Here is a 110,441-nt window from a genome sequence, read left to right on the forward strand (position 1 = left end):
ACGTGGCTGGGTAGGGTGGGCCCATCGCTGCGCGGGGCGGCTTTCCCTTCCGGCGCAACTGGAGATGACATGAACGCAGAAACATCACAGGACGCCCTTTCCGCGAGTCGCATAGAGAAACTGACACCTGCGCAGGCGAACATGCTGCGGAACGCGCGTGATGGTCGGCCGCTGTGCGCCGGGCTGCATGGCCGCAGTGCGCATGGCGGCGCGACATGGACGATACAGTCGCTGCGTAAGCGGGGGCTGCTAATCCCAGGCGGGGGCATTAGCGACGCTGGTCGCGCGGCCCTCGATGCGTTTAACGCAAAGCACAACACTGGGGAACAGCCGTGAACGAACCGGCGCGTGGGGCCCCAGCTGCATCCGCTTGTTCTTCGCGTGCCCTCAAGCCGAAGAAGGATCGTGATGCGTGGTTGCTGGTGAGGGTGCATGCGGACAGGTACGTCGATGTACTCAATAGACAGTTTGTCGAGGACTACATCGAGTTCTCTGGAGCCACATGCAGGCTGATGTGGTGGGGCGCTCCGAAGTGCGCTCTGCTGTCCGCAGACTTGGCCCGGCTGGCCCGAGAGAAGGTGCTCACGAGGCAACCGTACGGATTGCCAACGCCTAACTGGCAACCTGGATTTCCGAAGTGGGTTTACAGCTATTCCGTGTCCCATGTTGGTGAGATGAGGCTGCGGGAGATGATGCAGAACACCCCGGTTCTGGCCGCGCACGCGGAGTGCTCGTCGGCTGCGCCGGTGTGCCGGGCGGTTGCGGACCGATGAAGCCGCTATTTGTCCCGCTGTGCGGCGTTTACTACGACCAGTTCGCCGCAGGAACGAAGGGCGAGGAATTGCGCCGATACGGGCCGCGCTGGAACGAACGAACGTGCCAGCTCGGGCGGCTTGTCACGCTGAGCCGCGGCTACGGAAAACAGAACCGAATGACCGGGCGCATCTGGCGATTCAAGCGACAGCATGGCGCGACCTTTGGAAGCACTTACCGGGCGTCGATTCTTGAGCGGTACGGCACGCTGGATGTCTGGATTGCCTGCATCAGCATTACCGACCTAACGCCCAACGACGGGTTAAGCGGCCCGAGCGAGCGCAGCTCGTGAGGGTCGCGCTTGAACCCATAGTTAAACCGGAGACAAGGAAATGGCAAAACTCAAGACGATGACGGTTGCGAGGCTGCACAAGCAGCTCTGCGAGCTTATGGAGAAGGGCTGCGGCAGGATGAAGGTGTGCGTGAGTCGAGATGGTCACCATCACTGAATCCGCGAAAAAACGAAACTCCAATGTCTAAGGAGCATCCACTGCTCTTATCCCGCTCTTACTGCGGCTTTTTTGCGTTTAATGCAACTTTCTTGTCTTGGATCACACTTGCTAACCAAAAGCGTGATATTCCGCTATCGCTTTGAGATTTCTCACGATTGTTCGATTCCGGGAATGTTCAATATTCGTGCATCAGATGCAACAACACGTCTTTTGGCGCATTGATCCGTCCACCAAGTGGCACATTCACGTTAACAAAATCAATCTGTTAAATGCCTTTGTGCTCAGTGCAACACGGAAGGGCAATATTGAAAGGAATTGAATTTAGACATGAGTTGCATGGCTTTTCAGCCAAAGCCGCCTCGCGGATTGATACGGCCGCCCGGTCTATATCGCTGAGTTGGTTGAATGAAAGTAGCGGGGCATTGTTCGCCGTGCATGGTGATGGTGTACCTACACATCGAGCCCACGATGGCCCAGGCTGAACCTTCCGTTCTTGAAACGGTTAACTTTTGGAGCAGCGACCTCTTCGCTCGCACACGCGCGTTCTGCGCCGGAGTGTCCCCCATATCTTCTGATGAAGAGCTCTGCGCACGCCTTCTCGCAGTGATGTGGAACAGGATAGCGCTTGGCGAGAGGTTGGAAGATCCAACTAAAGAGCGCGTCGCCGTCTTGCTGCCTGACGTCGAGAGGTCCGTCCTTGAGCCCGCTCTGAGAGACCTTATGCGGAAAGGGTTAGTAAAGCGACTGAATCGGCACTACGAGAACAGTGCGTATATCTGGTACGAAGTGCTAGACCCCGGACGGGTTGACGCATACATCCCGAAGTCATCGAGGCGACTTCAGTGATATTCGTCCGGGTTAGCAGTGCCACGCTCTGCTCCGGGGATAACACCCTCTTCTCCGCCAGTTCCGGATGCTTCGTTACAAGTACCGGCGAACGGCCCTTGTGCGCGCGTTCGTTGCGGATGCGTCGGCCGCGCAGCACGTGGCACGCCCTCACTTAACCACTCCCCAGGAAGGAGACTGTCAATGAGAAATGTCGATACGTTGCCGTCACTGCTGGAAGAGCTCGCCCACCGTCGGGCCCGCTCCGACAAGGATTTACTCACGGCATGCGAGACAACCCTGATTGCGCTCCAGCGGCAGGTGCGCGAGCGTGGCCGCCTGCTTGCCGACATCTTCAATAGCGAGGGGGTGGAGCTTGCGCCGGACCTGTTCGCTCGGGTGGACCGGACGCTGATGTTGGGTTCCGACACGGCCCCTTTGGTGCTACGCGCCGGGGACACTTCGTCCCCCCAGGCGCCCTCCGGTACCACACAGCCCCAGGGACCGCGTATGCACAAATGGATCCCCACGACGAACCTGATGCAGCTGCGTCGCTTCGGCAAGCTGATTGAGGAGCTGGGAGAACTTGACGCAGCCATGAAGCTCCCGAGCCTGAGTGACAAGGTTTGGACGGAAGTCGCCGACGTGCTCGCCCAACTTGACGAGACCGTCGTCGGACTTCGACTTGCCTCCGGATCGGTCACGCCTACCGCTTCCGCATCACCTGCGGAACTTATCCCGCAGCTTTCATCGATTGCAGCGCGCTGCATCATCCAAGGCATTGACGAAGTGGACCCCGGTACGGGTCTCACTAATCGCGTGCGCCTCGAAAACGGGATTGCGTCGCTCTACCGCTCGCTGAACGCCTACATTGACGCTCGCATGCCAGAGCGCAGCGACGACATCGCAGCGCGGCGCCTGACCAAGCGCGCGCAGATGCAGGCCTGGGAGGCGCTGTTCGCGCAGGATGGCTCGGAGGCTGTCGTCTGAGGGAGGAGCGGGGCGCTACCCCGGAAGTAGGGTGGTGTCATCGCCACGCTAACCGAGGAACTGTCCATGACGCCGCAAGCCACCCCGACCGATTCCGTCTTCGCGCCTGACGAAACCGAGCTCTACCCGTGCGCGCTCCTCGGGGGATACTTCGGCATCACCAGTGACGGAGATATTCTCGGATGCCCGATGCTGGATGACGGCCGTGCGGACCTCAATGACATCAGCCCGCTGGATGAACAGCAGGGCGCCGACCCGGCCGACATCAAAGCGGTCAAGGCGTTCGTCGCTGGCCTGCAGGCGCGCACCCCTCCTCCGCAACCTACCGCACTCATCGACGCCGCCAAGGCCGTGCTGCAGGACATTCTCGACGCCGCTGCTTTCAACAAGGAGCAGGGCTTCCATGACATCGCCGCGGAGCGCAAGGGCCGACACGCGCAGTTGCTCGCCGCGATTGATGAACTCGAATCGGAGGAGCTCAGCGCTGCCGCGTTGCTGGTGCATGCCTACTCAGCCGGGCGTGCGAACGGGGAAAGCGTGGACTGGGAGGACGTGGACCGTGCTTGGCAAGTCGCACGCAGGGAACTGGGCGCAGCGCGCTGCGCCGACATTGCAACGCTGTACCCGTCGGACGATGGCGATGGTGCGTGAGCGTCCGGCACGGGGTGCCTTTGGGATGAACGCACTGTCGCCCCCAGGGCGCGCTCGGTCCATGCTTGATCAGGAAGCGTTGCGATGGAAACGCCCTTGATTTCCGGGCGGGTGGCGACGGTCACGCTCCTTGCAGCAGCCCTCACGGTCGGTGGACTCGTCGCCATCTATCAACCGGAGGCCCAGAAGCCACCGGTCGCATCCGCCGCGGCATCGGTCTCTCGCGGCCGACCTGCAGGCACGGATGTCGGCCCCAAGCGCAGCCATTTCGCTCCGACCTCCGAGCCTGACCCGCTCTTCCTTGATGTCCTGGTCGCGCCGTCGCCGGCCGATGGGGGCGTTGGTCCACAAAGTATCGATGACCTCCTATCTACGCTCTTGCACGTGGCTCCTTCCCAACAGCGTGCGTACTCGAACTACCTTGAGAGCTTCAGCGCGAAATGTGGGTACTCGTTGGGGCTCTCGGATCTCTTAGTCCGCTCGCATTCGCAGTCCAGGGACGCAGCGCTCAGCGCTTTTGTGGTCGGTGAGCTCACTGACGATGGATCGCTCATCGACAAAGGCTATGCCCTGATTCGATGCGACGGTAGCTACCAACTGGAGACCGTGACGGTGGGCCCGGCCCCCTGACGGCACCTGGCCCGCGTTGCCTACGCCGACCAGAAGCCAACAGGTCGCGAGTGCGGTCTTGTCCTTCGCCTCAACGGGGCGCATCCCCGCCGGATACGATGGGTCTACAGTCAATGGATGGAGCGGACATGGACTCTTCGCATACCGAATCGTGCAGGCTCGCCCGATACTGGAAGTACCGCACGCCCGTGGGCTCGGCCGTGCAAATAGAGCATCAGTTTGAACTTCGCGAGACTCCATTCCACGGATATCAACTCCTTCAGATCACCGACCGCCTCAACCCGGACGGGTCGCCCGATCGATTGGATGCGTCAGTCATCAGGAGCGGGAGTCGATCCGAATGTCATGAGCACGCCCAGGCCCTTCGCCGCGACCTTCTGTGCTCCGGGTTCGCTGACATCACCGCGCGGTATCCACGTGCGTCCAGCGCTGACGCTTGCCAATTCGTGCCCGCGGGAGATCTCCGGCGTGTTCGGAGCCCGCAGATTGCCGCGATCCAAGCATGGTCGCAGCGCGCGCTCTTCGGATAGGCCTTGCCTGCCGACGGATGCTCCGGCGTCCACCGACGCATGCCGGTTACGGCGGCACGTCGGCGCCCATGCGTAACACGGTGCGAAGGCCCGCGCGAGAGGCAGGCCGCTCTATGAGTTCGGGCCCTCGCGATTTCCTGATCGCGCTGTGAAGGTGTGCGTCGGGACTCACTCGGCGGTGTGATCCCGACCCGCGCGTAGGGCTGGCACTGCAGTGGTCTTCTGCCTGATCTCTCGGCTTGGAGTCCAACGGGGCGCCCTGCGTTCACTACGGTGAACTCACACCCACCGAACACGGACACGCGCACCGATGACGGCCTCGAACCATATTGTTGCAACCGCTGATATCCCTGGCGTCTTCAAACTGATGAAGGACGCTTTCACCGACTCGGCCAAGGTGCTTCTGGAGCTGATGCAGAACGCACGCCGGGCCGGCAGTCCAACGGTGGAGATTGAGTACGACGAAGCGGCACGGGTCATGACCGTCTACGATGACGGTGTCGGCATCGACGACTTTGGCACGCTGTTGAATCTGGCGAAGTCGGGTTGGGACGCGAAAACCGCCAGCGCTGAGCGCGCGTTCGGCGCGGGGTTCTGGTCGGCGGTGTTCGGGTGCGAACGACTCCACGTCGAATCGAAGGGACGCGGATTCGTGGCGGACACCGCTGACATCCTGGCGTTCCGCCCTGTGGAGCTCTACACGTGCGATCAGCGCCGCACGATGATCCGAATGATGGGGATGCACAAGCCGATCCCGTTGGAGCTGGGGTATCACGGCCAGAATGGCTTCGAGTCCGCCGCTATGGGATTTCCCATCCCGGTCACGCTCAACGGAGTGGCCCTGCCCCGGCCGATGGCTGAGTCCCAGGAGTTCGAGCAAACCGCGATCGGCTGCGTGCGCCTTGGCGCATCTGTTCAGGTCGAGACATTTGTCTACCTGCAGGGCTTCCGCGTTGCGACGCTCGCAGGCACTTCGAGGCGCGGTGAAACCGCCGGCGTTGTCCATCTCGACAGCACGCAGTTTCGCGCGCGCGCCCCGGACCGCGACTGCCTGATCGACGAGGCCGACGCGAAGCGCACCATCTCCGCTGCAGTAAAGGCTCAGTGGCAGGCGCACTACAAAGCACTCAAGGACAATGGGGACCATGCCACTCTGATCCGTGATGCAAGCGACGTGATCTCGCTTGGCTGCGCCCACCTGCTCAACGACATCCCCGTTCTGCCTGGCTGCGTGCTGGAGCTGCCGGACATTGCGCGCTACCACGCCGATGCTGAAGGCGGCGCATATCCCGTTCCTGACCTGAGCATGGAGGACGCGGCGCGCTCTCCACTTATCCTGTCTCGCGCGCTTCCCGCGGTGTCGAGTTACGGGGATCTGGAATGCCTGCGAGGGGGCGGGGAGGACTTTGAGGAAGAACTGATCGGGGAGTTCAACCAGACGATGTACCTCTACCTCAAGCAGGCCACAATTGTTCGCGACGACCAACTCGATCCGGGCCACTGGATCTTTCGCTCTGCGCACTGCCGCTCTGAGCTGTTGGATTACCCGCGTCTTTCCCTTGCCGACGCCACCGATCCCGTGACGGTGGATGGGCATTGCATCGACCACGTCATCGTGCCGTGCAAATCGATCACGTTCGACGGTGCGCTTGGAACCGTGTCATCGGATCGGGCGCTTGGCTTGGTCCCCTCCGATGCGTCGGGCGCCATGGTCGCAGTGGGGGAACGCGCCAATACGGTCTCCCTGTGCAAGATGCTTTCGTCGTTCACCGACGAGTTCGATCACTACATGGATGATTGGTATGACGACGATCAGGCCGCGCTGGACAATGCGCTGACGATAGCGCGAACGGGCAACGTTGCGGTCCTGCTGCAAACCGCGCTGTGGTCGCTCACAAAAGGGTCGACCGGCCCCCTGCTTGCCGGCCGCAGCTTCGAGGTGGTGTTTGGCGGCGACGGCGACGGCCGACCCACACTGCGGGTCGCCGAGCGCAAGGCGAAGAAACCGCGTCGGAACCCGGCGCCACGCGACGCCAAGGCGGCCTGACGCATACAGGGGCGGGACCAGTCCCGCCCCTCCGCGACCACTCGTAACCCGGCGCAATGTGTGCGCCCCACAGGGACGACACCATGACATCGAAAGCACTCCCACTGTTCAAGACCACCATCATCATCTGGTCCGACTCCGACCCGTGCCAGCGCGGGATAGCCGACCTCGCACGCGCTGCGGAGAGCGGCGACGCGTACTGCTCGCAAAAGGCCACGGTCGCCGTGGCTGACCCGCAGTCCGATCCTGACTGGGACGGGACTGACTTTTTCGGGCCGCGCGCGGTCCCTGACCATGTCGCGGTGGCGGGTGCGCAGTCTCCTGACACCGGCGTCGCACCGATCGCGATTCAGGACGCCCACGGCGGTTGGTGGGGGCAGCATCCCGACTACCCACTTGCGGATTGGATGCACGAGGTCACTGAGGGCGACACCCGGCGCGGCTACTGGGATTGGGTGTCTGAAAAGGTGGAGGCTGACAGAGGGTAGCGTCGGGTTCCGACGTTCTTGGGTTGGCGCGTCGCTTTCCCACCGCAATTCTTGCTTGGAGGTTGTTATGCGTATCTCTGTCACTGTCAGTCGTACCGCAGTCGCCACGAAGACATTCGAGGTGGATGCCCCCTCGGATTCGGATGCCGACGTGCAAGCGGCGCTGCAGACCGCGCTCGCGCAGGCGGGGGACATGGAGTTTTCGTCCCATGAGAGCACCTACGCCATCGAACACTGGGAGTCGGTGGAGCCCTGTGGGTCCGTCGTGTTGAACGCTGACTCGATGAAGGTCGGTGATGAGGTTGAGTTTCTAAGTTCAAGCCAGACCCGGCGTGGTCCGTGCTCGGGGCGCGTGGTCGAACGCGGAGGTTCTTTGGTGGCGATCAACACCGGGGGATACGGCGGCGAGGTTTTCGCAACGCGCAAACTGACCGTGGCCGCCAGGCGCGACCTCGGCGGTGGGCGAGCGCACTGGACACTTGCGTGAGTTGCGGGGTGGGCTGCGCTGGGTAGGGTGGAGCTCTCAAAGACGAACCACCAAGGAGCGCCAATGGCCACTGTATATCGGGCCCCCTCTGAATTTCCGCCACCGAAGCTGGACTTTTCGTCAGGGTTTAATTCCGGGTTCGCTGCATATCAAAAAGCCGAGGACGAATATATTGCCCGGCTTGCCACGGCCGCTCGTGCCCAGCGGCCCACCGTGGATCTCGTCGGCGAGGTAGTTCGGTTCCAGATCGCGGACGGCTACGCGCAGTACATGGTTTGGAGTACGCGACCGCTCCAGCTGGTGTGGCTTGAACTAGGCGATGCCTACGCAATTCCCGAGGCGCATGCGAGGGGCCTGCGGCTCTCGGATATCAAACAGCTGGTTTCCATGGAACGGGCGTTCGCCGCCCCCTCATGATCACGCGCCCCGGCGAAAAGCGGGAGGGGTCGCGGGGCTGCGGGCAGCACGTACGGCGAGACTAAGGGCACGGGAGATCACCACCGCAGGACTGCTGCGCAACGGCGCTCTCCGCCGCGCCTGCTGGCGTGGTCATGTCGTGTGTCTATATCCGCACACTTCGGGAGGGATCATGGCTACGGACTCGCATGCACACCGCAAGGCGTCACGCGTGCCGCCTGATCCCTTGGACGAGGCTGTCGCCACGTGCGCCCGCTGAGGTCGCATCGCGACGTGTAACACCCCCACTTTCAAACCCGCCACTTCTATCTCTGAATTTCGTATGCCCAATACCTACACACTCCCGTCCGCTGATGTCGTAGAGGAATGGAAGGGGAGTCAGCACCCCGGTTTCGTCGCCAACACACGGCAGCTTGCGGTCCTCGATGCTGCTCATGCCGCAATGGCGGCGGGCGTCAGGGGCCCGGCGCTGATCCCTCACCTCGTTGATCAACTCGCAGTGACCGACGCGCAGCTCGCGGTCACGGTCGCGGGCACATCCATTCCGATCTTCGAGGTGGATGTTTTCTGCGCCGTTCGCGCGATCCTGTCGCGACGGTGGCGCAACCAGGTTGCTGCCGCAACGCAGACGCTTTCGCCTACTCCGGGGCAGGACTTACCGCGCCTAAAGTTCCAGCAAGCGCCATTGCTTGCCGAGTCCGCCACGGTTCGGCATGTCGTCGGTCACATGGTGACGGTTGATGTGCGCGGCACCATCACCGTCGATTCTCGAACGCTGCTCGCCGCCAAACACCTTGGCGCAGGCGAAAGCCTCACGGATTCACTGGCGGAGTCCTTAACGGGTCTTCTGCAATGGCCCGCTGCCTCCGTGGTCAAGATGCGACCCGCGTCGCCGCCGCGAGGGGCCAATGCGCTGATGCCAGGCTGAGCCGGCCAATGCCGGCGCAAGCTTGCGTTCCCACCTCGCGCCTGTCGTGACTGAGACAATTCGACCTCATTCACAGGGGGTAAGCCATGTTCGAATCCATCATTGCAGGTCCTGACAACAGGGCGCGTCACGGCACCCAGTTCCCGGCGCAGGCGAAGGTGGTGTGCGTGCGCGGGGTGTTCACACTGCCCGGCGTGGAATCTGAAGCGTTGGAAGCTGACGAATACGTGGATGTCCCGCTGCTTGGGAAGTCTGTCGCCATCGACGCCGCGATTTCCAAAGACCGGCGCACCGTTGTCATCAAGTTCGAAGGGACGAGCGGCCGCATCTGCAAGCGGTGGACGCGCGGAGCAGATGGCGCCTATGGGCCGGTGCATGGCGAGATTGTTCCCGCCGAGGACTTCCCGGAGGTGGCGGACTGAGCGTTGCGGGGCAGGCACTGGTGCGTAGGGTGGACCCATTGCCTCATGAACTGGAGACTGGGATGGCACAGGACGCACCTATGATTAGCCTTACTGCCCTGCACAGCGCGCACATCGCGATCAACGCGGCGCTCGCTGGCGCAGATGATGCGCGCGCGAAGCTGGAGGCAGCGAAACGCTCCATCGAATCGATTCACGCGGACCGCGCGACCCGTACGCTGCACATCGAGCAGGCCCGAAAGGACTACTGCACCGACGACATCGAGATCGACGACGAGCCGATCGTGAGCGTTGGGGATGGCGGAGTGTGGGTCAATGCCTGGGTCTGGGTGCGAGATGAGGAGGTGGAAGGAGAGTGATGGGCCCCCTGCGGATCTATAGCGGGGCGCCCTGGCGCCGGTAGGGTGGATCCATGCCCGGCGACCAGCCGGCATCCATCTTCCGTATTGGAGTGTATCCATGCTGGCGACTTGCCTATCCGACCTGCGTCGTTCCGCCCATCTGCTGCCCCCCGAGATCGCCGAGTTCATTGCGGGTGAGGCGGCCATGGCGGCTGCCGAGCGCGTTGACGCCGACGACCACCTGAAGGCGCGCTTGACGATTCGCATGCTGGAAGGCGCGGCGCTGTGCGCCAAAGACGGGAGCGGTGTGACGGACTTCATTCGAGTCACCGGCGATACGGTTTTGTTCGTGCCGGCCTTCGCGGGCTTCTCCAACTTCGTCGGCGCGTTTTCGCTCCCGGCCGATGATCCGCTTGTCAGCGAAGTCACGGCAGCGCTTGCGCGCAATCTGGCCAGTCCGATGGCGAAGGCGGCACGGGCGTGGCCCCGAGTTTCCGGCACGGTGTGTCGCCTGATGCACGCGCGTCACCATGATTGCTCGAAACTCTTCGGTGCAGTCCAACAGCAAACCCTGGCGGCGTATCCGAAGCCGTGGACTGACGACCATTTTCGCAGCGCCGCAGCAGCGGCGCGCGTTGCGGCGGCCGCGTTCAGCGACCGGCACTGGGCGCGACTGACGCGCCGCGTGCAGTGGATTTGCGACGCGCGCACACCGGGTTTCGCCGGTCCGTACACCGCTGCGGTCGCAGCGTTTCTGTGCCGCGAGCTTCCTGCACTCGAAGCGATTTACTCGACTCCGCTCTGCACGGGTGCGTCGTGCTGAGGTCGCGTCCGCACAAGGCCCCGCGCCCCGTCTTGCTGGCCTGCGACCTCGACGCGCGCAGCGGTCTTTCGCGTATGAGCTTCGACGCCCACGCAGGGCGGATGTATGTGCAGTTCAGTGACGGTCGCATCCAGACAGGGGAAGTCGGGTATCCCCGATTCGTCCGTTTGGTCGGGCAGTGGGCCGCGCCCCCTGGGGAGGACAGCGAGGACGGCTATGCGGCAGTCGAGGCACAGTTGTTCGTTGGGCTGTTTACGCCGACCCCCGAGCAGTTTCAGATGCTGGGCTGCGCGCTGTATGTGCCGATTGAAGCCGGTCCCCTCCAAAAGGACGTGCGCGCGCTGAAGCGATGGCTCAAGCAGGTGAGCGCCTTCAGATCGAGTCCGGCCCTTGAGGCGTGGAGTGCCCGGGCGTTGTTTGGGTAGTCGGTTGTGGGGCGTGGACGTGTTGGTAGGGTGACCACACGCCCCATTGCCGGAGAGATACATGAGTGACGCAACGCTACCCATTTCGCCTGCTGTGCTGATCTATACAGCAGGAGGTATCAGTTACGTCGCAAATCAGGGGCCCTCATTTCTCTACGAGATTCGCGACCTTGATTCTGACGACGCTGACTACACCGATGAGGACATTGATCGCGCGGATGCGGCCGCACGTATCGCCGTAGCCGCAGGTTCGCTGCTGGCACTGCTCCGCACCAGTGAGCGGCTTCTTGCGCAAGTCGTCGCTGGACGTGCAGGGGATTTCACCACGGGTTTGGCTGACTCGGCACTTTCCCGGCACCTGGCGGACATTCGCGCGCAGCTGTCGGCCCTCAACGCCCCGCCCGTCGCCCCTGAGTCTGGACGCGGCGATAGCGGAGCATCGGTGGCCCAGTAGGGTGGACTCATCGCACTACAGGGGCGCCCCAATGCAATCCGAACTCGCCTTGTTCCCCGATTCTGATCGAGCTGAGTCCGATGTCGCAGAGGTCTCGGGCGGCCTCCCGCCGCTGGTCTGCCACTTGATCGACAACTGGCCGACCCTCGTCCGCGCGATCGAAAGCGCTGAGGCCACGGTATCCGGCCTGAATTTGGAAATCCGCGAGCTTGGCGCGCATCGCTCTGCGTATGGCTGGGACCCGCTGGGGCGCCAGAGTCTGCATGGCCTCGCTCGCAGTGCGTTTGAGGTCATCACCGAATATGCGCGCAAGACGCTTTGCGAAGGGAACGATTCCGTCCTGAGCGACTCCACGGCAGGCGAAATCATCTACGACTTTCTTGGTCGCGACGCTACGCGCGCTCCGGATTTTTCCGGCTATTGGCATGCGCTGGAAGCGCGCTATGGCAACGGCGTCGGCGCGCGGCTGGCGCGCGTGTCGGCGGCGCACAGTTTGCGAGGTGAACTGGGCCTGGCGCTCGAAAAGAATAGCTGGCGTCAGGCTCCGAAGATGGAGCGCGGCGGCGTGACCTTCGAGCTGTGTCGCAGGGCCTTGGAGCCGCGCATCCGGGCCGTCGGATATCAGGTCGGCTACGACGCGAGCCTTGTGCTCACGCGGATTGTTAAGGCGCTTGGCCAGCTTACCGACGGTCGCTTCCCGACGGACGCCCACGTCGAGGGGCTTCGGGAAGGCGCGATTGCCGGCGCGGCGGCCCCGCTTCGCGCGGATATCGGTGGGTGCCGCTGGACCTTCACGAAGAACTGCACGCGGGTCTGGATGCCACTGGAGCTGGCACTGCTGGTCCGGGAAAGCATCGAAAGCATCGTGCCTTCGGACACGCCGCTGGATTGACGCGCCCGCCTCAGGCGCGGAGCGGGGCGGCTGGCTCTGCGTAGGGTGGAGCCATCGCAACGCAGGAGCACCCCATGCAAACCGAGTTCGCCATATTTCCGGACGTCGCTGACGGTGTTGATGGCGCCCCCGAGCCGTCCGACAGCCTTCCCCCGCTGGTCTTGCACTTGATCGACAGCTGGCCGACCCTCGTCCGCGCGATCGGGACGGCAGAAGCGACGGTGGCCGGTCTGAACTCGCAGGCCCAGGCACTCGGTGGCGGGCGTTCCACGTTCGACTGGGACCCGCTTCACCAGCAGAGCCTGCACTCACTCACACGCAGCGCCTTTGAGTCCATTGGCGAGTACGCGCGCAAGGTGCTGTGCGCCGGCGACGAAACTGTCCTGAGCCCGCACACCGCAGACGAGCTCGTGCGCGCCTTCTTCGGTCGCGGATCGGACACCGCTCCCGATTTCGCGGGCTACTGGGACGCGCTGGAAGCCCGTTACGGTAACGGCGCGGGCGTTCGCCTTGCACACCGCGCCGCGGCAAAGAAGCTGCGCCTTGAGCTGGGTCTGGTGCGCTATCCGCACAGCAGAATGGCGGCGCCCAAGATGGAACGCGGCGGCGTGACTTTCGAGCTGTGCCGCTCAGTCCTGGAACCGCGCATCGTGCGGCAGGGCTATCAGCTGGCGTACCAAGCTGTCCGGGGACTGTGCGAGACGGTGGCCGCGCTTGGCCTGCTCACCGACGGTCGCTTCCCGACGGACGCCCATGTCGCCGCATTCCGGGGCTCCACGCTGGAAGGAGACACGGCTCCGGTGCGCGCGGACATTGGTGGGTGCCGCTGGATCTTCACGAAGAACTGCACGCGGGTCTGGATGCCACTGGAGCTGGCACTGCTGGTCCGGGAAAGCATCGAAAGCATCGTGCCCGCAGACACGCCGCTGGACTGACGTCGCAGCCTGACCACGTAGAAGCCCGACCATTGAGACACAAGGGGAACGAATCATGAGTAAGCAAATCCTGCCGGCGCACTTGGCCGCCATCGTCAGCACCCTGCTCACCGACCCGCAGGCGCTCGGGGAGCTGGACAGCGAAGACACGTTCCTACGCTTTTTCGAGGCGATCGGTCAGGTGGTGGCCGACCATTGTGGCGGGACCATCAACGGCGTTTCGCCGGCCCTGTGCCCCGGCAGCGTGGAAGCTGACGGCCAGCCGATGTTGTCCGTGTCCCCGAGCGAGTCCCTTCCGTCGATGACCGAGAACGTGTGGGCGCCCTACGACCCGGAGGGCTGGGCTGACGCGCGCACCTCCGAGTCCGACGCGCAATAGCCTGCTGTTGGAGTGGCAGACGTGGGCGCGTATCGCGCGCCACCGCGTAGGTGCAGGCGTCGCCAGATGACGGGAGCGGGGCAGCGGTAGATCAGTACGGTGAGGTCATCAGCACATGACGGAGAACGTCGATGACCACCCAGCCCCGCCCTTTGTTTCGCATCCTGTCCATGGACGGTGGCGGCGTGCGCGGCGCGGCGACCGCCGCGTTTCTCGCGAAGCTGGAAGCTGACCTCGGCGGCTCGCTGACGGACCATTTCGACTACTTCGCAGGAACCAGCGCAGGCGGCTTACTGGCACTGTTCCTCGGGGGCCGGGGCGGCACCGCTCTGGCGGCGTCCTCGTTGTTCAGCCCGGTGGCTGCGGCGCGCATCATGGACAAGAGCGTATTCGACCGGGTGTGGCCGACGGCCCTGCAATTCGGGCCGAAGTACGACGGTCGCGGCAAGTCGGAGGTACTCGCGGAAGTGTTCGGCACCGCGCGTGTGCGTGACAGCGTGAAGCCGGTTCTGGTCACGGCCTACGATCCCGCCGCAAAGCAGTTTGTGGTGTTCAAGAGCCACGGCGGCCAGTACAGCGCAAGCAATCCGCTGATGGCGCAGGTTGCGGATGCGACGAGCGCGGCCCCGGTGTATTTCCCGCCCGCCACGGTCGAGGGCGACCAGGACTACTACCTGATCGACGGCGGCGTAGGCGCCAACAATCCGGCGATGGCGGCGGTCGCCGCTGCCATCAGGGCCGGGGTTCGCCCGCAGGACATCGTGGTAGTGGCCGTTGGCACGGGCCGCGCCGCTCCGACGCCCGAAGCGACGGAGGACTTTCGCAAGCATGCAGCCGGGTGGGGTGGGGTGGACTGGCTGCGCCACGGCATCGTGGATCACCTGATTGATGCGTCCTCATCCGCGACGGACTACTGGTGCAGCCAGATGCTCGGCAGGCGCTATGTCCGGGTGCAAGGGTTGCTGGCGGACGGGGCGTCCACAGAAATGGATGACACCAGCGCGGCGAATATCGCGGCACTGCGGGCCACCGGAGAGGCGTGGTTTGACGACTTCGGGGATCGCGTGCGTCGGGCCGTCCATCGCCCCGGCATCGCGCTGGACAGCATCCCCGAGCTGCCCGCCGTGTGCTTTCCGGAGCTGGACGACGATGAGCTTCAGAGGGTCGCGTGACCCCAGCGGGGCGCTGTTTCGGTGAGTAGGGTGGCGTTGTAGGTGGTCTCCTCCGGTCCTGCAAAGGGCCAATTGCGGGCAGCTTCCGGGCTGCCCGCCTTTTCTGGAGACGCCCCCGGTGCTACTATTCCCTTACATTCCTGCCGTGAGTATCCGGTAATGCCTATCGCGCCATCCGCACACGAGGTCTTGTTCCAGGACCGGGACGCCACGGGTCGGGCTCAGACTGTGGACGATGAAGCCTATATTCGGGCGGCGTTGACGCGGTTTCACGTTGATCCACAGGGGCCGAGCCAGTTCCGTCAGCCGCCGTCCCTCGATCTCGCATCTGGGGTGTCCGCGACGGAGCGTTCAGCGCTCGCCGCTGTAGGCATGTTGCCGGACGCGAAAACGCAGGCCGATGCGGAGGCCGCGCGAGCCGAAGCCCTCCATGTCTTCTTCCACATTTTCCAGCAGGCGCTGACCACGCGAGAGGCCGCCGAGATGATGGGCGTAGACCAGTCGCGCATCCGTCAGCGGGTCCGCGAGCGTTCGCTACTGGCGCTGTCCGCTGACGGGGAGACACGACTCCCGCAGCAACAGTTCCAGGACAACGCGCCCATCCCCGGCTTGCGCACAGTTCTGCAGGCACTGCCAGACGGGTACGACCCACTGGAAGTGTTGTCCTGGCTGGCGACGCCAACCCCGGATTTGCTGGGTGCCGACGAGACGCCGGTCTCTCCGCGCGAGTATCTGCTGAAGACGGGGGATGAGCATGCGGTCGCCGCCATCGCCCGAGGGCTGCAGCGTGGCGAAGCTGGGTAACCCTCCGGACGTACCAACGCTACGGGGGCTGAATCCTCCTTTTGTCACGCTGCGTGCCGAGGTGGACCGCCTCGCGCGCATCTACTTCGCCAGCGGGGCGCACCCATCGTCGTGGAATACCTTTCGCGCATGGGGGCCCGCCGCCAATGCGCGCTTCGACCATCACCTGCTGGACGCCGCGGGCAAACCTCATGCTCAGGACCGGAAGGTGATCTACTGCGCGCCTACCGGTATGACCTGTCTCGCGGAGGTGTTCCAGGTCACCCGGACGGTGAACCGCACGGCGGGGGACCCATACTTGGCCGTGTTCGCTCCGACCCGGAGCCTGAAACTCCTTGATCTGACCGGCCGCTTTGCTACGCAGATGGGCGCGTCGCTCAACATACACTCCGGCCCGCGAAGCCGGGCGCGCGCGTGGGCGCGGGCGCTCTACGAGGCATACACCTGCGACGGCCTGTTGTACCTGTCCTCCATGGACGCCGGTTCGAAAGCCTTGGTGCTGACCGATCGCGCTGAAGACGCCATGCCGGAGCTGCCGCTCGCCAACCGCCCCCTGGCTGATCCGCTCCTGACGGATTTGATCGACGCTTTCACCTATCGCCTGGGCTACCTCAAACGGTAGCGGCGCTGTTGCCGCACGCGTCCGCTCCATTCCGTCGGGTTCACTGGCGGGAGCTACGGGACCGCATGTGGGCAAGTAGGGTGGCAACTCCACCTACAGCACCAGAACAGGACACCATGGCGAAGAAATTCAAGATATGGCTGGACAGCGGCGCGAACGCGCATAGCTGTTCGTATCGTGTGATCTCGCTGGATGACATTGGCCTCTCCGACGACGCGTGGGATGCCATGTCCGAAGACGAGCAAGAGGACCGCATGAAGGAAGTGGCGTGGGAGCGTATGGAGTGGGGCTTTGAAGAAGTCGACTCGGACGAGGACGAGGGCGGATAGGGCCTTTGCTTCGTTACTTGCGCCCCTCGATGGCAACCCGCGCCGTCTATGTGCAAGCACCGGCCTTTCCTCCCGGGCGCAACGGCAACCGAGGTGTGCGGATATGAAAGCGATATCAATCAGTGATTTCGCCTTTGCGGCAGAACTGCCGAAGGTGCGAATTGTTGATGTTGGGGACGGCGCGAAGGCGCCCGCAGAGGTCGGCTAGAAACTCCGCGACGGCGCGGGCGCACTGCGGCGCCGCAGGCACCTGAGCCCGACTTGGTCTGCGTTGGCGTCTACTGTCCGTGCCCACACCACCCCCTCATCTGTGCGTATCCCCCGAGCTTGCGGAATGCCGTGAGACGGTCCGTTTCCTGCTGGGGCACCGATACTCCGACCTGATGCTCGAATACGGTCAGGCGGTGCGCTACGCGTCACAGGCGACCCACGGCGACCCGATCCGGGCGGCGATGAAGCTCACCCTGGATCCATCGTATGAGCCGCTGACCTGCCTGTTGTTGATCGCCGCCGCCGTCGAGTTGGTACAACCCATTGGCCCCCGGTCCCCTGACAACAACCGGGCTTCGGGCACGCTGGCTGCCATGCGCCGCCTCGCCGCGCTCATCGACACCGAAACCATGCCTCGCGCACCAACGGGGCGCGCGCCGGCGCCGTAGGGTGGAGCCCTGAGCAGACAGGAGCCCACGTGACTACCAACACCGTCAACACCCAGCTGAACTCCGAGGTTGTGATTGCACTTCTGAAGGAGAATCCACGAGTCCACACATTCCTGGTCAACTCGCCGTTCGGGGCGGATGTGGATTCCTGTGACCTCATTGCAGGCGTCAAGGCCAACGGTGCGGCTCTTGCGCCACAGCACGCACAGTGTCGTATTTTCGGCCATGACATCCTGGTGACCTACGACCTTGCAGGCGGTCGGTGGGAAACCGTTGCCGTCGACCTCAGCGAGGCACGCTACAACGCGGCGCTGGAGGGCGCGTCGATCCAAGCGAAGCCCACCCAAGGCCTGACCGACATCCGCTGGGCTCGGGTGGGCAGCCGATCCGTGCGTGTCTCTTTTTTCGGCGCCGATGGAGACGTGCTTGCGCAGCTGGCGAAGACGTTCTTCGAGTTGTCCGCCCAGGTCCTGTTCGAGCCTTTGCCCGATGATGAGTGGGCGATTGAGTTCAAGGACGAGGGCACGATGCTGGAGCGCGTGCTTCACGTGTTGGGCGCGTCTTCTGTTACTCAGGAGCGGGTGGCGTCCGGCTGAACGCGCGTTTCCGGACACCCTGTCACGCTTCCACTTCTGTTTTTGTTCCACGTTTGAGTCGGCGAGGCACCCATTGATGAAGTTTGAAGAACTTGAGAAAGCTGGGAGTGTTTCGGCCAGCGATGCGGAGCTACTCGATGACGCTGAGGTATTGCAATGACGATATCAATGCTGCTGTTCCTGGCGAGTTTGGTAGTTCTCGGCGTCGTACTCGCCATTCTGGTCCTGACGATCATTCGCTCGGGGAGCCCGGCCCGCACACACCCCGCGCTGGATCTGCAGTCGCTCCGCTTGGACCCGCGGCTGCGCGGCAGCACGCTCGATGCTGCATGCCCCTGGTGCGGTTCCTCCCTGTTCCACTTTCCGATTGACTCCATGCACGCCGTCCTGTGTGAAAAGGACTCGTGCGGATTCGCCAGCGAATCGGCAACGGTCGGTGGTTTGCTCGCGGATCTTGAGCGTCAGCGCCAATTGGTCGCGTTCGCCGGGCAGCGACCCACGACCAGCGTGTGAGCCCGAGCGTGGAGGGCGGGCGTCGCAGTGGGGCGCGTGTCGATCGCTACGGTAGACGAAGGAATGGACCGGAGCCTTGGCATGACGCCGCACGACACACTGCCCCCCGTGGTTGCTCACCTCACCCAGCATTGGCCCGCCTACATAGAGCGTGCCGCGAGCGCGAGCGCGGCCGTCGAGGCATTGTCATCCGAGGCCGAGGCGCTGGGCGCATGTTGGTCCCCGTATACCTGGTCGCCGCTGCGACAGGCCAGCCTCGAAAGCCTGACGCGTGACGCGTTTGACGTCGTGACGCGACTGGCTCGCAAGGAGTTGTGCGCCGGCGACGATACGCTGCTGTGCGAGGAGGACGTGGAGGCGGTCTTTCGCGACGCCGGCATCCGGACTGACGCCACCGCGCCCGACTTCGGCGGGTACTGGCAGGCCCTATTCGAGCGCTTCGGAGGGGGCCGGGGCGCATCGGTTGCGCATCGCCGGTGGGCGTGCGAGCTCGCCATAGCCTTCGGGATTCAACGCGATGGCTTCCTGGATCGTCGGGCCCCGAAGTCCGAACGAGGAGGCGTGACGTTTCACGTGGCTGGCGGGTGTCTCCATTACACCCCGCGACTTCCTTCGGACGGATTAACCTTCCACGCGATGGCGATCTCCAGACTCGCCGAGTCGATCTTTCGGCTCGGCGAGCTCGCGGGCGACCGCTTCCCCGTCGCGGACTGCCTTCGCCTCTTTCGGCGCACGGAAGTGCTGGGCTATCGTTCCCCCATCCGCGTCGTCGTTGGTCCGTGCCAGTGGACGTTCACCAAAACCGAGGCCTTGCTGTGGGTGCCGATGGATATGGCCGTCGCCATTCGGGATGTGATCGAGTCGGCCCAGTCGGCCTGATTCCCGAGTTGGAGCGAGCCGATGTTCACACGTGATCTGCTACATGATGGGGTTTGGACGACCGCCCGAGACAATGCTGATCCGCCGGTCGGGATTCATGCTTCGATGCGCACCGACAGCGCGTGGCTCGACTTGAAGCTGTTGTTCCCTTCATCAGCTCTGCTGGACACACGCTGCAACCCGATTGAGCAAATCGAGCATTGGGCAACGCTGAACGCTCGTCCGCTTGGGCAGCCGCGCTACCGGGTGGCGCGTCTCGAAGATCTGCAGAACAGGGGCTGCCGCTCCCAGGGCGTCGGAACGCTACTGCTGAATACGTGCCTTACGATCCTCGGAGCGTTGTGCGATCCCACTGCGCGGGTCTGGGGAGAACTGAGTCCGGAGTCTGGTGAGGCGCGGCGGCGCGCGTTCTACGAAGCCTACGGCTTCAAGGTTCAGGAGCCCGGCTGCACCCCCTCAAACGTTGGTCGCTTTCCGCGCATAGAAGGCAACCTCGCCGCGCTGCGTATCCCGCCTCCGAACCCGAACCGGCGCTTCTCCATTCGGTTGCCCTCACCGGACCTGTGGCAAACCGGCCCGTCTACGAAGGTGGAGGAGAATCTTATGAAGCAACTCACGCAAAATGCGGTGGATGGTCGGCTCACGACGGCAGATGTCCGTCACCTCAGGCACGTCGAAACCCAGCGGTTCCCATTCTCCCGCGGGGCCGGATAACGGGGGGCACCTGGATCGCTACGGTGGTGATGGCGGACCCAGTCGGGGACCGTTCGCGATTCCGTCTCTGGAGGCCCGATGCTGAACGACTACCTTGCTGAATCTGGATGGGCCCCGTGCGTGGCGCTGGTGGGCGTGCTTGCGTTGATCACTATTGTCTACCTGTGGTGGGCCGCGCGGCGGAGCCTCCTCCGCCTACTATTCCTCGTCGGCTTCGCGCTGGGAGGCGTGGGCGTGTCGCTAAAGGCGGTGGTGTTCCTTGCCCAGGGGTTGGCGGCGAGCGACGAGTATTACCTCGCGACGATCTCGGCGTATTCCGAGCTCTCCGGGCCCTGTCCGGCCGCTGAGAGCGCTGCCGCGCGGCTCGCGGGGTCTTACGACAAATATGCCAGGGTCCCTTGGCTGAAGGTTCGTGAGTTGCAGTATGCGATCCACCGTTGCGAGCTCGACGCGGCCACCAGGTCGCTCCGCTCCGGCCCAGCCCGATCGGACGCCTCGCCCACCGCTGTGCCGTAGACTTTCCTCACACTTCCATCTCCAGCTGCAATGTCCAGAACTGCCCGTACTCAAGCGCCTCCTTCGAAAGGCTCGCCGTTGTCGACGGCGAAAATCGATGCGGTGATTGTGGAGTCGTCCGAGCGTCGGACCGCAGCGGAAGTGGCGGAGCTCATCGATATGCCGGCGCACTGGGTGCGCCGGCAAGCCGCGCGCCTTGGCGTGGTATTGCTGCGTGCCAGCCCGACGCGCCAGGGTCACTCCGAATCCGTGGAGCCGCCGAAGCCTCGTCGTCCGCGGCGACTGCCGCCGAATCATCGGCGCGCGTGGGAGCCGGAAGACGACGAGCAATTCGCCGCCCTGTATGTCAGTAATTCCGCCAAGGCGTGCGGCGAGGAACTGGGGCGCACCAAACGGGCGGTCAACACGCGTGCGAAGAAGCTGGGGCTGATCAAGCTCACCGCACTCGACGCGCGTGAGCGCAAGTTTGTGTCGAAGCATCTACTGCGCCTGGGCGCGGAGGAGACTGCCCGCAGGCTAGGCCGGCACGTGCGCACAATTCGGCGCGAAGCCGTTCGGCAGGGACTCCCGAGCGTCGGCTGGCCAGTTGATGCGAAAACGCAGCGCCTGCTGCTGACGCTGTCCGTTGACGACTTGATTCCCCTCCTGACCGCAAAGCTGGGGTGGACGGCATACCGCACCCGGGTGACCCACGCACGGCTCCGCGCCTGGGACGCAGCGCGCTAGCGCGCTGCCGATCCGACCTGATCGCGGGGCGCGCGCATCCCCGTAGGGTGAAGTGCCTAGCCCTACGGAGTTGATGATGAGCGCCAATGTTTTCGAGGTTGCCGTGGCCTGCGTGGATGCGAGCGGCTGCGCGACGATGCAAGCCTACGTGATCGATGCTGACGATCGCGAGGCGGCCGAGGAAAAGGCCAAGCAGCAGGCCGCGGCTGCCGGGTACGTCGCCCCGTTCCTGATCTTCTCTGGCAGCTCGTTGAGCGAGGTTCGTATCACGGCACAGACCCTGCGGCTCGTCCCGTCGTTGGTGGTCGTCGACAATTCCGGCGGCGCCATCCATTCGGTCGGGTGCGACGCCGGCGAGGTGGACGTGGTCATCTTCGGCGATGACACCGAAAGTGCTGACGAGGACGCCCTGGAGTGGCTCCCGCTCGGAGCTAATGAAGAACTCAAGGAGGTGTGGACCAGTCGCTGGACCGCTCAGCCGTCCGCGGAGGCCCAGACGCTTTTCGACTATGAGCGGGGCACTCCCATCGAATAGCCGGGCACACCCAGGCACGCACTCGGAGTTGGAGTCCTCCCTTCCCTCGTTTCGGGGCAACGGATGTGTCCGACAGAGCGTTGCATCGCATCCGCAAACGCAATATCTTAAAGGCGGTCGCCTGAAACCATCCGCACACACCGATCATTCGGCATGGAGAATCCGGGCCTCGCTGGTGCTGCATTCCTCGACATCTGAAACTCTGACGCGAGGCGGCAAGGTGTGCTCCCGTCGTCATGCGTCGTGGAGTTTCTGATGGACCAAATCTCCCTTGAAGCGTTGGCCTCGCGCCTGGTTGACTGCACGCGGTCGCTTGCTGGACTCGACCCCGATCGTGAGAGGCTCCGTCGCTACCTGAGCTTCCACACCGAGGACAGCGATCTTGTCCATGTCGCGCGCCTGGCCAATCCTCCGGGGGACTCCGACTGGCATTTGGTCCAGCTGAGCCGACTCGGCAGTGCATCCTGCGTGTTGCCGTACGAGCCCACCTTTTGTTCCCGCAGTGCTGCCGACGCCATCGCCTGTGTAGTCCACACGATTGACGAGCGTCGTGCGTCGATTCGCGACGCTCGGTCGGTAGGTGGCGGCGTTGTGGTTGAAGCCAGTGATGGCATGCAAGCTCACATCTCGCCGGTGCGGTTCAGCACTGTTTCGCGATCCGCCCGGGATCGTGTCCGCGGTCTGTTTCGGAATCTCCTGCTCGGAAATCTTTCTGACATTCAGCGTCTGACGGCGCGCCTCGCGAGCCTGCCCGGGTTGCGCGAACACCACATCGTGGTCCCGCACCGAACCGACATCACACACGCCGGGCACCCGCTCGTGTCCTCGCTACACAGCACCGCGGCGGTGATCCGTGCCGGCCTCGCGGTCGCTGGGGCGCCCCTGGGGAATCAGAAGGCCCAGCAGGTGACAGCCGCAGCCTTCGGCGCGCGCAGTTGGGCGGCGCTGGTCGCCGCTGAGGAGAGCGCCTGCGTGACGCTGAGCCCCTCCGTATTGGGCCGCTTCGTTGGTGATGACTTTGAACTGATGGGCTGCTATCGCGATCCCGTTGATGCCTTCGCTGCGTTCTTCCGCCGTTGCACTGATCTGCCGCCTGGATGCGAGATCAAGGTGACAGAGTCGTCCAGCTACGGACTGCGCTTCGCGGCGTGCCGCCCGGACTCACAAGACGACGACGCGGCGCTGTTGGAATCTTGGCATCTGCACCCCAGCACGGCCCCAGAGAAGGTGTCAGAACGCCTTGCGGCGCACTCTATCGACGCTGCAGACGCCTTTGTTGCCGCCGCCCCGCATCTCGGGATCGGCGGTGCAGCGGAGTGGAGCGGTCGCACCTATTCGCGCCAGCTCCAGGTTCAGAACACGACGCTGTCGCTGCTGAAAGCGGGGGCGGGTTCCGACTCCGAACGCTCCTGGCCCGGACATGACTCGATTGTCATTGACGTTCTCGGCGAGGCAGGAGACCTGGTCCAGCGTGTGATCGAGCCGCTGTACAAGGCGGACCTGTGCGACGTGGGCAGCGCATTGGTGCTTCGCGGCAACTACGAATCCCGCGTGGCCTGGGTGTGGACTGACATCTCCCATGCGCAGCGCAATGCGATCGCGAAGCTCTGTGGGCTCACGCCACGTCGGCATCCGACTGATGGAGTCGAGATCGCGGCCGTTCCCGAATAGCTGTACGCCATCCATTCCTGGCCCGATTGTTGTTGACTGTATCTGGTCTCTACTGGACCCCGGTGCGTCGTAGCCGCGGGCGGCAAGCTCAAGGCGATCGTCCGGCCTCGGTGCGCGTCAGACTGAGGCCGGCTTTCTTTCGCGCGGACGCAATCTGAGCACGGGTCGCGTCCGTGCACGCGGCGAAGTGGGAGGCGGACAGAATTTTGAGCGGTGGCGTCATCTGCGCCGCCCTCCCTGACTCAATGAACATGGCGAGATCGGCATCGTGCAGCATCTGCAGCGCCAGCACCCACCGGGAGTGCGCGTAAATCGAACTGGACTTCACATGCTTGAAATCATTGGACCAGTGCTTGTCGGGGATGCTCTGCGTGCCAAACCGGATGAGCGTGAGAATTTCGCCGTAGATTGCGGCGCCCCAGAGGCGCTGCGCTTCGGCTGCCGTCGGCTTCGGAACCGTGCCTACGCGCGGGCTGCTGTTGAAGGCCCAGGCCTCTGACACCAACGCCTTGGTGTCCAGATGTTGCGCCACGTGAAGCGACAGGCCGCCGCCCAATGAGTAGCCAGTGACAACAAGCCTTTGTATCCCGCGTGATGCCGCCATCGCTTTGGCTTGCATGACGAGCGCGCGTGCGGGCGCGAACTGCGCCGGCTCGCGGAACAGCGCCAGGTTGTGTTTCCACCAATCGTCAAAACCGTCCGTTCCTCGAAAGGCGACGATCATCTCAAGCGGTTTCGCCGGATCCGCCGTGATTTCCCAGGCTTCGTCAGTGCGCGTTGCGTAGCGCACGAACGTCTCGGCGTGGAAGCCGGTGTCCGGATCATCGACGCTCAGCTCCGGAATGGCGACGATCCACTCCGGGAGCGACAACTCATGCTTGGCCGTTGTGTCGTCGTCTTTCTGCAAGGCGATCGCACCCGTCAGCGCATAGGGGTAGCCGCGCACAGCAATCTCTGCACGCGCGGGTGCGGAAGCCCCGGGCGGGTACCCGTAGATGTCCAGGTATCTGACGTTGCAGAACGCCCAACCTTCCTCAACTCCCGCGTTGTTTGGGGTCGCGTCCAACGCCCTTAACCGCGCTGCGGTGCATCCGGTTAGCGAGGTTGCCGCAATACCCGCGACGAGTGCTGCGATGTACTGGACTCTCTGTCTCATCTCGACTCCCCAGTCTCCCTGACGCGGCCAATCTGCTCCGCGCTTGTCGGCCGGTCAACCGGACGTGCGGGGCGCGCGTGGATCGGGACGGTGGAGGTAAGCACACCGGAAGACTGACATGCCTATCTCTCAAACCGTCCCGCTGCCGCGCGTCCGTTGCGATTTGGGCCTGCAGCTGGTGCTCAACGTGCCGGAGTGGTTTGCGGACCCGGCATTTGTCGCCTGGCTGCAAGGCCCCGTCACCAAGTACACCTGGCACACGTACGGCCCTGTCGGCGAATACTCCGACGTCATCGTCACCATTGATCCGTCACTGACGGGCGAGGGGAGTAACCCAGAGATGCCGTTTCACACCGCGCTGATGGCGACCGTGCGCTCGCGGGTGATGCCGAACCTCGGGGCTGTCCCGATCCTGTGCCGCCTGACTAATCTGGAGGCGTAGGCGTGCAGCAGGCCTCCATCTTCAGGGCGGTTCATGCCGCCTATGCCGCAGCCGGCGAACGCGAGGTTTCAAACGACGCACTCTACGACGCGGTCGGCGCAATGATTGGGACCACCCCGTCGCAGTTTCGTGAACGCTCGCCGATCGGTCGTGGCGGCGCGAAGCACGGGCGGCTTACGAGGACCGCGCGATGGGTCCAGCAAACCATGCGCGCGCGCGGGTGGCTGGAGCGCGCGCCGGACAAGCGCGGCGTGTGGCGGCTCACCTCCACGGGGCGCGCCAAACTCCACGCGCCTCGCGATGGCCAGGTGCTCATCGGCTTTTCTACCCGCCTGGGGGTCGCCCTCGTTGGGAATTGTCGCGACGCGTTTCACTCATTCGGCGAGCCCATTCATCTCATCCTGACGAGCCCGCCGTACCCTCTTGCGCACCAAAGAAACTATGGGAACGTGCCGGAGGCGGAGTACGTTGACTTCCTGTGCGCGTGCTTCGAGCCGGTGGTGCGTTGGCTTGCGCCCGGCGGTAGCGTTGTCCTCTCTATCGGGCAGGACATTTTCGTGAGCGGGTCTCCCGCTCGGAGCCTCTTCATCGAACGGCTGACGCTGGCATTGCATGATCGGCTCGGTTTGCATCTGATGGATCGCGCCATATGGGATGTTCCGAACAAGCCGCCCGGGCCAGTGCAGTGGGCCTCCATCAAACGGATGCAGCTGAACGTCGGATACGAATTCTGCCTGGTGTTCTGCAACGAACCTGCGTTGTCGTTCGCCGACAACCGCCGGGTGCTGCTTCCGCACACCGATCAGCACAGGAAGCTCATTGCGCGTGGCGGCGAGCAACGCACCGCGCGCTACAGCGACGGCGCATACACCATCCGCGAGGGCAGCTACTCGCGCGCGACCGCCGGGCGCATCCCGCGCAACGTGATGCACCTGCCGCACAACTGTGCATCCCAGCGCGCGTACAAGAAGGCGAGCAAGGCACTGGGCCTGCCCGCGCACGGCGCACCATTTCCTGTGGCCCTGGCTGACTTCTGGATTCGATTCCTGACAGAGCCCGATCACCTGACGGTCGACCCGATGTCGGGGTCGAACACCGTAGGCGTGGCGGCCGAGGCCCTGGGGCAGAGGTGGGCGAGCACCGAGCTGTTTGCAGAGCACGTCCGTGGGGCCGCAACCCGGTTCCCCGACGCATGGATCAACCCGCTGCTGGATGCGCTGGCGCACCCGCAGGAGGCATCGCAGTCCCGGTTGTTTGTGTGAGCGATCTCGGTCCCGCCGCAACATTGTTCGCGGGGCGACGGCGTCGGCGTACGGTGCCCCCATCCCACTGGAGTCCTTACAGATGAAACGCTTTCGCCAAACTTCAAATGTTGGTCGTGCGAAGTATGTGGTCAGCTACCACGACGGAGTGAAGCAACACGACGACGGAAGTCCGTTCTTCGATATTTGTCTGTTTTCCCGAAAGCGCGGACGCGACCGTTTTGTGAGGTCTCTTCTGGCTGACGGATATATCGAGGCCTCGCCGTTGGAAACTCGGAAGCGCGCGTAGTTGGCGCTGTCGCGGGGCTGCTCTGCAGGCATACGGTGGACCCATGACGACCGGAGACGATTCTATGCCCACGACCTCAACAGACCTCATCTCAATCGCACGCGCGGAAGGCGCCTTCGATGCTCGCCTGATCGCGCTGCTGCGGGGTGCGCAGACCACCGTCGACTCGCTGCGCCACCAGGTGGAGCAGATGAAAGGGATGTTTGACGACATCGATGGCGGCATCGCCGATGCGCTCGCCGACGCAGACGCGTTTGAGTCCTCTGCGGCATCGTTCCTGTCGTCGCCGACGCCGACGCTGCAGGTCGTGGTGCTCAGTGCCGCGGAGTACCAACGCATCGAATCCTCGCTTTCGCGAGCCGAGCGACTGTTGCTCCAAGCGATCGACGCGTTGCGATCCTAACGGCCGGCTCCGGGAGTTCGACATGAATGGCACAGCTACTGTGGGTAAGCGATTCCGGGCCTATTGGGACCCCGGCACATTTTGTGTTCGCGACGCCGAGGTGGAGGTCACGCAGGCGTTCTTTTCTGCGGATGTCGGATACGAGCCGGACGACTGCGACGCCATTGCCGCATTGGCAATTGGCGAGACGTGGCGCGACCCGGACTACGGCGACTATCACACCGTGACGCGACTGGCCTGATCGGTTAGGAGACAGACATGCAAACTTTGCCGCTATTCGATTTCCCCGAAGACCTCAGTGTGTCTCCGCCGCCCGCGCCCGCCGTTACCGGAGACGCCTCCGCACGCCAGCGTGAACTCGGGCAGTACATGACGCCGATGTGGGTCGCCGAATCACTCGTGCAGCGCCATTTCGCGGAGCTGGACGCCAACGATTGTGTTTTCGAGTTGACCTGCGGGACCGGCGCTTTTCTGAGTGCGATCCCGCCGCACGTCGAGGCGCTTGGCGTTGAGATCGACCCTGAGCTGGCCGACATCGCTCGGGCCAATAGCGGACGGCGCGTCATCACCGGAGATTTCCGCCAGGTGAAGTTCGACTTGCGGCCGAGCGCCATCTTGGGCAACCCCCGTTCCGCTTGAGCCTCTTGGATGACCTGCTGGACACCGCGCATCGCCTGCTTCCCGAGGGCGGGCGGGTCGGGCTTCTGCTGGCTTCGTACAGCCTCCAGACTCAAGATCGGGCATGCCGATATAACCAAAACTGGTCGCTTCAGGCGGAGATGCTCCCGCGCACGCTGTTCCCCGGATTGAAGCACCCGCTGTCCTTCGTGCTGTTCAGCAAGGACCAGCGTCGGATCATGACCGGCATGGCGCTGTACCACGAGGCCGTGGATGTCGCGTCGATGCCCGATCGTGTTGCCGAGATGCTCCGGCTGAACCCGAAGACGTGGATCGCCGTGGTGCGTGATGCGCTCGATCGTTTGGGTGGACGGGCGCGGCTTGAAGATATCTATGCGGAAGTCGCGCCGCGACGCCCTACAGGCAACCCGGCGTGGAAAGAGCAGGTCCGCAAGGTGGCGGCGCGCCACTTCCCGCGCGTGGCTCTGGCGGAATACGCGTTGGCGGCGTAGGACCCAATGCGGGGCTCGGTCCGCTGCGTACGGTACTCCTATCGACAGGAGATCGTTATGCACGCCCAAGTGTCCAAGTTGTTGTACCTCACCATCGGCGAGAACAAGGGCGCCCCGCGTCTGTTCATCGAGTCGGATCGTCTTCGCGCGGCAGGCCTCGATGTTGGCGCTCGATACACGCCGGTCTACGATGCCGATGCCAAGCGCGTGAATCTGATTGTTTCCGACGAAGGGGACCGGATTGTGTGCCGGCGCAAGCGTGCGGACGGTGATGTCCCGCTCATCGACATCAACAACCAGCAGCTGGGAATGTTCGGCACCGGCGCCCGCGTCGTTGTGGCGATCCGCGCCGATGGGATCGAGATCGAACTGCATCACCACACACAGCGCGAGGTTGAACGCGTTGAGCGCCTGTTGCAGGAGCTGGCGGCGGGTCAGGTGAGCACTGGCGAAGTCTGCGCCGGCGGCGGCGTGATGGCCGAGGCGCTGCATGTCGGACTGGCGCGCGCGGGGGTCTCATCAAAGATGCGCTTCGCTGTTGAAATGGAACCGGACTATGTCGGGAGCCTGAACAAGCGCTGTGCCGCTGTGACTGCGGATACCCTGCTTGTGCAGGGTTCCATGCAGGAGATCGATCTGTCGCGGCTGCCCAAGGTCAGCGTGCTCGCGTCTGGAATTCCGTGCACCGGGGCCAGTCTGTCAGGACGCGCCAAGAACAAGCTGTCGCGTCCTGAGGACCATGCCACCGCCGGGCACCTGTTCGTTCACTTCCTGCGCATCGTTGAGGCGGTGAACCCGACCGTCTGCCTGCTGGAAAATGTGCCGTCCTACGCGAACACCGTTTCCTTCGCGGTCATCACCTCGTGCCTGCGGGAATGGGGCTACACCGTTGAACACCGGGTGCTCGACCGATCGCTCGGCGCCTTTGAAGACCGCCAGCGACTGGTGATGGTCGCCACCACCAAGGGCGTCGATGTGCGCTTTGAGGACCTCGTGCCGGCAGCCACTGCGCCGAAGACGCTCGGCGAGTTGCTGGAGGACATTCCGGCTGACGACCCCCGCTTCAAGCGATACGACTATCTCAAGGCCAAAGAGGTGCGCGACATCGAGGCCGGCAAGGGATTCCGCCAGCAGATCGTCGGGCCTGATGCCACCAGCTGCGGAACGATTGGGCGCGGTTACGCCAAGGTTCGCAGCACGGAGATTCGGGTTGCGTGCCCGGGCGACCCGAACAAGTCGCGGTTGCTGACGCCGGCAGAACACGCCCGCGTCAAAGGGGCGCCCGAGCGGCTTGTGGCCGGTCTGTGCGACACGACGGCGCACGAGATTCTAGGGCAGGGGGTGCTCTTCCCGATGTTCGTTGCGGTCGGACGCATGATCGGGAACGGCATACAGCGGCTGCGCAGCGCGCCGAAAATTCTTCCGCCTCAGCTGCCACCGGTGGACCTGTCGCCGCGCGCCGCGCTTGGTCAGCTCTCGCTGTTCGCGGCGTAGCGATTGCGGGGAACGGAAGGACGGGTAGGGTCTAAGTCGTCCCTGCGCAAATGGCGAGAGTGTCCATGAGGAAACAGACCACCCCAATGCTGCCGGCTCCGCACGACGTCTGTCTGGCGCGCTCACCCTTTGATCCTCGCGTCGACCGCCGCCCGCTCAATCCTGGCAACCAATATGCGTTTTTTGGCTATCCCGGCATCGGCTTCCGCGTGACGTCCGTTTGCCTCCGCGGACACCCGGCCGACGACGGCGCTCTGCCGGGGGTCGGCATCCAGTGGCTGCGTGGACGCAACCGCGGCCGGTGGTTCTACCCCTGCGCCACTGAGGATGAATTTTGGGCCGACACTCGCTTTGCGAACGCCTGTGACCCCGAGGCGGCCGCACGGCATGCCGCAGCTCTTGCTCAAGTGGCCGGCGGATCCGCTTCGGACGTCGTGATCGGAGATCGAACATGATCCGCCGTGGTATTTTCGGAATCAATGTTCTAACTGATCATCAGAGACGATAGATGAAACTAAGCCACGCGGCTCTCTTTGCCCTTGCGTTCACTATTGTGGCAGCACTCCTGAATCACGAGCTTTGGTTTTCCCGCCCGTGGCTTTTTGGCCTGACTCTCGGACTGGTCGCCGCGGTGGTCATTACCACGCGCGCATGGGCGCGGCGGCTCTTTGCAATACTGGGCGCGCTGCTGTTGCTGACCGTTGCGGTGGGGGGCGTTGCAGGCATGGACCATTCCGGCCGCGCACTCTTCGCTGGCGCGTCGCTCGGGCTTGTTGCAGGACTGGTTTCTGCGCTGTTTCTCACTCGGTCACGAAGCACAGCGTGGTTGTCCAAGATTGCAGAGTTTGAGGACGACGCACTGTTGCGGCGTATCGCGAAACTCCTTGGGGGCGACGAAACCCACTGAAGAGCGCCCCATGGGCGCACAGCCCGCTTCTGTTCGCATCGTGTGAGAGCCTGCACGGCGCGACGCCGGGTGGCGGCGTAGGGCCCAACACGGGCACGCGTGCTGTCTATCATGAATTACCCGCCTATGAGGTTGTCGCGCCATGGCCTTTGATGAGTTCGATGAAACAGATGGCTTCGATGTGCCGCCGTTGCCTTCGCACGAGCTTGGCGACTTCGTGCTCCCTGTTTTACCCCAGCTCGAATGGGACGAGGACCCTGAGATGTTGCAGGCCGTTCTCGCCGAGCTCCTCGAAGCGCAGAGTGAACAGGTTGATCCTGCATCGCTGGAAGCGCTCACGATCCGGAGCCAGGTGCTGCTGTGGTTCGTGCTGGCCGATGCTGAGCTTCTGTCGCGCCTCCGCGCAATGAGCGATCTCGAAGGCCCCATTCTTGAGGAGACGGGCGCTCAGCTCAGCGCCCTGATTGATGCCGTGGCCTCAGTGCCGGCCTTCTGCGCCCAAGATGACGGACAGCAGCTTGTCCATGTCGACATGCAGGCTCTGGCCCGGAATGCCACGACCGGAACCCCGTCCAGCGGCGGCGCGCTCAAGGTCCCAGGTCCGGCGGCCCGCGAGGTTTTGATGGACCCCGTGCTGGCGCAAGCGTTCGGCCGATTCGCCGAGGGCGATACGCCCCCTGGTGAGACCCTTGGACAGCGGGTCGCTCGCATGGCGCCCAAGGTTGCGTTTCACGCGCCGCTGGACGAGTACCCTCATTACCGGGACCTCATGGGGCGTCGAGCGGAATCGCTGGCCGGACTGACGCCCGCCGAGGCGGCGGTTTACGAAGCGCCTCCGTTTGCTGAAGGTTCCGAAGGGCTTGTGTTCGCATCGTTCATGCTGTCCCGCCTGCCGACCAAAGTGTGCGTCGCTACTGGCCTTGGCGCGTGGTCGCAGTATCCGGCCCTCTATGAAATGCCCGACTGGGACTTCGCCAAATATCGCGAAGTCGTGCTCCGCTCACCTGTGCACGCGGCCATTCCGTGCCGCGCCGGCCTGCTTCCCATTCACTACATCGTGAGGGAGGGGTCGTATTCGGACTTCAAACGCATCGTGGAGCTGGCCCCGGAAACACTCAACCAGTTGGATGGGCAGTCACGTCCGATTCTTCATGACATCGCACAGCGCCGTCGCGATGAGCAATTCGCATACGCAGTGAAAATGGGAGCGGATATCTACCAGATGCTGCCGGCGGGGCAGACCAGCATGTATACCGCCCTCATGTGTGGCAACCATAACGCCGTCGAAGTGCTACTCGATGCCGGCTTTGATCTCGCGAAAGACGCATTCCTGGATCGGACGCTGGTCGATCGCTTTCTCATCGAGCCCTCGTGCCCTCCGGAACTTCGTAACCGCCTCTCTGCCGCCGCCCGCCCACTGGCGCGAAGCAGTGAGATGCGCGAACTCTTCGACCAACTCTTCTACGTCTGACCGAGGGTAACTGCCGTCGCCGCCCCCTCGCTGTAGCTGCCAAAGCAGGCCCGATTGCGGGCCGGTTGTGCCTGGGTAGGGTGAACTCATCCCAGGAGACTCCTATGGCGACCCCCGCACAGCCCGCCTCTGTTCGCATTGCCGCGGCCATCCAGTTTCTCAATCTGACCGAAGAGACGCCGCAGCACGTCGTCATGGAGGTGCGCGAGACGCTGTATCAGCGCTTCGTGCTCGTTTGCATGAGTTCGGGTATTGGTCCCGAACCCCGCGTGTGGGAGCCGGCACGGGGCGAATACCTGCCTTGCTATGCGGCTATGACCGCGCTGGCGGCCGAGTTCGAGGCCTTGGATTTCCAGCGTTTTCACTACCAGTTTTCGGCGGCCTCACCCATCGACGGCGCGCCGCTGGTGTCGGCGGCGCAGCTGTCGCATCAGCGTACCGCGCCGCTCCTTGCGTGGGACCGTAACGCTCTTTTTGGCTGACGGGCGCCTGTAATCCCGCGCGGACCCGTGTGGGCGCCGATTCGTGGCTCATGGTCATTCGCGGCGTCTAAGGGGGTGAAACTGACCTTTCACCCTGGAGCGCCTTCAATGTTTGAAGCTGATCGGCTGCCGGCCCGCGATTCGCGCGGGGCGTTGTGGCATCCCGACACGCCCGATATTCCGTACGGCAGCTCCTTTCCGGCGGCTTTTGCGGCGCTGGGGTATGAGTGCCGCTACGTCGACCTGGCCGACGACTGGGACGCCGGGGAAGTCCATCACCGATTCAAAGCAGGCGAGCCCGAATCGGCCCTGCTCGCGCAGTGGCACCCAACGCGGCCGAACGGCCAAGGCTGGGCCCTGGCCGGCATCTGGGCCTGCGAGATCGGTCCTACATCGCTGTGGGTGCGTCCACACCGGTCCGGACTCATCTCCCGGATCAAAGCGCAGTGGGCATTTCGCTCGAATGTTGAGGCGGCCACGCGGCCAGAGTCGCGTCTCCCTCCTCAGCAGCGGGGCCGCTCAGGAGCCGTAGGGTGACAGTCGAACCCAAAGTCCCGGAGTTGCGTCATGCCCCGCAAGCCCGATGTGGCGCTGTCCTCAGGGCGCACCCTGTCCCTCATCGACCTGGACCGGGGTCGCGCATGGGTCCAACCGACCAACGGCGACGCGGCTCTCAGCGCAGCCGAAGTCGACCAGTTCACGCGAATCGCCGCCAAGCGCATGGGTCACGCGCTGCGGCATCGCAAACATCACATGAAACGCGCCCGGCGACGGTAGTCGCCCCCCATTTTTCCGTTGCGGCAGGCGCACGCAACACGATGTCCCGGGTATCACCATGAACCGCACAGCCATTGCCCTTGTTGTCAGTTTGCTTGCACTCGGCGCGAGCGCGCCGTCTTCCTCGTCCAGTCCAGTGATCGGCGTCGGCGATCCCGCAGTGCTGCTGCTGAAGAACGAACTGGCGCAGATGCGTGAGGTCATCAGTCAGATGCAGCAAGCGCAGGCGCAGGTCGGCAGCTCGCAGCGCACGATGATGGATAGCGTGGTGCGCCAGGTGCAGACGCAGTCCGACCGCGACGTGCAAATGGAGGCCCTGCGCAACGAAATCGCCGCGCTCAAATCGGAACTTCGGGAGACGCAACAGGGGCTGGCGGGCCGGCGCTCTGGATCGCGCAGTGCGGCAGGGCGCTCCCCGCTGGAAACGACCGCTCCGGCGTCGCTGTCCGACGCCGCACCCGCTGCACCGGTGTATCACTCGCCGTTGGAGACCCCCCCGGCAGTCACCGCTTCACCGTCGCGCATCGAAACCTACTCGCCGCCGAGTGACTATCGCTCCCCACTGGATGCAGCGCCGGCCCAACCCGCTTCCAGCTCACCGCTGGCCGGGATGACGACGCCCGTGATCCGCACCAGCCCGGTTGAAACCTATTTCGCTGCGCCGAACGAGGACCCGATTCGCTCCCAACCTGGGGAGCGTCTGACGATCGTTTCCGCCGCGCCCTTGATGGCCGCAGGCACGGCATCCTCGCGCTGCACGTCCCTGCGGGAGGGATCCTCTGGCGCCTGGCGCGACGCCGTGAACCAGCTGTTGCCGGGTTACGCGTATGAAGAGTACGACCGCGATCGGGCGATTGTGTGGACCTCCACACGGCAAGGGTCCGAGGGTTTCCGGGCCGACCAAATGATGAAGCAGCTCGGATGCTGACGGCATGAGCTTCGTGAACAACCGTGTGGGCCGGTCGCTGCTGGGTTCGGTGCTGGTGTGCGCGCTCTCCGGCTGCGCCGGGCTTTCTGACCCGACGTTTGATTCCGAGTTGGGCTATGTCCCGACGTACAGCGAGCCGCGAGCAACGCAGAGCGTGCGGATCGTAGAATCCTCCGCCGTGCTCCGCCCGATTGCCTATCGCAATCGGCTTGAGAGCGGGGGCTGGGATGTCAGTTACGGAACGCGACGCAGCTCCACCGGAACGGCCACCGTGACGATCCCGTTTGGCGGCCCACGCCAACGCAAGGAACCGTTTGTCGAATACTCCAGCAACGACTGGGGCGCGCTGTGGACCGCCGTCGGCTGCACAGTGTTCGATCTGGGGTCCACGTATCACGCGATGAATCAGGGCGCTGAGGAAGGCAACCCGGTCCTGGGTCAGAAGTGGTCCACGATCATCGGCGTCAATCTGCTGAGCCTGGGCGCCGCCGCCTACATGCTCTATGACAAGCCCGACCACCGCCAAACCGGCTGGCTCACTCTCGCAACGCCGCACTGTGTGGCCGGCGCCTACAACATGAAGCTCGCCGACGATATGCGCACCGAGAATCAACAGTACGGTCGCTGATCTGCGGGGCAGGGGCGCCTGCGTAGAGTGGGGTAACGGCCACGCCGGTCATGCCACTCGATTCTCCGATTGGCCGATCCGTCCGTGACGTGCCGCATCAGCGACTTCAGGAGCCCGACATGGTTGAGCAGATTGGTGAATATCGGTACAGCGTCACAACCCGACGGCCGCGTCGTGGCTGGCGTGGGACGATCGGGCACTGGCTACGGCAAATGGCGTGGCGCTTCGACCGGCAGGCTGTCATCGAAGTCAGTCTGAGTTCGACCCCGCCGGTGCCCGCGTCAATCCGGCAGGAATGTATCCGCAAGGGTCTCGACCACATGGCGCGGCTCTTTGAAGAAGCGGTGATCTACGAGACAACCGATCGTCTGCTGCGCGCCAAATGCCCAGGTCTTTTCGGTCCTGACTCGCCCTGCGTGTCAAGCAAAACCCTCAAACGACACGGGGGAGCGGCCGGCTAGACCCCGACGCCGCGCCGCCCGGTCATGGGTACTGTCTTGCGTATACGCAATTTTCGGGGGTGGCGGGGCGCACTGTTTACAGCAAGAATGCCCCATCAAGTGCCCCCTGCAAGATCCTCATGAAACTTAAAGACCGCCCAACTGCAGTTCATCGTCTGGAACTAAGTGAAATCCGCCACGCCATGGGCTTTGGGGTGTGCGCGGCATTGGGCGGCGGAGCGGTGCTCCAGGCGGAGGTCTTTGTCCCAATCGCCAAGCTGGTCATGTGGGCCGGAATTCTTATCTTCGTGATCTCCGCGGCGCGCCTCCTCGCTCGGCGCGGTACGGCGCCGAACGACGACGTTCTTTTGACCCTTCGCGACGCGGAAGCAGTCGTAGAGACAGCGGCGGCGATGGGTGGCCGCGAGGTTCTTGCTTCGTTCATTGCCAGCCGAGGTCCTCTGACGTGTGCGCGAGTGAGTGAGCTGGAAGCGGAACTCGCGTCGGAGCGCGAGCGCAAATCACGGCGGCGGTCGGCGGCGCGGTGAGCGCAAGCTAGGCGTAGCCCGTCCCAATAGCCGGAGAACCTGAATGGATGTGAACGTTTTCAGCTATCACCACGGTGCGGCGTTCAATCGCTGGCACGAGAGAATCATCGACTGCGCGACCGGATGTGGTCGCAAGACCACGATGACGGGAACAGGTCTGTGCGACCAGTGCTGGGAGGGCCAGCGGCGTGCGCAGTTGGCCGAGCAGCTGCGGCACTCCGAGCGCGACCGCTTCACGTCCTGATCGGCGGGGCGTAACTTCACCCGCGTGTGGGGCGGTTGCTGGTGCATAGGGTAGGGATATCGCCACCTACACCGAGACTCGCCATGACTGCCAAAGCACCGCGCCTGACTGAGCTGAAAAAGCGCCAGCTGAGCCGTTCCAAGGTCGAGCTGTTCTGCCAGTGCCCGCAGTGCTTCTGGCTGAATGTCCGCAAGGGCGTTCGACAGGTCAGTGGACCGGCGTTCTCGCTGAACATCGCGGTGGATGCCTTGCTGAAAAAGGAATTCGATGCCCTGCGCGCATCGGGGGCAGCGCACCCGCTGTTCACGCAGAACGGCCTCGACATGATCCCGTATGCGGACCCGCGCTTGGCTCAGTGGACGAACAACTTTCAGGGCGTCCGCTGGACCGACCCCAAGACCGGCTGGACCCTCTATGGCGCAATTGACGATCTGTGGCTGGATCGTTCGCGCCTGACACTGCATCCTTCGGACTACAAGGCCACATCCAAGAAGGATGATCCGAACACCGAAAGCCTGTATCCGGGCTACGGGCGGCAGATGGAAATCTACACGTTCCTGCTGCGCCAGCAGGAGTTACCGTTTCCCGTTTCGGATCGCGGCTACTTCTACTATGTCAATGGCGACAAGACCCACGCGGCATTCGATAACGTGCTCCAGTTTCGCAACATGCTGGTTCCGCGCGATGGCGACTCGGGCTGGGTGAAGGCAACCTTTCGCGCGGCGGTGGCCTGCGCCAGCAGCGACACGATTCCGGAGGCCGGCGCCACCTGTGAGTGGTGCAGCTACCGCGCCGCCGCCATGGCAGCACTGAGCCCGGCGCTGCCGATGCTCGCGACGGACGCGCCATCGAGTTCGGGGCTTCTGGCGGCCTAGCCGCTCTCCGCAAGAAACAGCGGTTCTGGTTGCGGCGCTGGGCGCGGTGCATACGGTATCCCTATGAGCACCCCCGCGCCCGCGCCGAAGATCCATCCCACGGTCATTCTGATCGATCGCGCGCAGAGCAAGAGCCCCGTAACGCGGATTGCCTATGCGGTGGAGTCGGCCACCCTCGAAGTGCAGTTCCGGGGAGACAAGTTTTACCAGTACGCGCTGGTCGACTATCCGACCTTCCACGCGTTGTGCCATGCCGACAGTGTCGGGGGCGCCGTGCGGAGTCTCCTGAAAGCCTACCCTCGTGTATCCGGCCCCCTGTCGGAACTATCCCGCAATGCCGTCAGTGTGCACACGATGCGGCGCCGCGATGTCCCTACGCAATCGGGGTACAGGGCGGCCCTGTTGGCGCACACGCCCGCGTTTGTTGCGGCGGTCGCTGCCTGGGACGCTACGGCGCTGTTCGGGTAGCGGCCGGACTCCAAACCGGCAGCGGTTGATGGTCAGTGCGGACCCTTGGATTCCACCTTTGCTGCGGTGTTCCTCGCGCGCATGGATGGCGGTTCCGCGTCGGATCGGCACGGCCGTGATGATCCTGGTGCGATCGCGGGGCGCGCTGGGCTGGCTAGGGTCAAGCTTCCATTTCCTGCGGAGCTAGACGTGCTGACTTTCGACGTGGTGTACGAGCGCCCGGCGGTGCTGTTGATGGGTTCCGTGGAAGAGCTGCAGGAGGTTCATGACGTTCTGCAGCGCGCCGCGGCGTCCTACGGCGGCTGCGATCCCTCGCATGTTGCCCTGACGCGTCTGGCCCATTCTGTTGCCGGCGCCGCGCCGGATGAGTGCAGCGCGGACACGCAACAGCTGCGCGTGTCCCTGGATGCGTTGAGCCTGATGGAACCGGTCATGGTGCTGGGCGAGTGGATGCACAAGGCCGGCACCGCAACTGCCGCGCATGCCGTTGCGGTGCGTCTACAGCGTGTCCTGATTGCCGCGCTGGAGTCGGTCGTTGCCACGGCGACCAACGGCATTCAGTCGTTGTTTCCGCACAGCGTGTTCGTGACGTCTGGTCCCCGGGTCCTTCACTAGGCGCCCCGCGGGGGCGGTCGTGGACTCGTAGGGTCGATATCACCAAGCCAATCACAGGGGTCACTGATGACACTGCGCACTCTTCGCAGCAACGTATTTTCCGTCGCCGATCGCGAGGCCTTCATGTCCGCGCTTTCGGCACTGCCGTCGGTGCAAGCCGAGTGGGTCGATGACAACCGGGTGTGTCTCTTCGACGGGCCCGACGCTGCGGTGTGGCCTGAGCTGGGCGCGACCGCAGATTCACCCGCTCTGGTCGACCTTGTGGCGCCGCACCTCCCGGAGGGTGAAGTCGCGATCTTCACCACCGCGGAGATCGACGGCCCGCTGAAACGTCCGACCTATGTGGGTGGCACTGCCTGCGCAATCAACCGCGAGGGTAGCCTCCGCCTCCTGGACACCGCCCAGATCAACGCGGCGGCCGTTGGACTGACGGATCGCTATCAGAGCGTCGAACAGCCGTGGGGCTCGCCATTGCACCTGCAGCCTGGGGTGACATCGGTACATTGGCAGCGTGCCGGGGACGGGAGCGTGCGTGTGGTCTTTTCCTGCGAGACCAGCGACCCACTGCGCCTGTTGGTTGACGCCTTGTTCGAGGCGGGGGCCTCGCTGCAGCTGGAACCCTTGCCGGAAGACGAGTGGTCGCTGACCATCAAGCATGAGGGAGATCTTCTGCAGCGGGTGCTGCGCACCCTGGGGGCGCCGGCATCGCTTCCGGAGCGGCAGGCGTTCTCGCGGCGCGCGCACTGACTCGGCGCGAGTCGACATGGCACAGCTAATCCTGACGGATGAAGAGAAGGCGGCCGCCCTTTGGAGCGACCTGGACGACGCGGCGCTCGGGGCATTGGTGAGGAGCAAGATTGCGCTCATCACCGATACCGCTGCCCAGCTCGACCGCGTAACGACCTTGGCGGCAGCGATGCTCTTTTGCTGCGCGGCGGCAGAGGAGAACGCCACCTCACTTGAGATGGAGGTCGCGGGACTCACGCAAGCGGGGCGGGCATTCGGCGACTGGAAAGTGGTTGCAACGCGGACCGCGCCGATGAGCGGCCTGCCGCGCACCGAACTCATCGACGTACGCAGATGCAGGGTATGCGGCTGCACGGATGACGACTGCTCGCACTGCATCGAGCGCACCGGCGAGGCGTGTTACTGGGTCGCCGACGATCTGTGCAGCGCATGCGCTGCCTCTCTTGGTGACCCGAACGGCAAACTGGCGCAAGCCTGACGACCTGCTGGCACTGCCTGCTGTGCGCGGTAGAATTCTGCACCCGGCGTTCCGCGCCACTTTTCATGGACTTGGTCTAAGTGTGTTCTCCCCGCTCGCGGGGGTGATCGGCAGGCGTTCAATTACGTGGCCGGCGACCGCGTGTGTTCTCCCCGCTCGCGGGGGTGATCGGACAACTCAGCCATTAGACTGACACTATTTGAAGTGTTCTCCCCGCTCGCGGGGGTGATCGGCATGGCGACAAACTGCCACGCTTGTGACCGATGTGTTCTCCCCGCTCGCGGGGGTGATCGGATGCTGGTTTCGACGGTGACGAGCACGTCCGCGTGTTCTCCCCGCTCGCGGGGGTGATCGGAATCGACCCCAGAACCCAGGGTTCAAAGTCGTCGTGTTCTCCCCGCTCGCGGGGGTGATCGTTGGTAGAGCGTCGCCACTGGGTAGGGGGGTGCGTGTTCTCCCCGCTCGCGGGGGTGATCGGCACTTGTGGCATGCCCCCGCAATTCGGAGAGCGTGTCCTCCCCGCTCGCGGGGGTGATCGGGCCCGCCATCTGCTTAGCCGACAGCATCGACGGTGTTCTCCCCGTTCGCGGGGCTCCCTGTAATCGCTACGGTTGGGTCTGTCCCCCAACGCGTGGAGCCAATCATGTCATCGCTTTCGTCTGTCGCCGAACCAACGCTTACTTCGGACACCAGCAGTTCGCGGCGCAAGCCCATCCCCGCGCCCGAGCAGCTTGCCCTGCAGTTTCGCGGTGGCCATCCGGACCACCCGCGAGAGGCCTGGCTTGACGACTGTGAAGGAGGCTTCACCGACAGCGGCTATTGGGAATGGGTGCGCGAGGCCCTTGAACGCTGCGGTGGCGACGTACCGGACGTTGGTGATGGTGGCAAGGCAGCGCACGACGAACAGCACTCGGCTCTCCTGGCGACACTTCGTGGTCAGTATTCGACGGCGGACTATCCGTCCGCGCTGCGATCGCTCATCGCCGAGGCCCAGGCTGAACAGCTTCGTGCCCTGCGTAAGAAGATGGCGAGCCTCGCTCCGGCGGTTCTCTCGCCGGGTGGCCTTGCGGTGTGGATCGACTGCGAGATTGCCGTGGAGGCATACAACGTGGTGTCGGCCGACTTCACCGTGGGCGTGAGCAATGTTGGCTTGCGCTCGCACGAAAGTCGCGATGAATTCTATGTAGACCCCGGTGCCGCTGATGACGTCCTCGATCTCATGGGCGTGGATTCGGCCATCCCGGATGTCTCGGAGCACGTGAGCGACTTCCTGTTCGATCTGATGGCGTATGCCGAGTTGGTGCGTGACATTTCGGACACCAACCTGGAAGGCTCTTTCACTCTGACGCCCGATGGACTGATTCCTGTGAAGGGCGTTGCGGGTCAGGCACCACAGGCGCTGTAGGGTGCGGGGCGCATCTCGGCGCGTAGGGTGAACTCAAGCCGGCACTTTTGCCGAAAACGGAGCCCCCAATGCCAACGCTGCGCCCGCTTTCCCCGCTGTCCCCGGATCGTGCCGCCTGGGAGATGGAAGTGTGCCACTGCATCTGTGAGTTGTATGACATGACCAACGGTGACGCGCAGGGCGTGGTGGAGGTCGTGCCCGATCTGGTCGACGAGTGCTGGGCCGCAAAAACGACGCCGGTAGAAACCGCGCATCGGGTTATGTCGCGCTCGCACGCATCCTGATTGGAGGTGCTATGGCCGCTAAGACTCCTCTTGAAGGTTTGACTGGCCCGCAGGCACTCGTTGCCTACGAGCTGCTGAAGAACACTTCGACGCGCAGTGCCTTCTATGAGCTGGAGGTGAGGCAGGACGTTTCTGGGACCTTCGCGCTTTACGTGCGCTATGGCGCACTGGTCAAGCACTCGCTGGTCGGCGGAGGCCAGGTGCTGGTGGTTGCGCGCGGTCGTAAGTTCATGTGCATGGAAAAATTCAACGATCTCATTACGCAGAAGCGTGGGCGCGGATATGTGGCGTCTCAGGCATTCGCGCCGACTCCGTCGCTGATCGATGGTGAGTTCTTCCACGAGCTTGCGGAGATGGCCCAGCTCAAGGCGGAAGCCGAGCGCGAGGCCCGCCTTGCTGTAGTTCGTGCGGAGGTTTCCGCTCAGATGTCCTCCCCCAAGGCGACCGATGCACTGAAGCGGTGGGACTCGGACGCGCTGTTTGGATAGCTGCGTCCCGCTCGGTGCGGGGCCGGCGTGAATCAGTCTAGTAAACACAGATGGAGTCCCACCAGGAGCACGTCCGCATGACCAGCATGGCCGCCACAGTCCCGACTCGGTTTGGGTCTCCCGTCGCATCGGATGCGCCGATCGCGGCGCCGCTCCGCCACGGGGACTCGCTGAGCACCCTGAGCGATGAGGAGGCGGACGTGCTGCAGCATCTGCAGGCCACCAGTTACGACGCCACGCAGGAAAAGTTCGGGTGGAGTCGCGGGCGCATCTACAACCTGGCGTGCCGCGCCGGCGCACGCAAGACGGAGGCGCGCATTCAGGAACGTGCGGCGGCGCGCAAGCAGCGTCAGCGCGAGTACCTGGCCGAAGTGATCAACTCAACGACCAAGGCGGACGTACTGGACTTTCTCGACGGTTTGCCCGATGAGTCGGTGCAACTTCACGCGACGTCCATTCCGTACAACGTAGGCAAGCCCTACGGCGGAAGTCCCGGCGCCGACAACTACCGATTCCACCGCTACCTTGGCTGGCTTCTGATGGTCCTGTCAGAGATGGAGCGAACGTTGGCGCCCGGCGGTGTGCTCTTTCTCCAGGTCGGGTCCACGCTCAACCCTCACACCGGCAAGCCCTATCCGCTGGATATCCTGCTGTACCCCTATCTGCAGGAAATGCAGCTGTCCTACCAGAACCGCGTGGTCTGGGAGACGCCCCATGGCCTGACGCCCAAGCGTCGGCTGGCAGAGCGCAGCGAGACTGCTTTGATCTTCTCGAAAGGGGAGCCGGCCGTCTTTCATCCCACTCCGGTCCGCACCCCGACGCTGCAGCCCAACAAGCGCGCGTTCCGCGGACCTCGCAAGGGACAGATTTCGTCTCACTGGGCCGGCAGCTGGCCCTCGAATGTCTGGCGCATTCCGAACGTCGGCAACGACCACCCCGAACGCACAGGACATCCGGCCCAGTTCCCTGAAGAAATCGTGCGGCGCGCGGTGATGCTGTACACCCTGCCTGGCACGCACCTGGTTGTCGATGCGTTCGTTGGCAGTGGCACCACGGCTGCAGTGTGTAAGAAAACCGGGCGCCCCTTCTCCGGGTGTGACCTGTTCTACGAGGACATGCGCGCGGAACGCCTTGCCAGCGTGACCCCCGAACTTGTGTCCATGCTCCCGGGCGTAACTGACCAGTCTGTTGCGGTGTGGGCTGCGGAAGCCCGTCCATGCCATGTGCCGGTACCGCACGTGGATAACCAACTGCTTCTGCCAAACCTGTGAACAGGGCCACTTGGGGTATTGCGACTGGCCGCTTGGAGGTGGGTGGTCGCAGCCGCCGTCTAATGCGATGTCCCCATCGGTTTGTGGGCCGCGCCTTGAGTCCCCGGGCCGGCTGTGCCGTCACCTGGGACGGGAGTAGATCATGCGTGGAACTGACAGCGTAGCGTTGGCGGCCGGTTGTTCCGGCGTGCGGCTGGAGATTGAAGTCGCGCCAGTGGCGTTGCTTGTTCTGTTGGCCGGCGCGGACCAGTCCCGCGCTCGCGATGGCGGACTGCCCGCACGTATCGTGGAATCCCCTTGCCCTGGTGTGGCGCGGGGCGCGGAGATGCACAGGGCCGCAGGCGCGGTATCGCCATCATGACCTCATTTCTGACCAAGGCTCTTTCCCCCATTTGGGCCTTGTTGGGCTGCGTTTTCGCGGCCCTCTTTTATTTTGCGCTTACGCCTGGCTCACCGGCCTGTGATCGCCGTCCCGTCTTGCGTATACGGCGACGCTCGATTGGCGCAGGCGCCCTATCCATCCCCCGAACGATCTTCGGACTCGGAGATTTCTCATGAATGACGTACGCGGTGGCGTTCCGACAGCGGGCACAGTCCCGGCGGATGACCTCAACGAGTTGGGGCGGCAATGGCATGAACGGACCCAGTCGCTGTGTCGCGGTCTGGATGCTTCGATTCAGTCGGCGCAGGACCACGCGTACGCGCTGGGGCGGCGCCGGGGTGCAGTCGATGCCCAGGCCCAACTCGCGCGATTGAAGAGTGCGATGTGCATTGCTGTTGCAGCACTGCGGCATGGCGGTGCGCCGATTGAGATCGCCGAGGGGCTGGAGGCAGCACTCGAAGACGCCACCGAAGTGCCATCCGCGATCGTGGAAGCGGGGACGTCGTCGCAACCGCTGAGGATCGGCTGCGCCAACTGGCGAGGTGAAGTCGTCCCGCGCGCCCTCGTTCCGTTGGGGGTGGTCTGGGGGCGCTCCGCCTGCGGCGCGCTGGACGAGTCGCCCGACTGGGTACTGCATGCGTTCGATATTCGCGCAGGCGCGGAATGCGCCATTCGCCTGGCGGATCTGCGACACCTCGCAGCGAGTCGGGACGATACGCCGCAACCCGCCCAGGCAAGGCAATGAACGCCGGGAACCGCCACCCCGCATTGAGTGCGCCTCGCTTCGCGCGCCACTATTCGGACGCCAGCCTTCCGGCACCGTGGGCGTTGCTCGACCGTCGCACCGGACTGCTGTGGTCGCGCCCGGACTATCTGAAGGGCGGGGGACTGTTGTCGCCCGTCCGGGGGCTCCCTTTTGTCGTGCCGAGTATTGAGGCGCTGGAGTCCCTCGTGGACCGGGCTGAGGCGAGCACGATTGCGGTGCCGCAAGTCCTCCTCGATGTCGCCCCGGCGCTGGTGCAGCCGGTTTGGCACCGATCCGGCACGGCATGCCGCAAATCAAGGGGCCGCGTGTGGTGCGTCAATTTCGCTGATGGCAGCGTCCTGGCGCGTCCGGACTCAGCAACCCTTGCCACGCTTTGGGCCTGCGGACCCATGGTCGACTGGATGCAGTCCCCGCGGCTCCCGCCGCTGCCCGAGGTGCAGACGTGGGACGCGAACGCGATGTTCGGGTAGCAGATCGCTCCCCAGAGCCCCGGGGCGGCGTCTAGGAATGGAAGCCCATGCACCGCCGGCCCGTCGCGGGGCGCCAGGTGGCCGCATAGGGTCGCGTGACACTGTCCATTCGCGGAGACGCCGATGACTGCTCAACCTGCCGCTGATGCGTTGCGTTCACGGCGCACCGCGAACGCGGTCCTAGCCGCGCTGTGCGTCGCTTCCCTGATGTGCGCCGGGTCTGCATTCGGGCGTCAGATCGCCACGACCAAACAAAACCTGATCCTTGAGTGCCGCGCCACGCTGGAGCAAGCGCCGCCGGCTCTGCGAACGCGCCTTGAGCGTGCGTTGTTTCTCTATGAGCTGTCGCTTACTACGACAACCGCAACCATCAACGATCGCCTGCGCCTGCGCCGAGCACTGGTAGAAGCATGCCGCCCGCCGGCCGCGACGCCCCCGGCGCCGCGCGCCTTCTGGACTGCCTCATGACGCGCTCCGCTACGACCGCTCGACAGAGCCCCGTCATCTCGCAGGCTCAGCTGTCTTTGCTACGTCGCGCGGCAGCCAGTGACCGCGTTCACCCGCTGCACCTTGGCGATCACGCGGCCGCAAGACCCATGGTGCGTCGCGGCTGGCTCACCCAGGGGTTCAGCCAGGAGCGGCGCACCGCAGGCGGTGATCGAATCTTTTGGGCACTTACTCGCCGTGGTCGCGAGGCGCTGGATCAACAGGAGCGCGCCTGGGGCGATCCCTCTGTTCGCACATCCCAGGAGAAAGCAAATGAGTGAATTCAAGCGAGAACACCGCTACATCGTCCTCAAAACTTCCGATGTCGCATCGGCTCTGAACAGCGAGCAGCAGCGCACGCTGGAGCACCTGTGTAGCCTCGTTGAAATGAAACGTCGCGAGCGGGGCAAGGACAGCGCGCCAGCCTTGGTGGTGGAGCACGACTGGCCGGAGTACGAACCGACGTGGCAAGCCATTGCCGCACGTGTGGCGGGGCGCTCGACGCCCGGGCCGCTCGATTCTGGCGGGCTGCCGGCGAACGACGGCGCGACAGGCGGTGCGCAATGAGCAGAAGCGGCTACACAGACGACAACGACGACCCTCTGGCGCACGGACGCTGGCGACAGGCGGTGAGACGTGCGCTTGAAGGCAAGCGCGGACAACAGCTACTCCGCGAACTGGTGGAAGCGTTGGACGCCATGCCGGACAAACGCTTGTTCGCAGGCAGCTTTGCCACGGCCGCCGGTGAGTTCTGCACGCTCGGCGTGCTGGGCGCGAAACGCGGAACGAAGATGGATGACCTCGGTAGCGAGGACACCTGCGACCCCGCTCAGGTGGGCAAGCGCTTCGGCATCGCGCGAGCGATGGCGGCTGAGATCATGTACATGAACGACGAGTATGTGGTCGACGAGTGGAAGTGGGTGGACGTGGAGATTTGCGGTCCAGTGCGGCCGTACAAACCCGATTGGGGGCGCCATGTTCGCAGCGTGCGTCTGCCCAACGAAAACCACCCATCGGAACGCTGGCAGCGAATGCGAGCTTGGGCCGTGGCGCATCTGAAGCCGGCCGACCCGGATGCTGCAAGCTCCCGCGAAGCTGGACGCACAGGGAACGGAGGCGAGGCGTTGACGCCCAGCAAGGATGAACAGAGCCCCGGGTGTTCAGATGGCGCAGATTAATCACTACACCGCCGATGCGCGAGCGTTGTTCTCGCAAATGGACGATGCCGGCCTGACAGGTCAGGCGCTTGTTCAGCAGGGCGCTATTCACGCCGTGTCGTTTCTCCTGAAATCCGGGTGCTCAGAGGCAACCGCCACTGACATGTTGGCGTCACTGCGAGAGCAGGCGCAATTCATTCGTGATGAGGCTGCACGGCGCGGGTTGCACGAGCTGTTCCCGGCCGACCAGACAGAATTTCTATGAGCGGCCCCAGCGGGGCGCCGAGTGATGGATACGGTTTCGGAAGGATCACCAATGCCGGAGCCCGTCATGGCAGTAACAACACCCGCTTCCCCTGATCTGACGCTGGTCGAGGTCAAGGACCTCTACGGCACTCGCTATCGCGTGCGCCAGGTTGAACTGGCCAGCAACCGCGCGCAGCTGCGGTGCTTCGATATTGAGGGAAGTCCTGTACCCGCCTCTCCGCCGTTCGAGTGTCAAACACTCCATCGCGAGAATATCTGCCGGCACGCGGACACTGACTTCGTGGAGATTGAAGCGCTCGGAGACCGCTGGACGCAGTGCGGGATCTGTACGCGTGAGATTGAGGCTCGGGTTCAAGCCCTGCTGGCCCCGAAGCGCGTGAATCTTTCCTAGGCGGGATGCGGATGGAGACCATGACTGACCGCAACGCGGCACTGCCGAAACACGGACGTTTCGGGCCCGCCGGAGCGGATGCGTAGCCGGAACTTCACGGGCTCAGGTTTTGAGCCTGTGAATCTGTAGGCTGACAGCAGAGCGGCGCAGCGGAGATTTTCAAGAGATCCATGCCGGACGGTTCCTGCCTTGTGCCATGCACGGAGGCCGCGCCACCGAAAGGTGGCGTGGTTCAACGCGCATGCCGGCAGCGCTGCTACCCGAAGCGAAGCCAGCGCCAGCTGTTGGCCCGGCACTTTGGCGCGGCCCGCTTCGTCTGGAACAAGTGCCTGCGTGCCCGCAGCGACGCTTACCACGATCCGGAACTGACCGAGATGTTCGGTCGCGGCCTGAGCATCGGCAGCATCGAGTTGTCCCGCTGGTTGACCGAAGTGAAGCGCGACCCGGAGTTCAGTTGGCTGTCGGAAATCGACAGCGGAGTGATCACCCAGGTGCTGCGCGATCAGGATGCGGCGTTCCGGAATTTCTTCGCAGGCCGCGCGAAGTACCCGAAGCGACGGAAGCGCGGCGGCTCCGCCGCCGTGCGTTTCGTCTTTGATCATCGCCACGTCGGCAAGGTCAAAGCGTGGGACGCCGGCACCCTGGTGCTGCCGCTGCTGGGACCGATCAAAGTCGTCTGGTCCCGACGCCCGAGCGTGATGCCCAAGCTGGTCACGGTGTCGATCGACAGCGCCGGACGCTTTCACGTTTCGATGTCGGTGAGTGAAGCCGTCGCGGCCGCGGTACCGGCATCCGCCGGTGCCGTCGGCGTTGATGTCGGCGTCAAGGACCTCGCCATTCTCAGCAGCGGCGAGAAGATCGAAAACCCGGCGCACCTGCGCCGCAAGACGCGCTATCTGAAACGACTGCAGCGCGGCCTGAGCCGCAAGACCAAAGGCAGTGGGCGCTACCGCGCCCACCGCCGTCGGGTCGGGAGGCTTCAAGCGAGAATCGCCGACTGCCGGCGTGATGCGCAGCATCAGGCTTCACGGCGCATCGTTGATGCGGCTCAGATCATCTGCATCGAGACGCTGAACGTGAAAGGCATGGTGAAGAATCACCGGCTGGCTCGCGCGATCAGCGATGCCGGCGTTTCCGAGTTGCACCGCCAGATCATCTACAAGGCCGGCTGGTCCGGCCGCAGTGTGAGCCGGATCAGTCAGTGGTTCCCCAGCAGCAAGACCTGCAGCGCCTGCGGCGCTGTCAATCAGGACTTGCAGCTGAAGGATCGCAGCTGGACCTGCAGCAGCTGCAGCACGACTCATGATCGCGACATCAACGCCGCGAACAACATCCTGGCCGAGGGACTGCGTTGTCTTGCAGAAATCGGCGTAGGGCAAGGAGTGCCCGAACTGATGCGCGTGGAGGGTGATACCCACCGAAGGACAGCGGCGCAAGCCGCGGTACCAACGGCATCCGTCGAAACGCGAACCGTGTCAGCCCCAACCTCACCGTGTGAGCCAGCTCCAGTCCAAGGCGTTGCGAACACATGGATCAGCGAGGCTGGGGATTAGGCATGGATTCCGATCTTGAGCGTGCCTGCTGGATCCATGTGTCGTTTCTGGTGACTCGGTATCTACTTGCCAACTCGCACGGCCGATGGGACGGCGCCGAGAAGGCGCTGCGTCACCGGGAACTGTGTCAGTTCTACGCTGCACTGCCGTGTGGCGCGGACCCCGACGCCGTCTCGGTCCTTTCGCCTGAATATCGCGCGCTGCATAGCGCCACGCAGGCGCTCACCGATAATTTGGATACCGAGATCGGGTTCCCTTTGGACTCCCGACCCGACTTCGACCGGCTTGCGCCGCTGTTCTTCGCAAAATTCCACGCGCTCGCTTTGGCCGTCCTTGGCTGATCCTGTGTGACCGCGACCGCCAGCAGGAATGCCCGGTTGGCGGCGCTTTTTCGGCCGAAAAAGGGTTACGAATCGCGCGGACTAAATAGGGATGCCGGAATTTCCCGGTAAACGGAATGATCCGTATGACAACCCTATTTCTAATCGATTTTCTGCTGCCCGTTTTGCTGCTACCGCCACTCAATATTCTCTGCCTGGCGGTGCTAGCGCTGGCATTGGCGCATCTGGTGCGAGCCGCCAAATCTGGTCGACCGCCATGGTGAGCCGCCTGCGGCTCGAATCAACCCGATCGCCGTTCGTCGCAGGTGTGGTCCTGTTGTGCGGGCTCTTTGCCCGCCCTGCAGCAATCCTGCGGGCCGGGACGGCGGGGCGTGGGCGCGGTTCGTAGGGTAGGGGAAGGCTCAACTTAAAAGACCACCTGTGGACACCACTCCCGCCGTCGCATTCGACTCATCTGAATTCGCAACCCCTTCAGGCGCGGCGCCCCTGCCCAAGCTCGTTCAGCACTTCATCGACGCATGGCCCCGTTACCTCGCCGCGATTCACGCCGCACAGCGTACCGTCGAGGATCTGAAGCGCGACGCTGAAAGTATCGGGCAGGATGCGGCGAGGGGCTGGGCGTGGGACCCGATGCAATCCCATACGCTCGATATGCTCGTGGCCGCCGCATTTGCTCAGGTGACTGATCATGCGCGCACGGTGTTCTGCGAAGGCTCGTACGACGTGTTGTCGCACGAGAATGCGCACAGTGTCATGCGCCAGTGCGGCGCTTCCGACGATCCGCAAGCTCCGGACTTTGCTGGATACTGGCGAGCGCTGGAGGCCCGGCTGGGCGCTGGCGAAGGCACCCGGCGGGCGCTGGCCTTGTGCGCCGCCCGCATTCGCAAACACTGGAACATCTTCGCGAGTGGTTCGCCGCGGGCGGACCGCTGGGGGTGCGCTCCCAAGATCGAGCGCGATTGTGTGACCTTCGAGACTGGCTACCCAGGACTTTCCCGTTGCATCGGCGGCAAGGGCTTTGAACTCCGCGGGTATGAGATCCACAAAATCTCCGCCCCCATTGATGATTTGGGTCGGGTTCTTGGCACCGCCTTTCCTGCTGCCAAGCTGTGCGCTGAACTTGATGCCCTGCCCACTGGGCACGCGCTCAAACTGCCGTTGCGGCTCATCTCTGGCCGGTGTCAGTGGACTTTCCAAACCTCAACGACGCGCCTGCGACTTCCGATGGATCTCGCGCTCCAACTGCGCCAACGCCTGGACGAGTTGGACCCGGAGGAGCCGGCCTAACGGTGCCTGATGGTTGCAGCCGCATCCATAGAGGCGTGTTGCCGACTCACCAGCCCGCGTAGGTCGCACACAAACCTCCCCAGTCTTCCAATGCGTCGGCAGCCTGCAGGATTTCGATTCCTTCGCTCGCGTGCCAGCCCTTCGGCACACGCACCATCCAGTGCTTGTCCTCGCCTTGGCGATACAGCTGCAGCACCGTGGCGGTCATTACCTGGCGCACAGGGGGACTCTTTCGATACTCGGAACGCCACCTCGCAAGCACGTCCGGCAACTCGGTGCGGTCCGGGGACTCCCAGTCGAAGCCTCGCGGACGCAGGTGATAGTGATCGCCACCCGATCCGAAGGGGCGCGTGACACGCTCGAAGAAGGCGTCGAGATCGTACTTCTGAACGACACGCCACACACGCTCACCAAATGCTTGCGGCCAGTCGGAGTACGACTCTGGAATTGTCGCGCCGCAGATAGCGGCCAATGCCCATGCCTCACCGCCATCCATCGCGGGCATGCCCTGAATCATGTCGATGAACGTGTAGCGGGGGAACCGACCTCGGGCCATGACCGGCGAAACGCAGGCGTAGCCGGTTAGCGCAACCGCGCGGCGCGAATGATGGACATAGCAGGACTCGGCTTCCTTGAAGTCGATGATCTCGATGTGCCCATTGCGCGCCGTCAGCGATAGTTCGTCGAGCACGCGCTCGGCTCGCTGTCGTGCCGTCTCCCTCTGCATCGTCTCTCCTGACTCCCCCGGCCGCTACCTGAGCCGCTCGGCAGCGCGTTGCGCTCGCAAGAGGCGTGGCACGCTCAATGGGTGCAATATCCCAAGCTTTGGCACCGGTCCGTATTGTGGGAAATTTGGCAGTTCGAACCAGTCAGAGTCATACGGCACCAGGACAGACTGGAGCAAGTCGAACTTGGTATCGCCTGAAAGCCCCGCGCTCTCGAATTCGACGGCATGCCCCGCTCGCGTGATTTCAAACTCGTGGTCGAACAGCCGTTGCCGGTTGGTGGTGGCGTAGCAGACTTGCACCCGAAATGTCGCTGGTGCGCTGGCCGCAGGCTCAAACACTTTCAGGATGATCGCGGGCCTTGATTTCGGTCCCGGGGAAGGACTTCGAAGATCCTGCGGGAACTTGCAAAGCACGACATCGCCAGCCGTAGGTTTGGGGTACGGGGATGTCACCCGTCAGCCTCAGTCAATGATCGAACTGAGGACTGTTCCAGTTTCTTCCTGAGGCACACGAGCCCTGATTGCCACGAGATCCGCCTCAGTCAGCAGATCGAAGTCGGGGTCGTACTGGGGTAAGGCACGCGGCAGGAAGTACGCCAAAGCCTCGTGCACCAGCTGCGTTTCCGTGAACCCCAATGCCGCAGCTGCCTTGGCCGCCAGCTCCTTCGTGACGCCGTGGGGCGTGTTCGTTTCGCGCCAGCGCAGAAGGGTTGTCGGCGGTTTGTGGGCAGTGGCAGGCATGACGGCACTCTGTCGTGATCTATCAAAAGTATATCTGCTATCACTTTGCTATACAACCTGACCTGCCGCCGAAGCGGCCGGAGAGGTTGCACGGGCTGGGATCGCGGGGCGCGCGCGCATTGAGAAGGTTGGGGAAAGCCAACGGAGATAGTGTCATGCCGACCTCACCCCCGGAGTCCCTGTGGACCGTAGAGATGTGGAGCTACCGCACTCGCAGCAAGGTCTCCACGATGTCGTTTCCGACCGAAGGCAAGGCGCGCTTCGTGACGGAACGCGGCATCCGCAAGTTCGCGCGCATTGTGCCGCGCGCGGTGCTGATCAACCCGCAGGGCGAAGCCGTTGCGGTGATGACGTCGATGAGTGGCATCTACGCCTGGCTTGAGGCTGCCACTTACCGCGCCTTCCCGGCGTCCCATCAGTTCTGCATGCCCGTGCCCGCGGTGCCCGTGGCGGAACTGGACGCCGCTGCATAGGGTGAACTCCTTACTCGAACTCGGACCTGTTATGACTGCCTGCGACGTTTCCGCTCTCGCCCCGGTTCGGGCGGTGCTGGCCGATGGCACCACCGTGACGCTGCCCAAGGACTGCGGCTGCACCGATCATGCTGGGCCGCATTGGGTCTACATGGATGCGTTGGCGCAACGTGCGAACGCGAAGCTGCTTGATCCGGTCGGGAAGACACCGCTCCAACAGGTCCTCGGGCAGGCTGGCTTTGCCATCGAGGAGGCGGCGCGGCTTGAGGATAAGCTACGCATGATGAAGCTCAGAAAAATAGTGCGGCTCTTGCCGCCATCCGTAGGGTAGGGACATGAAACTCTTGCACACCGCCGATCTGCAGCTCGGATTGAAGCTGCACTTTCTCCCGCCCGAAACGGCCGCTCGCATGCGCTCGCTTCGCTTTGCCACGCTGCGTCGGATTGCGGAGCTGGCGCGTCAGGAGCAGGTGGACTGCGTGCTCATTGCCGGCGACGTGCTGGAGGACAACGCGCTCAAGGCCGACACGCTGCAGCAAGCTACCGACGCGCTGGCCTGCTTCGACGGCATTCCCGTCATCATGATTCCCGGCAACCATGACGCCGGCACGGCCGACTCGGCACTGGCCCGCCTCGAATTGCCCAAGGGCGTCGTGCTCGCGACCCGGCGCGAGTCGATCGCGGTCGGCGACGCGGCGGTTTATCCGTGCCCGCTGATGCGCCGCCACGAGATGGACGATCCGACCGCATGGCTGCCGGCGCGCCAGCCCGGTGAAGGCATTCGCATCGCGATGGCCCACGGCGGCGTCATCAACTTCGCGCAGAATGCGGATTCCGAGACGCCAAATCTCATCGACGCCAATGCGATCGTCGCCAAGGGGTTTGACTATGTGGCGATGGGCGACTGGCACGGGACGTTCCGATACAACGACCGCGTGTGGTACTCCGGCGCCCACGAGGCGACCCGTCACAAGGAGGTTGACCCCGGCAACGTCCTGCTGGTCGAGATTGCCGCCCCCGGTGCGGTCCCGGTGGTTACGCCTGTGCCCGTTGCGTCGGCGCGCTGGATCTCCCGCGCCATCGAGTTCACGGACGATGCGCAGGTGGAGGAACTGGGCGCGTGGTTCGGCGCCTTGCCGGAGCGCTCGCACACGCTGGTAGCCCTGTCTCTGAGTGGCGCGCTGACTTTGGGGGCTCGCGATGCGCTGGATGTCCTTCTCGCGGACAACGCCGAGCGGCTGGCGTATCTGCGCCATGACGCCCACAAAGTGTTCGCACAGCCAACGGAGGCCGACCTTGCCGCCATGAATGGCGAAAGCTTCATGGCTGCGGCGCTGGCGCGTCTTCAGGGGAGTGCCGACGACGCGGCGCCGGATGCGCTGCGCTTGATGTACCGACTGCAACAGGAGGCCGCCAATGCGTCTGTCTGAAATCGAGGCGCGTGACTGGCGCGGGTTGAGCGCGTCGCTGACCGACTTGTCGCCGCGTCTCAATCTGGTGCTTGGCCCCAACGAGGCCGGCAAGAGCCGCCTGTTCCAGGCGCTGCAATACGCCTTCTTCGAGGGGTACCGCGGTAACGCACAGCACAAAGCTGCACTGCAAACGTGGGATACCTCACAGGCGCCGTTTACGCGCGTGGCCTTCGAGGTGAACGGTGTCGCCTACGAGATTCAGAAGCAGTACCTGAAAGGGCCCTTCGCGCAGTTGTCCGGTGGCGGCGCGACGCTCAAGGGCGAGGACGCCGAAACTCGCCTGCGTGAACTGCTCGGGACGCGCCCTGGGTCAACTCGTGGCGCTGACGTCGCGGATCAGGGCATCTGGCCCATGCTGATGGTCGGGCAGGGACACTCGCGGACTCCCCTGAACGATCACATCAACGAAGACGGCAAATCACGACTGCAATCCCGACTGTCGGATGAGATTGGCGTGGCTGCGATCGGAGAGACAGGTCAACGCTTGCTGGAACTCGCCGAACGCGAGTATGGGCGCTACTTCACGGCGACCGGGCAAACCGGCAAGACCCTCACGGCGGCGCTGGCTCGCGTCGAGAAGGCTGCGGCGGCGCTCACGGCAGCCGAGGCCGCACTCCTGCAGCAGCAGGCGATTTCCACTGACCTGGAGGGCGCGCAGGAAGAACTGAAGACTCTGTCTCGCCGGCTGAACGATGCCAATGATCGCGCTGCTGAGGCTGAACGCAAGGCACAGGCCGCCACGCAGTTGCAGGGGACGATTCAGTTGCGTACTGCTGAGCTGCACAGTGCAACGACTGAGGAACGTTCGGCGGAACTGGCGCTTGCCCGACGCACCGAACAGGCCGGTGCGCTCGCTGAATTGGAAGCGAAACACCGCGCCGAGACCGAACAGCTGCACGTGGCCCAGGCCACTGCAACCCAGTTGGCGACGGACTATGACCGGGCTGTGCAGCAGTATGGCGCCGCGCGGGACGCCTTGGTCGCGGCGAAGGACGCACTGGCCGCAGCAGAGACGCACCAGCGGCGCAGTCAGATCGCCACCACCATTGAGCAGCGCCGCAAGCAGCTGTTGGACGTGACGAATGCAGGGCGCCGTGTAGCGGCGGCGGCAGTGGCGTTGAACAAACTGCCGGCGCTGACGCCTGCGGCGATCGCCAAGCTGCGTGCGCTGCACACCGCCGTCTTGACGGCACGCGCGCGCGTGACCGGCGCTGCGGTTGCCGTGTCGGTGACGGCACTGCGCTCGATCGCGATCGACGGAGCCATGCTGGCTTCCGGGCAGCGCGTAGACATCGAGGTCATTGAAAACCGCAGCATCGCCATCGGCGACGTTGCGACGATCGCGATTGAGCCGAGCCGGGGGGAACTGGGGGCGCTGCGTGATGCACTGCAGGATGCGGAGGACGCACTGAGCGCCGCGCTGGCCCCGTTCGGCCTGCCGAACCTCGCTGCCGCCGAATCGGCCTTTGTGGCGCGCGGCGATGCTGATGCGGAACTGCGAACCGCCCGTGAGTTGAGTGCCGCTGCAGGTTCATCCTCCGAGGCAGAGCTGGAAGCACAGATCACCGCGCTGTCAGCGGAACTGGCTGACCTGGGCGTTGGGCTGGACGCCGCGCCCGACGTCGTTGGGCTCACCGCTGCTGCCCGCGCTGCTGAAATCGAGGTCGAGGCAGCACGGGAGGCTCAGCAGGTGGCCCGCGACGCGCAGGTGGGTGGGAACGCTCGCCGCGATGCGCTGGTTGCCAGTGTCGGGGGTCTCGCCGGTCAGATCGCCACCGCGAAAGAAAGTTTGGCCTCCGCGCAGAGTGCCGAGGCGCTGGAAGCGGCCGTTGCCTCGACCCGCGACGCACGGACGAGCGCGCAAGAGGCCCTGAAGCGTGCGCAGGACGCGTTCGCAGAGGCCGGTGGTGCGGATATCCAATCCAGCGCCGAGCAGGCGCGGCAGGCGGCAGATCAGATGGCACTGCGAGAGCGGACCACGCGCGAGCGCTGCCAGCGGCTGCAAGGCGAGCTTCGCATCACGCTGGCCAATGCGCCCTTTGAAACCGTGCAGGATGCCAAGGCAGAAAGTGACCTCGCCCAGGCCGAGTATGGTCGGCTGATGCGTCAGGCCGCGGCGGCAAAGCTGCTGCGCACGACCATCGTTGAAGAGCGCCGGAAGGTGGTTGACCAGTTGACGGCCCCGGTGATCCAGCGAATCCGCCCGTACCTGTCTGACCTGTTTCCGGGATCGACTCTTTCGACGGGCGAGAACCTGGAGTTCACCGGCTTGCTCTCGGGCAATGTCGCTGAGCCGTTCGCCGATCTGTCGGGGGGTGCGCAGGAGCAGCTGTCGCTGCTGACCCGGATCGGTCTGGCCGAGGTATTGGCCGGCGGGGGGACGCTGCCGCTGGTGCTGGATGACGCGCTGGTGAACACCGACGTGGAGCGCATCGCCCGTATTCAGAAAGCGCTCTACCGTGCGGCGCAGGGTGGGCTGCAGGTGCTGCTGTTCAGCTGTCATGACGTGCTGTTTGATTCCCTTGGTGCGGATCGCGTAATCACGCTGGCGACGCAGCGGCGGCGCAGTGCCGCGCCGTAGGGGAGGGCCCCAACGAGGGAGGACTGATTGAATGAGCCGAACCCTGAAAAGTTACGGTGGCGCGGTAGGGCTGATTAGGATTTTTGGTCGCCTGGCTCCGCGCAGCCTTCTCAGTGCTAAACAGCTTCAGCGCCCGACTGGGGCGCCGCTGTGTGACCCGTCATATTGTTCGGGCCTTGATGCGGACTCTGCGGCCAGTGAATGGGCACTGCTCTATGCCCGTGTGAGGAACTATTTCGCCACAGGCCGCTTGAATACCCTGCGGATTTCGTTGGACGGGCCGCCGCCTGCACCCGGCAGCTGGTGCGACGGCGCCCCCGAGTGGATCCTCGACTGCTTGGACCTTCTGGGCGCCATCGAGCACCCGGCAGTGTTGGAAGGACTCTCGATAGAGACGCTTGTCGACAGGCTTGATGTTCGAAGCAACCAGCTCATCATCTTCCTGCTCTATGTCGAGACTGCGTGGTGTCGGCCTCTCGATCTAAAAGGCCTCATCGCAGTCGCTTGCAGACCTCCCGAGGAATCGCCGCCAACATTTGATTGGGATATTTCCGAACTACCGGCGCGGGCGACAGCACTACTCTCGATCGCCTCCGGCGATTTTCCTCTGATTGACGATCTACGCTTCTGTACCCGGCTCGAAGCAGTCTGCAAGGCTGGACAGTCTGTTGAAGATGCGCTCGCCAGCATTGCTGCCTCCCGTTCGCGGGCTGATCCTGTTTACCAGGCGCAGTTGGTGGATGGCTTGGCTCGCGCCTACGCGTCAACCGCCGCGGAGGAGATCCTCGACGTTGGCACGCTGGCCGTATCGCGCTGTTTCGCTCCCGAGCTGAGAGAGCGCAACATTGAACTATTCAGTGCGCGTTTCGGGCTGACCCCGCCGCAGGCAGCTACTCTTGAGTCGATTGGGCGACGCTTCAATATGACTCGGGAGCGCGTGCGCCAGATTATCGAAAGTCTGGTAAGCGCGGTCTCTGAGCAATCGCTCTGGGCACCCGCCGTGACACGCGCCCAGCGAGCCTATGTGGAAAAACTCCCCGCTCGCATCCGTGCCGTTGAGGCTGATCCTGATGTCCGCTCGCTGCTCGGCAAGTCGCTCGACATCGCTGGACTTGATCGATTCGCGCTGACCTTTCTGCGGAAGGAGTCCCCCTCCGCTGCATTGAAGCAGGGTCGCGTGTCTGGTGTTGCAGTCACCGGACGCCAGCAGCGCTTAGTCGCCACCTCGGTCCGCAATTGGGCCGTAAAAGCAGTGAGTCACGTTGGTGCGGCGCCGGCCGATTGGGTGGCTGGGCGTGCAACCCGAGAGACGGGTACCGCAGTGAGCGCTGTGGATGTGGTCAGTGTGCTGGAAGGCGATTGCGGATTTGAGTGGGTGCATCAGGACAGCGGCTGGTTTTGGTTTCGGGACTCAGGTCGCAACCGCCTGGCCAACCGCGTGCTCAAACTTGTTTGCGTAGCTCAAGCACCAATTCCTATGGAAACCTTATACGGTGGCTTAGTTCGCGGCGACCGTGACAAACGGCTGAGCTTTAGCAAAGCGGAACCTCTGGGCTCGGTGTTTCTGCCCCCTATTTTGGTTGTCCAAGCTGTGTGTGAAAGACTGCCGTTCGCGCGAGTTACGGGCCACGGACATGTGGGGCCCTCAGCAGAGTGCCCGCTACCACATGAGGTACTGGGGACCTTTGATTTGACGTTGCTGCGCTCGCTGAAATCTCTCGGCGGCATTGCCCGACGTGGTGAGTTGCGCGAATCGGTTCTCGGCCGCCTTAAAATCAGTCCGGTGACGTTTGAAGTGCAGTTCAGCGATGCCCCATTCGTCATCAACATTGGGCGGGATCTCTATTCCCTGCGCGGGCGCGAACTAGACCCCATTCGTCTGGCAGCTGCTGTTGCGTCCATCGACGAATCCCGTCGTAAGACACCTTCGACGGGTTATTCCTCGAACGCTTGGCAACTAACCGTAACCGAGGGTTTCATGCGCAACTACGTCGCTTCGGTCCCCGCACATATCGCGCGGCAGCTTGAACCTGGGGCTTACATGGCCACCGGGCTCGTTGAGGGAGCCCTACATTTCGTTGACTACGGCTCCAAGGGGATGCGCATCCGAGGACTTCGCGGCGCGCTACCTGCCTCTGTTGTTGTCGGGGACATTATTCGCGTGGTCGCCGATCCGGACAACCGTAGCTTGCGGCTTGATCTGGTGCCCAGTGGCGGGACGCGCTTCGCCCAACCGGCGCCCGCGCAAGCGCACGTGGATGGTATTGGCCGGCGGGGGGACGCTGCCGCTGGAGCTGGATGACGCGCTCGTGAACACCGACGTGGAGCGCATCGCCCGTATTCAGAAAGCGCTCTACCGTGCGGCGCAGGGCGGGCTGCAGGTGCTGTTGTTCAGCTGTCATGACGTGCTGTTTGATGCCCTTGGTGCGGATCGCGTAATCACGCTGGCGCCGCAGCGGCGGCGCAGTGCCGCGCCGTAGGGGAGGGCCACCGCGCTGGTGGGGCGGCCTGCCGGCGATACGGTGGACTGACTTCCCAGCATCCGGAGTCACGGCAGATGAATGCGCTTTCCACCCAGGCCGCCGTGCAGGTCTATCAGCTCGTTCAGATTCCGCTCAGCCGGCAAGTATCCATCAATGTGCCGGCCACTTCGCTTGAAGAGGTCCGCGCCTGGGCCATCGAGAACGTCGATACGACTACTCGCTGGATAGTCATGTTGGACGGCCGGAATCTCGGTAACGCGATTGTTGTCCGCCAGTACGCCTTTGATACCAGCACTGGCAAGGTCGTCGCCCGAACTTTCAACAGCACCGCACGACGCATTGGGCATTTTTCCACCCCCGAGGAGGCGCTTGCTGACTATCGCTCTCACCTCGCTGAGGCGTCCCAGCGGCTGGACGTCATCGAGCGGCGCTTTGCTGAATTGAAGAACGAACTGGCCTTTGATCTTGCCTATTCAATCGCCGGCGACACTCACGGTATCGATGAGGAATATCTCTTCATCAGCGTCAGTATTGGCGGCTATCAATACCGCCGGCAGATTTGATGTGTGTCGGGCCGCCGCTAACGATGGCGGGGCGGATGCCGGTCTGTAGGGTGGGGTCTCACTTGTTGTTCAATCTGGAGGGTCATCATGCAGTCACTGTCGTTCAATCGTTTCCGGTCCACTCTCTTGCGCTTGCTTTGCATGTCCGTCATGGCGGCTTTCCTGGCGGGCTGCAACGTCGCAAAAGTCGAGGAAGGCTGGGAGGGCGCCGTAATCGACAAGCCTTACTTTTTGGGACATGAAGGGATACGCCCGCAGCCCATCTCTACCGGGAGGCACGTTTTTTGGTGGACTACAGGTGTAGCCCAGTATGAGATGCGGCCGCAGATTCTCTCGGAACCATTCAAAGACCTGACTACGCAGGACCGCACGCCGGTGACATTCAACAGCTACATCACGGTTCGTATCAGGCAGGGCCAGACGCCGCTGTTGCACTCAAAGTTTGGCCCGAAGTGGTATGAGAACAACATCAAGGAGCCGTACCGCACGATGGTTCGCGACTTCGCTCGCGGGAAGAACCTATTCGAGCTCACAAACGACGTGACGGTCATTGCTGATGGCCAGGAGGCAATCAGTCAGCAACTGACGACATTGATCGCGAAGCTGGGAATTCCGGTTGATGTGCAGCAATGCGTCATCGGAGCGGTGCGGCCGCCGGATGAGGTCATCGCCGAAACCTCGCGCACGGCCGCGCAGGAGCAACGCAAGCAGACCGAAGACAAACGCGCGTCCGCCGAGATCAATCGCAAGGTTGCCGAGACCAACAAGGCCGATGCAGACCTGGCCTATGCCACCAATTTTGGAATGAACGCGGACCAGTACCTCAGATATCGACAGCTCGAAATCCAGAAGGAAATTGTCGAGGTCGTTAAAGGAAAGGACAACGTCCACGTCATCGTCAATGCCGGTGGTGCAACACCTGAGCCGATGTTCGGCGTAGGCAAGTAGCTGCACAGACGGCCAACCAGACACACAGCCGCTGGGGGTGGATGCGCGCTCCCAGCGGCTGTGTTGTCGGGAATAGGCACCGCCGCAGAATTTAATGTCTTATTGTGTCGCTCGCCCTCGCACGGGCGTGGAGAGTGCGACACCCCGTATTACTTTTTCGGCCGGCTGATCGACTGAATCGGTCCGGCGCGGTCAGCTTTCCCGTCTACTGTTCAGGACCTTGCTCGGTCTGACAGTGGTTTGTGGGGACATGGCAACTAATGCAGCGAGGAAGCGGGTCGCCTCGATAGCCGGCGCAGCTCTGGCCGCGGAGCATGGACGCGCTCGGCCGCCTGCACCGGGCGACCTACCCGAGGTGCTGATTGAAGGGCTGCCGCCTATACGGCTGCGACCCCTGCTGCTGCCGCTGGCGTTCGAGGATCTGACCACGCCCGTCACGAGTTTCGCGCCGCGCGCGATTCAACACGCCGTCGACACCCTCGCGGCCACAGCCCCGAATGACCCCCGCCTGCATCTGGGCGGTCGCCACTGCGTTCTGGCAGTGAAGGTCACCAAACTAGAATCCTTCGGATTGCCTGGCGCGTCCCAGGGCGTGCGCGGGCTGCTGTGCGATCGGCGGGGGCTCGCGCTCGCCTTCGAGACCAATGAGCCGGCCCCAGCGCTTGAACGCTATTTCGCCGCTCGGGCGGGTCGGACACTCGGCCTGCTGGGCTCATTGCGCAAGCAAGCCGGGCGCTGGGTGCTGTTCAACCCGGAACCCGTCGCCTCGCGGTGGGTCGGACGCGTTCGGCCGATCTACCCGATCCATTCCAAGACGATCGAGGCTCAGCTCGCGCGCGTGGAGGACATTGCGCCGGAATCCTACCTGGCGCAGGGGCGCGTTCAGAATGTCTACAGCGCCAACGTCGCAGCGCGTGAACGGTCCACGCTGACCCAGGGCGTCGCGATGATTCTGCAGGACGGACTGAAGTGCAAACAGAGCTTGCGCGCCGCGCTTGGTGCGGATGCCGCGAAACCGAAGGCCGCCCTTGAAGAACTCTTGCGGCGCATGCACGCCCCGGCCGACCTTCAACAAGCCTTCGAAGCCTCAGAGAGGATTGACTTGATCGGCGCTGTCGCGAGTCTGTCGGAAGGTATTGAGGCGGCATACAAGGAAGACCGTCGCATCCGGCGCTTGAAGCGCAAGCCGCGCGCCTGCGAGGCGCACGCTCGTGAGAACGACTATCGCGACTACGTTGATGAGCTGGCGCTCACACTTCCGTTCGCGCTCACCGGCGATCAGCGCAGGGCGAACCGGGAGTGCCTGCACTCGATCGACGCGGGACGCCCGATGCGACGGTTGCTGCTCGGCGATGTCGGCAGTGGAAAGACGGCGGTTTACGCGATGGTGGCGCGCGCGATGCTTCGAGCCGGCGGTCGCGTCGCTATCCTGATCCCCAACAGCAATCTTGCTCTTCAAGTGCATCGTCACCTTCTGAGCTGGATTCCAGAGTCGCCGGCCGAGTTTGTTTCCGGAAAGGCGCAACCCGAAAGCTCCGATGCGCCGCTGGTGGTTGGAACTACCTCCATCAGCGCCCAGTGCGGCGCGGTCTTCGACCTGGTGATTGTCGACGAGCAGCATCGGTTCAGCCGCAACCAGCGAGAAGCGCAGATGGCCGCGCGGGCCCATCTGCTGGAAGTCACCGCCACCCCAATCCCACGCACGCAGGCGCTTGCGCAGCTGGGAGTGCTCCAGGTCTCGACGCTTCACGGCTGCCCGGTCGAGAAACGCATCATCACGCGGGTCTGGCTCGAAGAGGACAAGTCACAGCTGTTCGCGGAGGTGGCCCGCACCGTCAAAGGCGGGCGCCAGGTCCTGGTGATCTATCCCGCGAAACACCACCCCGCGGCGTCAGAAGATGATGATGCCCCGGTGGACGCCGAAGAGCAGGCAGAAGCCGACTCGGCTGAGCGCCCCGACCAGGACATCCTCTATTCCGTGTGCCAGTTCTATGACACCTGGGAGAAAGCGTTTCCAGGGCGAGTTCGGATGGCACATGGCGGACAACTGCCCGAGCAGAACCAGCAAGCCCTACACGACATGGCGGCAGGGGAGGCCGACATTCTGATCTCGACAACCATCGTCGAAGTCGGAGTGGATCTCCCTGGTCTGGCTCGCGCGGTAGTGGTTCAGGCGCAGCGGTTCGGCGCCAGCACGTTGCATCAGATTCGTGGCCGTGTCGCACGGGCAGGGGGCCTCGGCTACTGCGATCTCTATGCGCCTGGAGCGGTGCGGCCGAAATCACTGGAGCGCCTGCAGGTGCTGGTGGACTGCAGTGACGGATTCGAGATCGCGCGGCGTGATCTCGCGATTCGCGGGGGTGGGGACGCGACGATCTTCGGGCACCGGCAGAAGGGCAAACGGGCCAACGTGCTTTTTCGTCATCGCACGATCTCAGACACGGTGCAGCAAGAGGCGTCCGAGCGGCTGCAGCTGGAGTGGTTTGGTCAGCGCGGATTCGACGACTGACTCCACGTGCGGGGCGCTTGTCCAGCAATACCGTCTAAGCGTTGGCCCGCTCACTGTTGAATTGGAGGCACCATGTACTTTGAACACACTGCGACCCCCTTGCGCCTGGCCCGCGCCCATTCGTCGCAGCCGTTGTGTCCAAGCTGCACTGCAAAGCTCACGGCGGCCGAGATTGCAGGCGATGACGGTAGTCACGTCTGTACCGAGTGCCGCAAGCACCCGGTGGGACGCCGCATCGTGGCTGAGACTCGCTCGCGCCGGGCCCCCGGCGCCGGGGCGTAGGGGTAGCCGGTGGGCATCGACAATGTCGGCAGTGCGTATTGCCGTCACTGCGGTGCGCGCTTGCGCCTGTTCACCATTTTCAATCGCGACATGCAGGGCTTGTGCAAAGCGTGGCGGAGTCGGCACGAGCGTGTATGCGCGCGGCGGACGCCCGCGGAACGGCGCAAATGGGCACGCAAATACGAAGGGAAGGACCACGACGAAAGCGCGCTCGTTGTCGACATGGAACATCCCGGGTTTCGCGATCTTGAGGTTCCGGCGCCCAATGACTCTGGAGGGCCCCAACGAACACATTCCGCGCATGCGCGCGACGATGGGAGGTAGCAATGGAGATGCACGACGAGATGATGTTGGACTACCCGCCGAGCCTCGCGGCGGCAAAGCAGTTGGGCGAGGTGCCGGCTGGCTTTGCGTTCTTTGAATTCGAGTGTCTGGGGGACCGCCCAGAAGAATTTACGGTTATGAAGGTTACGGGCGCGGTGTTTCGGGAAGCAAAGACCGGAAAAAACAAGGGGCGCAGGACTGTCGCCATTCCTGGCACAGAGCGCACGGTCTACGTCACTGCAGAGGCGATTCGTGATGCAACGCCGGCGGGGTATGGCGATGCCTTCCGCGCCAAGCTTGCAGCTGCCACGGAGTAAGGACGTGAATCACTCAGAGGGGACTGCGATCGAGTTCCGATTTGTTGAGTACAACGAAACTCGGGCGCTTCGGGATAAGGAAGCCGCGCGTGTTGTGGTTATCCAAAGAGGCGCGGAACACTGGCTCTGGATGAGCAAGGCCGATATTGAATCGAACATGAAGACGTTTGGGCGCCACCCTGAATTGGTGAAGGCTCACGCGGCATACAAGTTCTAACGATGGGTAGTGTCGAAGTCGTGAATCCATGAGCGAGAAGAAACCATGACCACCGTTGAAATCAAAGTGACGCGTGAACTGTTTCGTTTTCACAGTCAGCAAGAGTGGGTGAACAAAGCCCGTAGCTGGTATGCCAGCTGCGGGGTGCCCAAGGGGATGTACATCACTGTGGATGCCAACGGCCACATCATGCACCGTGGCCAGTGCTTCGAGGCAGCGACCGCCGCCAACGCGTACCCGGTCACGGTTTACGAGTTGGCGACGAACTGGGAGTACCGGCCTGACCCGGCTCCGGTCACAGCCAGCGCGGACGATGGCACCCACGACCCGCTGCAGGCCGCACACAGGCCGGGGATCGAGCCCCAACGCTCCGAACCGGGGGCGCTCGCCGTCGGGCCGGGTGTGCTGGTCGGGAGGGCAACTGGCTGGGCCTGGGCGCAGAACCACGATGCCAAAGAGTGGAGCGGCGACTTCAGCACGCGCGCGGAAGCCGTGGGCGAACTCTTGGCCGCGCATCCACTCGGCGGCTGGGTCTGCCAGACCCGAGACGTGACCGCAGATGACCAGTGTCCTGCCGGAGAGGATTGGACGTTCGTGTGTGTGCCTGGCACGGCGGAGTTCGTGAGCCGGTAAGCGTTTGCCGAGAAGCAAGGCTCGCACAGAACTCGGTTCCGGACAGGGTCCGTGTCTGTCGGGGACCACCGTTGCGGGGCCCCCATGCGCCCGTAGGGTGAAGTCTCATCCCGCAGGAAGCTGCTATGTCCACCTGGTACACCCCGATGACCACCCGCACCAGCGCGGGCCAGCGAGTTCCCAAAGCTGGAGGTCTGTCAGAGCTGGCCGCGCGGCGCGTTGCGCACCAGGGACAATTCTTCACCCCGACGGACGTTGCTGCGGTCATGTGGGAATTGGCTCTGACTGCCTTCGGGGATGAGGCCAATACCGGTCTGCACATCCTCGACAACAGCGTCGGCTCGGGCCGATTGCTGCAGTTCGCGCGCGCTCAGGATTCGGTGTATGGCTGCGACATCGACGCCGACACGCTGCGCGCCCTCGGCGATGCCATGGAGGCCGGCGGCGTCAAGCACGATCTCCTCGCTGTCGGCATGGAGAACGTGGCGGCCGAGGGCATGGATGTCGCGCTGATCAACCCGCCATTCAGTCTGCACCTTGAGAGCCCCCGGCTCACCGCCTATCCCTGCTGCGCTTACGGCAAGTTCGGACCTTCAACAGCGGCGCTGTCTCATTGGTACTCGCTCTATCAGGCCATGGCCGCCTCGCGTGCGGTGATCGCCCTACTGCCGTCGAGCGTTGTCGACCAGCTCAACGAGCATCCGGAGATCGAGCGGGCGCTACACGCGGTTGTCCGCCTGCCGGTGAGCACTTTTGTGAACGAAGGCGCAGAAGTATCGACGGTACTCCTCGCGCTTGGGGCGCCGCGCCCTCAGGGCAGATCCGTGCGTATCGGCACTCTGGATGAGGCGCGCGCGCAGACTGCCGCATTCGCTCCGGCGCCGCTCCCGGAAGGCATGCGCCCGCCGACGCGGTTCGCATCGCTCAGCGTCCGTACTGGGGCGCCCACAATCACCGGGCCCGTCACCGGCGATGACCGCGTGCGCATCTATCGCTCCGGCCGCAACATCAAGTTCCGCTTCGCGTGCGCGTTCACGCATGCGCGAGTCATCAACGCCGTGCTTGAAAGTCCGCTCGGCTTCCGCAACCACCTCCAGAATCGTTACCCCGCAGGCATCGAATACCGGGGCTCAGCTCGCTTGCTGACCGAGGTACTGCTGTGCGGTACCACGCCCACTGAATACCTGGATCGTCTGTGCGCCATCATTCGCGCGGTGGACGGCATCCCCGAGCCCGATCGCGACCTGCTCGGATACCTGGCCCGCCGCTGGCGTGCGGTGCAGGTGGAAAGGACTCCGTTGCAGCGCACCATCTACGATCCGGACGGCGAGCATAGCCGCGCGTCGCTTGATGGCGCCTGCGTCACGGTCGTCAAAACGCACCTGTGCGACCCGGCGTCGTTCTCCTCGCCGCTCGCGCGTGCCGGTCAGGATGTGACGCTTGTTCGTGTCTCGGACTGCGAGCTCGAGCGCTATCGCTATTCGCTGGCGCCGAACATGCCGCCCCTGTCTGTGGACCAGCTCCGCGAGTTGGTGCAGCTGCCCGCAATCTCTTCGGGGGCGGAGTGGGTTCAGATCGAAGCCGGGCGCGCGGCTGCGTTCCCCGAACGCGCCGCGGCCATCGATCGCCGACTGTCTCAGGCCGGCGCCGATCCCTGGCTCGGTGGCTGGAAGTTCCAGCGTGATGATGTGATCGAACTGTGCATGACGCGCGGGGCAATCGCAGGACACCTGATGGCCCTCGGCAAGTCGCGTATCGCAGCCGGCTGCTGCCTGGCCGGCGGGCAGCACAACGCCATCGTTGTTGAGGCCGGACTCGTCCCGGAGATGCTTGCGCAGTTCAAAGAGTTCGGGCTGCCGAGCGATCAGTACAAGGTGATTCGCAAACTCGGGGACCTGGAGGATCTGCGTCGCATCAATCTGATTTCGTATAACACGCTGCGCAAACCCATTGGCAAAGGCTCGCGGGTCACTTTTGCAGCGCGACTGCGCCGTCGGTTCCACACCGTCTGCGCCGACGAAGGCTCGGTGCTGTCGCACACCGACACGGCGCAAACGCAGGCGCTACACCGGCTCTCAGCTACGCGCCGCATTGCCCTGGACGGCACCCCGATCGCGAGCTATCCGCGCAACGTTCTGCCGATGGTGTGCTGGGCCAGCCGCGAAGGCACGGCCTCACAGCCCTACGGCATGCGCAGCGCCTACATCACCGGCGAGCTGTTCTCATCGGCGTATAGCGCGGAACGCGGCATTGACCGCTTCCGGGAACAGTTCGTGGTCACCGAATGGGTCACGCATCAGTTCGAGGATGACCTGCAGTCGGGCGGAAAGCGTGAGATTCCGAGCCTTGCCAATCTGGACCTCTACCGCCAGTTCATCGGTCGGCACATTCTGCGCCGCGTATGGGGCGAACCCGCTGTCGAGGCCCACGTCAGCATGCCGAAGCCGGAGTGCTCGACCGTCGAGGTGGCGTGGGATTCGGATCACCTGGAGACGTATGTCGCCACGGCGGAAGACTTCGTGGATTGGTGGAAGGCTCAGCGCCCAGACGTCCCCGGGCAGAAACTGAATCTTGTGTCGGTTCTGCTGCGCCTCGGTGCAGCCTGTCGGGCCGCCAGCATCCCGCAAGACCTCAAGGGCCCGCATGCGTGGACGGGTGGGCTGACGTCGAAGCAGCGGTGGTGCGTCGACACCCTGGAGAATCTGCACGCCGATGGCGGCACCGTGCTGTGCTTTTTCGAGAGCCCGCTCTGCGCTGCCCTGGTGGGTAGTGCGCTGCGCGCGCGGGGGGTCGATGCGCTGGAATTCACGGGGCTATCGAGCCCTACCCAACGAACGACGGCGCTGGACACAGACTTCCGCACCGGAAAGACCCGAATCATCCTGATGACCTTCGGCGTCGGTGCGCGCGGTCTCAACCTTCCCCAGGCGAGTCATGTTGTCTTCTACGACCGCATGTGGACACCTCGACAAGAAGAACAAGCGATGTACCGCGCCCTGCGTGTCGGGCGCAAAGGCGTGTTGAAGGTGATTTATGCACACCTCACCGGCAGCGTCGACCTCTACAAGGCACAAATGGTCGCCTTCAAGCAGGACACTTCGAATGCCGGGCTGGACTTCGCTACGCCTGAGTTCTCGCCGTCCGACTTCGAGCACTGGATGACGATTCTGGACAACTTCTGCCAGTCGATCGGCAAAGCTCGGATCGAGTTGCGGCGGGCGCGGAACGATGCGGGCGCGGGGCGCCTGCTCGCGGCATAGGGTTGGCAGACCACATAGTCGGGAACCCAGGTTGCCATGTTTGCAAAAGAAGACTGCCTTGATGCCGTCGTTCACATCGTCGACGAGCACTGCACGATTTACCCGCGGCGACGTGCCGCTCCGATCGTCACCCGCGTGCTGGGGCGGCGCGTAGCCGACGGCGTAGAGTCGATCTATCTGGATCGCATGGTGCATGAGCCGCATCACACCCACGTGGCCGACTACCGCGTGAGCGGTGCTGTCACGACGATTCTGCAACGTCCTTATGGCCTCGCGCTGACTCCGGCACCCGCCGGCGCCTGCCCCCAAGAACTGAGCGGTACCGATGCCGAAGCCGAAGCTTGACTCAACGCCTGGTGGGCGACTGTTGACCTTCGGCGGCCTGAGCTTGACCCTTGCTGAGTGGGCAAAGCGAATGGATCTCGCAGAGGGGACGCTACGCAATCGCATCAACAAGATGGGGCAGGACCTTGCCCTGAGCACACCGAAGCGCAGCCTCAGTGAGGCGGGGCGCAAGGGCGGGGCCAAGTGGCGCGCACAGTCTCGGTCGCCTTGGCCTGCGTCCAACGACGGATAGGCGGGTTATGTCGCAGCCCGCCGTCTATTCCAGTGCAACTGGAGGGCATCGAAGCCGCGATGAAAGCTCCACGGCTCTCTCGGAGCCAGGCGGGCGCACGGGGCGCCTTTTCCGGGCGACGCACGCGCTGGGTCTGACGGCCCGTTGCGGGGCGCGTCCCCTCGGATACGGTGGACCTCATTAACCGGGGATGGACATGAGCGCGTCGCCAGACATCGTCAGGGCCACAAACTTCATTGAGTTGCGTCGCTCGGTGGCGGGGCAGTCGATACACACGATCGTGATGGAAGTTCGCGAGACCCTGCGGGATGGATTTGTGCTGCTCAGTATGAGCACGGGGGGGCGAGCGTTGCCGGATAGCGGTGCGCCTAGCGTTTGGGAGCCCGCCCGAGGGAGCTACAGCGCTTGCGTTTCTCGGGCGTTGGCGATATTGGACGCGTTACATCTGCGCGGATTCGCGCGCCTGGCGCCGCGGGTGCTGGAAACATCGCCGATCGACGGGGCGCGCTTCGTGTCCTTCGAGGAAATGCAGGCCGCGCGGCATGAGCCCATTCGCGCATGGGAGCGAAATGCGCTGTTTGGCTGAGTCTGGCGATTTGTCTTTCCCGCCTGCTCGGGGTATTTGTTGGTCTGGTTTTGTGAACCCCGCTCCCGAGGGGACATATCGGAGGCCCAGCCGTTTGGTGGCTAACCTGCGGCAGACAGTGAGGGTGCCTATTCCGTTCGCGCCACTTCGGTGAGCGCGGAGGCGAATCTCCAAACGCCCAGGGCTGACCGGTGGTTCCGACTGATCCGGACAGTTGGCAGACGGCCCCATCTCGTATGGGGCTTTTTGCCTTTGTGCTGTCGATCGGCACCATACTCGCGGGGCCCTGCCTGGAGCGTAGGGTGTCGCCCCGGACCCTCCATCAAGGACACTACATGCGCGCTCTCAGCGTCGTCGTACTCTTTCTGCTCGCTGCCTGCGCGCCGACACAGGCGCCCGAGAGTGAGCGCGCGCGCACGCAGCAGGTAACGCCCGGCAATGTCCGCATCGGCGCCTTCAACATGCAGAATTTCGGCCCCACAAAAAGTGGGAACCCGACGACCGTGAATTACTTCGCCAAAGTTGTTCTCGAGTACGACGCCTTGGTGCTCCAGGAGATCGAGGATGCGTCGGGCGACGCGCCCGCGGTATTGCTCCACGAGGTCAATCGCATCTCCTCGCATCGTTATGAGCTGTCCCTGTCACCACGCCTGGGGCGCACCTCGGCGAAGGAGCAGTACGCCCTGATTTACCGCCCGGATCGCCTCTCGCTGCTGGCGGGGCAGTTGATCGCTGATCCCGAAGATGAGTTCGAGCGTGACCCGTTCGCGTTCACGATCCAGCATGACGGAATGAGCTACGGACTGATCGCCTTGCACGCAAAGCCCGATGACGCGGTGCGCGAGATCGATCAAGTCGCATTTGCGTACGACGCCTTTCGCAACGCGACCGGCATCGACAGCGTGATGATTGTGGGAGATCTGAACGCCGATTGCAGTTACGCCAGCGACGCAGAGTTGCAGGCTACAGCGCTGTGCTCCGACACGCGGTTCAGTTGGCTGATCCCGGACGGCGCCGATACCACCACCGGCACCACCGACTGCGCCTATGACCGCCTGGTCGTACGGGGGCCGATGGCCATGCGGCTGCTCGCGCCGGCGGTCTACCGCTTCGACCAGCACCTCGGCATCAGCGGGGGTTCGCTGTCGGATCACTACCCCGTTGAGGTCGAGCTTGGCTCGTCGGGTGGCGACTACTCGGGTTTCACCTGCGCGCCGCAAGCGGGTATGGCCGAGAGTCCGTATGAGCAACGCTCGCTGGGCCGGAACAGTTTCGCATCCACAAGCGGGTCGGGAGGCTCCAGTAGCGGCGGGTCTGGCGGCACCGCGTGCTGCCGCACCTGTTCGACGGGCAAGGCGTGTGGGGACTCGTGCATCTCGCGCGACAGCACCTGCCATGTTGCGCCCGGGTGCGCGTGCAACGCTGGAGGGTAGGTGCGCGGCCTCAGGCCGCTGGCGGTGTCTAGGAGATACACCTTGCGGGGCGCGCTGCGTCCCGATTGGGTGGTGTCACTTGCCCGGCGAGACTGATCATGTCCGAACAGCGCACCCCTAAACTGCTCGTCATCGACGCCTTGAATGTTGTGCGTCGATGTCATGCGGCAAACCCCGCAGAGAGCGCGATCGTCCGCGCGCAGGACTCCGTGCGGTCCTCCATCGGGTCGATGCGGCGAGCGCTCAATGAGCATGCCCCGACCCACGCGGTCGCAGTGTTCGACCAGGAAGGGCCCACGTGGCGCCACGCCCTCTACCCTGGGTACAAGGCGAGCAGGAAACCGATGCCCCCGCAGTTGCGTGCGGAGCTTCCGGGACTTCGCGAGCAACTGGAATCCCAACTCCGGCTGCGGTCTGTCAGCCTTCCCGAGGTTGAAGCGGACGACGTGATTGCGTCGATCGTCCAACGCTGGTGCGCGCGTGACCATGGGGACGTCGTTGTGCTTTCGACCGACAAGGACCTCTGCCAACTGACTACGCACGGCGCTGTCGTCCGGGATCACTTCAAGCCGGAATGGCGCGACGCTGCCTGGGTCCAAGAGCGCTACGGCGTCGAACCGCCGCAGCTGGGTGACTTGCTCGCGCTCGCCGGTGATGGCTCGGATGACATCCCCGGTGTTCCGGGTGTGGGGGAGACCATCGCGGCTCGACTACTCGGCCAGTTTCATACGCTCGATGGTGTGCTCGAAGCCGCGTCGACACTCCCTGGAAAACTCGGGGAGCGACTACGGGAACATGCGCAGAGCGCTCGGCTGTCCCGTGAACTGGTCAGCTTCCGTATTGGCCCTGTCGGCGTCTGTTGGTCCGACCTGCGTTGCGCTGCTACCGCGTAGCGCGGTCAGGGTGAATCCGCCGGGGCAGGGCATCGTGGGCGTTCTCACCCATCTCGCTGCTCGTATCACGAGCGTCCAAACCGATGGTTGAAGTATTCGTCGCTCATCGTCAGCAGCAAGATGAACTCCACGAATGCAACGATCGAGGGGATGAAGGTCCAACAGAACAGCAGGTAGATTACGCCCCAACCGACCTGGCCCAAGTAGAACTTATGGACCCCGAGTCCGCCGAGAAAGAACGCCAGGATCGCGGCTGACACACGGCTCTTGCCGTTCGGCGTCGTTGCGCCGAGGCTGATTGATGCCGGAGGAGCCATCTGCCGCACCCCGCATTTCGGGCAGATTTCCGCCCGCGAACTAATCACCGCCGCGCATTCCGAGCAGAACTTCTCGTCGGGCCCCTTTGCTGGTGCGTCAGTCATTGCTGCCTCCCATGTGTGCCGGCACCGACCGACGCGCACTGCTCTCCAGCAATGCAACTCCCGGCCTGTGATGTTTGGTTGTCACTATCGAGCGTATAGACGCGACTGACAACCAGATTGCCAGCGTCGGATTCCGACATGACACATCGCGCTCCGAATGGCACGCCTGCCGGGGAGGCTCCAGTCTCCTCGCACTATCTTCCGGCGGGCGGGGCCGCTGTGCATGGGTACGGTGGAGTCACTGATCCACGAATGGAAGAGCTTGATGACCCTCCTTGTCGAAAGCCGCGAGAACTTTGTCGTCGCGTCAAACGTGCTCTATTTTCTGATCGAACGTCAGAGCGGTGAGCTATCGCGCGCTTTGATGGAGCTCGTGACCAACAGTATCGACGGAGGTGCGACACGCGTTGACGTGCTGCTGCCGCGCTCGGGCACCGGCTTCGAGGTCATCGACAATGGCGCCGGATTCAAGGACGCGGAGGAAGTGCGGGCTTATTACAAGCACTTCGCATTTGTCCACACCGGAGACCAGTACGCAAAGAGACGCCAATTCGGCTTCTTCGGTGTCGGACGCGGGCAAATCTGGCAGTGGGCAAGCACTCGCTATATCACCAACCACATGGAAATCGACACTGACGTCAAGGTTTCCGGTCTCGACTTTACGCTGCGTGAATATTCCACAGTGCTACACGCCGGCTGCCGTATCGTTGGCACTTTCTATGAACCGCAAACACCCCTGAGCCTGCAAGCTACTGTGCGCGAACTGGGAAAGTGGGCGCGCTTCATTGAGTGCCCCATCTACGTCAACGGTGAGTTGGTCACGCAGTCACGATCCGATATCGCGTGGTCACAGGAAGACGAGGTCGCCCACTATCAGTTCAACAGCGACGCCAGTCTTCTGGTCTACAACATGGGCATGTTCGTGTGCGCGCTGCCTGCCGGGAAGTTCGGCACCGGCGGTGTGATTCTGTCGAAGGTGCCGCTCGCCCTCGACATGGGCCGTACCCAGCCTCAGGCTGCTGTCTGTCCCGTGTGGCGGACAATACAGTCCCGGGTGCGCGCCCTTCATCGCAGCGCGGCGTTTTCATCGAAATCGCTCAGCGATGCGCAGCGCACCGCGATCATCAACGGGTTGTTGGCCGGCGAGCTCACATTGGCCGAAGTGTGGGACAAGCCTTTGTTCGTCACCATTAAAGGCCGTGGTTTGACGGTCGACTCTCTGGTAAGCGGTCAGCGCTTTACCATTGCTAACAATGATCACAGGGTCCTCGCCGATATTCTCCACGGCAAGGACGGACTTACCGTGTTGGCGGACAAGACCGTAGAGCAGTGGGGCCTGCGTCGATCGGTTGCCGCCAATGAGCCTGCCGGCGCGCTCAAGAAGATCCTTCTATCACTGGCTTCTCCGCTCGTGGACAGCCCCCTCTCTGGCCGCGTGTCTCGCTTGAGGGCCGAGTCGTTTGCTGAATTGAAGGACACGTACACGGGCGATCAGCGCGCGCTGACCGAGGAAGAAACCTCTCCCGCAGCGCGACTGGTGCTGGCGGCCGTTGAACGCTGCCTCAACTCCCCACCGGGCGCCCCGACCGAGCGCTTGCGACGCTTGGTCCCCGGAGTCTCGAAAACTGCCGCAGCGTGGACCGACGGCCATAGCACCATTTTCCTGACGGACACGATTCTGGAGCGCGCGTGGCGCGGCGAGTGGGGACTGCGCGAACTGTATCGAATCCTTGTTCATGAGTACGGGCACACCACCTCAAGTGAATCCGAGCACGTTCACGGCCCCGAGTTCTATCAGGCGTTTCATGATTTCATGATTCACAACGCTCAATCCGAAATTCATTTCGTCAGACGGTGGTGCCGCGTGTGCTGCGATCTGGCTGGGACGAAACGCTTTGCTCGGCTGCGACCGCCGAAGTGGGTTTCGGAGTTTCGCGGCGTGCCTGTCGACGACACGACTGACACCGAGTCCGCCACCACGCCCGCCTGCGACGCCTGACACCCCCTATTCACGAGGACATGCAATGACAACAGTGCGCTCGACTGAGCCGACAACACCGACACCCGGCACGGGATTCATGGAGGAAGGCCGCTTCGTTGTGGCCTCCACCAGCCATCTCACCCGTGCTGACAACAACGTACTGACGAGCTTGGCTGAGGTTCCGCGTCACGCGCCGGTCCTGATCAGCGCCACCGGCTTCGGGTTTGTCGTCGGGCTCCATGGTCTGGATCCGATCGTCGACACCGACGCTGTCCGCACATCGTTGCGCGAGCACGGGCTTTCGGAAAGCTTTCTTTCGCTGTGGGCCGACCTCGGCGCACGTGGCTTCTCGCTGTTGCAGCTGGATTGCGACGGTGCGCCGCTTCCGGGGTTTCCGACCTTCGCGTGGTAGTGCGGAGCACGCCGCCGACAGTAGGGTGAGCTCATGGGTGCTGCCGCACCGATCGCCAGAGAGTCAGTGTCATGCCGAGGATCAAGTTGTTCGTAGACACCGGGTTCGCCGAATGCAGTCACACGGATATCCTTGAGGTCGATGATGCCGACTGGGAGGCAATGAGCCCGGAGGAGCGCGACGCGTTCCTGGCGGAGGAGGCGCGCGAATTTATGGGCAACCACATCGACTATGGCGCATACGTCATGGACGATGCCGATGCTGCCTCCGGCGAGTCGGAGTAGCGCCATGTGCTCCCCGATCCGCAAGGCAATCGAAGCTGCGGCGTCTGGTCTGCCGCCTGGCACGCGCTATGCCGGGATCGGTTCACGTGACACACCGGAGCCGGTGCTGCGACTGATGGGCCGCATCGCCAGCCTGCTTGCGGAGCGCGAGTTCGTCCTCCGCTCTGGAGCGGCGCGGGGCGCTGATTCGGCGTTCGAAGTCGGGGCCGGAAACTCGAAGGAAATCTTTCTTCCGTTCGAGCGATATAACGGGCATCCGTCGCCATTGTTCCAGTCGCACCCCGAAGCTGAGTATTTCGCCGGCCGCCATCACCCGGCGTGGGATCGGCTCGATGCTCGCACTCGCCAGTTCATGGTACGCAATGCCCAGATCATTCTCGGCCAGGACACACTGACGCCGGTGGCGTTCGTGGTGTGCTGGACCGCTGACGGTGCCAATGGCACTTCAATTCCCACCACGCGCGACACCGGCGGCACCGGTCACGCGATTCGCGTCGCAACCGAGTTTGGTATCCCCGTTGTCAATCTGCGCGCCTTCGACGGCGGCGTCGATGGGTGTCCTGCGTCCAAAAAGTAGAATCGCGTTGCTCGTTCATCCTGATATCGATCCCGTCGCCATCCATCTCGGCCCGCTGGCCGTGCGCTATTCCTGCGGCCGTCGCGGGGCGCGGTAGATTTGGACACGGTAGAGACATCCACTCGCCGGAGTTCCGCATGTCTCAGTGCCCCGCATTTCATTTCCGCTCCTCGTTCATGGGCGAAAGCGATTACGACGTCACTGATGGATTCGAACAGTATCGCGTCCATTGGCGTCATCACGCGCCCGACTATTCCCCGCACGGTCTGACGATCAGCCGTGAGCAATACGAGATCGATGTCGTGCGGATGGTTGGCACCCTCCACCGCGGTGGCGGTGCGCCGATCGAACAGCGCGTCGTGGACGCTTTCAACGCGATGCTCGCCGAGCGTCACCAGGCCTTCGTCCGAGAGATGCCGGACGCTCCGGCCCCGCAGACGATGATGGATGCACCCGCGCTGGTGGTCGGTGCTCGATGGGATTCGTCACTGCACCGGATGGTGCGCTACGACGAAAACCCGGCTGCCCGCCAGGCCGCGTGAGAGGCAGGCGCCACCGTCTATAGATCACACACTGTGGGGGTCTGACTATGCACGGCGGCGCTGATAGAGAACCTGACGCACATCTTCGCGACGCTGCTTACGTTCGCAACCGGGTGCTCCAGGCGGTGGCCCACTGGATCGGCGTAGCGAATGCACACGGGGGCTCACACGGCCGTGCTCCCGTGCCGCTGCCCGCGACCCGTTTCGATCTACTCGGTGCAAAAGCCGGCACTGCGCATTCCCCGCGTCACGGGGCTGCGTTCATTCGTATCAACATGGATCTGCTCACCCGTTATCCGCGCGCGACGATTCAAGAGACTGTGCCGCACGAGGTTGCCCACATCGTGCAGCGCGCGTGGTGGAAGCAGACCAAGCCTCACGGCAAAGAGTGGGCAGCGGTGATGCAGATGTTTGGGAAGCAACCGTCGCGGACGCACTCCTTGCAGGTGCAGTATGCCGGCGGCACGTTCGTTTACCGCTGCGCGTGTCGCGATATCCGCGTCAGCTCTCGACGCCATCGCACCATTCAGAGCCGGCCAGCCGCCTTTCGTTGTCGCCGGTGCTCTGCCGGAGTTCAGTTTGTCGGACCGGCGTAGCGCTCGGAGCGGCAACCCGAAGGGTTCTTGAACTGCGCAACGCCGAAAGGCGGACGTTTCTCGGCGGCCGGTGCGGACGCGTATCCGCGGCTTGTGAAGTCACTTCCGCGATAGCGGGGCGCGTTCTTCACCCGTCTAGTAGTGAATGTCCACAACAGGAGAGTAACCATGCTTCGCACCGTTTTGATTGTTCTCGCCACCGTCTTCGCGCCGATGGCCATCGCCAGCAACTTCAACGCAACTCTGATCGTCGGAGATCGGACGTTCTCGCAGAGCGACTGGGAGCCGGTCGATCGCGCCACGATGGTCGGCGTGTTCAGTGATGTGCGCCCGTATGAGGCCGTGCCGCTGTATGTCTCGGGTGGCATTCAGGTGTCGACGGGCAACGGCCGGGAGTGCTACGACAACTGTAGCTCGTCGGGAGGTCAGATCACTTCGCGACGCACGCGGCTGGAACTCTCCGAGGTAGTGCTGGGCTTCAAGCTGATGCCGCGCGTCGGCGACCTCTCGCTGTACCTCGGCGCGGGCGCGTCCTACATCGAGGCGGACGTGCAGGTGAGTGACGGTTACGGCCGTGCGAGCGATCAGGACGGCGGCTATGGCTTCTATGGGCAGGCCGGATTGATCTGGCACTGGGGTCCCTGGCACCTCGGCCTGGAAGCGCGCGAGGTTGTCGGAAGTAAGGTTGCCCCGTTCGGCATGGACTCCGATGTTGACGGCCTGACCCTCGGCGTTCTCGCAGGCATGGACTGGGGCGCTGCGCAGTAGCGGGGCAGCGCCCTTTGCATACGGTTTGATCTGCGCCCCCATTTCTGGAGTACCGAATGCCTGTCCTTCTGCCCCAACTGAGCGACGATGAACTGCTCGCGACAATCGACCGCCTGAATACGGCGTACCGCGCCGGGACCCCTGAGGTCGATGACGATGTCTACGATCACGTATACCTGCAAGCGCTACGTGAACGGCACCCCGACCATCCGCTGCTGTGGAACGTCGAGCCAGAGCCGGTAGGTGCGTTCGGCGCACCTCATCGCCATGTCAGCGCCATGCTGTCGACGGAAAAGGCCTATACCAGCGATGAGGTTGGCGCTTGGATGCGCCGGGTTCAGAGTGCCGCCGCCGAGATCAACATTCCGGACGCTGACATTTGGGTCCGCATCACCGCGAAACTCGATGGTCTGGCGGGCTACTGGGACGGAGCGGTGCTGGCGACTCGCGGAGACGGCGCATTCGGTCAGGATGTCACGCGCATTGTTTCGCGGGGCGTACAACTGGATCGGGCGGTGATGGGGCCGGGCGAGCTGGTCATTCAGCAAGCGTATTTCGAAACCGCGATCGCCGAACAGTACGACATGGCACACGCGCGCAACTTCATGGTCGGACTGGTGGGCGCCGACACCGTGAAGCCTCACCATTCTGAAGCGCTGGCGGCGGGCGTGTGCCGCTTTGTCCCGTACTCAACTCTCGAGTCCCGCGAGGCTGGGCTGGCGGAACTGCCGGAGTGCTATGCGCAGATGGCCGCGGAGCTTTGCGCGGCATCGGAGTACGCCACCGACGGCGCCGTTGTCGAAGTCCTCAATGTGGAGCTGCGCAAGGCAATGGGGGCGACGAGCCATCACCATCGCTGGATGCTTGCGTTGAAAACCGTGGGCGAAGTCGCCCAGACGCGCGTCGAATCCGTCACATTGCAGGTTGGTCGGACAGGTCGCATCACCCCCGTGCTGGAGGTTGCTGCGGTCGAACTGTCGGGTGCGACGATTCGGCGCTGCACGGCGCATACGGCCCGGCACATCGAAAGGCTCGGCCTCGGGGCGGGCGCGCTGATAACCCTGGTTCGCAGCGGTTCAGTAATCCCAAAGCTGGTATCCGTCGACGAGCGGTCAACAGCCCCGGTCGATCTGGGCACCTGTCCATGCTGCGGGGCGGGCACGGTGTGGGACAACGACTATCTGGTCTGCCCCAATGTCGAAGGGTGCTCAGCTCAGGCCAGTGCGCGGCTGGAGCATTTCTTCTTGCGGCTCGGGGTGAAGGGCTTCGGCCCGAAGCTGTGCGAGCAGCTGTCGCAGGCCGGGGCCCTCGATCCCATCGCGATTCTGGAGATGAGCGTTGCGGATATGGGTCGCTGTGGTGTCTCCGCAGGGATCGCTGAGAACCTTCTGTCTGCCATTGCACAGCGCAAGCAGGAGATCGTGCGCGACACCGATGCGATCGCCGCAGTCGGCGTGCGCCACCTCGGTCGGGGCGACTCGCGCAAGATTCTGGAACAGCATCGTTGGCAGGACCTTGCCGGTTTGGACGCGACGGCGATTGCGGCCATTCCCGGATTCGGCGAGCACACGGCACGGATGATTGCCCCGCATCTGCCGGCGGTCTGCGACACGCTGTCTGCGCTTGTCGGGTTGGGCTTCAATATTGAAGCGACCGTTCGCCCCAGCGACATTGCCGGGTCCAATATCAGCGGCAAGAAAATTGTGTTCACCGGCACCATGCCGCTGGGGCGCGCGCAAATGGAACAGCAAGCCCGTGCTCTGGGTGCGACAGTGCAATCTTCGGTATCGGCCGCAACCGACATTCTCGTTGTCGGAGACAAGGCCGGTTCGAAGAAGGCCAAAGCAGAACAGCTTGGCGTGCAGATTCTGCCGTTGGACGAGTACCGGAGTTTGATCGCCGGACCGACGGGCACAGCGCCCGTCTAAGGGTCCAATCCAACAAGCACATCAAGGAAGAAAGCTCATGGGTGACAACAGCGAAGCCGGACAGCAGCGGCACCAGGTCATGGTCGATGCAGTGATGGAAGGGCTTGAGGCGGGGAGGCCGGGGCGCACCAAAACCTGTGAGGGCATGCACGCCCTTTACGAGGCGACGACGCTCTACATGGCCCGCGAGATGCCGACCCAGCCGGAGAAGCTCCACGGATTGGATGTCGCAGCTGAACTGGCTTTGCGCACCGGCTATGAAGCTGCCGGGGTTGCATCACGAGACGGCGAGCACAGTCCGGAGGCACAGCGCCTTCACGATGGTCTGCGGTTGCTGACCACCGCGGTGGTCCGGGCGGTGTACCGGGGCGGGCACGGTGACGCGCAGTGCCCCAACTGCATTTCGGCCGCAGTGCTGATGGGCCTGGCCAATGCTCTGATGGCAGAGAACGTTGCTCCGGACGCGGCAATCCGGACCGTACAGGAACGCGCCAGTGCGCTCCGGGTCAACGGCCCGGCCCCGATCGATCCCGGCCTGAAGGCGCTACTTCAGCCGCCTGCGAATCAGTGAGCTCGGCCCCTCGCGCGCCTCTTGCGGAGAGACGCAGCGAGGGGAACGCAGTTATATCTCCACGGATATAATTATGCAGCTGAGGAAACCGCCATGAACCCCAAGATGCAGAGCTTCGTAGAAACCCCGCGCATGGAAACGTACGAAGACGTTTTCGACGCACTCTACCGCGACGATCCGGGCAAGGCGGCAGCGATGAAGCTGCGCAGCGACCTGCTGATGAATGTGCGTGCGTCAGCGCCTGGGGCGGCACCCAAGGGGAAAAGGCCAAGCGCCTGCAGATAACCCAGCCGCTGTTGAAGCTGGTGATGCGATGCTCCGACCCGCCGCGCTTCAGCTCCACGATCTGGTTGTGCTGTCGGCCCGCACCCGGGCCAAAGTGATGCGTATACGCATCACCGGGCAGGGCTTTGCACATGGGTTTGGCATGTCGTACGTGCTGGTCCAATACGGTATCGCTTCAGCGGGTGCCGAAGGCCGCACGCTGACCTGGCGGGGCGCCGTGGCCCACATAGGGTGGGGATTCCACACAAGGAGTTCCCCATGGAATTTGGAATCGGAGATCCCGTTGTTCTCGACGGCACACTCGGCGTTGTCGTGGCCCGTGTTCGGGCCGACGACGACCCGCGCAAGTGCGTCCCTGCCGGCTCCCGCCTGACCCTGCGTGGCACCATTGCCGAGCGCGACCAGGTGACCTACCTGGTGCGGCCGAGCGGCGTGAAGCGTGTCATCTGGTCGCACAACAAGGATCTGACCGGCATTGTTCCCACCGTTCCGGTGGCGAGCGCGACCGCTGCTGCGGGCCGTGTCGCGGCGGATGTGATGTCGATTTCCGACGGCACCATGGCTGCACTGACGGGCTATCGTCAGACGGCAGACATCATTCGGGTCCGCCAGGCATTCGCCCAGCATGTCATCGGCGCCGAGGATTCCGGCACGCGCTTCGGCAGCTGGCTCGCTGCGTTCCGGTGGTTCCTCAACGGTGCCCCTGGCGAGGCGCTGCCGCTCTTCGATGAGAAGGACCGGATGTTCCTGCGCGAGCACTCCGGCGCCGTGCCTTCGGGCGTCGAGGCATGGATCGGACCGAACGGCGATACCTGGATCTCCAAGGCGGACCGGCCGTTTCGACTCGATACCGGCTGGCCAGTGCTCGGCGAGGCGGACGGACTCCTGATCCGTGCTGGCTTTGTCCGCCGGCATTGGTACGTCGGGAAGCAGCGCGCCGCCTTCGAGGCGTGGCTGGGCTGAATCTGGCGGGTCCCGCCGTCTACCTACCGAGCAGCACACCCTGCTGCTTTCCCCATCTCGTGCATCTGCGCCTCAGGCGCCGATGTGCGTGCCTGAAATCGCGATTCCAAAACTGATGAAAACTCTCACAACCTGCATTGCCCTCGCTGGGCTGTTCCTCTTCACCGTGCCGGGCGCCCACGCCTACGGCGTCGAAACCCAATCGCATTCCAAAACCTGGGAGGGGGTCGATCGTCCCTATGACGTTGTCGCTCCCGTCGGCACGACAGAGCCGGCGCCGGCCTTCCTGCTGTTGCACTACGCGGGCGGCAACGGCGCGGGAATGATCGCCAATGTCGAAGCGACACGCTGGGCGACGGATCACGGCGCCTTCGTCATCGCTCCAAACGCGGTCGGCGGTCGCTGGGCAGACGAAGCGCGTGTTGGCGGCAGCGACGACGTCGGCTTCATTGCGAGCATTCTGGAGGACGCCATTGCGACTTACCCCATCGATAGTTCCCGGATCTATGTCGTCGGCATGTCCAACGGCGGATTCATGGCAACTCGTTTTGCCTGCGAGCGTTCCGATCTGGTCGCGGGCCTCGGTGTGGTGGCGGCAACCACGCGGAACAGCCAGCTCGCTTTGTGTCATCCCGAGTTTCCGGTGGCGACCGTACTGATCCACGGCACCTGGGACCTGGTGGTGCCATACAGCAACCCCGTGGGGATGCTGTCGCAGCCCGACAACTTCCGCCTCTGGGCCGGCTTCAACGGCTGCGATCTGAGCTCGACGGTGAACTACGCGCTGCCTGATGGCGGCGCTGATATCACAACCAGCGCGGTGCAGCGCGTGGATGAGTGTTCCTCGGGGATGCCGGTGGCTCTGTATACGGTGACGCGCGGTGGCCACACCTGGCCGGACTGGAAGCCGCGGCTTCCTTCCGTGTACCTCGGTGCGACCTCACGGGATTGGTCCGCGACCGACGAGCTTTGGGCCGCGTTGTCTGCATACCGGAGATAGGGCCTCGCTTGGGACTCGACGCCGTCTAAGGGCCGATGAACGACTCTGCCCAACCCCTCGACGACGTTTCGTACCTGGCGCAATGTCTGAACGCAGTTCAAAGCGTTCTGGCGCGTGACTCCATGGCGCTGCCGCCCCCGATCCTGAGTGGGCGCAGCGTCATGGATTGCGTTGCCGTACTCACGCCCGCCACGGCGCCGGATCGGTCCCAGCTTTGCCTTTACCTCGGGGTCAACGCCGCCACCCGGCGTCGCGCCGTCGCTCAGGCCGTCGCGGCGCTCGTGGTTCTGGTCCGGGAGCCTGGGCATCCCAACCCGTTCGCTGCGGCGCGCTGGGGTAAGGTCATGGAGTTCCTCAAGCAGGACCCCGGTGCTCCGGTGCAGGTCCAGATAGGCCCGCCGCCTCCGATCCTGACACCCGCAACACCCGCCGCCGCTCCCAAGAAGACTGCAGCGACGGGACTCACGGTTGACTGGCTACCCCCGGAAGGGGCGCGCGCATTGCCCATCACCGATCGGTTGTTGCCCAAGGGTCCGCTCTCCGACAGTGATGCGACGGAGTCCGCTGCCCGGATGATCTCTGCGCTGCTGGATCCACGTGGTCGCGCCTGGTGGGGGCGTGCCGGTAGCGGCGGGCTTGTGGCCGTCGTCGACCCTGATCAGCTGCGCATGAAGACGGCGTTTCTCGATGCGGTCGCGGACCGCGCGCCCTGCGGGGTGGGCGAGTTGGAACTGCGCCGTTGCATCCGAACGATGATGCGCCCTCGGGATCACCTGGTCGGCGATGCGTTGCTGATGCTGGGGTGCCCTCCGGGGAGTTCCCAGGTCCAGTTGGTTGCGGCTGCTGGCGCGTGGCGTCTTGCGCGCCGGGTGCGGGACCAGATTCAGTACGAGGTCAGCCTCGAGTTCATGTGGGCCTCGCCCAGCCAGCGGGGCGCGTACCGCAAGGCGATGTCTTCCGTGCTGGGGCTGGCGCTGGCTGAGGAATTGGCCGTTGTGTGTGCGGACGCGAACCGCCTGGCCAAGGCCTTCAGCGTCGTCTCTCGGATACACGGACGCAGCGAACTGGAGCAGGAGGGGGTTGCGATGGCCGCTGCTGCTGACGAGTTCAAGCGGCGTTGCAAGAAGTCTCGCGGCGGCGTCGCGTACGGCGGGCTCGATCTGAAACTGATCCGGCCACGGCTGTTCGAGTAGCTGGCGGGGCGCCCGGCGATCCGTTCCTATTCACGCTGGAGCGTCGCTATTCGATCCGTCTACAGGGAAACAGTCACAAGGACTCATGGAATGAACCGCACGCCGTCCCGCATTCGCCGCTACGATGACGTCAATCTAGCGTTCATTCGTTGGCTGCGTCCTGGGTTCTGGGGCGGCGACACCGATAAGCCCAGCAGCCCCGGCGCGAGGGACGCTTTCTATCGCCGATTGCACGCCGAGCTTGCCGTGATCGCGGCAAGGTGCGGCGTTACCCTTCCCTCTGCGGAGGAGCTGATCAATGGCGTGACCCTCTACATTGAGGATATTGATGTTTTGGCGCTCGAAAGCCTGATGCGCCTCGAAAACCACGCCTGGCATGAACTGTCGTTTCTCCCATCGAAGAGCCGCATTTTCGAAAGGGAGCTCCGCTGGTCACCCGGCCCTTGTGGTGTCTGCCTCAACGCAGAGCAAGCGCTGACTTATGCGCTGTGGGGTGCTGACAATGCGCGCGTACCCCTGGTCGACGTCACGCACGATGGTGACGCTTTCTATCTACACGATGGCACCGGGACTGCGGTCGCTCGGATTGCGCCTGTGGTCTTCGACCCAGGGCCTTTGGGACTGCCCGACTTGATAGAAAATGCTCTTTCCGAGCAACTCACCTTCGATTCGGTGCGCGCGGCCACGGCATTGCGCCAGATACCGCAATTGGTGCATCTCCGCGTGGATGATGAAACCGAGCGCGTTGAAAACGAGTATGGGCACGAAGCCTGCGGTTTTGTGTGTTCCCGGACGCCGGACAATCTCGTCCACTGCCTGCGACAATCGCTCGCACTCAACTTTGGAATCTCGCTGGGGCGCGACGAGTCGGCGGACCTTTTGGCTCGGGCCGTTGGCGCCTCTTCTTGGGGCGAACTCGTGGGGCGCGGCGAACTTGAGTGCTTCGGGTGGCCTACGGAGCGGGTCATTTACGACGAGCGGCCAGGCAATGAGCGGTCCGTCGTCTCGCGCCGCTACTACCGGTCGATGTCCGATGCGGTCGCCGCCATGGTAACGCAGGATCCTCACCAAACCGTCTCAGGGCACGACTTGGTTCCTGTCATGCGTGAGGCAATGGATGTTGGGAGTCTATATTTCGAACTGATTGATGACGTTTCTGGTGCCGTGCGGCAGTCATGTAACCTCGCGCGCCCAGTTTTCGACGCGTACTCCGCTACGTCGCCAAACGCGAAATTCATTGCACGCGCACAAGCGTTGATGGCCGCTCCAGATTTCCGCGCGGCGCTGCGCACTTATAGCGCCGCCGACGCACCGGTTGACCTCCGCGTTGTGAACGTCCTTCGACGCGCTCATTCAAAGCAATCTGCAATTTTGAGAGTAAACAGTTCGTATATCGTCATCGATGGACACAGCCTTCACGATTCGCGCTACGAGTACATCGTTGCCGAGCGATATTCGCGCGACGGCCGCTTTGTTGCTTCGTGTGTGCTGACCCCTGAGCAGCTGTCCCGGTCCGCCCGAGGCTGGGTCACTCATTCAGGGGACGACCAGCGCCCGTTCACCTTCGGGTACGTGTCCGAATCTGATTGGCCCGTTCTGCTTGAGTTTCTTGGTCGGCCGATCGCCGACAGCCAGGAGTAACAACGCCCATGCGAACCTTACTGATCCTCTTGACCCTGGCTGCGGTGACCGGATGTTCCGAGCTGCAGGCGGTGACGCAGCGTGTGGACCTTTCGGCGCTGACCTTCGCTCCGAGCGAACCGCAGCACAGTATCGCTGCTGACCTGGCCATTCAGGAGGCCCGCAAAAGACTGCTGGAGCCCAGCCGGTCTGGCCACGCCGATCTGGACGCGCTGCGCCTGGTGACGCCGTATCTGGGAACCTCGGTCGAAGCGGCCGAGTTCGTGCTGGCCTCGGGTTTGACTGATCGGCCAGCGCCTTCAGCGGATGAGGCGCGCACGATGCGCCAGTTGCGTGAACGGGCGCTGCGCACCGCGATCAGTAGCGGGCGCCTGTACCACCTTCCCAAATACTGGGCCGGGCTGTCCGAGCAACCGGCGCTGGACCTCACCATCTACGATCTGGCGTTCGCGGTCCCGGCCACCGCCTATGTCGCCGAGGAGTCCTACGACAGCAAGATCGGCGCCTGGGCGCAGCTGCAGCTCACGCGTTACTGGCTGGACGGGTGCCCGACGTCGCGCCTGGCGCGCGGCGCGCTTCAGCTCGATGACGGTGCCTGCAAGCCTCGCACGGAAGTGGCCTTGCACTTCGCCAAGCTCTACGTCGCCAACGCCTCGATTCCGCTCGAGGACCGCAATGCCGCCGCTGATGCGGTCGCGGATAGAATCGCCATACTGGAGGCTCTGCATCCGACACCCGAGGCGAAATGAGTGATGGCTCGCGGCGATTCCTGCATGCGTTGACCCCGGGTCTGCGCCGCGCACTGGTGTCCTTGTCGTGGATGGCGCTGATATCGGGTTTCGTCGCGATGCTGACGAGTCTGTATGCGCTCCCGACGGGGAACGAGTTCCGTCTCGGACCGGTGATCGTATCGGCCTACATCGCGGCCCTTGCGTTTCTGGCGTTGCTGCTGCTGACCCTGTTGCTCTCTGGCGCAGTCCTGCTGCTGCTCGATGTGCGCTATCTGCTGATGCTGATGCTCGGCATCACGGCGTCCGTGGCAACGGTCCACGGGTTGGCCGGGGTTACGGCGAGTGTGTGGCCTGACTGGGTGGCCCAAGGCAGCCTGCGCATCGACTACGATCCGGCGACGCCCGAGGTCCTGCGCATCTCGGGAGGAATGCCCTCCGATCTCGATCGACGCGTCGCCGCATTTCTCGACAGCCTGTCGCCGGCGCAGCGGCATCACCTCGAGTGGATTGATTTGGCGTCGGAGGGCGGCCAGCTGCGCGCGATGGTTCGCACGGTCGGTGTCCTCCGGGCCCACGGACTCACCCAAATGCGCGCGGCGGGGCCCTGCCTGAGTGCCTGCGCCCTGATGTGGCTGATGGGGGAGCGGCGTGTGGTCCTGCCTGGCGGCAGCATCGGTTTCCACGCCCCATCAACGACACGCGGGGAGGATGCCGCGGCACTGTCCGTCGCCGTCGAGGAGTTCGTGTTCTGCGAGTCAGGAGATCCGATTCTGGCGCGCGCGGCGGCGTGGTGGCCGTCCAGCTCGATGTTCATGGTGGATTCGTTCTGGCTGGCTGAGCGGGGCATGATCGGCAAGTCAACCCAGGCGTGCCACCTGCAGCTGCCGGCGTAGCGGCGGGGCGGGCATGGCCGCGTAGGGTGAAGGGAGCCACCTGGAGCTCCTGATGCGCCCCTACCTTCACAAGTCATTCTTCCAGTCCCGATCGCTGGCCTATGTTCGGCGCTATGAGGACTCGGAAGAGATGATCGTCGGCTTCCGCGACGGCACCGCGCGGCGGTACCCCTGCGTCGCGCTTTCTGACTACCAGTCCGTCGCCCGTTCGCGGGCTCCCGGTTCAGTGCTCCGGGGCTGGTTGCGTGATCGCAAGGCGCGGGGCTTGCCGCCCGGAGAAGAACTCAGCACGCGGCAGGTATTGGCGCTGGTCGGCGACGCAGGCTCTACGTCGGGGACCCGGCAGGCGGCAGATGGCAGCGCGGTGGCGGCGGCGTCCGTCTAAGGGACGAATCTCAAATGCTGGCCCCCCATGAACGACGCACTGCCTGGCTCATCTGTTTCGCGACGCACACTGACCTACGCAGAGGCCATCGATCGCTTTGGTAGCCGTTGGGAGCGCAGCACCGATGGCACCATGGTGCGTGAGCAACTCGATACGACCGGCATCGCCGCCCCCGAGTTTCAGCGCGAGGAGATGATCCGACGCGCGCAGAAGACCCTGCGGATGCGCCGCACCGAGTTGGAGCGTCAGATCGCGCAGTTGAAGGACCGGATGGAGATGAAGGACGAAATTCTGCTGGCCAAGCTGTTCTACCGCGACATCCTGCGCGACCTTGAGGTGGAAATCGCCGACCGGATGAAGCGCCTTGAACTGCTGCCGGAGGTTCCAATCATCGAGACGTTGGCGTACGACGGGGATTCAGGAATTCCCGTCACTGCACTCGCGCCGGGGAAGATCCTGTGGTTCGTCAACAAACAGACCGGTGTCGTGACTCAGGATCTGATCCTGCGTGTCGCGTTCAGCGTCGATGGCGTGCGCTACCGGATGCGCCACGGCGCGGAGGTTCTGCACCAGGTGGCCGGGGTGGTCTGCATCCACCCCGAGAACCTGATCCCGGCGCTGAGCCAACCGATTCCCGCCGACTCTCCCGCGAAACCACGCGTCGCGGCCTGAGCCGTCCATCGTGTCGTCTATGGGTGATGGGGTGCTATTGGAGCACCGCGCAATCGAGCGGAAGTAAGTAATGGCGATCGATGCACTGGGTGAGGTGGGCGCTTCTGTGGCCCGCCACGTCGGCGCAACCATTCTCGGGGCGGTCAGCCTCCTTGTGACCGGCGTGGGAATTACCACCGCGCTGGCGCTGCTGTTCTGGCAAGTCCTTCGCCGCCTGTTCCCGGACCTGTGGCCTTCCTTTGAGGCGCTGATCGCCGATATTCCGTATCTCCACTCGCTCGGCGCGGTCGGCTTTATATGCCTGGCGCTGTGCGTCGCCTGGCTCTGCTGGCTGTCGGGGGTGGAGTTGTTCGAAACGCTTGGCCGGCGTGCCAGCGATCACGCGGACCGCGGATGGATCGCGTTCCTTGGCCGTCAGATTGGACGGCTGACACTGGGGGCGGCGTCCGTCGCAATTTCGGCTCTTGCGGTGCTCGGCCTGCTGGTCGCGGTGCTTGGCGCCATCGCGTGGGTGCTCCTCCCCCCGGAGACCATTCAGGCTGCGGCCGCACTGGTGTCGGCGCGTCATCTGTGGCCGCTGGCGACCTTTGCGGTCCTGGCGTTCGGCATCTGCATCGTGTGGCTGTGCTGGTCGATCGGCTACGCGATCGCACACGGCGAATAGGCGCACACACCCATGTCCCGACGCTGCATCAACAAGAGCATCCTGATCGGACGCGTAGGCGCTGCCCCCACGCTCCGATCATTCCCGGACGGCGCTGCGCTCGCGACGCTGCGGCTGGCGACCGAGGAGCACTGGCCTGACCCCGTCACCGGTGAGCCGCGCGAACGTACCGACTGGCACAACATCGTCTTGCGCGACCGCCTCGCGGAGATTGCCGCGCAGTACGTCACCGCCGGGCAGCTCCTCCACATCGAAGGCGCAATGCGTACACGCAAATACACCCACGAAGGTGTCGTGCGTTACATCTCCGAGGTACTGGCCACGGACATGCAAATGCTGGGCGGGGGGAAGCTCCGGGCCGGCGCGCCGTCTAGTAGTGACACACCTGAACAGCAAGAGGCGGCACCATGATTCGACTCGCATTCGGCCTGATTCTCGCATCGGCCTTCGCAGCCATCGGGTGGGGGACCTACCTTCACGCGCTCGACGCGATCCGGCCTATGCTCCGGTTGCTTTGGCCGCTCCCGGACTATGCGGGCTCCTCCGCTGCGCCCAACATGGCCATTGTTCAAGCCTCGTATTACTTCGTTTGCATCGGATTGGGCCTTCTGGTGTCGTCGCTGCTCTCGGCGGTGTTCTTCGGTAGTGGCATGTTGCGGGCCCACCGGGCGGTATCGGGGCGTGCGGAGCCGGAGCGATCGAAGGACACCGCCTGATTCGTGCCGCGCACACAGAAGTCCGAGGCGCCAGCGGCGCCAAGCGGGGCGCTTCCCGACATCCGGATTCACCCGATGACGGTGCCGGTCGAGTTCAACGATCTCACGGACGTCGTACGGTCCTACGATGCGGACACCCTGGCCGCCGGAGTGCAGCGAGGGGGTGATGTCGTGGTGTACGCGACCTCGGCGGTCGTGCATCCCCTCGACCCCGCGCATCCGCGCCCGCGTCTGACCGGAGCGTTGCGGGACTCGCAGGGGCGGACACTATCCTTCGCATGCCCGGACAGTGCTCAGGCGCTGGTGCGCTATCTACGTGGGCGCGAGGGGCGCCCGATTCTGTTGGCGGGGCGACTCATCTCCCGAGGCGAAACCTGGCTGCTGACAGCGCCTGAGCCCGTTGCTGGGAAGTGGCTCGGAAAGATGAGACCGGTGTACGCCGTGCCTCAAAAGACCTACGAGGCTCAGATCAACCGGGTGGACGACAGTGAGTCCGGCAGCTACCTGGCATCCGCACGTGTGCAGAACGTCTATCGTGAAAACGTCCTGGGCAAACTGCGGCGCAACATACCGCGGTGTGTTGAGGCGATCATCACCAAAGGCTTGAAGACCAACGGGGGCTTGCGCGCCGCACTCGGGCACGAACACGCAGCTCGCCCGCATCAACGCCTGGCGCAGCTGCTGACGGACATGCACTTCCCGCAGAGCGCGGCCCACGCACAAGAAGCGTCCGAACGCCTGGACCACGTCGCCGCCGTCTGCATGCTGCTTGACTCTATGGAGCGTGCCGCCGCCTCGCGGCAACAGCTCCTCGAGCGCAGATACAAGCCGTGCGGACTGGCGCCGGAAGCGGCGCAGATGGGCTACCTCCCGTACGCCCGCCTGATGGCGCAGGTCCTGCCATTCGGCCTGACTGCCGAACAGCTGGACGCAGTCGCGTCCGCCCTCGAGGCGATTGATTCTGGGGTGCCGATGCGTGCCATGCTGATCGGCGATGTCGGGTCCGGAAAGACTGCAGTGTTCGGCGTGATTGTGCGTGCCCTTCTGTTCGGTGGCGCCCGCGTCGCAGTGCTGCTGCCGGGCATCACGCTCGCACGCCAGGTGCATCGCAACCTCGCCGGATGGCTGCCGGAATTCACCACCGCGTTCATCGCAGGGGACAGCGCGCCACCAGACCACACCGCGCAGCTCTGCGTAGGCACGACCAAAATGCTTTCGCAAACGAGCCGCGGCTTCCAGGCCGTGCTCGTCGATGAGCAACAGAAATTCAGCCGGAATCGCCGCGAGGCGTTGATGGGGGATCGCGCTCATCTGCTTGAGATCACCGCGACGTGCATCCCTCGCAGCCAGGCCCTCGTGGAGAGTGGCCAGATCCACGTATTACGCCTGCAGCAGTGTCACGTGAACAAAGACATTCGGTCCCGCATCCATGCGCAGAACGAATGGAGTGTGGTCCTCGAAGCGATCGACCGCACGATTGCCGCGGGCGGGCAAGTCGCTGTCATCTTTCCTGCTCGCGATGCGACTTCGGTGAGGCGCTCGTCAGGAATCGACACCGTGGATGTTTCGCTGCTCTCCTTGATGGACAACGCCGAGTTCTGGATGTCGCGCTACCCGGGATTGGTGCGCATGTGTCATGGCGCACGCACCGACGAGGAGAACGACCAGGCGCTGTGCGACATGATGAGTGGCACGGCGAAAGTGTTGCTGTCCACCACAATGATTGAGGTCGGCGTCGACCTGCCTGGACTTCGCCATATCCTGATCATGCAACCGGATCGGTTTGGTCTGTCACAGTTGCACCAGCTGCGCGGACGCGTCGCGCGCGCCGGCGGAGTGGGTTACTGTGATCTGTACTTGCCCGTTGAGGTGAACAAGAAGGTTCGGGCGCGCCTGGAGTATTTCTGCGACACCTTCGACGGCTTCGCGTTGGCATCGTTCGATCTGGCCAACCGCGGAGGCGGTGACATCACGTCATCCGGACACAAGCAGTCCGGGACGCTGCCCAACAATCCGTTCCCTGATCGGGAAGTCAGCGTGCAAGCGCTGGAGAAGGCGAGCGCAGCGTTGCAGGCCGAATACTTCGGATCCGAGTGTGCATCGACGTTCCGGATTGCTGGGCCTAATCCCGCTGCCAGGCAACTGACGCGCGGGATACCCAACGACACCGCCGACTGAAGGTTCCCGCGAACGGGGAGGGACGGACAGATCGGAATCCATGCCTAATCCCCAGCCTCACTGATCCATGTGTTCGCAACGCCTTGATTTGGAGCTGGCTCACACGGCGAGTCTGGGGCTGACACGGTTCGCGTTTCGACGGATGCCGTTGGTACAGCGGCTTTCGCCGCTGTCCGTCGGTGGGTATCACCCTCCACGCGCATAAGTTCGGCCCCTCCTGGGCCTACGCCGATTTCTGCGAAACAACGCAGTCCCTCGGCAAGGATGTTGTTCGCGGCGTTGACGTCGCGATCGTGAGTCGTGCTGCAACTGGGCGGAACCGTCCGGCATGGATCACTCGAAACACTCCGCTGCGTCGCTCTGCTGCCAGCCTACAGATCCACTGTCTCAAAACCTGAGCCCGTGAAGTTCCGGCTACGCATCCGCTCCGGCGGGCTCGAAACGTCCGTGTTTCGGCGTGGCACGAGGCATGTCTCTCCATTCCGACTATCCCCGCGCACGGGGAGGAAACATGCGCGCTGCGAATCCCGATCATCCCTGCGTACAGGGAGTAGATTCTCCGCCGATCAGCGCCATGACGGAAACCGACCGATCAACCCCGCGCACGGGGAGAAGACTTCGTCAGGTGCACCGTCAGCGTCCTGAATCTCCGATTACCCCCGCGCACGGGGAGAAGACATCCAATCAGCGGCTTGTGCGAATACGCAGAGCCGACTATCCCCGCACTCGGGGAGGAGACGCCTACTTAAATACATACACCGCGTACTACGTCCGATTATCCCCGCGTACGGGGAGGCGACGAGTCCAGCAATGCGAAAGGGGTGATCGACGCCCGATTACCCCCGCACACGGGGAGAAGACGCGGCGGTGAGGAATGCCAGAAGGAGGCGAGGCCGATTACCCCCGCACACGGGGAGAAGACATCGGCGTGACCATCAACTCGGCGTCCAAAGTCCGATTACCCCCGCACACGGGGAGAAGACCTGCATCCGACCACAGCGATGCTGGCTGTGCGCCGATTACCCCCGCACACGGGGAGAAGACAATGGCGCAACGCACGATGGAGGGACATGCTACCGATTACCCCCGCACACGGGGAGAAGACACTTCCGGATTTTCTCAATGCTTCCGGAGCCCTGCGCCGACTTCCAATAGCTACCGACGCGCTGGCGGGGCGGGGAAGACACAGGGGCGAGGGGCGCCTGACCAGTACGGCGGGGCAGAGCGCAGCATGTCGACTCCGCACTCGTCATCGACAATGTGCCCCCAAGCCTTCCAGGTCTCGATCGGAACTGAACGCAGCGGCCGACCTTGGTCACTGAGCCCGTCGGTCTCCCACGGCTCAACGTCGACCCACTCCATACGCCCGAAACCATGGGCTGCGGCTTTGGCCCCAATGCCTGGCAGTGACTCGACCAGCTCCATGCAAGCGTCAGCATCGCCGTGGCCCAGGAAAGCGAGCTTCCCGATCCATGGAGTGCTCAGATCCAGCGCCGGTTTGAATTGTCCGCCGGCAATCAGCACCGTGATCCGCCCGCCGCGCTTGCGATGATCGCTGTAGCGATCGGAATTGAAGTCCCGGTGGCGCAGTGCCTGCGTAAACGCGGCCGTGACGCTGTGCCCGCGCTCAAGCTGCACGGAACTTCCGCACCAAACCCCGTCGCGTCGCGACAACGGAATGTCTGCGTGGGCCTTCTCGACATCGCCCGTGCGCTTGAAGATTGCCGCTGCGAGCAGCCCATCCAGACTCAAGTGCGGATTGAGCAGTGCCGCAGTGCGCAGCTGAATCGTCATTTTGAAACCCTGGGCTACTGACACAGTTGTCCCTCCTTGGTCATGACGCGTGCTTTCCCGTGACGCCGCAGCGACGCCAGATGCCGCTTCGGGATGACCGGCAGGTATCCCCGGCCGGGGGTGACTTTGCTGATGAGGCCGCGATCGAGTAGCGACTCCGCCAGTTCCGTAGGCAAGCCCACCCGTGGGTCGGCAAACCAGATCGTCGCTTCATCGCTTTCGCTACGGATCGGTCGCCCGATCCCCTGCGCGAGCTTGCGCATACACATGCTCCGTGCGACCGCGTAGGCGTATCCGGTGGCCGCTGATTCGTCACGCCCGTTCCGGATAGCCAGCTGCCGGCGTGCAGCAACCACCTCGGCGTTGATTCCCGGATTCGGCAACCGCGCGATAACCAGCTGTTTGATCAGCCCCGGAAGATCCAAACCCTCCCAGCTCGACGGCGAGATCCATACAGCATCCTTGCGCGCCCGAAAGTGCTCCAGGCATCGCCCCCGATCTCCCGCGATCTGCCGCTGCACCACCAGCCGCGTTCCCAGGCCTTCCAGCAGGTCCGCAACCAGGGGGCCGTCGGTGTAGGCCGGAACGAGCACCAGGGTGCGCCCGCCGGCGTCGGCGGCCGCGCTGATGATCCTGGACAGGTGGAGCAGCCAGCTGGGCCGCACCACGGCCTGTTCGCCTTCCGACTCGTGGGGATTGCCGACGTCTGGAGAGCTGAACACGAATCTCAGTTGGCCATAGCGCTCCGGCTCAACGCCGCCCGATACATCCCGCTCATACTCCTTGAGGCCCAGAGAATTCGCGAACCGATAGAACTCCTCGCCAGCCACAGGCGTCAGGGTCGCGCTGGTGATCAGCACATGCCGCAGCTGCTGGCGCGTGGGATTCGACAACAGCCGCCCGAAGACTTGTCCAGGGTAGGGGTCGCACAGACCGATGCCGAGATAGCTGCGGACGGCGGTGCGCCGAACGTAGGGCATGCCGTACTGGCGCTCCCCACGAAAGGCTCCCCCGGTGCGATTGAGCATGGACAGGTCGTTGCGAATCGCGATGACAACCGGGCTCCGTTTGCGGCCCTTGAGCGCTGCCTGGGTCACCTCGGTGAATTCATGAATCAGGTCGCCGATCATCTTGCGCCCAGCGCCCTCGCTGCTGCCGGCAAGAAACGCGGTTGCAGCCGCCTGCGGCACCAGCTGGTCGACCGCGTTCTTGAGGCGCTCCAATGCGGCCCGAGGCTCGGCCATGTTGCGCAACCCCGATAACGACGCGTCCAGCTCCCTCAGCGGGACATAGTTCAGGGTGACGGCTTCCGCCATTCCGGGGAGGGCATCCGCTTCGTCCACCACCAGCGCGCACACCGGCTCCTCGTCGGCCGGCATCAGCGCCGTTGACCGGCCAATCGCGGAAAGCAGGACACTCGCCTGGGTACACAGCAGTACGCGCGCGGTTGCGGCGCGCAGCTGGTCGCGCTGGTAGATGGCGTCGTCGCCGTCATCTGCGCCAGGGTCAGCCGCATCCGACAGCACGACCTGCGCACGCGTGATGCCGTCAGGCAACTCGCCGTCCCACAGGCGCAGAATGCCGACCGTTTCCGCGTGGGTGACGAGTCCCACCAACGTCGCCAGCCGCGCGGCATCGGCGTCCGGGGTTGCTTCGATCAACTCGCGCACCGCTGCGGCCGACACGTATTCGCTGCGGGCCACACGGATCGCGACCGTCAACTCCGCAAGCCTTGCCGGATCCACATGCCGGCGCAGTGCCGCCTTCGCGACATCCACCTGCGCGGGCAGTGACAGCAGCAGATCCACTGAGTGCGTGGCGACCGCGACGCGGCATCGGTGCCGCACCGCGTGCGCCAGCAGCGGCACCAGGTAGCCCAGGGTCTTGCCGACCCCTGTGCTGCCCTGCAGTAGTGCTACCCGTGGGTTCCCGGCCGTTGCGCCCTTGTCGAGGAGCCCTGCGGCGAGATGGGCGTATTCGACCTGTGCAGGTCGTACGCTGAACCCGGCGTAGGCATCCCCACAGGTTCCCCCGGGGCCGAGCACTGCGTCCACCACCTCCGAGAGCGAAGGCGTCATGCCGCGTCTGCCGCGTCAGCAACGTCCTCGAACCGATACTGAAAGTCGCCGTTGCGGACCGCCTCGACGAATGCCTCGCGGGCTTCATGGATCGGCCCGGTGTCGGGCATCTGTGCAAAGCCCTCGCCGTCGATGACGATCTCGCCCAGCTGCGTTACCTTGCGGCTGACGCGATGCTCCAGCTGCCACCGAGCCAGGAAGCGCCCGCAGCCATGCGCGCGGTGGCCCCCGAGGTACGGATCCTCGGCGAAGAGTTCGATGGCCGCCAGGACCAGGCCGAGCTCCGCCGGGCGATCAGTGTCCAGCACCATCCGGTGTTCCAGAATCGTTCCGGTGGGAATCGCCTGGTAGCCCGCCAACGGCATGGCGACGGATTGCCCCCCATCAAGCAGCGCGGCGTCGATTTCCTTGACCCGCTTGATCTTCTCCTCGTGCACGGCGCTGTCCCGCTCAGCCTTGGCCTTCATCGCTTGCGCCAGGACCGTCTTGCGTTCCTTCTTGATCGCGCTGGTCTCGGTGGATGCTTTGAACATCATGTCCCACGCCGAAGGGGCATCCGCATCCAGGATCGACAGCATCTTGTCAGGCGACCGAAGCATGTCATCCGTACGCATGCCCGGGTAGGCAGGGCATGCCGCCACAGAGATCGGGGTGCGTGGGTGCGCGTGATCAACGCTCAGCCGCCCAGGGACAAAATACTGATCCCCTGTGTCGGCGGCACCGAAGACTGCGATCTGCACATTGCGGTTACGCAGTGCCTCTCGCGCGGAAACGTCGTAGTACAGCGACGACGAGCCCCGACCGCGCGTTCCTCCGATGTTGAGCATGTATCCCGTACGCAGCGGAAACGCCGACTCCTTTCCGTCTTCGCGCAGCTGGCGCACGATCGCCTGCGTGCCCGCACGGCGCAGCGGACCGCGGAAGGACGCCGACGGCAGAAAGACCGTGTCGACCAACCCTTCGCCTTCGCGATAGATGGTCGTTACCGGCGGAGGCTGGGGATCACTGGCGCTCGCCGGCTTGGAGCCGGGGAGAGAAATGGCCAGCGGGGAAAGCAAGGTGAGAGTGCCGCGGAAAATAAAGGTGCTCATCAGGGTGTCCTCAGGAAGTCGGATTTACAGGAGAATCAACATGCCCAGGCCATAGGCCTTGCCCGCGCCAATGCCGGTGCGCAGACACTGGTCAAACAAACCGGTATCGGTGACTTGAAGTCGCCCGGTCACCTGGGCACGGCACTGGGTGATTGGAGGTCGTGCCGGTGTCTTGCGTATACGCAACGGGGGTAGCACCTCGACTCGGCAGTCGATGACCGCAAATCCGCTGGCCGCCGCCTTGGCCTCGAACGCGTCACGAACCCCGGTCGCATCCGTCACCGCGACGCGATTGCGAACCCCGGTAACACGCTTCGACGCATTGAAGATCAGCAGGAAATTGCTCTGGTCCCCTACGGACAGCGTCGGCAGGGGCGTGGCCGCGTGGAAAAACGCCTGAGCATCGCCCAGCGCAACCCCCTCGGGGACGCGCAGGCGAATCAAACGGTCGTTGCCCACTTCGCTTGTCGCGAACAGAGGGCGCTCCACGCGGCCCTCCAGAACTTCGTACACCAGCTTGTGCGTCCACACGCTGCGGTCGACATGCGCTGGGCATGCTTCGCGCGGCAGGCGCAGGTCGATATCCAACATCGCTGTGTTCACAGACTCACTCCTCCACGTTGAATTTGACGAAGGCAGGTGGCCAGCACCGGCCAGGAATCCGATGACGGTTCGATCAGCCAGGCAGAACGTTCAGGAAAGAGGTCCGCCAGTGCGGGATAGCGGAGATGCCAGCTGGCCAGCACCGCCTTGGCATGGGTAAACGGGTCGCCGGCCAGCGGGCCTTTCCCGAGCTGAACCCGAGCGGCGGCCAGTGGCGCCAGCTCGCGCGACTCCGGCATGGCATCACCGAAAGCGGTGAGCACCGCGCGGATGGCTCGGGCGTCGACGCACAGGGGTTTGCCCCCATTCAGATGAACCGCGCGAGCCGAGATGGTCGGGCGGCAGCTGCGGACCACCTCTCGGTAGGCCTGTTCGAGTTGCACGAAGTAGGTGGGCTGCGTGGGTGGGTGCAACACGAAGTCCGCCATCAGTACGTCGATGTTGGTCGCCGGTTGAATCGCCACAGTGCCGGGCAGCGGCTGCAGGGGCTTGAGATCGCCCCAGTAGCGCAATCCGGATCGACTGGCGATCACGACGTGCGAGCCGTTGGGGCCGGCGTTGACGGACTTGGACTGCATCGGCTTTTTGGCCCCCAGGGTCCAGCAGCTCGCGCAGAGCACTTCAGCCGCGCGGGGGAATACAGGCCCCTCAGCGCCGCAGCAGCAACACACCCCAGGGGACGGCGCGTCTGCCGGCAGGTACTGGTGTCCAAGCGCTTCAAACCACAGATCCTGGAAGGGGGGCAGGTCGTAATCAGGCATTCAGTCGGTTCTCATGTCGGTATCCGTGACCCACTAGACGCACCGAGTGACCGCCCCGCTACTTCAGGCCGCCTGGTCCGTCGGTGCGTTGCTCGCGCGAAGGAATTCCCAGGTGGCCGGGTCGATCAGAATGGGCGTGACGCGACCTTTGGCCATGTCCACGAAGGCGCCGTGGTGCTCGATGACCCCTTTGGTCAGCAGCGGCACCAGCACCGTGAACAGTCCCGCGTCCGCCACCATCCGGTTGATGCCGAACTCTTGCTTGCGCAATGCGGCGGCGGCCGAGCAACTCGGGGCGTCGTCATCCTTGATCTCGCCGGCATTGGGGAATAGGTCAAAGAAATTTGGCAGTCGCGATCCGACTTTCGCATTCCAATTCCACAGGTGCCCCAGCACCGCCTGGCCGGAGTTGGCGGCATTGCCAAAATCCATCCACAGCTGCGAGTGATAGTCGCCGGGCCGATAGCGTCGTTCAGGGGTGTCGACCTGGTGGGCGAGGGCGATTCCGACACGCACCGATGCGCGATCCGTGCAGGTGATGAGCAGGTCCGTCGCGCCGATCTCAGTGCTGGGATCGTGGTCCTCCGCAACAGAGCGCCAGCCCAACCCATAGGCGATGTTGTACCTCGACGCCAGCACGGTGGCCTTGTTGTGCCCGACATCAGCCGGGACGAAGCGCTGCCGTCCGATGTTGCTGGCGCTGACGGTGTCTCCGTCTTGCAGGGTGACGTGCAGGCCGTGGGGATGCCCCAGCGCCTTGAGCGAGAAGTGGAGCCGGGCCAGCGTGTCGACCACGTCCGAGCCCGTGCCGCCGCACCCAAGAACTAGCACGCGTATGGGTTGGTCCAGCCAGTGTTTGGGGATGGTGTATTGCATGGAGCCTCCGGTGTGCCTTCACCGTACGGCGGCCACCGCGCCCCGCAATGCCGTTTTCTGGCAGTTGCCACGGTTTTGGTACCCGTCCGGCGTCTAGGGGATGTCCCCCTGCCGATCCCGCTTGTGTCCTCGCCTTCCAGTCCAACTCCACCGTCCGTCCGAGACGGCGTTCCGCACCCCGTCGTGGCTCACGCCATGATCGGGCGCACGCCGTTCGAGGACTTCCGCGCGAAGAGGGAGTGCGATCGCTTCGATTTCGTGATGACCTGTCACAACGTGGACCGTTTGCTGGTCACCTGGCTCCGCTGCGCGCGGGGCGAGGCGGAGCGGATCGCGATTCACAGAGAGCTGGGGGCGATCTTTGATGAACTGGCGCTTCCATTCTTCGACGAGCAGTACGTTGCCGCGTTGGCGGCGTGCCCGATGACTGTGGAGCGCATTGCGAAGACTTTGGGGTCCATCCGGTTGTCGCCCGGCGCGTTGTCGATGAGTTACACCAAGATTGGACCCGACTGGCCAGCACCCAATGGGGTGTCCGCGAGCTTCCCATTCCTCGCATCCGTGGTGGCGAAGATCACAGCCCTGGGCGCGGACCCGACCGAAGCCGGCTACTGGCAACCGTTTGTTCACCCTGTGGACCGCCAGATCAAGGTCATGGCGGCCGGCGCCATCGTCCGAGCGCAGGGGCTCACAGAAAGGAAAGTTCGCGACTGGCTGGCGAAGCCACTCCTTCGGCCTGACGACGTGATCATCGTCGAGTCAGCGTGGGAACGCAGGCCATCGATCGGGCGGTAGCGCCCGGTTCCGGAATTCGGCGTTGTGGGCGCCACGCGCCGCTCACGATCAGGAGCACGGCGGTAAAGGACCGCCATTCCTGGTGTTACCGATATGACTTTTCCGACGAGGTCGGCTGTTAAGGACCGCCGTTCCTGGACTTATGGATATCCCTTTTCTGACAGGGCTGCCCGCCCAACGCGATTATGGTATTTCACGCGTGGGCGACCCCGTGCTGCCGCCCGGCTTCCCTCTTTTTGGGGGGTGTTTTTGTGTGGTGATCAGGAATATTTTCGGCATTGCATAGTTTTCATATCTGTAAAGCATAAAAGCATAGGGCCGCCGCCTCCTATATTTTCAATGTCTTACGTGCCCACAACCGGACAAAAACACGCTCTGGCAGGACAAATGCACGGACTTCGGCCTTTCAACCGGACAAATGAGCGAGGGGTGGCAGGACAAAAACACGCGGACGGCCGGACAAAAACGCGACGCTGCCTGTGGATTCTTTCCCCTGATGCGGCGTGTCCACGATCGACGCCCCGCGCGCCAGGCCAACGCCTCCCGAAAGCCGCTTATGGCAGGACAAAAACGCGACTGATTCGAGTCCCTGCACCGATCTCCCCGCGATAACCGGACAAATAGGCGACGGATTCGCGCTCGCCTCGCGGCGTTCACGGCACCACCGGACAAAAACACGACTGTGACCAACGCCCGCGACGGTCGGCTGTCGCTTGGCAGGACAAAAACACGACTCCGGATGGTACTCGCTGCCGTCTATGGACTTCCACCGTCGAGAAGCGACGCATGTCCAGAATGCCAGTGCCGAGAAAGCCGAGCCACGCCCGAAAGCCGCGGCGCCCACAGATTACTCCGGATTCGCTGGTTATTCGCTCGAACAGTTTGATGCGGGCGACCTGGGTTGTTCCCCCTACGGTGCATACGCACCGCCTGTTGGTCGCCGCCATCGCGGCTTTCGATTCCACGAGCGACCAGCCGCGTGTCATCCGGATCGAGTGGTCGACGTTGTGCGCGATCTTCGACGCCTTCGGATCGATGCGACTCGGTCGCGCCAAGCTCAAAGCTGAGTGTGCGCGCCTGCTGACACTCCAGTTCATCACGGACGGGGCGGGGGACGCGTTCAGCCTCGAGAACGCCATAGCGAAGGCGGAATACGACAATGGACTTCTGACCGTGACTTTCGCCGAAGCGGCGATCCCCCACCTGCAGGCGCTGAATGACTACACCGCATCGCGCCTGCGCTACATGAAGGATCTCGAGTCCGCCTATCAGTATTCGCTCTACAACATCCTCGCGCCGGTCGCGCACTCGGGAACCGTGCGACTCCCCTTGAATGAGCTGCGTGCGTCGCTCGGCGTCCAAGCGGAGGCCTACCCGGAGTGGCAGGACTTCAACCGCCGCGTGCTGAAACCGGCGGTGGAGGGCGTCAGCAGACATTCCGACCTTCGCGTTTCCGCGCTGCCCCTGAAGCTGTTCGGCAAAGCGGTCAGTGACGTGCAATTCGCAGTGACTCGGGCCGTCGAGGCGCAAGACCCCCTGGAGCGGGCGATCACCGCGATGCTGGTGGCGCGCGGGGTCAACGAGACGGTTGCGCGGGAAAAGGTCTACCTCTACCGCCCGCGCCATTGCATGGATCGGATCACCCTGTTCGATGTCCGCATGGCAGGGGGAGATATCATCAAGCCCGGCGCCTACCTCGCCACCATGCTGGGTGCGATCGAATTGACGCTGGATGACCCCGAGGAGATGCGCAAAGCGGCACTGCAGACTCTGGTGGAGGTGGTGTTCGGGATGTTCGCGTTGCTGCCGGCGGACACTGCCGCTCTGCTCAAAGCGGATTTCGCGAAAGGGCTGCCTGGACCTCAGGCTCTGACATTCGAGGACTTCGGGCCCGACTACCCATCGATACGCCCGCTCTGGTTTCGATACCTGCGGTCACGGTTCGCCAGCGAACTGGTGAGACTCGAAGGGTAGCGCGCCGTCGCGGGGCGCGGTGTGTCTCCTTAGGGTGGGGATGTTCCCACTGGAGAGTCACATGCTGCTACCTGCCACTGAGCCGCCGGGCCCCGGCATCCTCGCTGATCTCGCGATTTCGGAAATCAGCGTCAAGGAGGGCCACAACCCTCGCCGGTACTTTGATCCCGCAAAACTGGACGAGCTGAAGGCGTCGATTCAGGCGCAGGGGGTCGTGCAGCCGATCCTGGTGCGCCCGCGTCCGGATGGCGGCCACTGGATCGTAGCCGGCGAGCGCCGCTTTCAGTGCGCCAAACAGTTGGGCCTGCTCAATATCCCGGCTCTGATTCGGGAGCTGACTGATCGCGAGGCGATGGCGGCGGCCGTAGCCGAGAACGCCAAACGCGTTGACATCACTCCGGCGGAAGAGGCCAAGACGGCTCGGCAAGCGCTCGACCTGCACGACGGCGATGAGGATCAGGCGGCGCGCTCACTCGGCTGGTCGCGGTCTACTTTCCGCGCTCGCTTGCTGCTGCTCAATGCCAGTGAGGTGGTGCTGGATGCACTAATGCGCGGCGCCATTCTCCTTGGGCACGCCGAACTGCTGTCGACCCTTCCGGACGAGTTGCAGGGCACGGTGCTTGAGCGCGTGCTGACCTACAACATCAGCGTGGCCGAACTCAAGCGCCAGTTGGCGAGCTTTACGCAGGAGTTGGCGGCGGCGCCCTTCGACACCCGTCAGTGTGCGGGCTGTCCTCACAACAGCAGCACGCAGGCCAGCCTCTTCGAACAGCATGTGGGCGAGGGCCGATGCTCCGGCAAGAGCTGCTGGGACAGCAAGGTCGAGGTCCACCTTGAAGGGCTCAAAGCCGAGAAGGCCACCGAGTTCAACGTCGTCTGGTTTGACCGCGAGAAAGACCCTGACAGCTACGTTCGCCTGGTGTGCTCCGGGCACGGTGCCGTAGGCCCCAGCCAGTTCGATGCGTGCAAGAGCTGCGCGTTCAATGGGGCGCTCATTGCGACGGTGCCAGGCAAGGCGGGCCGGGTTGCTGACGATGTGTGCTTCAACGTCGAATGCAACCGTGAAAAGGTTGCCTCATTCGCAGCGTCGCTTGCGTCGCCCGTTGAAGCGTCGGGATCGCAGGACAGCTCGCCAAAGGCGGCGGCCCAGCCGCAGGCCAAAGCGCAACCCGCGAAGCAGAAGAACACCAAGGCCAAGACCAGCGTCGCTGCAGCTCCCAAGAAGAACCTGCAGGCGGACCTGGCACTCATCCGTTCGGTGGCGTGCGATACCGTTCTGGCTGATCCGCAGCTGCGCCTCGCCTCGGAGGTTTACGCGCTTGCTCGTGCCGTCAAGCTCGACCGCGAGGCATTCGGACTCCCGAAAATGGGCGAGTTCGGACTAACCCCGTTCCTGACGCGCTCCGTTGCAGAGCTTGAAAACAACAAGACGGCCCTGCTGCGACTGTTGTTCGACGCGAAAACAGATGGGCCGGAACGCTTCACGCCGGACGATGAACCGACGCGCCTTCGCGTTCGCGACAGCGCGGCAATCCTGCAGTTGCGCGGCATCTCGCTCGATGGTCGATTCGTGCTCGATCAGGCGTATCTGGAAACGCTCACCAGTGCTGGCATTCAAGGGCTGCTTCAGGAAGCAGGCTTTGTCGAGTCGTGTGAAGGCGGCACCCCCGAAGAGCGCGAGAAGTCGTACCGAAAGTTGCTTGGCATGCGTCGTACCGATCTGATCCAGGCCGTGCTCAAGTCCTCCCACGACTTCACGTCGTTCGTCCCCGCCTCGGTCTATGCGGCCTGCGAGACGGCATTGCGGGGCGTGTCGCTACCTGGTCAGGTGGCCTCATCGACAACCACCGAGGAATCTTCTGATGCTCAATGAGCTGGCCAAACTGCTGCGCCCCGGCGACAGCTTGAAGTTTTCCATCGTTCAGACGCCTGCGGGCCTTCGTGTTGCCGTCGTGCCGGTGATGTCCGATTCCGTTCGCGGGGTAGTGAACGGAATCGAGCAAGCGGATGGCCCCGCGCTGCAGGCCGTTCGTGCGGCCCTGGCATTGCCGTTGGTAGCGACCCTCGACGCGGCGGACCCGGACGCTCAGTTCCGCTCTCTGCTGAGTCAGTTCGGCGCTGTGCGCGAGGAAGCGCACAGCGGCCTCGACAATCTGTTGCGCTCCATCAAGGACGCTGGGCGTGCTGCAGAAAACACGGCTGCTGCAAAGAGTAAGTCCGCGACGCCGGCCAAGGAGAGGGCCGGCAAGCCCGGTACCGTTCCGGAGCAAGCCGCAGCAGCGGCGCAGCCCGATCCCGGTCCCGCATCGGAAACCACACCGGGACCGAAGATCCCCGATTTGTTTGAGTGAGGACATAAATCAATGGGAACTTTCGTTCGCCCGACGCGGGTATTCATGATGTCCAGCGTCCGTCTCCCCGATCCCGATCCTGCGGCAACCCCCGAGGTTGTGCGCGATGAGTTGCTCGCCCCGAATTTCCCCCACCTGGCCTTCACCAGCATCGAAGGGCCGGAGCCGAGCGCGGATGGGTTGGAGTTGGTCTATCGGTTTGTCGCGCCGCCGGCAAAAACCAAGGGGTAGCCCCGATGTCGAACGCACGCACGCGGCGGGCGGAAGAGCGCGCCATAGCCGCACTCAACCGGATGGCGCAGGGGATGCGGTACCGCAAGCCACCCAACGAATCGCGACTGTCCGAGAAGGAGGGCGCGCAGCTGGCGTTACATCGGGGCGTCAAGTCAATTCGCGTGCCCTCGACTCCGCTGGCCTCGACTGCCCCGCCACACCAGATCCCAATGGTGTGATGCGGGGGCGCGGTGGGTCAGTAGGGTGGCGGCATGGACACACCGCACAGCACATATTGGTTGCCCCCTCGCTTGTCTCCGGCATTCCTGGACTCGACTGAGGCCGCCGCGCGACTCCTCAGCTCGGACATTACGCTCGCAGGCATGGCCGCGAGTTCGCGGGCCCATCTGGCCACGTCAACCGCGTGGCTGCACGCCGCCGGCCTTGTGACCGATGCGGAGATTGCGAGCGCCTGGCACTCCTGTCAGGTGGTTGCAGCCTTGCGCGACGTTCTGTCGTCGGGAAAGGCGCGGCTCGCAGAACGCTTGCGGCGCCCGGAGGTTCCGGCCGGAAGCGCCTGGATGCACCTGGAGTTCACGACAGATGGCCTCGAGCTTTGCCATGAGTGGTGTGCCTACGCGGCAGTAATCCCGGTATTCAGTCCGCGTTTTCCTCGCAGCCGCATGCTTCGCGGGTTGGTGTATTCGGTGGCGTGCGATCTTGGGGCGAACTGCTTTGTTCCGGACTTTTCCGCCTTTGTGGAGTCCTCGTGGTACCTGGGGTGCGCTCGCGACTGGCTGAAGCGGCGACGGTGGTCGGTCGAGGCCTTTGAGGCTCACCTGGAGGGCGGGGAAGATCGCTCCGATGAATACGACTTCGAGGAGGACCCCTTCTACAACATGGAGACCCCGACTCAAGTCGCCAACGCAATGTTCCTTCACCGGACGCACATGCAACGGCTGCGCAACTCAATCGTGCAGCCTTCGGAGTACCAGCGGTGCCTGGAGAGACTTCCTCGCACCATTCGCCGGATGTCGATCGGGCGCTGGCTTGAGCAAGCGATCGCCCTTCTGGCCCAGCCGCCTTTGAGCCTGTCGGTGATGGAGCTGTCATCTGGTGGTGATGTCGCGCTCGAAGTCGGGTCGGTGCTGGTGACCGATCCTGCAATCCTTGAGGCATGCAACCTTGAGTGGAACATGATCGGCGAGGCTGGCGACGCTCCCTCCCGCGTGCTTCGCGGGGACACCGAGTCTGCGATACAGGTATTGCAAGCTCTTGAGCGGGTGTCTGCTTGCGCGGCCCAGCTTCATCTCTTTCCGAATGAGGACTTCACATGATCGGCGTGTCCACCAGCACTCAGACTGAAGGGACGGTTCTACACTGCGCCCTGGTGATTGGCGCAACGCAAACGGAAGGCGTCTCCCGACCGTTTGTTCTACGGCACGCGTTCGACACCATTGGCGGGCAGAAAGCGCTGGGCGCGGGGCATCTGATTGATGCGAGCGCGGTGACCGAGATGCTTCAGCTTCTGCATCATGGCGATGGGGGCGCGCACGGGAGCCCGTTCCTTGCGGCGGACGTTGTGGCGCTTGCCGGAAGTTTTGCCGCGTGGGTGGTTCCTTCGGCAGTTCGCCCCATGTGGATCACCACTCAGAAGGGCGCGAAGGCCTACAAGGTTCAGTGGCCACACCTGGTTGTGGCGACGGCGCCAGGACGTGTGTGGGTCGCGGCCGTGCCTCACGCGATTCAGCGGGGGGACGATGTGCCGGTATTCCACGCCCCGTTGATGAACGTCGGCACGCGCGGGCAGGTATGCCTTCCCGCCGGGCTCTCCGTTATGGGCGGAATTGCCGGGCGCGCGCAGGCGGAAAGCGCGCTGTTCGACACCAAGTTTTCGCACGTCAATCATCCGCACACGCTGCGCCTATCGGGGAAGGGCAAGGCGATCAGCACTACGGCGCATCATGGGTTTTGGCGGCGCAAGGCCCGAGCCCAGGAAGGCGCTTCAGCTTCGGAGATGGTTGCGATGAACATGCGCCTGAGCCAATGGGTGTCAGCGACCTACAGCGACAGCGCAACGGGCGGGTGACAGATTGATGGGTTCTGGTATTTCGTTGCGTCTACATACCTGTCGAAGGCACATCCCCCGATGAAAACCGCCGACGACTTTGCAGTGGGGCACCTCCGGGTGCCCCACTCACTTCAAACCACGAAGACACGACCGCAGCGTGCAGCTCATTGCCTATCTCTATCCCACGCTGTGGCAGTTGTTCACGCTGTCATTTGCGTTGGCGGTCGGATCGGCAGGATGGTTGCTGACGTACCGGCATCACACGGCGCTCCACTGGCTTGCCGCATCAATTGTGGTCGCCATCGCGACTCTGGCGTACGGATTCACTGCAGCGCCCGCGGACGTTGTCGTTGGTGTGGTGGGGACGGCGACGCGTATGTCGTGTGATCCTGCGTTGGCCGCTCTGCATGTGGATGATTCCGGCCAGGCCTATGGCTCCCTGTTCGACGTGGCGTCCGCACGTCGCCACCTGTTGCTGTGCGCGCAGGGGCGCGCCGACTCCTGATGGACCTGGTGCTGCGCGTCGACGCCTCGCGCCCGCTGCGGCATGGCGATCTCCCTGAGTCCCTGCAGCGCGCGGTACTGTGCGGATGGAAGCACGTGCTGCTGGAACCACGCCGCAAGCTGTGGGTCGATGTGCGCGCCCTGGCGCATGAGTTGGTCACCAGCGAAACGCCGGTTGGCTTCGGCGCCATTCACGTCCCTTCATCGGCGCAGAGCTTGCTGGGCATCGAGCCCGGAGAGACGTTACTGCAGTTCCGCGAGCGTTTTGCTCGCAACGCTTTCGTGTGGAGAGCGGCACTGTGGGATTGGCGTCATGCAGCTGCCCTTGCGGGAATGCAGCAGGGGCTCGACAGGCCCGCGCTACTCATCCGTGACCGGCACGGCACCACCTTGCTGGATGGCCATCATCGGCTCGGGGCCCACGCGTTTCGATTGTCGGAGTGGATGCCGGCGGTGGTGGTCGAGGATGCTGCGCTGCTCCGGCGGCACAGCCAGAGGTTCAGAAAGACGCGGCGGTCACTGGACTGAGCCCGGTCGTGCGGGGCGGGCAAGGGGCGCGTCTAGTGGGGTACTCACCTCACCATAGAAACCCCCGATGTCGGAAGACTCTGTGAATGATGATGCGTCAACCCAGCCCGTCCCGTTGAGCGCACGCGCGATTCAGGGAACGCTGCAGCTGGTGGCCTATCAGGTAAACCAGGACCCCATGCAGCTCCGGCGCGCGGCGCGCGAGCGGGCGTGGATGGAGGCGACCCCCGATCGCTTCGCAAATCGGTGCCTGCCGCTGGTCCTGGGCTCCCAGCTTGGCTGGGAGATCCTGTGCCCAGTGGACCTGGCAGCAAGCTGGACCGGAGGACCCGCAAAGGAAGACCTTACCGTACGCTTCTACGGACGCACGTCGGGCCTGGTGGGGTCGCACTTTGGCGCGGGGGTACTGACGTTCAACCCGGGCTGGCTGTTCCGTACCCCGCCTGGCATTGGGCTCCTGATGACCGGGCCGACAAACAATCCCAAGGCCGTCATCGGCCCGCTCGAAGGGTTCATCGAAACCGACGCCAGCCACATGACCGCCACCATGAATTGGCGCTTCGCCGCACCGGGGGAAGTGTTCTTTCGTCGCGGAGAGCCCATTGCCCGCATTCTGCCGTACCCCCAGTTCTTCATTGATGCCTTCGACGGGGCGCTCATGCGTAAGGAGCAGATGCCGGCGGATGCGCGCACCGAGTACGAGGGCTGGGAAGTCGCCCGCGGTGAGTTCCTCGCAAAGCTCGCTGGGCGAGACCCTGAGGCGCTCAAACGAGGATGGATGCGCCACTACATGCGCGGGGAGCACTTCGTCTCGGGCGAACAGTGGCCGACACATCAAACGCGATTCCTGCACGGCGAATTTGTTGATCGCCGCAACGAATCCACGGAGGACCCCAATGATTGAGCCCCGGAACTTTGCACCGCTTCGCTGCCTTTGCGCGGCGTTTCTGTTGGCCTTCCTCATGCCCGCGTACGCCGGCGACGGCTATGCCGACGGCGTCGCAGCGTTCCGCCAGGGCGACTACGCCAAGGCGTATCAAATCTGGCTGCCGATGGCCGATTCGGGGGATGCCCGCGCCCAGTTCAGCGTTGGAACTCTCATGGCACGCGGCCAGGGTGTCGAGAAGAACGAACTCCTCGCAGTGGCTTGGTTTCTGCGTTCAGCGGAGCAGCGCTACGCGCTCGCCCAGTACAGCCTTGGGGTCATGCGTGACGAAGGAATTGGGATTCCCCGAGACGACGCGGAAGCGCGGCGTTGGTATGCGCTGGCGGCCGAGCAAGGCAACGCGTCGGCACAGGCGAACCTCTGCCAGATGTATGCGTCCGGCGAAGGCGGAGACAAAGAGCCCGCCAAAGCGATGGACTGGTGCAAAAAGTCCGCAGCCACAGGCAATCAGGTGTCAGCGGCGACGCTTGCTGAACTGAGGGCCGCAATGCCGACGCTCACCGTCGTCGTCCCCAAAGGGAATGTGCGTTCCAAGCCCTCCACATCGAGCGCCGTGGTGGCTCGGGTTGTTCGCGGTGACACCGTGGTGAGAACTGGCCCGCCCATCGACCAGTGGATTCCGGTTCTGATCTCGGACTCGCAAATTCACGGGTTTATTTTCGAGCCGCTGGTGTCGATGTCGACGGCGCGGATGCACTAAGTGCGTTGCGTATACGCAATTTCGATGCCGGTCTTGAATTTGTCGTGAACTCAGAATCCCCTTTTTAATCAGTATGTTACGGATTGTTCATAAACTAGATTATGTTACTTTCTATTGTATAAAGTTTTTATTGTGCAGTGTTTTGCGCATTTTAGGCAAGCCGCTATTCAGGACGCAGATGAGCTGCGTCAGACTTTGCCGATTGGGTACTGCGACGTGTGCTTGCTGCGCCCTGGTGTCCCGATCAGCCGCCGCAGGTCTTGCTCGTCGCGTTTGGATAGTCCTGGGCCAGGGCGTCAAAGCGCACCAGTCGCCACATGCGCTTCTGATCGTTGGCCACCGCGGACCGGATCTGTTCCGCGCGCTCTGCGCGTTCGTCGGCCGTGTACATCGACCGCAGGCAGCGCCGCGCCGTGTTGAGGTCCAGGGCCGCTGCCTTCACCGCATCTTCGCTTTGGTCCCAGTCAATCAACGCCATCGCGTTGGTCATGGCGGTGGCGACATCCTGCAGCGCCTTTTTCTGCATGGGACTATCCGGCAGTGACGCAATCACAGCGTCAACGTCATCGCGAACGCCGTTGCGGTTTGAGTCTATGCCATCGAACCCTGGCGGTGGCTTCGTGCTTCGCAGCGCCCGCGCTGATACCGACGTCGGCGTTGGCCCCATGTTCAGCGTCGACTCGATCATGACCTTCAAATCCACGCCAAGCGTCGACAGCATGGAAAAGAATCCAGCTGACGCGGCGGCGATGATCATGTTCTGAGTTAATGTCACCTGGGGCCTCACGCAATTGCGGCCCTTTCACAGTAGCGCCAGATGGGACCTCGAGGGTGCTACTTCGTCAGGCGCTGCCGCCCGCTAATCGCGCCATCGGGCGCAAACTTCCGGAGATCTCTTCACAGATTTCGTCCAGGCGTTCGTTCACGTCTGAAGGCAGATAGCGAAGCAATCGCCAGCCATTGCTCACCAGCAGGTTCTGGCGGCGTGTGTGCTCCTTGAACCCCTCGAGAGTTTTCGCGTGGTACTGCCATCCGTCAATTTCGATCGCCAGCCGCTGCGCTGGGAACGCGATGTCGATCCGAAACTTCCGACCAGGAACCGCTTGGGTGTATTCCCAGGCGACGGCATCCCCATACAACCCCTGAAGGACCTGCCACAGGCGCGTCTGCGCTGGAGACCCCTTCCCCGAACGGCGCGCCTTCGCTGAGCCGGATTGCTTGGCTTGCAGGACATGAAGCGGCTGCTTCAGGATGCCCCGGGCAAGCGCCTCGGCTTCCGACATTCGGAGTCCCCTCGCCTTTCTTGCCACGGTTGCCCTACTCCACCGACATGTTGGCCTTACCGTACTGCGCCCCGCACGCCCCGCACGCCTGGGCGCGATGCGCTCAGTCGGTGTTCCGCGCGAGGTAGTCCTTGAGTTGGCGCAACGTAACCAGGCGTCGATCCTCGCCCACAACCAGGACGATTGCGGGGACTTGGCCGCCGGCGTACTTGGTGGCGATGTTGCCGCCGATATCCGGCAGCGCCACGATCTTGCGATTGATGACGCTTTCAAAGCTGACTGTCTTTGGGATCCTCCGGGGCACGATCACGCAGTAATAGGTGATGTCCAGGATCGCCCTGTAGTGCTCCGAGATCGCCAGCACTTCAGTCAGGAAATCCTCGCCTTCCGGGTCGCCGGCGTAGAACCAGACCCATAGCCCTACCCTGCCCGGCCCTGGCATTTTTGGAGCCAGGCGCTCCGCGTTGGTTAGGGTCCGTAATTGCTCGCCCGTCGGCACCATGTACAGAGGCGGCACCGGATCGCGTGACCCGCTTGCCTGTGCCTGCTGGGTTCGGGCCAGGGTTGCCTGGGCCAATCTTTTCAATTGCTCATTGGGGTCCATGATCACATTCCAAAACAGCCCTGCAGCTCGGATTCCGACTTCACGCAGACTTGTGGCGACCACCAGAGGAACCCGAATTTGCCTTCCTTTGAATTGGTTACCTTCACGTCCACTTCATGCACGCTGCAGCCGGGGAAGAAACAGTTGAAAGGCTTGAGAATCGGGTAGATCGGCTCGTACTTGCAGTTGAGCGTTACCAAGTAGGGGAAGCGCTTTGTCACCCGGGAGGCGATATGGATCGCCCGATATCCGACGTGTGCCGCCACCACCGGGGGCGACGCGCCATCGGCGCGCATCTGACGCGGCAACAGGGGACCCCAGGTTCCGACGCAGACCGGATCCCTGAAGATTTGCCCGCCCCCGCCCCCCTGCCCTGGCCGCACTCCGAGAACGCACTGCTGGACAATCTTCGCGCCCTGCTCGAATGCCGGCACGATGTCGCGACAGCCGGTGCGCCAGTTCACGGTGTCGATCCCGGAGTCATAGCTGAGCTTCACATAGGTATTCAGCTGCCCCAGGACCTGGTCGATTACCTGGTCCACGAGGCCTTCAAGGAAATTCCCAGCTGCATCGCAGGCCTCATTCCCCTCGTTGATCGTCTTAATTTGCGAAAGCAGCACCCCAGGGGGCGCCCCTCCCCCGCCTGTCTTTTGTGCCTTGCAGAGGCAGTTGTAGTACCCCTCGAACATCAGTTCCCGCAGACGATCGAGGATCTCCCAGACCCGGACTTCGTACCCGCCCTCGGTGCGCGCACCGGCGATGCCCTGGTTAATGGTGCCGATCTGCGGCTCTCCCCCGCCATAGAAGATCGAGCCGCCGACATGTTTGTGGACCTCAATCAGCCCGGTGGG

General features: G+C 63.7%; 131 protein-coding genes and 1 CRISPR repeat array (1 of these 132 running past the window's edge). Of the genes, 117 read left to right on the top strand and 14 right to left on the bottom strand.

Annotated features, from left to right (window positions below):
• Positions 1 to 769: 769 nt before the first annotated feature.
• The 30 genes from E4T66_RS17125 to E4T66_RS17270 all read left to right on the top strand — a co-directional run bounded on the left by E4T66_RS17125 (position 770) and on the right by E4T66_RS17270 (position 23,665).
• Positions 770 to 1,105, top strand: coding sequence for a hypothetical protein (locus E4T66_RS17125; protein WP_136850515.1), 336 nt, complete (start codon positions 770 to 772; stop codon positions 1,103 to 1,105).
• 1,189 nt (positions 1,106 to 2,294) lie between these two features.
• Positions 2,295 to 3,080 carry a hypothetical protein gene (locus tag E4T66_RS17130; RefSeq protein ID WP_136850518.1) on the top strand — a complete coding sequence of 262 codons (786 nt, stop codon included), beginning with the start codon at positions 2,295 to 2,297 and terminating at the stop codon, positions 3,078 to 3,080.
• A gap of 66 nt (positions 3,081 to 3,146) precedes the next feature.
• Complete coding sequence (locus tag E4T66_RS17135; RefSeq protein ID WP_136850520.1) at positions 3,147 to 3,731, top strand: hypothetical protein; 585 nt, start codon at positions 3,147 to 3,149, stop codon at positions 3,729 to 3,731.
• 84 nt (positions 3,732 to 3,815) lie between these two features.
• Positions 3,816 to 4,361, top strand: a complete 546-nt coding sequence (locus E4T66_RS17140) for a hypothetical protein (RefSeq protein ID WP_136850522.1) — start codon at positions 3,816 to 3,818, stop codon at positions 4,359 to 4,361.
• A gap of 840 nt (positions 4,362 to 5,201) precedes the next feature.
• Positions 5,202 to 6,938 (top strand): ATP-binding protein, encoded by a 1,737-nt coding sequence (locus E4T66_RS17145; RefSeq protein ID WP_136850524.1) that lies wholly within the window; start codon positions 5,202 to 5,204, stop codon positions 6,936 to 6,938.
• Positions 6,939 to 7,021: 83 nt separating this feature from the next.
• The gene (locus E4T66_RS17150; RefSeq protein WP_136850526.1) at positions 7,022 to 7,426 is read left to right on the top strand and encodes a hypothetical protein; all 405 of its coding nucleotides are present in this window, start codon (positions 7,022 to 7,024) and stop codon (positions 7,424 to 7,426) included.
• Between the two features lie 67 nt (positions 7,427 to 7,493).
• Positions 7,494 to 7,913 carry a hypothetical protein gene (locus tag E4T66_RS17155; protein WP_136850528.1) on the top strand — a complete coding sequence of 140 codons (420 nt, stop codon included), beginning with the start codon at positions 7,494 to 7,496 and terminating at the stop codon, positions 7,911 to 7,913.
• Positions 7,914 to 7,976: 63 nt separating this feature from the next.
• Entirely contained in the window at positions 7,977 to 8,330 is a 354-nt protein-coding gene (locus E4T66_RS17160; protein ID WP_136850530.1) for a hypothetical protein, read from the top strand.
• Positions 8,331 to 8,652: 322 nt separating this feature from the next.
• A complete protein-coding gene (locus E4T66_RS17165) occupies positions 8,653 to 9,258 on the top strand; it encodes a hypothetical protein (RefSeq protein ID WP_136850532.1) in 606 nt (201 codons plus the stop codon).
• An 86-nt stretch (positions 9,259 to 9,344) separates the two neighbouring features.
• The gene (locus E4T66_RS17170) at positions 9,345 to 9,680 is read left to right on the top strand and encodes a hypothetical protein (RefSeq protein WP_136850534.1); all 336 of its coding nucleotides are present in this window, start codon (positions 9,345 to 9,347) and stop codon (positions 9,678 to 9,680) included.
• 62 nt (positions 9,681 to 9,742) lie between these two features.
• On the top strand, positions 9,743 to 10,039 hold the full coding sequence (locus E4T66_RS17175) for a hypothetical protein (RefSeq protein WP_136850536.1): 297 nt from the start codon (positions 9,743 to 9,745) through the stop codon (positions 10,037 to 10,039).
• Between the two features lie 100 nt (positions 10,040 to 10,139).
• Entirely contained in the window at positions 10,140 to 10,844 is a 705-nt protein-coding gene (locus E4T66_RS17180; RefSeq protein ID WP_136850538.1) for a hypothetical protein, read from the top strand.
• Between the two features lie 74 nt (positions 10,845 to 10,918).
• Positions 10,919 to 11,269, top strand: a complete 351-nt coding sequence (locus E4T66_RS17185; RefSeq protein ID WP_136850540.1) for a hypothetical protein — start codon at positions 10,919 to 10,921, stop codon at positions 11,267 to 11,269.
• Positions 11,270 to 11,330: 61 nt separating this feature from the next.
• Positions 11,331 to 11,723: a hypothetical protein gene (locus E4T66_RS17190; RefSeq protein ID WP_136850542.1), complete on the top strand. Its 393-nt coding sequence runs from the start codon at positions 11,331 to 11,333 to the stop codon at positions 11,721 to 11,723.
• Positions 11,724 to 11,847: 124 nt separating this feature from the next.
• Positions 11,848 to 12,615 (top strand): hypothetical protein, encoded by a 768-nt coding sequence (locus E4T66_RS17195; RefSeq protein WP_136850544.1) that lies wholly within the window; start codon positions 11,848 to 11,850, stop codon positions 12,613 to 12,615.
• Positions 12,616 to 12,689: 74 nt separating this feature from the next.
• Entirely contained in the window at positions 12,690 to 13,550 is an 861-nt protein-coding gene (locus E4T66_RS17200; protein WP_136850546.1) for a hypothetical protein, read from the top strand.
• Between the two features lie 55 nt (positions 13,551 to 13,605).
• On the top strand, positions 13,606 to 13,929 hold the full coding sequence (locus tag E4T66_RS17205; RefSeq protein ID WP_136850548.1) for a hypothetical protein: 324 nt from the start codon (positions 13,606 to 13,608) through the stop codon (positions 13,927 to 13,929).
• A gap of 131 nt (positions 13,930 to 14,060) precedes the next feature.
• Positions 14,061 to 15,101, top strand: a complete 1,041-nt coding sequence (locus E4T66_RS17210) for a patatin-like phospholipase family protein (protein ID WP_136850550.1) — start codon at positions 14,061 to 14,063, stop codon at positions 15,099 to 15,101.
• A gap of 159 nt (positions 15,102 to 15,260) precedes the next feature.
• Complete coding sequence (locus tag E4T66_RS17215) at positions 15,261 to 15,905, top strand: DNA-binding protein (protein ID WP_136850552.1); 645 nt, start codon at positions 15,261 to 15,263, stop codon at positions 15,903 to 15,905.
• A complete protein-coding gene (locus tag E4T66_RS17220) occupies positions 15,889 to 16,527 on the top strand; it encodes an RES domain-containing protein (RefSeq protein ID WP_169577683.1) in 639 nt (212 codons plus the stop codon). The genes E4T66_RS17215 and E4T66_RS17220 overlap by 17 nt, the downstream gene beginning before the upstream one ends.
• Positions 16,528 to 16,643: 116 nt before the next feature.
• A complete protein-coding gene (locus E4T66_RS17225) occupies positions 16,644 to 16,856 on the top strand; it encodes a DUF7167 family protein (RefSeq protein WP_136850556.1) in 213 nt (70 codons plus the stop codon).
• A 383-nt stretch (positions 16,857 to 17,239) separates the two neighbouring features.
• Positions 17,240 to 17,515, top strand: coding sequence for a hypothetical protein (locus E4T66_RS17230; protein WP_136850558.1), 276 nt, complete (start codon positions 17,240 to 17,242; stop codon positions 17,513 to 17,515).
• Between the two features lie 29 nt (positions 17,516 to 17,544).
• Positions 17,545 to 18,111 carry a hypothetical protein gene (locus tag E4T66_RS17235; protein ID WP_136850560.1) on the top strand — a complete coding sequence of 189 codons (567 nt, stop codon included), beginning with the start codon at positions 17,545 to 17,547 and terminating at the stop codon, positions 18,109 to 18,111.
• A gap of 168 nt (positions 18,112 to 18,279) precedes the next feature.
• Entirely contained in the window at positions 18,280 to 18,624 is a 345-nt protein-coding gene (locus E4T66_RS17240) for a hypothetical protein (RefSeq protein WP_136850562.1), read from the top strand.
• 81 nt (positions 18,625 to 18,705) lie between these two features.
• Positions 18,706 to 19,503, top strand: coding sequence for a hypothetical protein (locus E4T66_RS17245; RefSeq protein WP_136850564.1), 798 nt, complete (start codon positions 18,706 to 18,708; stop codon positions 19,501 to 19,503).
• Positions 19,504 to 19,524: 21 nt separating this feature from the next.
• Positions 19,525 to 20,217: an N-acetyltransferase gene (locus tag E4T66_RS17250; protein WP_136850566.1), complete on the top strand. Its 693-nt coding sequence runs from the start codon at positions 19,525 to 19,527 to the stop codon at positions 20,215 to 20,217.
• A gap of 78 nt (positions 20,218 to 20,295) precedes the next feature.
• Positions 20,296 to 20,733: a hypothetical protein gene (locus tag E4T66_RS17255; protein WP_136850568.1), complete on the top strand. Its 438-nt coding sequence runs from the start codon at positions 20,296 to 20,298 to the stop codon at positions 20,731 to 20,733.
• A gap of 30 nt (positions 20,734 to 20,763) precedes the next feature.
• Positions 20,764 to 21,459, top strand: coding sequence for a hypothetical protein (locus tag E4T66_RS17260; protein ID WP_211243002.1), 696 nt, complete (start codon positions 20,764 to 20,766; stop codon positions 21,457 to 21,459).
• A 76-nt stretch (positions 21,460 to 21,535) separates the two neighbouring features.
• Positions 21,536 to 21,994, top strand: coding sequence for a hypothetical protein (locus E4T66_RS17265; protein WP_136850572.1), 459 nt, complete (start codon positions 21,536 to 21,538; stop codon positions 21,992 to 21,994).
• Between the two features lie 255 nt (positions 21,995 to 22,249).
• Complete coding sequence (locus tag E4T66_RS17270) at positions 22,250 to 23,665, top strand: hypothetical protein (RefSeq protein WP_136850574.1); 1,416 nt, start codon at positions 22,250 to 22,252, stop codon at positions 23,663 to 23,665.
• A gap of 88 nt (positions 23,666 to 23,753) precedes the next feature.
• On the opposite strand, the gene E4T66_RS17275 is transcribed toward E4T66_RS17270, so the two are convergent.
• On the bottom strand, positions 23,754 to 24,611 hold the full coding sequence (locus tag E4T66_RS17275; RefSeq protein WP_136850576.1) for an alpha/beta hydrolase family protein: 858 nt from the start codon (positions 24,609 to 24,611) through the stop codon (positions 23,754 to 23,756).
• Between the two features lie 328 nt (positions 24,612 to 24,939).
• Between E4T66_RS17275 and E4T66_RS21430 the strand changes: the two genes are divergently transcribed.
• The 37 genes from E4T66_RS21430 to E4T66_RS17455 all read left to right on the top strand — a co-directional run bounded on the left by E4T66_RS21430 (position 24,940) and on the right by E4T66_RS17455 (position 49,997).
• A complete protein-coding gene (locus E4T66_RS21430; RefSeq protein WP_169577685.1) occupies positions 24,940 to 25,263 on the top strand; it encodes a hypothetical protein in 324 nt (107 codons plus the stop codon).
• 2 nt (positions 25,264 to 25,265) lie between these two features.
• A complete protein-coding gene (locus tag E4T66_RS17280) occupies positions 25,266 to 26,525 on the top strand; it encodes a site-specific DNA-methyltransferase (RefSeq protein ID WP_211243003.1) in 1,260 nt (419 codons plus the stop codon).
• Positions 26,526 to 26,857: 332 nt separating this feature from the next.
• Positions 26,858 to 27,217 carry a hypothetical protein gene (locus tag E4T66_RS17285; RefSeq protein WP_136850578.1) on the top strand — a complete coding sequence of 120 codons (360 nt, stop codon included), beginning with the start codon at positions 26,858 to 26,860 and terminating at the stop codon, positions 27,215 to 27,217.
• 22 nt (positions 27,218 to 27,239) lie between these two features.
• The gene (locus tag E4T66_RS17290) at positions 27,240 to 27,458 is read left to right on the top strand and encodes a hypothetical protein (protein ID WP_136850580.1); all 219 of its coding nucleotides are present in this window, start codon (positions 27,240 to 27,242) and stop codon (positions 27,456 to 27,458) included.
• 17 nt (positions 27,459 to 27,475) lie between these two features.
• On the top strand, positions 27,476 to 27,856 hold the full coding sequence (locus E4T66_RS17295) for a hypothetical protein (protein WP_136850582.1): 381 nt from the start codon (positions 27,476 to 27,478) through the stop codon (positions 27,854 to 27,856).
• A 5-nt stretch (positions 27,857 to 27,861) separates the two neighbouring features.
• A complete protein-coding gene (locus E4T66_RS17300) occupies positions 27,862 to 28,347 on the top strand; it encodes a class I SAM-dependent methyltransferase (RefSeq protein WP_136850584.1) in 486 nt (161 codons plus the stop codon).
• Between the two features lie 57 nt (positions 28,348 to 28,404).
• The gene (locus tag E4T66_RS17305; protein ID WP_169577686.1) at positions 28,405 to 29,841 is read left to right on the top strand and encodes a DNA cytosine methyltransferase; all 1,437 of its coding nucleotides are present in this window, start codon (positions 28,405 to 28,407) and stop codon (positions 29,839 to 29,841) included.
• Positions 29,842 to 29,906: 65 nt separating this feature from the next.
• Positions 29,907 to 30,296, top strand: a complete 390-nt coding sequence (locus E4T66_RS17310) for a hypothetical protein (RefSeq protein WP_136850588.1) — start codon at positions 29,907 to 29,909, stop codon at positions 30,294 to 30,296.
• Positions 30,297 to 30,349: 53 nt separating this feature from the next.
• On the top strand, positions 30,350 to 30,748 hold the full coding sequence (locus tag E4T66_RS17315; protein ID WP_136850590.1) for a hypothetical protein: 399 nt from the start codon (positions 30,350 to 30,352) through the stop codon (positions 30,746 to 30,748).
• A gap of 142 nt (positions 30,749 to 30,890) precedes the next feature.
• On the top strand, positions 30,891 to 32,219 hold the full coding sequence (locus tag E4T66_RS17320) for a hypothetical protein (RefSeq protein WP_136850592.1): 1,329 nt from the start codon (positions 30,891 to 30,893) through the stop codon (positions 32,217 to 32,219).
• Positions 32,220 to 32,323: 104 nt separating this feature from the next.
• Positions 32,324 to 32,701 carry a hypothetical protein gene (locus E4T66_RS17325; RefSeq protein WP_136850594.1) on the top strand — a complete coding sequence of 126 codons (378 nt, stop codon included), beginning with the start codon at positions 32,324 to 32,326 and terminating at the stop codon, positions 32,699 to 32,701.
• A gap of 108 nt (positions 32,702 to 32,809) precedes the next feature.
• A complete protein-coding gene (locus tag E4T66_RS17330) occupies positions 32,810 to 33,238 on the top strand; it encodes a hypothetical protein (protein ID WP_136850596.1) in 429 nt (142 codons plus the stop codon).
• A gap of 30 nt (positions 33,239 to 33,268) precedes the next feature.
• Positions 33,269 to 33,478 carry a hypothetical protein gene (locus E4T66_RS17335; RefSeq protein WP_136850598.1) on the top strand — a complete coding sequence of 70 codons (210 nt, stop codon included), beginning with the start codon at positions 33,269 to 33,271 and terminating at the stop codon, positions 33,476 to 33,478.
• A gap of 58 nt (positions 33,479 to 33,536) precedes the next feature.
• A complete protein-coding gene (locus E4T66_RS17340) occupies positions 33,537 to 34,406 on the top strand; it encodes a hypothetical protein (RefSeq protein ID WP_136850600.1) in 870 nt (289 codons plus the stop codon).
• A gap of 4 nt (positions 34,407 to 34,410) precedes the next feature.
• The gene (locus E4T66_RS17345; RefSeq protein WP_136850601.1) at positions 34,411 to 35,034 is read left to right on the top strand and encodes a hypothetical protein; all 624 of its coding nucleotides are present in this window, start codon (positions 34,411 to 34,413) and stop codon (positions 35,032 to 35,034) included.
• Positions 35,035 to 35,153: 119 nt separating this feature from the next.
• Positions 35,154 to 35,495: a hypothetical protein gene (locus E4T66_RS17350; RefSeq protein ID WP_136850609.1), complete on the top strand. Its 342-nt coding sequence runs from the start codon at positions 35,154 to 35,156 to the stop codon at positions 35,493 to 35,495.
• A 119-nt stretch (positions 35,496 to 35,614) separates the two neighbouring features.
• On the top strand, positions 35,615 to 36,022 hold the full coding sequence (locus tag E4T66_RS17355) for a hypothetical protein (protein ID WP_136850611.1): 408 nt from the start codon (positions 35,615 to 35,617) through the stop codon (positions 36,020 to 36,022).
• Positions 36,023 to 36,065: 43 nt separating this feature from the next.
• Positions 36,066 to 36,266: a hypothetical protein gene (locus E4T66_RS17360; RefSeq protein WP_136850613.1), complete on the top strand. Its 201-nt coding sequence runs from the start codon at positions 36,066 to 36,068 to the stop codon at positions 36,264 to 36,266.
• A gap of 83 nt (positions 36,267 to 36,349) precedes the next feature.
• Positions 36,350 to 37,141 carry a PD-(D/E)XK nuclease family protein gene (locus tag E4T66_RS17365; protein WP_136850616.1) on the top strand — a complete coding sequence of 264 codons (792 nt, stop codon included), beginning with the start codon at positions 36,350 to 36,352 and terminating at the stop codon, positions 37,139 to 37,141.
• A gap of 63 nt (positions 37,142 to 37,204) precedes the next feature.
• Positions 37,205 to 37,609 (top strand): KTSC domain-containing protein, encoded by a 405-nt coding sequence (locus tag E4T66_RS17370; protein WP_136850618.1) that lies wholly within the window; start codon positions 37,205 to 37,207, stop codon positions 37,607 to 37,609.
• Between the two features lie 189 nt (positions 37,610 to 37,798).
• Positions 37,799 to 38,224 carry a hypothetical protein gene (locus E4T66_RS17375; RefSeq protein ID WP_136850620.1) on the top strand — a complete coding sequence of 142 codons (426 nt, stop codon included), beginning with the start codon at positions 37,799 to 37,801 and terminating at the stop codon, positions 38,222 to 38,224.
• Between the two features lie 66 nt (positions 38,225 to 38,290).
• Positions 38,291 to 38,971 carry a hypothetical protein gene (locus E4T66_RS17380; protein ID WP_136850623.1) on the top strand — a complete coding sequence of 227 codons (681 nt, stop codon included), beginning with the start codon at positions 38,291 to 38,293 and terminating at the stop codon, positions 38,969 to 38,971.
• Between the two features lie 16 nt (positions 38,972 to 38,987).
• Complete coding sequence (locus tag E4T66_RS17385) at positions 38,988 to 39,449, top strand: hypothetical protein (protein ID WP_136850625.1); 462 nt, start codon at positions 38,988 to 38,990, stop codon at positions 39,447 to 39,449.
• Positions 39,450 to 39,531: 82 nt separating this feature from the next.
• A CRISPR array of direct repeats spans positions 39,532 to 39,988; the repeat unit is 29 nt; unit sequence GTGTTCTCCCCGCTCGCGGGGGTGATCGG.
• Positions 39,989 to 40,092: 104 nt separating this feature from the next.
• Positions 40,093 to 40,854, top strand: a complete 762-nt coding sequence (locus E4T66_RS17390) for a hypothetical protein (protein WP_136850627.1) — start codon at positions 40,093 to 40,095, stop codon at positions 40,852 to 40,854.
• A gap of 68 nt (positions 40,855 to 40,922) precedes the next feature.
• Entirely contained in the window at positions 40,923 to 41,138 is a 216-nt protein-coding gene (locus E4T66_RS17395; protein ID WP_136850629.1) for a hypothetical protein, read from the top strand.
• A gap of 11 nt (positions 41,139 to 41,149) precedes the next feature.
• Positions 41,150 to 41,626: a WGR domain-containing protein gene (locus E4T66_RS17400; protein ID WP_136850631.1), complete on the top strand. Its 477-nt coding sequence runs from the start codon at positions 41,150 to 41,152 to the stop codon at positions 41,624 to 41,626.
• A gap of 77 nt (positions 41,627 to 41,703) precedes the next feature.
• Positions 41,704 to 42,897, top strand: a complete 1,194-nt coding sequence (locus E4T66_RS17405; protein WP_169577687.1) for a DNA-methyltransferase — start codon at positions 41,704 to 41,706, stop codon at positions 42,895 to 42,897.
• A 554-nt stretch (positions 42,898 to 43,451) separates the two neighbouring features.
• Positions 43,452 to 44,024, top strand: coding sequence for a hypothetical protein (locus E4T66_RS17410; RefSeq protein ID WP_136850637.1), 573 nt, complete (start codon positions 43,452 to 43,454; stop codon positions 44,022 to 44,024).
• Positions 44,021 to 44,515 (top strand): Lcl C-terminal domain-containing protein, encoded by a 495-nt coding sequence (locus E4T66_RS17415; protein ID WP_136850639.1) that lies wholly within the window; start codon positions 44,021 to 44,023, stop codon positions 44,513 to 44,515. Before E4T66_RS17410 ends, E4T66_RS17415 begins: the two co-directional genes overlap by 4 nt.
• Before the next feature lie 123 nt (positions 44,516 to 44,638).
• Positions 44,639 to 44,983: a hypothetical protein gene (locus tag E4T66_RS17420; RefSeq protein WP_136850641.1), complete on the top strand. Its 345-nt coding sequence runs from the start codon at positions 44,639 to 44,641 to the stop codon at positions 44,981 to 44,983.
• A gap of 291 nt (positions 44,984 to 45,274) precedes the next feature.
• Positions 45,275 to 45,568 carry a hypothetical protein gene (locus E4T66_RS17425; RefSeq protein WP_136850643.1) on the top strand — a complete coding sequence of 98 codons (294 nt, stop codon included), beginning with the start codon at positions 45,275 to 45,277 and terminating at the stop codon, positions 45,566 to 45,568.
• Positions 45,565 to 46,179, top strand: coding sequence for a hypothetical protein (locus tag E4T66_RS17430; RefSeq protein ID WP_211243004.1), 615 nt, complete (start codon positions 45,565 to 45,567; stop codon positions 46,177 to 46,179). Before E4T66_RS17425 ends, E4T66_RS17430 begins: the two co-directional genes overlap by 4 nt.
• Entirely contained in the window at positions 46,166 to 46,423 is a 258-nt protein-coding gene (locus E4T66_RS17435) for a hypothetical protein (RefSeq protein WP_211243005.1), read from the top strand. Before E4T66_RS17430 ends, E4T66_RS17435 begins: the two co-directional genes overlap by 14 nt.
• Positions 46,424 to 46,474: 51 nt before the next feature.
• Positions 46,475 to 46,816 carry a hypothetical protein gene (locus E4T66_RS17440; RefSeq protein ID WP_136850645.1) on the top strand — a complete coding sequence of 114 codons (342 nt, stop codon included), beginning with the start codon at positions 46,475 to 46,477 and terminating at the stop codon, positions 46,814 to 46,816.
• Between the two features lie 227 nt (positions 46,817 to 47,043).
• The gene (locus E4T66_RS17445; RefSeq protein ID WP_169577688.1) at positions 47,044 to 48,369 is read left to right on the top strand and encodes an RNA-guided endonuclease InsQ/TnpB family protein; all 1,326 of its coding nucleotides are present in this window, start codon (positions 47,044 to 47,046) and stop codon (positions 48,367 to 48,369) included.
• A 2-nt stretch (positions 48,370 to 48,371) separates the two neighbouring features.
• On the top strand, positions 48,372 to 48,710 hold the full coding sequence (locus E4T66_RS17450; RefSeq protein WP_136850649.1) for a hypothetical protein: 339 nt from the start codon (positions 48,372 to 48,374) through the stop codon (positions 48,708 to 48,710).
• Between the two features lie 420 nt (positions 48,711 to 49,130).
• Positions 49,131 to 49,997 (top strand): hypothetical protein, encoded by an 867-nt coding sequence (locus tag E4T66_RS17455; protein ID WP_136850651.1) that lies wholly within the window; start codon positions 49,131 to 49,133, stop codon positions 49,995 to 49,997.
• Between the two features lie 46 nt (positions 49,998 to 50,043).
• Here E4T66_RS17455 and E4T66_RS17460 read toward each other — a convergent pair whose 3' ends face one another.
• Positions 50,044 to 50,724, bottom strand: coding sequence for a hypothetical protein (locus E4T66_RS17460; RefSeq protein ID WP_136850653.1), 681 nt, complete (start codon positions 50,722 to 50,724; stop codon positions 50,044 to 50,046).
• Positions 50,725 to 51,186: 462 nt separating this feature from the next.
• Positions 51,187 to 51,465, bottom strand: coding sequence for a hypothetical protein (locus tag E4T66_RS17470; protein ID WP_136850657.1), 279 nt, complete (start codon positions 51,463 to 51,465; stop codon positions 51,187 to 51,189).
• A gap of 155 nt (positions 51,466 to 51,620) precedes the next feature.
• Between E4T66_RS17470 and E4T66_RS17475 the strand changes: the two genes are divergently transcribed.
• The 17 genes from E4T66_RS17475 (at position 51,621) to E4T66_RS17555 (ending at position 71,016) form a co-directional block, all read left to right on the top strand.
• A complete protein-coding gene (locus E4T66_RS17475) occupies positions 51,621 to 51,938 on the top strand; it encodes a hypothetical protein (protein WP_136850659.1) in 318 nt (105 codons plus the stop codon).
• A 31-nt stretch (positions 51,939 to 51,969) separates the two neighbouring features.
• Positions 51,970 to 52,269, top strand: coding sequence for a hypothetical protein (locus tag E4T66_RS17480; RefSeq protein WP_136850661.1), 300 nt, complete (start codon positions 51,970 to 51,972; stop codon positions 52,267 to 52,269).
• A gap of 4 nt (positions 52,270 to 52,273) precedes the next feature.
• Positions 52,274 to 53,368, top strand: a complete 1,095-nt coding sequence (locus E4T66_RS17485) for a metallophosphoesterase family protein (RefSeq protein WP_136850663.1) — start codon at positions 52,274 to 52,276, stop codon at positions 53,366 to 53,368.
• Positions 53,355 to 55,991 carry an AAA family ATPase gene (locus E4T66_RS17490; RefSeq protein ID WP_136850665.1) on the top strand — a complete coding sequence of 879 codons (2,637 nt, stop codon included), beginning with the start codon at positions 53,355 to 53,357 and terminating at the stop codon, positions 55,989 to 55,991. The genes E4T66_RS17485 and E4T66_RS17490 overlap by 14 nt, the downstream gene beginning before the upstream one ends.
• 31 nt (positions 55,992 to 56,022) lie before the next feature.
• On the top strand, positions 56,023 to 58,293 hold the full coding sequence (locus E4T66_RS17495; protein ID WP_136850667.1) for a hypothetical protein: 2,271 nt from the start codon (positions 56,023 to 56,025) through the stop codon (positions 58,291 to 58,293).
• A gap of 7 nt (positions 58,294 to 58,300) precedes the next feature.
• Positions 58,301 to 58,471 carry a hypothetical protein gene (locus tag E4T66_RS21435; RefSeq protein WP_169577689.1) on the top strand — a complete coding sequence of 57 codons (171 nt, stop codon included), beginning with the start codon at positions 58,301 to 58,303 and terminating at the stop codon, positions 58,469 to 58,471.
• 77 nt (positions 58,472 to 58,548) lie between these two features.
• The gene (locus E4T66_RS17500; protein WP_136850669.1) at positions 58,549 to 59,037 is read left to right on the top strand and encodes a hypothetical protein; all 489 of its coding nucleotides are present in this window, start codon (positions 58,549 to 58,551) and stop codon (positions 59,035 to 59,037) included.
• Positions 59,038 to 59,124: 87 nt separating this feature from the next.
• Positions 59,125 to 59,985 (top strand): SPFH domain-containing protein, encoded by an 861-nt coding sequence (locus tag E4T66_RS17505; protein WP_136850671.1) that lies wholly within the window; start codon positions 59,125 to 59,127, stop codon positions 59,983 to 59,985.
• A 220-nt stretch (positions 59,986 to 60,205) separates the two neighbouring features.
• A complete protein-coding gene (locus E4T66_RS17510) occupies positions 60,206 to 62,494 on the top strand; it encodes a DEAD/DEAH box helicase family protein (RefSeq protein ID WP_211243006.1) in 2,289 nt (762 codons plus the stop codon).
• Between the two features lie 608 nt (positions 62,495 to 63,102).
• A complete protein-coding gene (locus E4T66_RS17520; protein WP_136850675.1) occupies positions 63,103 to 63,417 on the top strand; it encodes a hypothetical protein in 315 nt (104 codons plus the stop codon).
• A gap of 4 nt (positions 63,418 to 63,421) precedes the next feature.
• Positions 63,422 to 63,634, top strand: a complete 213-nt coding sequence (locus E4T66_RS17525) for a hypothetical protein (RefSeq protein WP_136850677.1) — start codon at positions 63,422 to 63,424, stop codon at positions 63,632 to 63,634.
• A gap of 45 nt (positions 63,635 to 63,679) precedes the next feature.
• Entirely contained in the window at positions 63,680 to 64,267 is a 588-nt protein-coding gene (locus tag E4T66_RS17530) for a hypothetical protein (RefSeq protein WP_136850679.1), read from the top strand.
• Between the two features lie 125 nt (positions 64,268 to 64,392).
• Positions 64,393 to 67,527 (top strand): helicase-related protein, encoded by a 3,135-nt coding sequence (locus tag E4T66_RS17535; protein WP_136850681.1) that lies wholly within the window; start codon positions 64,393 to 64,395, stop codon positions 67,525 to 67,527.
• Between the two features lie 36 nt (positions 67,528 to 67,563).
• Positions 67,564 to 67,872: a hypothetical protein gene (locus tag E4T66_RS17540; RefSeq protein ID WP_136850683.1), complete on the top strand. Its 309-nt coding sequence runs from the start codon at positions 67,564 to 67,566 to the stop codon at positions 67,870 to 67,872.
• Between the two features lie 428 nt (positions 67,873 to 68,300).
• Entirely contained in the window at positions 68,301 to 68,690 is a 390-nt protein-coding gene (locus tag E4T66_RS17545) for a hypothetical protein (RefSeq protein ID WP_136850685.1), read from the top strand.
• 191 nt (positions 68,691 to 68,881) lie between these two features.
• Positions 68,882 to 70,123 carry an endonuclease/exonuclease/phosphatase family protein gene (locus tag E4T66_RS17550; protein ID WP_211243007.1) on the top strand — a complete coding sequence of 414 codons (1,242 nt, stop codon included), beginning with the start codon at positions 68,882 to 68,884 and terminating at the stop codon, positions 70,121 to 70,123.
• Between the two features lie 98 nt (positions 70,124 to 70,221).
• The gene (locus tag E4T66_RS17555) at positions 70,222 to 71,016 is read left to right on the top strand and encodes a 5'-3' exonuclease H3TH domain-containing protein (protein WP_136850687.1); all 795 of its coding nucleotides are present in this window, start codon (positions 70,222 to 70,224) and stop codon (positions 71,014 to 71,016) included.
• Between the two features lie 65 nt (positions 71,017 to 71,081).
• Here the strand turns inward: E4T66_RS17555 and E4T66_RS17560 are convergent, their stop codons facing one another.
• Complete coding sequence (locus E4T66_RS17560) at positions 71,082 to 71,438, bottom strand: NINE protein (RefSeq protein ID WP_136850688.1); 357 nt, start codon at positions 71,436 to 71,438, stop codon at positions 71,082 to 71,084.
• Between the two features lie 223 nt (positions 71,439 to 71,661).
• On the opposite strand from E4T66_RS17560, the gene E4T66_RS17565 reads away from it, so the two are divergent.
• From E4T66_RS17565 to E4T66_RS17670, 22 genes are all read left to right on the top strand, one after another.
• Positions 71,662 to 73,437 carry an ATP-binding protein gene (locus tag E4T66_RS17565; RefSeq protein ID WP_169577691.1) on the top strand — a complete coding sequence of 592 codons (1,776 nt, stop codon included), beginning with the start codon at positions 71,662 to 71,664 and terminating at the stop codon, positions 73,435 to 73,437.
• A gap of 25 nt (positions 73,438 to 73,462) precedes the next feature.
• The gene (locus tag E4T66_RS17570) at positions 73,463 to 73,831 is read left to right on the top strand and encodes a DUF5983 family protein (protein ID WP_136850692.1); all 369 of its coding nucleotides are present in this window, start codon (positions 73,463 to 73,465) and stop codon (positions 73,829 to 73,831) included.
• 71 nt (positions 73,832 to 73,902) lie between these two features.
• On the top strand, positions 73,903 to 74,115 hold the full coding sequence (locus tag E4T66_RS17575; RefSeq protein WP_136850694.1) for a DUF7167 family protein: 213 nt from the start codon (positions 73,903 to 73,905) through the stop codon (positions 74,113 to 74,115).
• A 4-nt stretch (positions 74,116 to 74,119) separates the two neighbouring features.
• Positions 74,120 to 74,692 carry a hypothetical protein gene (locus E4T66_RS17580; protein ID WP_211243008.1) on the top strand — a complete coding sequence of 191 codons (573 nt, stop codon included), beginning with the start codon at positions 74,120 to 74,122 and terminating at the stop codon, positions 74,690 to 74,692.
• Positions 74,693 to 74,829: 137 nt separating this feature from the next.
• A complete protein-coding gene (locus tag E4T66_RS17585) occupies positions 74,830 to 75,234 on the top strand; it encodes a hypothetical protein (RefSeq protein WP_136850696.1) in 405 nt (134 codons plus the stop codon).
• A gap of 47 nt (positions 75,235 to 75,281) precedes the next feature.
• Positions 75,282 to 75,830 (top strand): SprT family zinc-dependent metalloprotease, encoded by a 549-nt coding sequence (locus tag E4T66_RS17590; protein WP_136850698.1) that lies wholly within the window; start codon positions 75,282 to 75,284, stop codon positions 75,828 to 75,830.
• Between the two features lie 168 nt (positions 75,831 to 75,998).
• A complete protein-coding gene (locus tag E4T66_RS17595; RefSeq protein ID WP_136850702.1) occupies positions 75,999 to 76,598 on the top strand; it encodes a hypothetical protein in 600 nt (199 codons plus the stop codon).
• Between the two features lie 56 nt (positions 76,599 to 76,654).
• Positions 76,655 to 78,526, top strand: coding sequence for a helix-hairpin-helix domain-containing protein (locus E4T66_RS17600; protein WP_136850704.1), 1,872 nt, complete (start codon positions 76,655 to 76,657; stop codon positions 78,524 to 78,526).
• Positions 78,527 to 78,563: 37 nt separating this feature from the next.
• A complete protein-coding gene (locus E4T66_RS17605) occupies positions 78,564 to 79,097 on the top strand; it encodes a hypothetical protein (RefSeq protein WP_136850706.1) in 534 nt (177 codons plus the stop codon).
• A gap of 93 nt (positions 79,098 to 79,190) precedes the next feature.
• Entirely contained in the window at positions 79,191 to 79,382 is a 192-nt protein-coding gene (locus E4T66_RS17610) for a hypothetical protein (protein WP_136850708.1), read from the top strand.
• 258 nt (positions 79,383 to 79,640) lie between these two features.
• Positions 79,641 to 80,345: a hypothetical protein gene (locus E4T66_RS17615; protein WP_136850710.1), complete on the top strand. Its 705-nt coding sequence runs from the start codon at positions 79,641 to 79,643 to the stop codon at positions 80,343 to 80,345.
• Positions 80,346 to 80,433: 88 nt separating this feature from the next.
• Entirely contained in the window at positions 80,434 to 81,345 is a 912-nt protein-coding gene (locus E4T66_RS17620) for a CE1 family esterase (RefSeq protein ID WP_136850712.1), read from the top strand.
• A 35-nt stretch (positions 81,346 to 81,380) separates the two neighbouring features.
• Complete coding sequence (locus E4T66_RS17625) at positions 81,381 to 82,538, top strand: hypothetical protein (protein ID WP_136850714.1); 1,158 nt, start codon at positions 81,381 to 81,383, stop codon at positions 82,536 to 82,538.
• 90 nt (positions 82,539 to 82,628) lie between these two features.
• Positions 82,629 to 84,179 carry a hypothetical protein gene (locus E4T66_RS17630; RefSeq protein WP_136850716.1) on the top strand — a complete coding sequence of 517 codons (1,551 nt, stop codon included), beginning with the start codon at positions 82,629 to 82,631 and terminating at the stop codon, positions 84,177 to 84,179.
• An 8-nt stretch (positions 84,180 to 84,187) separates the two neighbouring features.
• On the top strand, positions 84,188 to 84,928 hold the full coding sequence (locus tag E4T66_RS17635; RefSeq protein WP_136850718.1) for a hypothetical protein: 741 nt from the start codon (positions 84,188 to 84,190) through the stop codon (positions 84,926 to 84,928).
• Positions 84,925 to 85,803, top strand: a complete 879-nt coding sequence (locus tag E4T66_RS17640) for a hypothetical protein (RefSeq protein WP_136850720.1) — start codon at positions 84,925 to 84,927, stop codon at positions 85,801 to 85,803. The genes E4T66_RS17635 and E4T66_RS17640 overlap by 4 nt, the downstream gene beginning before the upstream one ends.
• 52 nt (positions 85,804 to 85,855) lie before the next feature.
• Positions 85,856 to 86,188: a hypothetical protein gene (locus E4T66_RS17645; RefSeq protein ID WP_136850722.1), complete on the top strand. Its 333-nt coding sequence runs from the start codon at positions 85,856 to 85,858 to the stop codon at positions 86,186 to 86,188.
• A gap of 135 nt (positions 86,189 to 86,323) precedes the next feature.
• Positions 86,324 to 86,860, top strand: coding sequence for a hypothetical protein (locus tag E4T66_RS17650; RefSeq protein ID WP_211243009.1), 537 nt, complete (start codon positions 86,324 to 86,326; stop codon positions 86,858 to 86,860).
• Positions 86,861 to 86,930: 70 nt separating this feature from the next.
• Complete coding sequence (locus E4T66_RS17655) at positions 86,931 to 87,524, top strand: hypothetical protein (RefSeq protein ID WP_136850726.1); 594 nt, start codon at positions 86,931 to 86,933, stop codon at positions 87,522 to 87,524.
• Between the two features lie 12 nt (positions 87,525 to 87,536).
• On the top strand, positions 87,537 to 87,935 hold the full coding sequence (locus E4T66_RS17660) for a single-stranded DNA-binding protein (protein ID WP_136850728.1): 399 nt from the start codon (positions 87,537 to 87,539) through the stop codon (positions 87,933 to 87,935).
• Positions 87,932 to 88,240: a hypothetical protein gene (locus E4T66_RS17665; protein ID WP_136850730.1), complete on the top strand. Its 309-nt coding sequence runs from the start codon at positions 87,932 to 87,934 to the stop codon at positions 88,238 to 88,240. Before E4T66_RS17660 ends, E4T66_RS17665 begins: the two co-directional genes overlap by 4 nt.
• A 3-nt stretch (positions 88,241 to 88,243) precedes the next feature.
• Complete coding sequence (locus tag E4T66_RS17670) at positions 88,244 to 90,418, top strand: helicase-related protein (RefSeq protein WP_169577693.1); 2,175 nt, start codon at positions 88,244 to 88,246, stop codon at positions 90,416 to 90,418.
• 1,155 nt (positions 90,419 to 91,573) lie between these two features.
• On the opposite strand, the gene E4T66_RS17680 is transcribed toward E4T66_RS17670, so the two are convergent.
• The 6 genes from E4T66_RS17680 to E4T66_RS17705 form a co-directional block, all read right to left on the bottom strand.
• Positions 91,574 to 92,212 (bottom strand): hypothetical protein, encoded by a 639-nt coding sequence (locus E4T66_RS17680; protein ID WP_136850734.1) that lies wholly within the window; start codon positions 92,210 to 92,212, stop codon positions 91,574 to 91,576.
• Between the two features lie 14 nt (positions 92,213 to 92,226).
• A complete protein-coding gene (locus E4T66_RS17685) occupies positions 92,227 to 94,290 on the bottom strand; it encodes a helicase C-terminal domain-containing protein (RefSeq protein ID WP_136850737.1) in 2,064 nt (687 codons plus the stop codon).
• Positions 94,287 to 95,381: a hypothetical protein gene (locus E4T66_RS17690; protein WP_136850739.1), complete on the bottom strand. Its 1,095-nt coding sequence runs from the start codon at positions 95,379 to 95,381 to the stop codon at positions 94,287 to 94,289. Before E4T66_RS17690 ends, E4T66_RS17685 begins: the two co-directional genes overlap by 4 nt.
• 24 nt (positions 95,382 to 95,405) lie before the next feature.
• Positions 95,406 to 95,984, bottom strand: a complete 579-nt coding sequence (locus tag E4T66_RS17695) for a type I-E CRISPR-associated protein Cas6/Cse3/CasE (RefSeq protein ID WP_136850740.1) — start codon at positions 95,982 to 95,984, stop codon at positions 95,406 to 95,408.
• Complete coding sequence (locus E4T66_RS17700; RefSeq protein WP_136850742.1) at positions 95,981 to 96,745, bottom strand: hypothetical protein; 765 nt, start codon at positions 96,743 to 96,745, stop codon at positions 95,981 to 95,983. The genes E4T66_RS17695 and E4T66_RS17700 overlap by 4 nt, the downstream gene beginning before the upstream one ends.
• Before the next feature lie 63 nt (positions 96,746 to 96,808).
• Positions 96,809 to 97,621 (bottom strand): PRTRC system ThiF family protein, encoded by an 813-nt coding sequence (locus E4T66_RS17705; RefSeq protein ID WP_136850744.1) that lies wholly within the window; start codon positions 97,619 to 97,621, stop codon positions 96,809 to 96,811.
• Between the two features lie 195 nt (positions 97,622 to 97,816).
• Here E4T66_RS17705 and E4T66_RS17710 point away from each other — a divergent pair, with 195 nt between their 5' ends.
• From E4T66_RS17710 to E4T66_RS17755, 11 genes are all read left to right on the top strand, one after another.
• On the top strand, positions 97,817 to 98,416 hold the full coding sequence (locus tag E4T66_RS17710) for a hypothetical protein (protein ID WP_136850745.1): 600 nt from the start codon (positions 97,817 to 97,819) through the stop codon (positions 98,414 to 98,416).
• A 786-nt stretch (positions 98,417 to 99,202) separates the two neighbouring features.
• Entirely contained in the window at positions 99,203 to 100,390 is a 1,188-nt protein-coding gene (locus E4T66_RS17715) for a replication initiation protein (RefSeq protein ID WP_136850747.1), read from the top strand.
• A 61-nt stretch (positions 100,391 to 100,451) separates the two neighbouring features.
• A complete protein-coding gene (locus E4T66_RS17720; RefSeq protein WP_169577694.1) occupies positions 100,452 to 102,263 on the top strand; it encodes a PRTRC system ParB family protein in 1,812 nt (603 codons plus the stop codon).
• Complete coding sequence (locus E4T66_RS17725) at positions 102,253 to 102,741, top strand: hypothetical protein (protein ID WP_136850751.1); 489 nt, start codon at positions 102,253 to 102,255, stop codon at positions 102,739 to 102,741. The genes E4T66_RS17720 and E4T66_RS17725 overlap by 11 nt, the downstream gene beginning before the upstream one ends.
• A gap of 12 nt (positions 102,742 to 102,753) precedes the next feature.
• The gene (locus E4T66_RS17730) at positions 102,754 to 102,972 is read left to right on the top strand and encodes a PRTRC system protein C (RefSeq protein WP_136850753.1); all 219 of its coding nucleotides are present in this window, start codon (positions 102,754 to 102,756) and stop codon (positions 102,970 to 102,972) included.
• Between the two features lie 254 nt (positions 102,973 to 103,226).
• On the top strand, positions 103,227 to 104,291 hold the full coding sequence (locus tag E4T66_RS17735; protein ID WP_136850755.1) for a hypothetical protein: 1,065 nt from the start codon (positions 103,227 to 103,229) through the stop codon (positions 104,289 to 104,291).
• A complete protein-coding gene (locus E4T66_RS17740) occupies positions 104,288 to 105,043 on the top strand; it encodes a hypothetical protein (RefSeq protein ID WP_136850757.1) in 756 nt (251 codons plus the stop codon). The genes E4T66_RS17735 and E4T66_RS17740 overlap by 4 nt, the downstream gene beginning before the upstream one ends.
• Positions 105,044 to 105,182: 139 nt before the next feature.
• Positions 105,183 to 105,530, top strand: a complete 348-nt coding sequence (locus E4T66_RS17745; RefSeq protein WP_136850759.1) for a hypothetical protein — start codon at positions 105,183 to 105,185, stop codon at positions 105,528 to 105,530.
• Positions 105,530 to 106,057 carry a hypothetical protein gene (locus E4T66_RS17750; RefSeq protein WP_136850761.1) on the top strand — a complete coding sequence of 176 codons (528 nt, stop codon included), beginning with the start codon at positions 105,530 to 105,532 and terminating at the stop codon, positions 106,055 to 106,057. The genes E4T66_RS17745 and E4T66_RS17750 overlap by 1 nt, the downstream gene beginning before the upstream one ends.
• Positions 106,058 to 106,124: 67 nt before the next feature.
• The gene (locus E4T66_RS21440; protein ID WP_211243010.1) at positions 106,125 to 106,961 is read left to right on the top strand and encodes a DUF6065 family protein; all 837 of its coding nucleotides are present in this window, start codon (positions 106,125 to 106,127) and stop codon (positions 106,959 to 106,961) included.
• Positions 106,954 to 107,703, top strand: a complete 750-nt coding sequence (locus tag E4T66_RS17755) for an SEL1-like repeat protein (protein WP_169577696.1) — start codon at positions 106,954 to 106,956, stop codon at positions 107,701 to 107,703. Before E4T66_RS21440 ends, E4T66_RS17755 begins: the two co-directional genes overlap by 8 nt.
• A 244-nt stretch (positions 107,704 to 107,947) precedes the next feature.
• On the opposite strand, the gene E4T66_RS21625 is transcribed toward E4T66_RS17755, so the two are convergent.
• The 4 genes from E4T66_RS21625 to E4T66_RS17775 all read right to left on the bottom strand — a co-directional run.
• Positions 107,948 to 108,460 carry a hypothetical protein gene (locus E4T66_RS21625; protein WP_211243011.1) on the bottom strand — a complete coding sequence of 171 codons (513 nt, stop codon included), beginning with the start codon at positions 108,458 to 108,460 and terminating at the stop codon, positions 107,948 to 107,950.
• Between the two features lie 85 nt (positions 108,461 to 108,545).
• Positions 108,546 to 108,986 (bottom strand): endonuclease domain-containing protein, encoded by a 441-nt coding sequence (locus tag E4T66_RS17765; RefSeq protein WP_136850767.1) that lies wholly within the window; start codon positions 108,984 to 108,986, stop codon positions 108,546 to 108,548.
• A 103-nt stretch (positions 108,987 to 109,089) separates the two neighbouring features.
• Positions 109,090 to 109,590 (bottom strand): hypothetical protein, encoded by a 501-nt coding sequence (locus tag E4T66_RS17770; RefSeq protein WP_136850769.1) that lies wholly within the window; start codon positions 109,588 to 109,590, stop codon positions 109,090 to 109,092.
• 2 nt (positions 109,591 to 109,592) lie between these two features.
• Positions 109,593 to 110,441 carry the 3' portion of a hypothetical protein gene (locus E4T66_RS17775; RefSeq protein WP_136850770.1) on the bottom strand. The gene runs 288 nt beyond the window's last position, so only the last 849 of its 1,137 coding nucleotides appear in the window; its start codon lies off the right edge, out of view; it ends in the stop codon at positions 109,593 to 109,595.

It is taken from the genome of Sinimarinibacterium arenosum, assembly GCF_005047655.1.
In the GTDB taxonomy this organism is placed as follows: Bacteria; Pseudomonadota; Gammaproteobacteria; order Nevskiales; family Nevskiaceae; genus Solimonas.

Bases quoted from the DNA above. Each gene is read 5' to 3' on its own strand.
- E4T66_RS17770 (WP_136850769.1), bottom strand. From the start codon at position 109,590: ATGGACCCCAATGAGCAATTGAAAAGATTGGCCCAGGCAACCCTGGCC.
- E4T66_RS17295 (WP_136850582.1), top strand. From the start codon at position 27,476: ATGCAAACTTTGCCGCTATTCGATTTCCCCGAAGACCTCAGTGTGTCT.
- E4T66_RS17240 (WP_136850562.1), top strand. From the start codon at position 18,280: ATGCTGCTGTTCCTGGCGAGTTTGGTAGTTCTCGGCGTCGTACTCGCC.
- E4T66_RS17320 (WP_136850592.1), top strand. From the start codon at position 30,891: ATGGCCTTTGATGAGTTCGATGAAACAGATGGCTTCGATGTGCCGCCG.
- E4T66_RS17440 (WP_136850645.1), top strand. From the start codon at position 46,475: ATGCCGGAGCCCGTCATGGCAGTAACAACACCCGCTTCCCCTGATCTG.
- E4T66_RS17730 (WP_136850753.1), top strand. From the start codon at position 102,754: ATGGGAACTTTCGTTCGCCCGACGCGGGTATTCATGATGTCCAGCGTC.
- E4T66_RS17340 (WP_136850600.1), top strand. From the start codon at position 33,537: ATGAACCGCACAGCCATTGCCCTTGTTGTCAGTTTGCTTGCACTCGGC.
- E4T66_RS17680 (WP_136850734.1), bottom strand. From the start codon at position 92,212: ATGACGATTCAGCTGCGCACTGCGGCACTGCTCAATCCGCACTTGAGT.
- E4T66_RS17520 (WP_136850675.1), top strand. From the start codon at position 63,103: ATGGAGATGCACGACGAGATGATGTTGGACTACCCGCCGAGCCTCGCG.
- E4T66_RS17205 (WP_136850548.1), top strand. From the start codon at position 13,606: ATGAGTAAGCAAATCCTGCCGGCGCACTTGGCCGCCATCGTCAGCACC.
- E4T66_RS17590 (WP_136850698.1), top strand. From the start codon at position 75,282: ATGCACGGCGGCGCTGATAGAGAACCTGACGCACATCTTCGCGACGCT.
- E4T66_RS17400 (WP_136850631.1), top strand. From the start codon at position 41,150: ATGGCCGCTAAGACTCCTCTTGAAGGTTTGACTGGCCCGCAGGCACTC.
- E4T66_RS17305 (WP_169577686.1), top strand. From the start codon at position 28,405: ATGCACGCCCAAGTGTCCAAGTTGTTGTACCTCACCATCGGCGAGAAC.
- E4T66_RS17175 (WP_136850536.1), top strand. From the start codon at position 9,743: ATGGCACAGGACGCACCTATGATTAGCCTTACTGCCCTGCACAGCGCG.
- E4T66_RS17685 (WP_136850737.1), bottom strand. From the start codon at position 94,290: ATGACGCCTTCGCTCTCGGAGGTGGTGGACGCAGTGCTCGGCCCCGGG.
- E4T66_RS17310 (WP_136850588.1), top strand. From the start codon at position 29,907: ATGAGGAAACAGACCACCCCAATGCTGCCGGCTCCGCACGACGTCTGT.
- E4T66_RS17135 (WP_136850520.1), top strand. From the start codon at position 3,147: ATGACGCCGCAAGCCACCCCGACCGATTCCGTCTTCGCGCCTGACGAA.
- E4T66_RS17530 (WP_136850679.1), top strand. From the start codon at position 63,680: ATGACCACCGTTGAAATCAAAGTGACGCGTGAACTGTTTCGTTTTCAC.
- E4T66_RS17560 (WP_136850688.1), bottom strand. From the start codon at position 71,438: ATGACTGACGCACCAGCAAAGGGGCCCGACGAGAAGTTCTGCTCGGAA.
- E4T66_RS17490 (WP_136850665.1), top strand. From the start codon at position 53,355: ATGCGTCTGTCTGAAATCGAGGCGCGTGACTGGCGCGGGTTGAGCGCG.
- E4T66_RS17365 (WP_136850616.1), top strand. From the start codon at position 36,350: ATGACTGCCAAAGCACCGCGCCTGACTGAGCTGAAAAAGCGCCAGCTG.
- E4T66_RS17225 (WP_136850556.1), top strand. From the start codon at position 16,644: ATGGCGAAGAAATTCAAGATATGGCTGGACAGCGGCGCGAACGCGCAT.
- E4T66_RS17505 (WP_136850671.1), top strand. From the start codon at position 59,125: ATGCAGTCACTGTCGTTCAATCGTTTCCGGTCCACTCTCTTGCGCTTG.
- E4T66_RS17715 (WP_136850747.1), top strand. From the start codon at position 99,203: ATGTCCAGAATGCCAGTGCCGAGAAAGCCGAGCCACGCCCGAAAGCCG.
- E4T66_RS17265 (WP_136850572.1), top strand. From the start codon at position 21,536: ATGAGCGCCAATGTTTTCGAGGTTGCCGTGGCCTGCGTGGATGCGAGC.
- E4T66_RS17575 (WP_136850694.1), top strand. From the start codon at position 73,903: ATGCCGAGGATCAAGTTGTTCGTAGACACCGGGTTCGCCGAATGCAGT.
- E4T66_RS17555 (WP_136850687.1), top strand. From the start codon at position 70,222: ATGTCCGAACAGCGCACCCCTAAACTGCTCGTCATCGACGCCTTGAAT.
- E4T66_RS17390 (WP_136850627.1), top strand. From the start codon at position 40,093: ATGTCATCGCTTTCGTCTGTCGCCGAACCAACGCTTACTTCGGACACC.
- E4T66_RS17660 (WP_136850728.1), top strand. From the start codon at position 87,537: ATGTCCCGACGCTGCATCAACAAGAGCATCCTGATCGGACGCGTAGGC.
- E4T66_RS17645 (WP_136850722.1), top strand. From the start codon at position 85,856: ATGCGCCCCTACCTTCACAAGTCATTCTTCCAGTCCCGATCGCTGGCC.
- E4T66_RS17475 (WP_136850659.1), top strand. From the start codon at position 51,621: ATGCCGACCTCACCCCCGGAGTCCCTGTGGACCGTAGAGATGTGGAGC.
- E4T66_RS17155 (WP_136850528.1), top strand. From the start codon at position 7,494: ATGCGTATCTCTGTCACTGTCAGTCGTACCGCAGTCGCCACGAAGACA.
- E4T66_RS17585 (WP_136850696.1), top strand. From the start codon at position 74,830: ATGTCTCAGTGCCCCGCATTTCATTTCCGCTCCTCGTTCATGGGCGAA.
- E4T66_RS17450 (WP_136850649.1), top strand. From the start codon at position 48,372: ATGGATTCCGATCTTGAGCGTGCCTGCTGGATCCATGTGTCGTTTCTG.
- E4T66_RS17700 (WP_136850742.1), bottom strand. From the start codon at position 96,745: ATGCCTGATTACGACCTGCCCCCCTTCCAGGATCTGTGGTTTGAAGCG.
- E4T66_RS17140 (WP_136850522.1), top strand. From the start codon at position 3,816: ATGGAAACGCCCTTGATTTCCGGGCGGGTGGCGACGGTCACGCTCCTT.
- E4T66_RS17405 (WP_169577687.1), top strand. From the start codon at position 41,704: ATGACCAGCATGGCCGCCACAGTCCCGACTCGGTTTGGGTCTCCCGTC.
- E4T66_RS17180 (WP_136850538.1), top strand. From the start codon at position 10,140: ATGCTGGCGACTTGCCTATCCGACCTGCGTCGTTCCGCCCATCTGCTG.
- E4T66_RS17385 (WP_136850625.1), top strand. From the start codon at position 38,988: ATGGCACAGCTAATCCTGACGGATGAAGAGAAGGCGGCCGCCCTTTGG.
- E4T66_RS17370 (WP_136850618.1), top strand. From the start codon at position 37,205: ATGAGCACCCCCGCGCCCGCGCCGAAGATCCATCCCACGGTCATTCTG.
- E4T66_RS17190 (WP_136850542.1), top strand. From the start codon at position 11,331: ATGAGTGACGCAACGCTACCCATTTCGCCTGCTGTGCTGATCTATACA.
- E4T66_RS17470 (WP_136850657.1), bottom strand. From the start codon at position 51,465: ATGCCTGCCACTGCCCACAAACCGCCGACAACCCTTCTGCGCTGGCGC.
- E4T66_RS17740 (WP_136850757.1), top strand. From the start codon at position 104,288: ATGATCGGCGTGTCCACCAGCACTCAGACTGAAGGGACGGTTCTACAC.
- E4T66_RS17600 (WP_136850704.1), top strand. From the start codon at position 76,655: ATGCCTGTCCTTCTGCCCCAACTGAGCGACGATGAACTGCTCGCGACA.
- E4T66_RS17395 (WP_136850629.1), top strand. From the start codon at position 40,923: ATGCCAACGCTGCGCCCGCTTTCCCCGCTGTCCCCGGATCGTGCCGCC.
- E4T66_RS17480 (WP_136850661.1), top strand. From the start codon at position 51,970: ATGACTGCCTGCGACGTTTCCGCTCTCGCCCCGGTTCGGGCGGTGCTG.
- E4T66_RS21625 (WP_211243011.1), bottom strand. From the start codon at position 108,460: ATGATCATCGCCGCCGCGTCAGCTGGATTCTTTTCCATGCTGTCGACG.
- E4T66_RS17200 (WP_136850546.1), top strand. From the start codon at position 12,690: ATGCAAACCGAGTTCGCCATATTTCCGGACGTCGCTGACGGTGTTGAT.
- E4T66_RS17245 (WP_136850564.1), top strand. From the start codon at position 18,706: ATGACGCCGCACGACACACTGCCCCCCGTGGTTGCTCACCTCACCCAG.
- E4T66_RS17360 (WP_136850613.1), top strand. From the start codon at position 36,066: ATGGATGTGAACGTTTTCAGCTATCACCACGGTGCGGCGTTCAATCGC.
- E4T66_RS17580 (WP_211243008.1), top strand. From the start codon at position 74,120: ATGTGCTCCCCGATCCGCAAGGCAATCGAAGCTGCGGCGTCTGGTCTG.
- E4T66_RS21440 (WP_211243010.1), top strand. From the start codon at position 106,125: ATGTCGGAAGACTCTGTGAATGATGATGCGTCAACCCAGCCCGTCCCG.
- E4T66_RS17355 (WP_136850611.1), top strand. From the start codon at position 35,615: ATGAAACTTAAAGACCGCCCAACTGCAGTTCATCGTCTGGAACTAAGT.
- E4T66_RS17765 (WP_136850767.1), bottom strand. From the start codon at position 108,986: ATGTCGGAAGCCGAGGCGCTTGCCCGGGGCATCCTGAAGCAGCCGCTT.
- E4T66_RS17250 (WP_136850566.1), top strand. From the start codon at position 19,525: ATGTTCACACGTGATCTGCTACATGATGGGGTTTGGACGACCGCCCGA.
- E4T66_RS17540 (WP_136850683.1), top strand. From the start codon at position 67,564: ATGTTTGCAAAAGAAGACTGCCTTGATGCCGTCGTTCACATCGTCGAC.
- E4T66_RS17750 (WP_136850761.1), top strand. From the start codon at position 105,530: ATGGACCTGGTGCTGCGCGTCGACGCCTCGCGCCCGCTGCGGCATGGC.
- E4T66_RS17565 (WP_169577691.1), top strand. From the start codon at position 71,662: ATGGGTACGGTGGAGTCACTGATCCACGAATGGAAGAGCTTGATGACC.
- E4T66_RS17415 (WP_136850639.1), top strand. From the start codon at position 44,021: ATGAACGCCGGGAACCGCCACCCCGCATTGAGTGCGCCTCGCTTCGCG.
- E4T66_RS17625 (WP_136850714.1), top strand. From the start codon at position 81,381: ATGAACGACTCTGCCCAACCCCTCGACGACGTTTCGTACCTGGCGCAA.
- E4T66_RS17735 (WP_136850755.1), top strand. From the start codon at position 103,227: ATGGACACACCGCACAGCACATATTGGTTGCCCCCTCGCTTGTCTCCG.
- E4T66_RS17160 (WP_136850530.1), top strand. From the start codon at position 7,977: ATGGCCACTGTATATCGGGCCCCCTCTGAATTTCCGCCACCGAAGCTG.
- E4T66_RS17705 (WP_136850744.1), bottom strand. From the start codon at position 97,621: ATGCAATACACCATCCCCAAACACTGGCTGGACCAACCCATACGCGTG.
- E4T66_RS17350 (WP_136850609.1), top strand. From the start codon at position 35,154: ATGGTTGAGCAGATTGGTGAATATCGGTACAGCGTCACAACCCGACGG.
- E4T66_RS17150 (WP_136850526.1), top strand. From the start codon at position 7,022: ATGACATCGAAAGCACTCCCACTGTTCAAGACCACCATCATCATCTGG.
- E4T66_RS17165 (WP_136850532.1), top strand. From the start codon at position 8,653: ATGCCCAATACCTACACACTCCCGTCCGCTGATGTCGTAGAGGAATGG.
- E4T66_RS17255 (WP_136850568.1), top strand. From the start codon at position 20,296: ATGCTGAACGACTACCTTGCTGAATCTGGATGGGCCCCGTGCGTGGCG.
- E4T66_RS17630 (WP_136850716.1), top strand. From the start codon at position 82,629: ATGAACCGCACGCCGTCCCGCATTCGCCGCTACGATGACGTCAATCTA.
- E4T66_RS17495 (WP_136850667.1), top strand. From the start codon at position 56,023: ATGAGCCGAACCCTGAAAAGTTACGGTGGCGCGGTAGGGCTGATTAGG.
- E4T66_RS17725 (WP_136850751.1), top strand. From the start codon at position 102,253: ATGCTCAATGAGCTGGCCAAACTGCTGCGCCCCGGCGACAGCTTGAAG.
- E4T66_RS17285 (WP_136850578.1), top strand. From the start codon at position 26,858: ATGACGACCGGAGACGATTCTATGCCCACGACCTCAACAGACCTCATC.
- E4T66_RS17170 (WP_136850534.1), top strand. From the start codon at position 9,345: ATGTTCGAATCCATCATTGCAGGTCCTGACAACAGGGCGCGTCACGGC.
- E4T66_RS17640 (WP_136850720.1), top strand. From the start codon at position 84,925: ATGAGTGATGGCTCGCGGCGATTCCTGCATGCGTTGACCCCGGGTCTG.
- E4T66_RS17410 (WP_136850637.1), top strand. From the start codon at position 43,452: ATGAATGACGTACGCGGTGGCGTTCCGACAGCGGGCACAGTCCCGGCG.
- E4T66_RS17215 (WP_136850552.1), top strand. From the start codon at position 15,261: ATGCCTATCGCGCCATCCGCACACGAGGTCTTGTTCCAGGACCGGGAC.
- E4T66_RS17130 (WP_136850518.1), top strand. From the start codon at position 2,295: ATGAGAAATGTCGATACGTTGCCGTCACTGCTGGAAGAGCTCGCCCAC.
- E4T66_RS17325 (WP_136850594.1), top strand. From the start codon at position 32,324: ATGGCGACCCCCGCACAGCCCGCCTCTGTTCGCATTGCCGCGGCCATC.
- E4T66_RS17345 (WP_136850601.1), top strand. From the start codon at position 34,411: ATGAGCTTCGTGAACAACCGTGTGGGCCGGTCGCTGCTGGGTTCGGTG.
- E4T66_RS17595 (WP_136850702.1), top strand. From the start codon at position 75,999: ATGCTTCGCACCGTTTTGATTGTTCTCGCCACCGTCTTCGCGCCGATG.
- E4T66_RS17485 (WP_136850663.1), top strand. From the start codon at position 52,274: ATGAAACTCTTGCACACCGCCGATCTGCAGCTCGGATTGAAGCTGCAC.
- E4T66_RS17260 (WP_211243002.1), top strand. From the start codon at position 20,764: ATGTCCAGAACTGCCCGTACTCAAGCGCCTCCTTCGAAAGGCTCGCCG.
- E4T66_RS17710 (WP_136850745.1), top strand. From the start codon at position 97,817: ATGATCGGGCGCACGCCGTTCGAGGACTTCCGCGCGAAGAGGGAGTGC.
- E4T66_RS17425 (WP_136850643.1), top strand. From the start codon at position 45,275: ATGAGTGAATTCAAGCGAGAACACCGCTACATCGTCCTCAAAACTTCC.
- E4T66_RS17655 (WP_136850726.1), top strand. From the start codon at position 86,931: ATGGCGATCGATGCACTGGGTGAGGTGGGCGCTTCTGTGGCCCGCCAC.
- E4T66_RS17145 (WP_136850524.1), top strand. From the start codon at position 5,202: ATGACGGCCTCGAACCATATTGTTGCAACCGCTGATATCCCTGGCGTC.
- E4T66_RS17435 (WP_211243005.1), top strand. From the start codon at position 46,166: ATGGCGCAGATTAATCACTACACCGCCGATGCGCGAGCGTTGTTCTCG.
- E4T66_RS17330 (WP_136850596.1), top strand. From the start codon at position 32,810: ATGTTTGAAGCTGATCGGCTGCCGGCCCGCGATTCGCGCGGGGCGTTG.
- E4T66_RS17615 (WP_136850710.1), top strand. From the start codon at position 79,641: ATGGAATTTGGAATCGGAGATCCCGTTGTTCTCGACGGCACACTCGGC.
- E4T66_RS17690 (WP_136850739.1), bottom strand. From the start codon at position 95,381: ATGAGCACCTTTATTTTCCGCGGCACTCTCACCTTGCTTTCCCCGCTG.
- E4T66_RS17610 (WP_136850708.1), top strand. From the start codon at position 79,191: ATGAACCCCAAGATGCAGAGCTTCGTAGAAACCCCGCGCATGGAAACG.
- E4T66_RS17335 (WP_136850598.1), top strand. From the start codon at position 33,269: ATGCCCCGCAAGCCCGATGTGGCGCTGTCCTCAGGGCGCACCCTGTCC.
- E4T66_RS17570 (WP_136850692.1), top strand. From the start codon at position 73,463: ATGACAACAGTGCGCTCGACTGAGCCGACAACACCGACACCCGGCACG.
- E4T66_RS17720 (WP_169577694.1), top strand. From the start codon at position 100,452: ATGCTGCTACCTGCCACTGAGCCGCCGGGCCCCGGCATCCTCGCTGAT.
- E4T66_RS17125 (WP_136850515.1), top strand. From the start codon at position 770: ATGAAGCCGCTATTTGTCCCGCTGTGCGGCGTTTACTACGACCAGTTC.
- E4T66_RS17290 (WP_136850580.1), top strand. From the start codon at position 27,240: ATGAATGGCACAGCTACTGTGGGTAAGCGATTCCGGGCCTATTGGGAC.
- E4T66_RS17380 (WP_136850623.1), top strand. From the start codon at position 38,291: ATGACACTGCGCACTCTTCGCAGCAACGTATTTTCCGTCGCCGATCGC.
- E4T66_RS17230 (WP_136850558.1), top strand. From the start codon at position 17,240: ATGCTCGAATACGGTCAGGCGGTGCGCTACGCGTCACAGGCGACCCAC.
- E4T66_RS17430 (WP_211243004.1), top strand. From the start codon at position 45,565: ATGAGCAGAAGCGGCTACACAGACGACAACGACGACCCTCTGGCGCAC.
- E4T66_RS17315 (WP_136850590.1), top strand. From the start codon at position 30,350: ATGAAACTAAGCCACGCGGCTCTCTTTGCCCTTGCGTTCACTATTGTG.
- E4T66_RS17460 (WP_136850653.1), bottom strand. From the start codon at position 50,724: ATGCAGAGGGAGACGGCACGACAGCGAGCCGAGCGCGTGCTCGACGAA.
- E4T66_RS17605 (WP_136850706.1), top strand. From the start codon at position 78,564: ATGGGTGACAACAGCGAAGCCGGACAGCAGCGGCACCAGGTCATGGTC.
- E4T66_RS17545 (WP_136850685.1), top strand. From the start codon at position 68,301: ATGAGCGCGTCGCCAGACATCGTCAGGGCCACAAACTTCATTGAGTTG.
- E4T66_RS17210 (WP_136850550.1), top strand. From the start codon at position 14,061: ATGACCACCCAGCCCCGCCCTTTGTTTCGCATCCTGTCCATGGACGGT.
- E4T66_RS17635 (WP_136850718.1), top strand. From the start codon at position 84,188: ATGCGAACCTTACTGATCCTCTTGACCCTGGCTGCGGTGACCGGATGT.
- E4T66_RS21430 (WP_169577685.1), top strand. From the start codon at position 24,940: ATGCCTATCTCTCAAACCGTCCCGCTGCCGCGCGTCCGTTGCGATTTG.
- E4T66_RS17535 (WP_136850681.1), top strand. From the start codon at position 64,393: ATGTCCACCTGGTACACCCCGATGACCACCCGCACCAGCGCGGGCCAG.
- E4T66_RS17185 (WP_136850540.1), top strand. From the start codon at position 10,919: ATGAGCTTCGACGCCCACGCAGGGCGGATGTATGTGCAGTTCAGTGAC.
- E4T66_RS17755 (WP_169577696.1), top strand. From the start codon at position 106,954: ATGATTGAGCCCCGGAACTTTGCACCGCTTCGCTGCCTTTGCGCGGCG.
- E4T66_RS17665 (WP_136850730.1), top strand. From the start codon at position 87,932: ATGATTCGACTCGCATTCGGCCTGATTCTCGCATCGGCCTTCGCAGCC.
- E4T66_RS17420 (WP_136850641.1), top strand. From the start codon at position 44,639: ATGACTGCTCAACCTGCCGCTGATGCGTTGCGTTCACGGCGCACCGCG.
- E4T66_RS17270 (WP_136850574.1), top strand. From the start codon at position 22,250: ATGGACCAAATCTCCCTTGAAGCGTTGGCCTCGCGCCTGGTTGACTGC.
- E4T66_RS17500 (WP_136850669.1), top strand. From the start codon at position 58,549: ATGAATGCGCTTTCCACCCAGGCCGCCGTGCAGGTCTATCAGCTCGTT.